Consider the following 84,675-nt stretch of genomic DNA (forward strand, 5'->3'; position numbering starts at 1 on the left):
CCGGCCCCTCCCACCCCGGCCTTCTGAACTTGCCCGACCTGCCGCCTTCCTTCTCCACCAGCAGGATGGAGGCGATCTCCATGGTCCGGTCCACGGCCTTGCACATGTCGTAGAGGGTCAGGGCGGCCACGGAGACGGCCGTCAGGGCCTCCATTTCCACGCCGGTCCTGCCGGACGCGACGGCCGTGGCCAGGAGTCCGATCCTGCCCGCGTCCTCGTTCAGGGTGATGTCGATCTCCACGTGGGTCAGCGGGATGGGATGGCACATGGGGATGAGGTCGCCCGTCCGCTTGGCCGCCGAGATGCCCGCGATCTTCGCCGTGGTCAGCACGTCGCCCTTGCCCATCTCGTCGGCGGAGATCTTCCGGATCGTATCCGTCGCGGATCGGACTTCCCCGTAGGCCACAGCGCGCCTTTCCGTCACCGGTTTTTCCGTCACGTCCACCATGCGGACGCGTCCTTTTTCATCGAGGTGCGAGAGGTCCATAATCACTCCGTTTCAAGGCGTTTCTCAACAGGACGGACAGGGGCAGGGCCACCACGACCGCCACGCCGCCCTGAACCAGGTTGCCCGGTATCTCCGTCAGCGCGGCGATGCCGCCGAACAGGACCGATCCGGCCAGGTAGTAACCGGTAACCATCCAGGCGCCGCCCACCAGCACGGCTGCGAAGGCCGCGATCCGGCCCGGATGGCGACCGCCCCGGATGCCCCCAGCATCCGATGTGCCCCGTCCGCCCTGGTCGTCCAGTCCGCCCTCGGTGTCCCGACCGCCCCGCACGCCCCAGAACGCGATTGTTCCGACCAGGATCCCTTCGATCCCCTTGATGACGAGCGTCCAGGGCGCCCAGATGAAGTAGCCGCCCAGTGCGTCGGCCAGGGCGGAACCGACCCCGCCCGCGAGACCGCCGATGCGCCATCCGAAGACGAGGGCGAGGGTGAACAGCAGCCCGTCGCCGAGATTGATGTATCCCTGCGTGGCCGGATTGGGGATGCGTATGACAAAGGTCGCCAGCGTCACGAGCGCGATCGAGAGCGCGGCCAGCGTCAACCTGCGTACCGGAACAGCGGCCATATCAGGCACCTATCCTTGCCATTGGTACAGCATCAGGTACACCAGCACGCCGGTGACGGACACGTACAGCCAGATCGGCAGGGTCCACCGTGCCAGTGGCGCGTGGCGTTCGAAACGCCCCTTCAGCGCGTGGCGCAGCGTCAGCACGACCATGGGCACGATGGCCGTGGCCAGGATCGTGTGGCTGATGAGGATGGTGAAATAGACGTAACGTGTCCATCCCTCGCCGGTGAAGGGCGTGCTTCCGTGGTTGAAGTGGTAAATCAGATAGGTGGTGAGGAACAGAACAGACGCCGCGACCGCGCCCAGCATGCACGTCCTGTGCGCGGCGATGTTCCGTTTCCTGATGTTGATGTAGCCCGCGACCAGGAAAGCCGCGCTGGTCGAGTTCAGACAGGCGTTCACCAGGGGCAGGTCTGTGATCTCCAGCATGCGTTACACCTTGTCATAGGCCATCACGGAGAACTGGACCAGCAGGAACACCAGCGACGCAAAAAACAGGTTCCTTGCCGACGCCTGGGTCCGGGTCACGGTCAGGTGGATGGCGAAAGCGAGCAGTCCCAGTCCGGCCGCGAAAGCCGCGTAGAAATAGACGACCCCCGAGATGCCCAGTATGGTCGGGACCAGGCTGAAGGCGGTCAGGGCCAGGCAGTTGATCAGGATCTGCACGCTCGTGAACCGGCCGTCGGGATCGACTGCGGGCAGCAGCTGAAACCCGGCGCGGGCGTAGTCTTCGCGGAAGAGCCAGGCCAGCGCGAGGGCGTGGGGCATCTGCCAGAGAAAGAGGATGGCGAACAGGACGCCGGCCTCCAGCCCCAGTTCGTTTCGGGCGGCCGCCCAACCGGTCACCGGGGGCAACGCGCCCGGGACGGCGCCGAACACGGTCGACAGCGTAGTCCGGTGCTTGAGCGGCGTATAGAGAAACAGGTAGGTGACGGTGATCAGCGCGGTGACCGCGCAGCTCAGGACGTTGACCACCAGCGCCAGGTACAACAGGCCCGCCACCGTGATGGCCACGCCGAACCCGAGCGCCTGCGCGGGCCGCAACTTCCCGGCGGGGAGCGGACGCTTCCGGGTCCGCCGCATCATGGCGTCCCGGTCTCGCTCCATGAACTGGTTCAGGGCGAGTGTGCCCCCGGCCGCCAGGGCGGTTCCGGCCAGCGTGTGCAGCAAGCGCAGCCAGTCCACCGGCCCGTCGGACCCCAGGTAGAACCCGACGCAGGTGGTCAGCACCAGCATGATGACCAGGCCGGGCTTGGTCAGGGCGATGAAATCCTTCATGGGGCCGAATCAGACAGAGACGTTCATGGTCAGCAGGATCAGGCCCAGCAGCACCGCCGCCGCGAAGAGCACGGCGCCCACGATGCCCGAAGCCCTGGACTTGAACCCGATGCTGCCGTCTTCGAGGACCCGGGGTTCCAGGAGCCGGACCGCATGGTGCACGATCAACGCGATCACGATCAGCAGCTTGACGGTCATCAGGGCTTCGTAGCCCGGCGGAAGCAGCGGGTACAGCTCGGGCTGGGACGACATCGCCCGGGCGGCCACCCCATCCATGATCCGGTTGTACAGGCTGAACGAACCGCTCACGACCAGTATGACGATCGCCGTCCAGGATACCCGGCGGAATATGGCGCCGGTCCGGCGCATGATCTCCACGCGTTCCTCCGACGCCCTGCCCGACCGTAGCGCCGGGGTGAGCGCGACCAGGACGTAGAAGAAACCGCCCGCCCACAGTACGACGCCCAGTACATGCAGCCACATCCACAGAATCTTGGTGTCCAACATTTGCCGTCCTCCTCCCCTTCTCCCGGCGGGCCGTGGAACGGCCTTTAGGATCCGCGCGCCAAAGGCCAGAGCCGCCCAGGATGGGAAGCGGCCGTTTCGACTCCTGCAAAAATGCCCGGGCCGGACGGTCGCTGTCAATCAGTTTTTGGCGGACCGGAACGGCATCGAGGCCCGGCTGAAAGCAGTTGACACGACCCGCCCGCGGACTATAATAACTGCATGAATTTTGGATAGCCGGAAAGCGTCTGCGAAGCCCCGGGATTCATGCGCCGACCCGCGACGATGCCCAGCCAGGATGAACGCTTCGACCCGCGACTATGTCCCAGCCAGACCGGAACGCCCCGTACTTCCTGGGCCATGACATCGGCGGCACCAAGCTCGCCGTGACCGTCGCCGACCGGAACGGGAAGATCCTGCGCAAGATCCGGCGGCCGACCAAAGTCGATCGGGGTCCGAGGGCCGTGGTGGCGTCGCTGGTGGAAATGTCTCGCGAAGCCATGGCGCGCGCCGCGCTCTCCCCGGCGGAGCTGGTCGGCGTCGGCGTCAGTTGCGGCGGTCCCCTGGACACGGAAACCGGGGTGGTCTACGCACCGCCCAATCTGCCGGGCTGGGACGAGGTCCCGCTGAAGGCATGGCTGGAAAGCGCGCTTTCGCTGCCGGTTTTCGTCGAAAACGATGCCAACGCCAGTGCCCTGGCGGAGTGGTCTTTCGGGGCCGGGCGGGGCTGCCGGCACATGGTGTACATGACCATGAGCACTGGTATCGGCGGCGGCGTCATACTCGACGGCCGACTTTACCGCGGCCCGAACGACACGGCCGGCGAAGTGGGGCACATGACCATCGTCGATAACGGGCCGGCCTGCGGTTGCGGAAAGCGCGGCTGCCTGGAAGCCCTGTGTTCGGGGCCGTCGATCGCCAGGCGGGCCCGGGAGAAAGCGCAGAAGGTACCCGGTTCGATTATGGTCGATCTGGCCGGGGGCGATCCGGCAAGCATTACGGCGGAGGCCGTCATGGACGCGGCCAGGCAGGACGACCTGGCCGCCCGGGAAATCGTGGACGAGACGGCGCGGTACATGGCCGTCGGACTGGGGAACATCGTGAATGTCCTGAACCCGGAGGTCATCGTCATCGGAACCATCCTGGTCAAGGCGCAGGATCTGTTGTTGGAACCTATCCGCGCGTACCTCCGGCACGAAACCTGGCCGCGGGTCTACGACACGGTGCGGGTCGTGCCCGCCGGACTGGGAGACGAAGTAGGCGATCTCGCCGCTATCGCCGTGATCCGGCAGGCGGTACAATCCGAAGGGAGTATTTAGGGCATTGGACTGGAACGCGTTGGGGCGGGAAGCCGTACAACTGCTGGGCGAGTACCTGCGCATCGACACGACGAATCCCCCCGGGAACGAGGATCGCGCGACCGCCTTCCTCAGCCGCATCCTCTCCGAGGAAGGCATAGATTGCCAGGTTCACGAGTCCGCCCCGGGACGCTCCAATCTCTACGCGAGACTGGAAGGGGACGGTTCGAAGCGGGCCGTGGTGCTGCTGAGTCACAGCGACGTGGTACCCGCCGAACGCCGTTACTGGTCGGTCGATCCCTTCGGCGGCGAGGTCAGGGACGGTTACATCTGGGGGCGGGGCGCCCTCGACATGAAGAACCTGGGCATTGCGGAGCTGGTGGTCTTCCTCGCGCTGCATCGGAACCGATTTCCGTTGAAAAGGGACGTGATCTTTCTCGTCACCGCCGACGAAGAGGCCGGCGGATCGGCCGGCGCGCGGTGGATCACCCGGAACCGCCCGGAACTCGTCTCGGACGCGGAATTCCTGATCAACGAGAGCGGCAAGGGACGCCTGGAGAACGGCAGGGCCGTCTATTCCATCGACATCACCGAAAAGTCGCCCTGCTGGGTCCGCCTGGTCGCCCGCGGCGAACCCGGCCACGGCTCCCGTCCAAAGCCCCATTCCGCCGTGAACCGGCTCATCCGCGCCTTGAGCGCCATCATGGCGTACACGCCTCCTATCAAGGTGACGGACGCGGCCGAACGGTACTTCGAAGGCATCGCCCACCTGCAGAAAGAAGGATACCGCAAGCGATTCGCGAATATCCGGGAGTCCGTCCGGGACCGCCGTTTCCTGACGGACCTGCTGCGCAACCAGCATCACGCCGCGATTCTGCGCAATACCATCTCCATAACCATGTTGCAGGGCAGCGACAAAATCAATATCATACCTCAGGCGGCGACGGCCGAACTGGACTGCAGGCTGCTTCCGGGCGAAGAGCCCAGGCACTTCGTCCAGGAGCTGAAACAGGTGGTCGGAGACGACGGGATCGAAATCGAGACCATACTGAACTTCGGGAACACGTCATCGCCTTTCGATTCGCCCCTGGTCGAGACGGTTCGAGAGGTCGTTTCCCGGCACCACGAGCGCGCGGAGGTCGTACCGAACATTCTGTCCGGCTTCACGGACAGCCACTACTTCCGCGAGCTGGGGATCCACTGCTACGGCTTCATGCCCTTTATACTGATCGACGAAGAGCTCAGACGTATCCACGGCAACGACGAACGGATCTCCTTGGAGAACATGGAACGGGGTCCGAAAATCCTCTACGAAGTCATCGAAAAACTCTGCGGCTGATTTCAGCATCGAGGAGACGCAAATGGAAGCGATTCGCATTCACGAATTCGGCGGTCCCGAGGTAATGAATCTCGAAACCGGCGCGGATCTGCAGGCAGGTCCCGGACAGATCCTGGTCGACATACGGGCCGCCGGCGTGAACCCGGTGGACACCTACATCCGGGCGGGCACCTATGCCATGAAACCCGATCTGCCCTTCACTCCGGGCATGGACGGCGCCGGAACGGTCGCCGATGTGGGCGACGGCGGGGCCCATGTTTCCGTCGGAGACCGGGTGTACCTGGCCGGCACCCTTACCGGTTCCTATGCGTCGCAGGCCCTGTGCTCGCCCGACCAGGTGTATCCACTGCCCGGCAACGTTTCCTTCACGCAGGGCGCGGGGATATACGTCCCTTACGCGACGGCGTGGAGAGGGCTGTTCCAGCGTGCCGGGGGAAAGCCGGGCGAAACCGTCCTGGTGCACGGCGCGAGCGGCGGCGTGGGGACCGCGGCCGTACAGATGGCCCGGGCCGCGGGCATGACGGTCATCGGCACCGCCGGGTCGGAACAGGGCGCCGCGCTGGTGGAGGAACAGGGCGCCCATCACGTGGTGGACCACAACGTTCCCGGCTATACGGACAAGATCATGGAGCTCACCGGCGGCCTGGGCGTCGACGTGATCATGGAGATGCTGGCCAACGTCAATCTGGACAAGGACCTGAACATGCTGGCCTATGGCGGGCGGGTCGTCGTCATCGGCAACCGGGGCGTTATCGAGATCAATCCGAGGGACGCCATGGCGCGGGACGCCAGCATCCTCGGCATGGTCCTGCTGCTCGCGTCTCCAGAAGATCTGGTCGGCATCCACGCCGGAATGTTCGCCGGACTGCAAAACGGCACGCTCAACCCGGTGGTCGGTAAAGAGTTCCCGCTGGAAGACGCGGCGAAGGGCCATATCGCCGTCATGGAACCCGGCGCTTATGGAAAGATCGTACTGATACCCTGAAGTCCGCGGCACGGACCACGCGAAGTAAACGGCCGGAATGGGAAGAAAATGACGGTATCGGCCGCCGCACTTCACGCAACGGCCGACCGGTAAAGGAATTCGACATGGCAAATCCGCTCAACCTGCTCGAACGGCACGGCCAGAGCTTCTGGCTGGACAGCATCAGCCGGGAACTGATGTACTCCGGCCGGTTGAGGAAACTGATCGAGGAAGACGGCCTGAAAGGCATGACCTCGAACCCGGCCATCTTCGAGAAAGCCATTGCGGGAAGTACGGACTACGACGCCGATATCGAGCGGCTTGCGGCAGCGAACCGGACGGCTTTGGAGATCTATGAGATCCTGGCCATCTCGGATATCCGGGAAGCCGCCGACCACCTGGGCGGCGTATACGAAGCGACCGGCGGCGCCGACGGTTTCGTGAGCCTGGAGGTGTCCCCTGAACTGGCGGACGACACCGCGGGTACGATCGAGGAGGCCCGGCGGCTGTGGAAGGCCGTGGACCGCCCGAACGTCATGATCAAGGTGCCGGCGACGGAGGCCGGCGTACCGGCCGTGCGCCAACTGATCTGCGAAGGGCTGAACATCAACGTGACGCTGATGTTCTCGCGGGCAGTCTACGAGGCCGTGGCCGACGCCTATATCAGCGGGTTGGAGGACCGTCTTGTCGCGGGTGGAGACATCAGCGGCATAGCGAGCGTATCCAGCTTCTTCATCAGCCGCATCGACACCCTCGTCGACGCGTTGCTTGCCGAACGGGCGAAACGGGTCGGCGATCCCGGTGAACGGGCCGCGGTACTGGACCTGACCGGCCGAACGGCCATCGCAAACGGCAAGACGACCTACCAGCGGTACAAGACGATTTACGCGTCATCGCGCTGGTCCGCGCTGGCCGAACGGGGCGCGAGGAAGCAGCGGCTGCTGTGGGCCAGCACGAGCACCAAGAACCCCGAGTACCGGGACGTGCTGTACGTCGAGGAACTGATCGGAAAGAACACCATCAACACCCTGCCCGATGAAACGCTTGTTGCTTTCCGCGATCACGGGCACCTGGCCGATACCCTCGAGGCCGGTATCGACGAAGCCTGGTCGATCATGGCCGGTGTGGGAAAAGCCGGGATTTCGATGGACCGGGTCGCGGAGCAACTCGTCGAAGAAGGGGTGCAGAAATTCGTGGATCCCTTCGTGAAGCTGATCGAAGCCATCGAACGGAAACGGCTGCAGCCGGTCCGCCTCGCCTGATCGCCGGTTTCGGGGAGCATCGAATGCAACTGGGCATGGTCGGACTCGGCCGGATGGGTGGCAACATGACGCGGCGGCTGTTGCGCGGCGGTCACGAAGTCGTCGTTTACGACCACAGCGGCGAAGCGGTCGGTCAGGCGGAGCAAGCAGGCGCCGTGGGCACCTCGTCGCTGCGCGGTCTCGTGACCGCGCTCCACCCGCCGCGTTCGGTCTGGGTCATGGTCCCGGCCGGCGACGCCACGGAACGGGCCGTCAATGAACTGTCCGGACTGTTGTCTCCGGGCGATACCGTCATCGACGGAGGGAACACCTACTTCAAGGACGACGTGACCCGATCGGAACGGCTGTCCGCCAGGGGCCTGCACTATGTCGACGTGGGTACGAGCGGCGGCGTATGGGGCCTCGAGCGGGGGTATTGCATGACCATCGGGGGCCCCGCGGAGATCGTCGAGCGCCTGGACCCGTTGTTCGATACGCTGGCGCCCGGTCCCGGGCAAGACGCCGGCGACGCTTTCCTCTCGACGGCCCGCAGGGGCTACGTGCACGTGGGACCGGCAGGCGCGGGACACTTCGTCAAGATGATCCACAACGGAATCGAATACGGCATGATGCAGGCCTTTGCCGAAGGGCTGGAAATCCTGCGCGAATCGGGTTCCGACCGCGTGGATCCGCGTCATCGGTACGACCTGGACCTGCATGACATCGCCGAAGTCTGGCGCCACGGAAGTGTGGTCGGTTCCTGGCTGCTCGACCTCCTGGAGATCGCGTTGCGGGAAGACCGGGACCTGTCCGCCTACTCCGGTTACGTGCAGGATTCGGGCGAGGGCCGGTGGACGGTGCAGACGGCCATCGAGGAAGACGTGCCCGCCCACGTGCTCACGGCTTCGCTCTTCACGCGGTTCCAGTCGCGGCAGGAGCAATCCTACGCCATGCGGGTGCTTTCCGCCCTTCGACACCAGTTCGGCGGTCACGTGGAGCAGAAGAAAAGCGGGGGAGGGCCATGATCCAGATCGCTCCATCCATCCTGTCGGCGGATTTCACCCGCCTGGCCGATGAGGTCCGTACCGTGGAGCGCGCGGGCGCGGACCGGATCCATATCGACGTCATGGACGGACGGTTCGTCCCGAACATCTCCATGGGCCCCTTCATCGTCGAGGCCATCGACTCGCTGACGGAACTGCCCCTGGAAGCCCACCTGATGATCGAGGAACCGGACCGGTACATCGACGCCTTCATGGAAGCCGGAGCCGACGTGATCATCGTGCACCAGGAGAATACGGCCCACCTGCACCGCGTGGTGCAGTCCGTACGGGAGCGGGGCAAACAGGCCGGCGTGGCCCTGAACCCGGCGACACCCGCCCAGGTTCTCGACGGGATCATCGACGATCTCGACCTCGTCCTGGTCATGTCCGTCAACCCGGGTTTCTCAGGCCAGCGGTTCATCCCATCCGTCCTCCCGAAGATCCGCGAGATCCGAAAGACCCTGGCGGACCGGGAGATCGCGTGCGACCTGGAGGTGGACGGCGGCGTGAATGCCGATACCGCGCCGACCGCCGCGTCCGCGGGCGCGAACGTCCTGGTGGCCGCCACGGCCGTGTTCAAGCATCCGGACGGCGCCGCCGAAGGCATCCGAACGCTGCGCGGCCGGGACTGACCTCCGGGATTCGGACCGCGACGTCGACCGCGGTACTGGCCTGCGCCCCCGGACACCGCATCGCCCTCAGAACACCGCCCTCAGACCACTGCCCTTTTCCAGGTCCCCTTGAAGAAGCGCCTGAGCGTGAGCAGGCCCTGCAGCACCGCCGCGGCGAGCCAGGCGATCCAGATGCCTGTAACGTCCAGTCCAAGCGGGAAGGCGAGGACGTAGGAGAACACGAGCATGATGCCCCACTGGGAGAAGAGCGTGTAGTACAGCGATGGACGGGTCTCGCCGCCGCCGGCCAGCACGCCGCTGGCCACGATGGACAGCGCGGAAAAGACCTGGGCGATGGCGAAGAAGCGCAGCATGACCGAACTGATGCCCAGGACCGTCTCGTCCGTCGTGAATACGGCCGCGATCCCCTGGGCGAAAATCCAGATCAAGAACGAGCCGGCCCCGATCACGATCATGCAGAGCAGGATCGTCTGCCCGCCGTACTGCCCGGCCGACCGGACCTGCCGGCCACCCAGCCGCTGCCCCACCAGGGAGGTCGCCGCGACCGAGAAGGCCAGGGCGGGCATAATCGCGAAGAGACGTATCTGGAAACCCACGGTCAGCGCCGCTATGGCGGCCGTGGGACGGCTTACGCCCGATATGACGCGGTACAGGAGCACGCGCGCGCCGTTGCGGAAGAAGCCGGACGCGCCGGAGGGCAGGCCGATGTCGAGCATGCGGGACATGATGGTCCAGTCCGGTTTGATGCGCCAGTTCCTCGAGAGACGCACCTGGCCGTGGCCCCGGACCAGGATCGCCAGCCCGATGACACATCCCGCCAGCCGGGAGATGATCATGCCCACGGCCGCGCCGGCGACGCCCAGCGCGGGCACTACCCAGGCGCCGAAGATAAACGCGTAGGAGGTCACGCATTTCACGATGATGACGATTACGGAGATCTTCAGCGGCGTGCGGGTGTCGCCCACGCCGCCGAAGATGGCGCTCATCACGTAGTTGAGAATCATGAAGACCATGCCGGCGAAGTAGAGCCTCAGGAAGAGCATGCCGTGGGTAATGACCTCTTCCGGGGCGCCGAGCAGGACCAGCGCGGGCCGCGTGAGCACGATACTGACGGCGGCAAGACCCAGGGCCAGGTAGGTGCCCATCAGGATCGCCTGCTGGCCGGTCCGGCTCACGTCGCCGTGCCTGCCCGCCCCGTAGTACTGGGCCACCAGCGTCCGCGTCCCCCCGGTGATCGAAATGGCCATGACCATGACGATGAACACGATCTGCCGGCTCATTCCGATGGCGGAGATCGCCGCGGGACCCAGGAATCCCACGAAGTAGATGTCTACGAGACCTTCTGTGGCGTCGATCAGCGAAGCGACAACGACGGGCCAGGCAATGGCCCAGACGTGACGGAGGACCTGGGAAGGCGGGACCTCGTTGTCAGCCGGTTTCGGGGAATCGGCGGTATGGTCGGGCATGGGATGGAATGTATCCTGCCGGCGGCGAACCGGCAAGGCAATTCAGCCGGTGCCCGATGTCACCCAAGTTGTTGATGGCGCAATAGATAAGAAAAGGGATGACAGCGAAATCGGTACGCAGTATATCTACATGGTCACGGATTCGAAACCCGCAACTGGACATGGACATACCCGACGGAATGCGCCGCGATGCGCGGGAGGCATGAAGATGCATGGAATGCGAGGATCGATTTTCTCCTGGGGACCCTGGCTGTCGATTGTCCTGATGATCTCCTTTCTGTTATCGTGCGGCAGCGAGGATCCGGTATCGCCCGAGCCGCCGGAACCGCCTGAGCCGGTCGATCAACCCGCGCTGAAAATCGGGCTGTTGATCGATCTGTCGGCAGGAGGTTCGGAACACGGCGTCCTCATGCGGCGGGGATTCGAAATGGCGATCGAACATGTCAACGAGGTGGGTGTGCTCGGGGAACCGGTCGAAGGCGTGGTGGCCGATACGGAGTTGGACGCCGAAACCGCGGTATCCGAGGCAATGGACCTTATCGAGGACAAAGGGGTCCACGGGATCGTGGGCGCCTGGGCGAGTTCCTCGACGCTTGCCGTCGTGGACGAAGTGGTCGCGGATGCCGGCATTCCAATGATCTCTCCGGCCTCTTCTTCTCCCATGCTCACGACCGCCATGGATAACGATTTCCTGTTTCGCACCACGCTGTCCGATCTCGACCAGGGGCCGGTCCTCGCGAAGATCACGCTGGAATCGGGATACGGCAACGTGGGCATGATCTACCGGGACGACGTCTGGGGCCGGGGTATCGCGGACGCATTCGAGCATGCCTGGGAGGGCAAGCTCATCCGGGTCGCGGCGGATCCCGAAAAGACGACCCTCGTGGCGGAGCTCAGAGAAAGCAAGGGCGTCCTTGAAGACACGCAGGCACTGATCGTCCTTGCCTTTCAACCCCAGCAGGAAACCATCGTGCGCGAAGCGCTGGATCTCGGCCTCTACGATGTGTTTGTCTTCGGTCCCACCGGACGCAGCCTGGACCTGATCCGGTCAATCGGTCCCGAGCACCTCGCCGGAATGATCGGCACTTCGCCCGGCTCCGCGCAGGACACGCCCTCGGCGCTTGCCTGGGATAACGGGTACAACAGCCTCTACGGCAGCAACCCTCCGCCTTTCCCCTACGTGAAACAGACCTATGACGCAACCGTGGCGCTGGCCCTGGCGGCCCAGGCGGCGGGCAGGCTGGAAGGAGCGGCCATCCGGGACCAGCTGCGAACGATCGGAAGGCCGCCCGGCGAACTCGTGATTGCCGAGGCGGGCAGCATCGCGAACGGGTTGCGCGTCCTGGCCGACGGCGGCACAATCAACTACGAAGGCGCGGCCATGCCTCTGGACTGGGACGAGAACGGCGATCTTGCCACGGGTTTCGTCGCGGTCTGGCAATTCACCCAGACCGGGACCATCGAAGTCATCCGGGTCGTTCCCTTCGACCATTGACTCCGGCGGATGGCACAACAAGCGAAAAGGGGACTGCGCATGCACGCAACCCCCTCTGCCATTTCCGGTTATGTGATATGACCCCAACGGGATTTGAACCCGTGTTGCCGCCGTGAAAGGGCGGTGTCCTTGGCCAGGCTAGACGATGGGGTCGCGTTCCTCCAGAGCCGTCCTAAAATACCCGACGGACCCTCGAAACGCAAGCCTTTTTTACCCTTCGTAACCCATATCCTTCCATAGGCGCAGGGCGTACGGGACGTGCTCCGGATCCGGCTCGCGACGGCCCAGAATGCTGGGCGGAGGCTGGCCCGGTCCGGCATGTTTCGGCCAGGGCGACCAGTGGTCGTTTTCCCAGGGTTTCCGGGCGGTCTCGTCCCTGAAATCGGGCACGTCGAAGGGACGGCCGTCCTCCAGCGCGCTCCTCCAGGCCAGGATGCCCACCGACGACATGGCCACGCCGCGGTACACGTCCAGGAATGGCTGTACGCCCGAACGGATGGCCCGGGCGAAATGGAAACTGGTCCAGAAGTCGCCGCCGCCGTGGCCGGCCTTGCGGGCGAGATCGCCGTGCTCCGGCCAGTCCGGCTTGTAGACCCGCTCCGCTTCCTGGCCGGGTTCCAGGTGCCACGGCTCATGCCACACCCGCACCTCTCCCGGTCCGAAGTACCCCGGTCCCCGGGTGATCTCCATGGCGCCGCGCTCTCCGTGCAGGCGGTACCAGTTGCTGTGGCCGGGCAGGCCGAGTCCGAAGAGCCGGAAGACCGCGCCGTTGTCCATGCGGCAGAGGATGACGGACCCGGGATCTCCCCTCCTGAGGGTGAGGGTGCGCTCGGGCCGGGCGATGGCCAGGGCGTTCACGCCGACCGGCCGCGTGTCGGTGATATATACCAGGGGCGCGAGGGCGTGGGTGCAGTAGTAGGTGGAGGGGATCCACGCCCGCCAGTGGTCGAATCCCGGTGAAATGCGCAGGCTCGCGTCCCGGGACATGGGGTGGTTGTATTCTCCCTCGGCGTAAGTGACTTCGCCGATCTCTCCCTCGCGGTAGAGCCTGTGCATTTCCTGGTTGAACACGGTGTAGGGGTAATTCTCGGCCAGCATGTAGATCCGGCCGGACGCCTCCACGGCTCGACAGAGGGCGACGCCCTCCGCCAGCGTGCCGTTGCAGGCGGTCTCGCTCATGACGTGCTTGCCCGCCCGAAGGGCCTTTACGGCAAACGGCGCGTGTTCGTGGAAGTAGTTGGCCAGGACCACGGCGTCCATGTCATGGGCGAGGAATGCGTCGTAATCGGTGTACGCGGCGACGGAAAGTTCGCCGGCCAACTCGTGCAACCGCTCCTCCCAGATATCGCACAGCGCGACGAGTTCCATGCCCACGGCGCCGGACGCGCTCTGTGCGAAACTCTTCCCGCGTCCCACGCCGACCACGCCGACGCGGATCGGTTGGTTGCTCATGGTTCGTCCTCGTTCACGACGCGTCCCCGAATCATGCTATGCCCAGCAGCCCGGGGACGTCCGTCAGCTGCCGGATGGAGGGCAGGCGATAGCGGCCGTACTTCTCGTACCGGTCGATGAGCAGGGCGTCCAGGCCGACGCGTTCGGCAGGCAGGATGTCCTCCTCCGGATAGTCCCCGATGTAGAGAATCCGGTCGACCGGTGCTTCCGCGCGATCTATGGCCATGCGGAAGATCCGCTCGTCGGGCTTTTCGCAACCCGCTACGGCGGAAACCACGAGAAAGGAGAAGTACCGGTCCAGGTCATGCCGCTTGAGCACGAGGGAGAGGTGTTCCGACCAGTTCGAAAGCACGCCGAGGCGCACGCCGCGGTCCTTCAGTTTTTCCAGCGTGGGCCGGACGTCGCCGTACACCTCGAGATACCTGCCGTCCTGAAACCGGTCGTAGTACTGCTGCAACCCGGGCACCAGGTCGCCCTCGATACCCGCCGTATCGAAGACGTGGGCGTAGAGATCGACAAAGTACCGCCGCGTCTGCTCCGGCGTGCTCATGCGGCCGTCGCGCTTGTGGAACCGGGGTTCCTCCATGGCCTTTGAAAGCGCCGCCTTTACCTGTTCGAGCGTGATCGCGGCGCCGAGTTCACCGGCCGCGACGACGAAGAACTCCTCGAAGAAATCGGGGGAATCCCGGCCGAACAGCGTACCCGCCGCGTCGAAGATCACGGTGTCGTAGAACATGGCGGATCCAGACCTTCGCCCCATTGCGTGTCCGACGCCAGTCACCGACGCCGTTCACCCGTTTACTCGGCGGGCATGCCCCATTTTTCGGCGGCGAGCGGCTTCACGGCGGGATTTACGAGGCCGTCTTCGGGCCACTGGCCGCTGAGGATGGTGACCAGTTGCCTGCCGGCCTTTTTAAAACGCTCTACGCCGCCCCTTTCCGACGCCGAAGCGTAGTGCGGCGTGAGGACCACCTGCTCCATCGACCGCAGCGGATTGTCCGGGGCGGGCGGTTCCTGTTCCTGCACGTCCAGCCCCGCGCCGGCGAGCCACCCTTCCCGCAGAGCCCGGATCAGCGCCTTCTCGTCCACGACCTTGCCCCGGCCCGTGTTGATGAAGTAGGCGGAAGGCTTCATGTTCCGGAAATCCCGCTCCCCGATGAGATGATAGGTTCCCGGTCCCAGGGGCACGTGGCAGGAGACGAAGTCCGATTCCCTGAACAGCGTTTCCTGGTCCACCATGGTCACGCCCCAGTGGTCGGCGTCGGCCTGGGTGACGAAGGGGTCGCAGGCGATGACGCGGAGATCGAATCCGGCGGCGATCTTCGCCATGGCCCGACCGATGTTCCCGAAGGAAACCAGGCCGAGGGTCTGGTCGTACAGCGGCTGGATGGTGCCGCGGCTGACGGGAGTACCCGCCATCATGGACCGGTTGATAATCATCAGCCGCCGGGCGCAGGCAAGCAGCAGCATCATGGCGTGCTGGGCGACTTCCCGTTCGAATACCCGCTGTATGTTGTAGACGATGATGCCCCGTTCCGTGGCCGCCTCCACGTCAATGAAATCCACGCCGATCCCACCTGCGCCGACCACGCGGATGCGCTCGGGCAGTTGCGCCACGACCTCTCTGTTATACGTGAGCCCGCCCTGGGTGAACCCGTCCACGTCCCGGGCTTCCTCGAGCATCTCATCGAGGGTGCTGTAGGGCCGGATCTTGAGCTCGGCGCCAATGGTTTTCAATTCGTCGCGTATGTATTGATTGGGACCGGGGTTATCCGGGTTTCCAGGCGAAAGTATGGTGAAACCGGCCATGCGGACTCCTTCGGATGGGGATATCGAGTGATTGCGACCAGTGAAAAGTAAACCGGGGCAGCGGGATTGGCAATATGAGAATTCGATGGTGGTTCGAGGCGAGTCCGATTCCGTCCGGGCAAGACATCGCGGACCCCGAAGCCTGCGGGATTCCCCAGGCCGGATCGCCCAAATATCCCTTGCCCTGACCCGAATATCGTTGATTTTAGAGGAGACCGGCTACATGAGGACTGCATCCACATTTCTAGTTGCAAATGCCTTCCATCTCGGGAATCCGATCTGCTGCCTGTTACCGCCAGAAACCAGATATGAATGGCTTCACCCCGGAGGAACCATGTATCCCTTCGCTCTGCTCCTGACCAGCATCTGTTTCATCGCGCTGACCGCCGCGTGCGCTCCGGCTGCAGCACCCATGCCTGAAGATCCCGTCGAACGCGCGAAGGCACTGCACGCGAAGGTCCCGCTGATCGACGGGCACAACGACCTGCCCTGGCAGATCCGCAGGAACGCGAACCGGGACGTATGGTCGATCGATATCGACCAGCCCCAGCCCGATTTCCATACCGACATCCCCCGTCTGCGCGAGGGCATGCTGGGAGCCCAGTTCTGGTCGGTCTACGTACCCGCGTCCATGCAGGGCAAGGAGGCGACGCGTGCCACCATGGAAGAAATCGACATCGTGTACGAGATGATCGAGCGGTACCCGGACACGTTTCAGCTGGCCACCACGGCCGACGAAGTGGAAGCAGCCTTCGCGGCCGGCAGGATCGCCTCCATGATGGGCATTGAAGGCGGCCATTCCATCGATTCATCCCTGGGCGCGCTCCGCATGTTCCACAAGCTGGGCGTCGGCTACATGACGCTGACCCATAGCCGCAACATACCGTGGGCCGATTCGGCCACGGACACCGTAGGAGTCGACGGGCTGTCGGAATTCGGGAAAGAAGTGGTCCGGGAAATGAACCGCCTGGGCATGCTGGTGGACCTGTCCCACGTTTCCCCGGCGACCATGGGGGACGCCCTGGACGTGACAGAGGCCCCGGTCATCTTCAGCCATTCCTCCTCCTTCGCCATGTGCAACCACGTGCGCAACGTCCCCGACGACATCCTGCTAAGCCTGGCCGAAAACAACGGCGTGATCATGGTCACCTTCGTCCCGGGCTACATCTCGGAAGAAACGCGCCTGCACGGCGTGAAGCGCAACGAGGAACGCGATCGGCTCGCGGCGATGCCGGAGGCCACGGATGAATCGGTGGCGGAAGGCATAGCCGCCTGGAACGAGGCCAATCCCACGCCGCCCGCCACCCTCGCCCAGGTGGCCGACCATATCGACTACATCCGGCAGGTGATCGGTATCGACTATATCGGCATTGGCGGGGATTACGACGGCATTTCCTCGTTACCGGTGGGACTGGAGGACGTCTCTACCTATCCCATGCTGACGGCCGAACTGGTCCGGCGGGGATATTCGGACGAGGACATCATGAAGATCCTCGGACGCAATGTGCTGCGCGTGATGCGCGAAGCGGAAGCGGTGGCAGCCCGTCTGCAGCAGGAGCGCCATGCCTCGGGCGCACGCATCGAAGTCCTGGACGGTGAATAGCCCGTGAACGAATCGCAGATCAAAGCGTTGCTCGAACAGGTCCGATCGGGGGAACTGCCGGTGGACGAGGCTTCCACGCGGCTGCGATCCATGCCATTCGAGGACCTCGGGTTCGCGCGGGTGGACCACCACAGGGCGCTGCGATGCGGGTTTCCCGAGGTGATCTTCTGCCAGGGAAAGACCGAAGAACAGGTAGCCGCGATCGCGGAGCGCATCGTCGCCTCGGGCAGCGACCTGCTCGCCACGCGGGCGACCCCGGCCATGCACGAAGCCGTGACGGCGCGGTGTGCTTCGGCAGAATACCACCATGCGGCCCGGACGATCGTGATCCAGGATGACTGGCAGGACCGGGGCATCGGCGAGGTCCTAGTCGTCTCTGCGGGTACGAGCGACATCCCCGTGGCCGAAGAAGCCGCGGTGACCGCCCGGGTCCTGGGCAACCGGGTCGAACGCGTCTTCGACGTGGGCGTGGCCGGCATTCACCGCCTGTTTTCCCATCGAGAGGCCATCATGAACGCATCGGTGCTCATCGTCGTGGCGGGCATGGAAGGCGCCCTGCCCAGCGTGGTCGGGGGGATGGTCTCCCGGCCGGTAATCGCCGTGCCGACCAGCGTGGGATACGGAGCGAGCTTCCACGGATTGGCGGCACTCCTGGCCATGCTGAACAGCTGCGCTTCGGGCGTCACGGTGGTGAATATCGACGGTGGGTTCAACGCCGGTTACGCTGCGGGCCTCATCAACCGGAAGCACGAATAGGACGGTGGGGCCAATGGCGGTGACGGATCCAATGGCGGTGGCGGGTTATTTCGACCAGTTATCCGGCTTCGGCGCGGACATGCTGCTCGGGGCGCTGATCGACGCGGGTTCGGACCGCGAGGAGATCGAAGCGGCCTTGAAACGCCACCATGGCGTGGACTGCGAGATCAACGTCACCAGGGAGCGGGGCGGCGGGACGCAGGTGACGTACGCCTCCCTGTCCTGCGTCGAGGCGACCGTTCCCGAAACCTACCGGGCCATCCCGGATGGGGGAGCGGGCACGCCGGCCGGCACGCTCTTAGGCCGTGTAACGGGCCACCTCGAGCAGAAGGTAAACGAACTCTGGGGGGCACAGGACCAGGCGCCGGACCTCACACCGGGCCACGCGCCGCCGGTGGAAACACTGGGCGGCCGCCACGCGGCAGTGCGCATCCTCGTCCTCTGCAACGCCCTGCATCTTCTCGGGATCGATGCCCTCTACCACGAGGCGCTGCCCTTCGCCGCGGGCATCGATGCCACGCCTCCCCTGCTCGCCGCCCTGATGCGGGGCGTAACCGTACGGCCCGTCGACCACGCACCCGTCGACCTGGCGGGATGCGCCGTGCTGACCGCGCTTTCCGCGGGATCGATGCACGGGTCCGGCTTTACGCTGCGGTCGGTGGGCTGTGGGGGCAACGACACCGACCGTGGTGATGGAAACAGGGTACGGCTCTGCCTGGGGGAAGTCGCCCACATGGAGGGTATTGCCCAGGCCATCGACCGTGAGACCGTGCAGGTCCTGGAAACGCAGATCGACGATATGAATCCGCAGTTCTACGGCCATGTCCTGGACCTGCTGCTCGATGCCGGCGCACTGGACGCCTTTCTCACGCCCGTAATCATGAAAAAAAGCAGGCCGGGCGTGCTTCTAACCGTGCTGGCGCCAATCGCCCAGGCCGGCAGGCTGACCGAGTTGATTCTCAAGGAAACGACAACCATCGGTCTCAGAAGCTACCCCGTCACCCGGAGCGTGCTACCCCGTCGCGAGGCCAGGGCGGAGACCCCCTTCGGCGCGATTCGGATTAAAGTCGTTCGGCAGGGGAACGCCACACGGTACACCCCCGAATACGAGGACTGTCATCAAGCCGCGCTGAAGGGGGGTATCCCCCTCGCCGAGGTGTACGCGGCCGTCCACGAGGCCGCCGGCCGCATGGACCTGGACAGTCTGCTGTGATCGTCGCCGAAGATGTATCCTTCAGCTACCATCTCCCGTCGGGGAACGAGGTTCCGACGCTGAAGGGCTTGTCCCTGGAGATCAGCGATTCCGGAAGTCTGGCCGTGATCGGACCCAACGGTTCGGGCAAGAGCACGCTCGCCCGTTGCCTGAACGGATTGATCGTGCCCCGGTCCGGCCGGATCCTGGTGGACGGCCTGGACACGGCGGATCCGGAGAACAAGTGGCCGGTCCATCAACGGGCCGGCATGATATTCCAGAACCCGGACAATCAACTGGTCTCCACCACGGTGGAACGGGAAGTGGCCTTTGGACTGGAAAACATCGGCCTGCCTTCCCCGGAGATCCACGACCGCGTCGCGTGGGCCCTCAACCGGTTCAACCTGGAAAAGTACCGCCATTACCCTCCCCACCGGCTTTCCGGCGGCGAGAAGCAGCGCCTGGCCATCGCCGCCGTGGCGTCCATGCGTCCCCGCTACCTCATTTGCGACGAGCCCACCTCGTCGCTGGACCCGGGAGACCGGCGGGACATACTCGGCCTGCTCCTGTCGATCGTGGACGAATACCGGTTGAGCGTGGTCTTCATTACGCAGTCGCCCGAGGAAGCCGTCCGGATGGACCGCATCGCGCTGGTGGTGGACGGGGACGTCGCCGCCGAGGGAACGCCGGAGGAGGTATACCGGGAATCCGGCCGGCTCGCGGCGCACGGGCTCGACGCGCCGCTGGCCACACGGCTGGCGGACGCCCTGCGCACGCGCGGCGTCGCGGTGCCGGCCGGCATCGTCCATCCGAAGCCCCTGGTACAGTGGCTGGCCGACAGGGCATCCGAGTCACCCAGCGCGCCCGAGTCGCCCAGAGCATCCGAGTCACCCAGCGCGCCCGTGTCACCAACCACGCCGCCCATTATCGCTTTCGACCGGGTGTGCCATACCTACTCCCCCGGCACTTCCCTGGAGATCCCCGCCCTGCGCGATGTGAGCACCCTGGTGTTCCCCGGGGAATGCGTCGCGCTGACCGGGCCGAACGGTTCAGGAAAGTCCACGATGATTCAGCATCTCAATAGTTTGCTGAAGGCGGATTCGGGCACGGTTCGGGTCGAGGGGGCGGATGTATCGTCCCCGGAGACCGACTTGCGGAAGCTGCGTCAGAAAGTGGGACTGGTCTTTCAGTTCCCCGAGGCCCAGTTGTTCGAGGAAACCGTATTCGACGACGTGGCCTTCGGTCCCCGGCAAACGGGCGTTGCAGCATCGGAAATTACGGAAATGGTCAACCGGGCGCTCGAGCGGGTCGGCCTGGATCCCGGCCGTTTCTCACACCGGCATCCCCTGTCGCTGAGCGGCGGGGAAAAACGCCGGGCCGCAATTGCCGGGATCCTGGCCATGGAGCCTTCCGTCCTCGCACTCGACGAGCCTACGTCCGGACTCGATCCGCAGAGCGTACGGCAAGTAGAGGCGATTTTCAGGGGCTGCAAGGCAAAAGGGACGACCCTTTTCCTGATCACCCATGACATGGACCTGATCTCCCGCCTGGCGGACCGGATCCTGGTCATGGAAAACGGCGGCATCGCGGCGGATACCACGCCGGTCCACCTGTTCGGGCGGCAGCACGGCGTCGACGCGCGGCCGCGGGGACGGCCCGGACGACCCGGGCTGTGCGACCTGCTGGCCGCCGTCTGCGAAGCCGGGATCCCCGTCGATCCCGCCTGTTTCGACCTGGAAGAAGCCGCGGACATGATCCGCGCGTGCGTATTCGACGACAACCATCACGCCAGCCCCGGGGAAAGCCATCCATGCTAGTCGACATCCATACCAACCTGATGTGGTACCCTGACCATATGTCCGATGAGTTCGTGGAATTCGCCTACGCCGCCAAGAAGGCCAAGATGCGGCTGTCCGAGGACGTGTACTACGCCGGCCACGAGGACCGGTACAAGAATGCCTTCGATTCCACGCCCGAAACGCTGCTGAAGGCGACCGAAGACTGCGACAGGGTGGTAGTGTTCGGTCTGAAAGCGCCCTACTGCGGGGTGGACGTGCCCCAGGAACTCGTCGCCGGCTTCGTGGCGGAACACGCGGACCGGTTCATCGGATGGTGTTCCGTCGACCCGAACGACGAAGACGCCGTCGAACAACTCGAATACAACGTCGACGTGCTCGGTCTGCGCGGACTGAAGGTCGCGCCGATCTACCAGCACTTCGATCCGCAGGACCCGGCCCATCTTCCCCTGTTCAAGAAGGCGGAAGCGCTGGACATCCCCGTGATCTGGCACCAGGGCACTTCCTTCGTGCGGCCGGGCCCGCTCAAGTGGGCCAATCCGATACAACTGGAGGACATCGCGGTGGCCTGCCCGGACCTCCGGATGATGATCGCCCACATGGGGCATCCGTGGGAGGACGAATGCGTGGTGCTGATCCGGAAGCATCCGAATCTCTACGCGGACATATCGGCCCTGCACTACCGTCCGCTTCGCCATTACATGGCTTTCATGTCCGCCCTGGAGTACGGCGTGGAGCACAAGCTGATCTTCGGTTCCGACTTTCCCTCCGCCACGCCGGCGCAGGTCATAGCCGGCCAGTGGAAGGTAAACGACGTCGTACGGAATACGTCCCTGCCCGTATTTCCGGAAGAGGCCATCCACAACATGATCTATGAAAACTGGAAACCGTTTCTCGGGGAGCCATAAAAAAACAGGGGCGACCTGATTGGCCGCCCCTGCCTGTAACGTTACGGGTGATGCGGGGAAAACCTACTGGCGCTTCAACTCCACGCGCCGGTTCTGCGCCAGGGCGCTCTCGTCGCTGCCCATGACCGCCTGCCGCTCTTCACCCAAACTGACGGTTTCGATGCGGTCTTCCGCCACGCCGGCATTCACGAGGTACGCCTTGACCGCCTGTGCGCGCCGTTCACCCAGCGCCAGGTTGTATTCGATCGTGCCCCGTACATCGGTGTGGCCCTCGACCACCACCCTGTCTTCGGGCTGGTATTCTTGCAGCTTGCGGACGTTTTCGTCCATGACCGAACGCTGGTCCTCCCGGACGTCCGACCGGTCGTAATTGAAGTAGATGGTGGCCAGGGACATCATCTCCTGGTGCAGGGCTTCGGCCTCGGCGGCCCTTCGGGCTTCCTCTTCGGCCATGCGCCGGGCTTCCGCCTCGACCGCCAGACGGGCTTCCTCCTCGGCTATGCGCCGGGCTTCCGCCTCGGCCGCCAGGCGGGCTTCCTCTTCAGCTTGTACTGCCCTGATCGAATCCGCGATCGCCTGTTGACGCGCCGCCTCCATCGCGGCCAGTTCCTCCGCGGAAGGTCCCCGGGTAACGGCGCAGCAGGCGCCCATCCACACGGGCGCGGCAACCAGCACACAGAGCGCCAGGGCCGATGCCGTATTGCTCCATCGCTTCATGCAGAACTCCTTTCCCACTAAGTTGGCGTTTCTTCCAGTATTTATCCGGAGGGTCTGGCCCTTTTCCGCTTAACATCTGTTCCATCCTGAGCGGAAAAGTATATGTATTTCTGCTCCATCTTTCAATGTTTTTTTACAATACGCCGGTCTGTCCCATGCATCCACGTGACTTATTAAAACGGGAAACTGTTTCCCGGGGACAGACGAAAAAGGGGCGACCATAGGGCCGCCCCAGTCCTGCTTCGGTACGGGTGAAACCTATAACGCTTACTTGCGCTTCAACTCGGCGCGCCGGTTCTGCGACCAGGCGCTTTCGTCGCCGCCCATGACCGCCGGCTGCTCTTCACCGTAACTTACGGTCTCGATGCGGCCATCCTCCACGCCGGCATCCGTGAGGTACGTCTTGACCGCCTGGGCACGCTGCTCTCCCAGCGCCAGGTTGTATTCGATCGTACCCCGTTCATCGCAGTGGCCCTCGACCACCACCATGTCTTCGGGCTGGTACTCCCGCAATTTGCGGGCGTTCTCGTCCAGGGCCGAACGCTGGTCTTCCCGGATGTTCGACATGTCGTAATCGAAGTAGATGGTGGACAGGGACATCATCTCCTGGTGCCGGGCTTCGGCAGCCCTGCGGGCTTCCTCTTCGGCCGCGAGACGGGCTGCTTCCTCGGCCGCGAGACGGGCTTCTTCCTCGGCCATGCGCCGGGCTTCTTCCTCGGCCGCGAGACGGGCTTCCTCTTCAGCGCGTACCGCTCTGAGTGAATCCGCTATGGCCTGTTGACGCGCGGCTTCCATCGCGGCCAGTTCCTCCGCGGAAGGGCCCCTGGCACAAGCGGCACCCATCCACGCGGGAGCGGTGACCATCACACAGAGCGCCAGGATCGAATACGTGCTACGCCATCTTTTCATTACAGCACTCCTTTCACATGGGTGCGTTACTCATCCATCACTGAGTGACAGGTATATGGACACATGCTCGACTTCACCGTATTTTTGCGATGCGTGGATCAAACGGCACATCCACAGTTAAAATCCCCATTTGTTTGTGAAAGTAAAGCGAAAAGTCCGTCCTTCTCAGTCTTCCGGCATCAGATCCAGTCTCATCCTCGCGAGCTGGGCCTCCTCCGCATCGGGAAATTCACCGATTACCCGTTCCAGGTAGGACCGCGCCTCGGACGGTTCCTTCCGGGCCACCTTGATGAAGGCGATTTTCAACAGGGTGGCCGGCACCTTGTTCCCATCCGGATACGTGTCCAACAGCATCTCGTAGGCATCGAGCGCCTGGGTGTACAGGCTCTGGGTATAGTAGCTGTCGCCGATATAGAACTGCGCGTCGTCGGCCAGGTCCGAATCCGGGAAGTACTCGATGTACTGGGTAAACTGCCGGACCGCCACGTCGTAGCTGCCCCGCTGGTAATCCCTCAGCGCCAGGTCGTACAGTTCGCCCGGATCGTAGGACATGTTTTGTGCCGCGGACGTATCCGGACTCGCCGGCGCGCTCAGCTGGACCTGAAGGCTCTCCAGCCTGCGCACCAGGGCCGAAAACTGGCGGTCGCTTTCCGTGATGCGCGTGGTAAGGATCTGCAACTGGCTTTCGAGGGCGCCGACCCGCTGCCCCATATCCGCCCGCATGCGCAGCAACTCGTCCATCTGGTCCCGTACGAGGGCTTCCAGCCGCACGATGTCCACTTTCAGGGAGTCTATGTCCGCCTGAAGGGCGACCTCCTCGCGCAAGACCTGCATCTGTGCCCGCAGATGCGTCGTGTCGTTCTTCAGGTTGGTCAGGTCGGACTGGACGCCGCATGCGCCGGTAACGACCAGGACGAAAATTGCCGGCAGCAGGCACCGGCCTGGGGGTTTCAGGAACCTTTCCTTCATTTACGCTCGATCCGCTTCGATTTCATTCGGGCCTGGGTCCCCAGCCGGGTTGCCGGTTGTTGCCCTCCGTGATGACGGGATGGACGTCGGTTCCGTTCCAGGACATCCGGTAGATTTGGTACACACCGCTGCGGGCGCGGTCGGAACTGAAGAGAATATGCAGTCCGTCCGGGGACCAGGTCGGGTTCACGTTGTCTCCTTCCGGTCCGCGGACGCCCGTGAGTTTCACCAGGTTGCTGCCGTTGACGTCGCAGGTGTAGATATTGAATACCCGCCGGGATCCTCCCCGCCTCCCCTGCGCCAGATCACCGCCCACGAAGGCGATGCGGTCGCCCCGCGGGGACCACGCCGGCGATCCGTTGTAACCGCCCTCGAAGGTGATGCGATGATCGTTCGAGCCATCTATATTTATAACGTACAGGTGCTTCTGTGTCAATCGGTCCGACATGTAGACCAACTGGTCGCCCCGCGGTGACCAGGATGGTGAAACGTTGATCCCGTAACCGGTCGCCAGCGGTACCAGACCGCTCCCGTCCAGCGTGCTGATGAACAGCCTGGAAATCCCCTCCGTGACCAGGCTCAGGACCAGGTGGCGCCCGTCCGGCGACCAACGCGGCGAAAGCACCGTTCTCCCCCTGAAAGCGACCTTGCTGGTCTCCCCGCTCTGCAGGTCGAGGATATACAGTTCGTGGGGGCCGTCCCGGTAGGACGTGTAGGCGATCCTGGTGCCGTCCGGCGACCAGTTCGGCGAATATTTCCGTGCGCCGTCCCGGGTCAGCTGGCGGACGTTGAAACCGTCGTAGTCCGAGATGTACAGTTCCGGGGCGCCGCTGCGCTGGGAAATAAAGACGACGCGGGTCTGGGCGGTGCCCCGGTCCCCGGTCAGCTGGAACACGATATCGTCGGCCATGAGATGCACGATCCGCCTCAGGGTAAGGTCGAAGGCGGCGTACCCCTTTTCCATGATCGTCCGCCGGGTGCCCAGGTCGGTAAGACGCACGGAGATTTCCACCCGGGATCCCGATACTTCGTACGTTCCCGACACCATGACCTGTACGGACAGCTTGCGAAGCAGCTCGAGGTCCACCTCTCCGGCGGCGTCCAGAAACACGTAGGTGGTGTCGCCGGCGCTGCCCGTCAGCACCGGGGCGCCATCGTCCGATCCGGGCCGGGCCGGGATGGAAAGGTCCCGCACGGCGAATACGCCGGAGAACGACAGGTCGCGCATCAGCACCAGGTTGACGGTGTCCTGCACGGCGGCGTCGAAGGCCGTTCCGTCCCTGGGGACAAAGGGCTTGAAGGCGATCGGGATGCGGGGGGAGACGCGGGCTTGCACGCTGAGATTGACCTCGTCCTGGCCCGACGCGGACCGCGCGCCGAGCAGGGACACGACGCAGGCCGCCAGCAGGATCCTCAACGTCCAGGCACTCCGCTGTTTTCTCATTTCAGGCCTTCCGTGCTGTAATCCATTCATGGCAACAGGTTTGGTACCCCGTGCGTTCGTTGCTGCTTCACAACACGTACTGGAAGGCGAAGTGCACGCCCAGGTAGGACTTCCTGTAACCTTCCGGAAGCGGCGGCAGCGGATCGGCCGCGTTCAGCGCCCTTTGCGCCGCCAGGTCGAAGACCGGGTTGGAAGACGAACGCTCCATGACGACGCCGGTAATCCGGCCGGACCGTACCACGCGGAAATAGATGACCGTCTCGAGCCGGGTTACGCCGAGCATCCTGGGCACGTTGAAATGCTGCTGGATCTTCCGCTGCATCATGCCCAGGTAGTACGGGTATTCGAAGTTTCGCTCGTCCAGTCTGATTTCCGGGGAATCGGTCTCGAAGGTCTGCGGCGCTTCCGGTGCGAGGTCCGGTTCTTCGGAGACCAGGCGCGGCGTCCGTTCCAGTGCCAGGGCCGCCTCCTCCTGCGGCGCGGCGGCCTCCTTCTTCGAGACGACTTCGTACACCTCGTCGATCGCGGGCGGACGTTGAATCGGCGGGCTTTCGTTCAGCGTTACCAGATCGACCCGGTAGACCTGCTGGTCCAGCGACGACGCCGGCGCGGACCACCAGGTATTCAAACCGATCAGTCCGGCAAACACCGCGATATGCAGGAATCCGGAAGCCCAGATCATGCGTGCCATTATCGTGAAGGCCTCAGACTGGTCGCCAGGCCTATCTGCGTTACGCCGTGCTGCTTGAGTTTATCCAGCACGCCAATGACGGCGCCGTAGGGCACCTGTTCGTCTCCGCGGATAAACACCGGCTTATCCTGCTGATCCTCGAAGATCTCCCCGAACACCCCGTCGAACTGGGCGATCGAGAGCAGCCGGTCTTCGAGGTAGAGCGACCCTTCGCTCGTAATCGTGATGACGAGGCCCTCGCCGAGATCCGGCGCGGCCGCGCTCGCCCTGGGCAGATCCACCTGGACGCCGCTCTGGATCATCGGCGTGGTGATCATGAAGATGATCAGGAGCACGGTCATGACGTCGACCAGTGCCGTGACCCTGATTTCCGACAGGACGCGGGGCGAACCCGCGCTATTGAAATCAAAGGAATTCATGGCCTCCCCGCGATGGTCCGCAGCTGGAGGATGTTCAGGACCGCGGTGGCCAGGTCCTCGAGTTCCAGGCCCAGCACCCGCGACCGCTGCACGAAGTAATTATACGCCACCATGGCCGGGATCGCCACGGCCAGGCCCGCGATCGTCGTAATCAGGGCTTCCGCGATCCCGGGCGCCACGACCACGATGTTGGTGGAGCCCTGGGTACTGATGTCCAGAAAGGCGGTCATAACACCCCACACCGTTCCGAACAGGCCGAGAAAGGGGCACACGCTTCCGGCGGTGGCCAGCAGGGGAAGCCGTTGCTCGAACCGGGCCAGTTCCCGGTGGGCGGCAAGCCGCAGGTCGCGATAGACGGATTCCACCAAGTCCTGGCCGGCTTCCTTCGGCCGGCCCGCCTGGTCCACCTGACCCGCCTGGCCCGCCTGGCCCGCCTGGCCCACCTGGCCCGCCTGGCCCGCGGCGCCGGCAGGAAGCGGAAACGCCGGCGCGTGCTTCTCGTAGACCTCGCGGTACACCGCGGCGGCGGGACTGTACGGCCACTTCGAGGCGGCGGTGTAAACCTGGTTGTAGTTGCGCTCCGACCGGAAGAACGCGAGGAATTCCCCCGACTGCGTCTGAGCCCGGCGAAAGTACCGCCAGCGCTCCGCCATGATCGCCCATGTAACGATGGAGAATATCAGGAGAACGGCAATGACGGTCTTGGCGACGACGCCCGAATCCAGAATCAGATTCAGGATACTGATTTCGGATGACAAAGTGCGTTCAAGTCCTTTCGACAGATCTCATGACCCTTTACCTGCGGCTTGAAAGTTGGAACACGGAAGCGTACGTGTCAAGCACTACAGGACGCTGATCCTGTCGATCCCTACCCCCAGATCAGTGCGACTTCGACAGCCAGGTCAGGGTGGCCGTCGATCAGTTCGAGTGCTTCTGCGGCGCGATGGGCGGGGAATACGTGGGTCAGCAGGGGACGCAGCCTGACGGCGCCGATGCCCACGAGTTTCAGCCCCCGGTCCACCAGGTAGGGGGTTTCGCCGGGCTGTTCGCGTCCCATGATCAACTGCAGAGATCGCGACGACCATTCCCGCATGTCGATGGATACGGAGTGGGAATCGGCTTTCAGGACGACGAGCTTCCCGCCCGGCCGCAGAACCGCCGCGCACTGGGCAAAGGATGCCTCGCTGCCGGCGCACTCGAGGCTGACGTCCACACCCTGGCCGCCGGTCCGGTCCATGACACGGCGATGGACGTCCTCCGTGGAGGCATTGATCAGGGTGTCCGCGCCAGTATCCGCCGCCCGCTGCAGGCGTTTCGCGTGCAGATCCGACGCGATCACGGCCGCTGCACCCGATATGGACGCCACCTGCGTACCCAGCAACCCGGTGGTCCCCACGCCGCATACGAAAACGGTGCTGCCCTTCACCTCGGCCCGTTCCATGCCCTTCAGTACCGTCGGCATCAGGCCGGCGATAGCGCCTTCTTCGTAACTGACGTCTTGCGGCAACTTTACGACCTGGTTCGCAGGCACGCTTCGATATTCCGAAAAGCCGCCGTCGGTATGGCAGGCAACGACCCGGTCGCCCTGGCCGAGCGAATCCACGCGCCGTCCAGGCGAACCCACAAGCCGGCCGGTGGACTCGATGACGCCCGTGAAGCTCCGACTGATGGTCCCGTGGGCTCCGTTGGCGGTTGATGGCGGATCGGCGCCGTTATCGGAGGTACTCCGGCGCGACAGCACGCATGCACGGACCTTGACCAGTACGTCCTCGTCGTTGCAGGCAGGCACAGGCCCGCTGGATACCTCTGGATTGCCCTCCGCATCCAGCGTCAGTGTTTGCATGGCGGCCTCTTCGTCATTCAGGATGCGACCCGACGAGCCGGACCGTGGACTACCAGTATTCCTCGAAGTGAATATTGCCCTTGTCCCTGCGATGATCCGCCTTGAATCCACGGGATTCGAGCAGCTCCACCATGCCGGTGGGCGAGGGGTACGACTTGTCGCCCTCCCTGGTATAGTTGGGCACGCCGATCATGTCGGGGTTTCCGCAGATGTACACGTGGGTCCTTTCAGGATCCAGGATGATACCGGTCTGCTCCTCCAGTTCCCCGGTCCTTACCAGATCCTGTATATACACCTTGCGGTCGAGGTTGTGGGTTTCCCGGGTGGTCAGCGTAATGTAATGGTAGTTCGGATGCAGGGGCGCAAGGCGCTCGTTGGTTGACTGGTAACCCAGGTCCCGGGCGTATCGCACGCACACCACCGAAATGATCTCCGGTCCGTGGCCGTTGCGCATCAGTTCGGCGATCATGCAGTTGTGGGGCGCCTCGCCGGTGCCGGTCGCGGCGAAGATGACCTGGTCGTCCGGACCAACGTGTTCCAGGGTGTAATGGCCGGTCACCTTCGGCCCCATCCAGATCCGGTCGCCTTCGTTCAGCATCCACAGCCTCGGCGTGAGGGAGGGGTCCTGGCCTTCCTCTCCGTCGCGGGCCACGAGCGTGATGTAGAACTCGTAGTAGTCCATGTCCGCCGGATCCATCAATTGCCGGGGATCGTCCTCGTACATGGGAAAGGACATGGAGTAGGCGCGGCGGACGAGTTTCGTCTTGAGGTTCTCATTGACGTCTTCGTTATGTTCGGGATCGTTGGTGGGTTCCCAGTCGCCCAGGCCGAGCGTGGTGTACTGTCCGGGCTTGTACGGCGGAAGTTCTTCGTCCGGTTTCACCCGGATGATCCAGAGTTCGGGGTTCAATTCCTGGATTTCGGTCAGTGTGGCGTTATAGTGTTGCTCCCTTAAGGCCCTGATCTCTTCTGACGTATGCATGTATACCTGCCGTATCTCCGCGTTCAGGCAAAGGTGAACCAACGAGGGATGAACCGGCCGGCCGGCCGGTAAGCGAGGAGCGTCCTAGAAATCGGCTCCGATCGTAAAGAAGAACTGGGTGTCGTTCAGCGCATTCCTCAGCCGGTACGAACGCGTGCCCGGGAACTCGGATTCAAGCCCACGGGGAACGTTGGCCAGGTTTTCGTTGTTGTACCATGCAGGCCGCCTTCCCAGGTCGAACTGGCGGGCGATATCGAACTTCAGGATCAGGAAGCCGACACGCGAGCGCATGCCGATGCCGTAGGCCACCGCGAGCGGCCCGCCCGACAGTTCTTCCATCGTGCGCGGCCCCAGGCCGTTGTCCCGCACCAGGTTGCCGTCGACGAATTGGCCTACGTTGGGATAGCCGGCGTACTGGTTGGCCTGGGTGGAACTGGTGGTCTGGTCCCAGGCGGCGCCCGCGTCCACGAACAGCGAACCACGGATCTGCTGGAAGGCCAGCGGCAGCGGCCAGCCGAAGGCGAGGACCTCGATCAGGGGGAACCGAAACTCGGCGTTGACCAGCGCGACTTTGCTCCCCCAGACGGACCAGTAATCCGCCCCGCGGAAGTTGAAAGGACCGCCGAATGGATACAGTTCCTGGTCCCGCCCGTCGCTGCTGAGTCCGTACAGGCGGAAGGCGAAGGCGTAACGCTGCAGGACGTTGTAGTAGGCGCGGTAGTCGACGAAGACCCGCGTGAACTGCAGCTCACCGAACGTCGGCGTCACTTCGACACGGCCCCGGGCGCCGGCGATCGGGCCGGTCAACCCGTACAGCGTGTGATCCGTGACCAGGGCGGCGGTGGGCTGGATGAAGTTGACGCTTCCCAGGCTTCCCCGCCTCGTACGCCGAATGCCGAAGTAATTGAAACTGACGTCCACCAGTTCACGGGAACGGTTGACGCCCTGGACCCCCAGTTCGAACCGGTTGAACTTGCTGAAAGGACGGCTCAGGTAGAACTGGACGCCGCGGTTTATCTGGGTCGTCACCTGGGAAACCCAGGGACTCTGGTAGCCGCGGAACAGGTCGTAGCTGTACTGGAATGCCGCCACGCTCCAGTTGACGCGCCGTGTCAGATTGGTGTACTGAACCAGCAGGTTCGCGTCCGTCAGGGATCCGAAAACGTTGGCGCCGACGAGTATCTTGTGGTTGTTCAATATGTCGCTGAAGGAAAGGACGGAACTGCCCACGAGTCCGACGTGCGTGGAGTACCCGGCATTCCCCCCCAGGTAGTCCAATCCGAATTTGGGGGAGTATTTCCGCTTCGTGAACGTACCGTCGGTCCAGGCGGTCGTATCCGGCAACTCGCCCGCCGGACCGATACCTCCGGCGATGGGCCCGAAGGGGAACTGCGGCGTCTCCAGAAGGCCGGAACCCGTTGACGGTTCGGGCATCTCTCCGGGCGCGGCCGACTCACTGACGGACTCCGCGGCGGACGTCGTGTCCGGCGGCGCGGTAAGCACGGTCTGGATCGTGGTTACCTTTTCCCGTTCCGGGGTCCCGGACGGTGGTCCCGCCTCGGATGCGGTGTCCGGCGCAGGGGCCGGCGTGGCGTCCTCCGTCGCTGCCGGCGAAGATCCTTCCGCGTCCCCGGAGACGGTTTCTTCCGATGTTCCTTCCTCGTCCCCGGAGGCGGTTTCTTCCGAAGATCCTTCCGCGTCCCCGGAGGCGAGGGGTTCATCCGGTGGTTCGGTTCTCAGGGGCGGCGCCAGTTGCTGCGCATCGGGCGACGCACCGGGCGTCGCCGCCTTTTCGTGGTCGTAGGGTTCCTTCATCAACGACACCGGGTCGCTGATGGCAAACAGGTCGAATCCCCCCCAGGAAAGGGCGGAGAAGACCATGCGGTCCGACTTTTGCGCCCAGCTGATGGCGGGTCCGGCGGCCGTTACGTTGGTCACACCGGTCAGTACGTTGGTAATCTGGTAGGTCTCGCCGTTCTCCATGTCCCGGATGAATATGTTGGACACGCCGGTGCGATTGGAAATGAACGCGATTTTGCTGCCGTCCGCCGACCACTGCGGCGAAATGCTCTTGCCGATCTGGTCCGGGATCTTTTCGACCTCTCCCGTTTCCAGGTCATACAGCGCCAGCTGCTGGTATCCGAAGGTGAGCGTCCGGAAATTGGTCACGTCGCCCCGGTCCGTGGAAAAGGCGATCGTCTTGCCGTCCGGCGACCACACGGGGTCCCGGTCCGTGTACCGGTCCCGGGTAAGGGCCTTCAGGTTCCCGCCCGCGGCATCCACGACGTACAGGTCGGACTGCCCTCCCTGGAGACCGACGAAGACCAGCTTTTCACCGTCCGGCGACCAGCTCGGCGACGTGGCGCCGTCGAGATTGACCCTGATGCGCCGGATCACCTTCTTCCTTCTGACGTCCATGATATACAGGGCGTCCCGCGCCCCCACCTTGGCCGGGAAGGCGATGTACTGCTCATCGGGCGACCAGGAAATAGACGTGGAAAAGAACCGGAGGGACTCGAAATCGGCCGAGCGCTCGCCTTCGACCAGCTTGGAAATGACCTCGCCGTTGATGGCGGAGGCCAGGTAGATATCGTTGTACAGGCTTCGGTTGGAAATGAAGACCAGCTTGTCGCCCCGCGGTGAAATCGCCGGGGCGAGGTGCAGGCCCGCCCTGGATTCCCGGACGTCGGTCAGTTGCCGGGCGAAGGCCTGCGGCTTTTCGTAGTCCTCGATCTGCGGCAGGTAGGTCTTGCGCACATGCTCGTTCCACTCGTCGGACAGCTTCTCGATGTCCTTGCCGATGGACGAGCGGAAGGCTTCGTTCACGTTTCGCATGCGGGCCGTCTTGCGGAGTATCTCGCCGATCTTCCGATCTCCGTACCGGTCGCCGATGTAGGCGAACAGCGCCTGGCCGAAACGGTAGACGCCGAAACTATAGTCCATGGCGGGGATGGACGGCGGCAGATAGCCCTGCAGCGCCGCATCGCGCAGCCACATGTGGGTATAGGCGTCGATGCGGCCCAGGGACAGGTATTCGGCCATGCCCTCCATGAACCACAGCGGGGCGACGAAGGCCATGGGATTCAGGATGGAGACCCCCGGACCCGCGCCGTAGATCACGTCTCCCTGGAAGGCGTGAACGAGTTCGTGGGTGAGTACGTGTTCCAGTTCCGCGTAGGATCCCGTGAAGGGCAGCAGTATGCGGTTCTTGTTGAACTCCGTCACACCGCCGGTGCCCTCGCTGATAAAGCCGGGCAGGACGTTGGTCTGCTGGAAATCGGTATGGGAGGCGTACAGGATGATCGGGATCTTGTCGCTGAACCGGTGCTGCAGGATACGGCTCAGGCGGTTATACGAACGCTCCGCCATCCTGGCGGCATCGTAGGCGGCCTCTTCCTCTCCCTGGTAGTAGTAGATTTCGAAGTGGGGCGTGGAGATGATTTCCCACTGGAAGTCGCGGTACTGGACCTTGTTCCGACCGAAGTATTCACCCTGCGCGAACACGTCCGCAGGCGTGGCCAGCAGGCACAGAATCGCCAGTATATACCGCAACCGATGTGGCATTTTCGGTCTCCTTGAGGATGGACACATCATACGGTCGGCCGCACTCCGTGTCAAGCCAATATTGGACCGGGCCCTGTGTCCCGCACACAGAACGAAGCCCTTTTCGCGCGCGCCCATAGTCCATATCGGATTGCACGAAAAACCCCGGATATGGTTTCGATTAAATGGAAGCCGCGATGGATCCGCCAGGCGCCGGTACGTGGCATTCTATCCATCAGACTTGTGAAGGGAGTTCCTTATTTCCGGAAACCGGGCAAATGAAAAACGGACCCAGGCAGGTCCGTCAGAACCGCACGGCCACGCCCGCGGAAAGCAGCCGACCGATTTCCGGGGCGCCTACGAAGGCGCGGTACTTCGTGTTCAGCAGGTTGCTGGCTTCCACGCTGAAGGTGATCGCTGATATCTGGTAGGCGGCGTTGGCGTCCACCACGGCGTAGGCGTCGACAGGGCCCGCGTACACGCCGTCCAGCATTGGGAAGGAACCGCGGTAACTGATCTTGCCGCCCAGGGTCAGAGGCATCCCGGAGGGGCGGTACATAACGCCTCCGCTGAGCTTGTGCTTCGGGGAATTCAAGGGGACGTCGCCGAGGTTCTCCACGTTCTCGAACAGGTTCCGGTGTATATACGAGTAACTGCCCGTTATGTGCCACGACCGGTTGGGGAACCAGGATAACCCCAGGTCGGCGCCATAGACCGTGACGTCGCCGAAATTCCGGTAGGTCAGGGCGACCGCGGTCGGGTCGGATGCCTGCTCGGGCGTTACGGTACCGAAGGGAATCATTGCGGCGCCATCCGCGATCTGGTCGACGTATCCGTTCATTTCATCTGCGTGGTCGCCGTTCCCGTTGCCGCCGAGCGCGGGCTGGTCGAGCAAGGTGACCAGGCCGGCCAGTTGCGCGTTTGCGGGGTCCGCCAGGTAATCGGCGATACCCTGGTTCAAGGCACTTCGGAGGGTACCTTCGTCGAGAAACACCGAGGGCGTGAAGATCCAGAGCGGCAGGGTATAGTCGTTCATCTGCGTGCGGTAGAAATCGGCCGCGAGCACCAGCTTGTTCCGGACAATGCCCTTGTACCCGAACTCGAGGGTCTGCGAGATGGTCGGCCGGATCTTGTCGATGTCCTGGACCGCCGAGACGTCGTACGGATCGAATCCCTGCGTTTCGGGGTTGAGCAGTTGCAGGCTGTTCGTCAGGCCGTGGAGACGCTCGGGTATCACGCCGGTGAACTGGGCAGCAAGCTCGGGGGTGACGAGACCGCCGCTGTCGTTACCCAGTTGCTGGATCAACTCGGCGACCACGAGTTCCCTTGCGGCGCTCCACAGCAGGTTGTTGGCTTCCGGATCGTCGAGCCGCAGATAGGATTCCCTGGAAAGCCCGGCCGCGGTGGCGAAGGGCGAACGGTACATGGGCCGGCCTCTCTCGTCGCGGCGGAAGGTAAAGGGATTGCGCGCGCCGTACGACCGGATGTCGATGGAGTTGTCCGGACCCAGGCCCAGCCCTCCGAAAAGGTCGCCGAATCCGAACGCGTCGATAACTGCCCTGATGTCCAGCGACAACGTAGTCACCGTGGGTGTGTTGAACGCCCGGTTGTAGGTGACCCTGAACGTGTTCTCCGGATTGGGCTTCATCACTACGGCCGCGCGCGGCGAAAATACAGGGTCATCCAGCCTGCTGTGCCGGTCGAGGCGGCCGGCGAGCATCAGGCTCACCTGGTCGGTGAACCGGGTCTCGCTCTGGAGGTAGGCCCCGAATTCGTCGGTGTCGTCATCGTCCTCGTAGGTGCCGTGGATGGTCCCTTCGGTCCGTGGACGGGTAAGCAGCAGGTCCACGCCGTAGATGAACTGCTGGCGCAGGCCGATATCCGAGGTGTTCTGCAGCTGCATCACGGTCAACGACGACTTGTCCACCACGCCGTCGCCGGTGCGCAGCAACTGGGTTTCCCCCGCGTCGCTCTTGTTGTAGAAGAACTGGCCGAACCAGCCCCTGTACTGCATGCGGCCCTGGAGATAGCTGTACACCCAGTCCCTGCCCTGGGCCGAGCCCTGTCCCGTCATCTGGATGCTGGAGCTCTTGGAATACCCCGCCGAACCGATGAACGTCAGGTCCTCCGAAGGACGGACGTCGAGCCTGATTTCCCCGTACTGGCCGTCTATGTCGAGATTGCGCGGCACGACCTCGGCGGGATCGTGGTGCTCCCAGTCCCGGGCCTTCAGGTACTTCCCCGAAATCTTGAGCCCGATCATGTCGTTTACGCTGCTGGCATGGCGGAAGGACGCCTTCCGCAGGCCGCGTTCCCCTCCGGAGAGGGACACGAAGTTGCCTTCCGATCCGAAGGGGGACCGGGATATGATGTGCATCACGCCGTTGGAGCTGTTGGGGCCGTAGAGCGCCGAACCGGGACCGCGGACGATCTCTATCCGTTCGATGTCCTCGCTGGTGATGGGAATGATGTGGAAGGAATTGATCCGCAGCGACGGGATCCGCGCGATCCGGTTGTCCACCATAGTGAGGAGAAGGCCCGACAGCACTTTGTTGAAGCCGCGAATCACCGTACTGGCCTGCATGACGCCCGTCTTCGCGTGGTCCACGCCGCTCAGGTTCTTGATGTGTTCGTCGACGGACAGCGCCTGGGAGTTCCGGATATCCTTCATCTCGACCACTTCGACGGATGCCGGGGCGTCCAGCGCTTTTTCCTGCTTTCGGGAAGCCGAAACCACGACCTCCTGGCCCACGAGCACCGTAGCGGCCAGTACGAAATCCCGTTCCGTGGGCGCGCCGCCCTGAACCATGATCCCGGTCGCGGTGTCCGACACGTAACCCAGGTAAGTAACGGTGACCTCGTACTCCCCGGCGGGAAGTCCTTCTACGCGGTATATGCCCCGGCTGTCGCTCGTCGAACCCCGCAGCCCTACGATCGCAGGGCTCTTGACCACGATGTTGGCGCCGAAGAGCGACGCCCCGCTCTCCGAAGCGATCCTGCCGGTCAGGATGCCCGTATCCTGCGCCGCCGCCGGGATCGCCGTCATGATGACGGCCAGAACAACGCCTGCCAGTCGCATCGGAACGGTTCCTTCCTGCCGGTCAGGGCCGTGGGTATTACAGACTCCGCGCCGGTGCGGTTTCGACTTCCGTTTCGCGTCGGCGCGGCCAGTCTTTTCTTGTGTGCGTAATTACTTATAGAATAAGAAAATACGCGGATTTGTCAAGCGAATTATCGGCCGAATGCGGTTAGAATCGCAACGCGAGACCCGCCATGACCAGGCGCCCGATCATCGGCGCTCCGACGAAGGCCTGGTATTCCTTGTCGAGCAGATTGCTGGCCTCCACGCTGAACGTGACCTTCGAGAAATCATAGGAAGCGCTCACGTCCACGACGGTATGGGATTCCACGTCGCCGACGTAGACCCCGTCGGCCATTTCAAAAGCGCCGCGATAACGCATGCGTGCGCCGAGGTTGAGCGGCAGGCCGGACGGCTTCAGGCCGATGGCCAGGGACAGCTTGTGCTTTGGCGCGTTCAATGGAATGTCGTCGATGCCGTCCACTTTCTCGAACAGGTTCTCGTTGATGAAGGAATAGCTGCCCGACAGGTTCCAGGTATCGCTGGGATAATAGGAGAACCCGAGGTCCGCGCCGTAGTACGAAACTTCACCGAAGTTGCGGTAGGTCAGCATCACGGCATTGGGGTCGGTGGCTTCCTCCGGGGTCACCGTGCCATAGGGGATCGCAGCCGCCGTGCCCACGAAGATCCGGGTCAGCTCGTCTACCGGCGACCCGTTTCCGTCGCCGCCCACGCCCGTGGCCGGATCATCGATCACCGCGAGCGCCCCGGCCAGCTGCGCGTTCTCCGGCAGGGCCAGTTGCTGCGCGATACCCGCGCCAAGGGCCGAGGCCAGCGGACCGGGATCCAGGAACACGTTGGGGGTCACGATGTGTATGGAACTGATGAAATCGTGAATCTTGTTCCGGTAGAAATCCGCGGTCAGCACCAGCTTGTTGCCGACGACGCCCTTGTAACCCACTTCAAACGTCTCGGTAATGGACGGTCTCATCGGGTCGACGTCCCTGACCGATGCCGGATCGACGGGATTGAAGGAACCCGTCCCCGTGTCCAGTACGCCCAGCGAATTCGTGAGCCCCGGCAGGGCGGACGGGATGACGCCCGGGAACGCGGCGGCCAGTTGCGCCGCCTGCTGGGCCGCCAGCTGCGCGGCGTTCGGAGCCGGAAGACCGAGCGAAATCAGGTACTGCGTGATGATGGGGACCGCAAGCCCCTGGAGCTGCGGCGTAAGTTGCGCCAGCACGGCCCCGCGTGCCACGCCCCAGAGGAGATTGGTACTGGCCGGATCGTTCATGGGCAGATAGGTGTCCGCGGGCAGCCCCGCGACGGGGGCGAAGGGCGACCGGTACATGGGCAGGCCGTTGTCTCCGCGCCGGAACGTGAACTGCGAGTTGACGCCCTGCGTGCGCAGGTCGATGGTGCGGTCCGGACCCAGACCCAGGGCGGCGAAGTTCGCGCCCAGGCCGAACGGATCGGAACCCGCGATCAGATCGAGGAAGTAATGCACGGAACTGGGTGTGCCGAAGGCCCGGTTGTACGTCAGCCGAAGCGTGCTCTCCGTCGAAGGCTTGTAGACCAGGGCCGCCCGGGGCGAGAACACCGGGTCTTCGATCTTGCTGTGTTCGTCCAGCCGGCCGGCCAGCATCAGGCTGACCTGGTCGTTCAGGGTCGTTTCGCTTTGCACGTACAGCCCGTATTCGTCCAGGTTGTCGCGGTCTTCGAACTGACCGTGGGTCGTGTTCCCGGTGTTGGGCCGGGTCAGCAGCACGTCGGCGCCGTAAGTGAACTGCTGACGGCCGCCCACTGCAAGGTTGTGCTGGAGCTGCATCACGGTCAGCCGCGAGGTATCCACGATCGGCTGGGTGGTACGCAGGAGCTTGGTATCGCCCGCGTCGTTCATGTTGAGAAAGATCTGCGCGAACCATCCCTTGTACTGCGAGCGGGCCTGAAAGAACCGGGTAGACCAGTCGACGGCCTGGGCCGCGCCCTGCCCGGTCATCTGAACGGCCTTGATCCGGGAATACCCCGCCGACCCGATGATGGACAGGTCGTCGGTCGGACGCAGGTCGACCCGGACTTCGCCGAGCAGGCGTTCGTTGTCGTTGTCCCGGGGGATGACCTCCGCGGGGTCTTCGTATGCCCACTCCCGGGCCTTCGAGTACTCGCCGGAAACCTTGAACCCCATTTTCCCGTCGACGCTGCTGGCGTGCCGGAAGGTCGCCTTGCGCAGACTGCGTTCGCCGCCGTACAGGGAAAAGGCGTTGCCCTCCGAACCGATGGGCGACCGGGTCACGATGTGCATGACCCCGTTGGCGCTGTTGGGGCCGTAAAGGGCTGACCCCGGACCGCGGACGACTTCGATGCGCTGGATGTCCTCGCTCGTGAGGGGTATGGAACTGCCCATGTTGAGCCGGAGCGAGGCGATGCGCGCGATCCGGTTGTCCACCATCTGCAGAAGGGATCCGGTGAAGGTGCGGTTGAATCCCCGTATCACGGTGGAACTCTGGGAAACGCCGACCTTGGCCTGGTCCACGCCGCTCAGGTCCTTGATGTAGTCGGTAACCGACAGGACCGGCCGGTCCATGATCTCGTCCAGCTCCACCACGGATATGGAAGCCGGCGCGTCGAGCAGCTTCTCCTGCTTGCGCGACGCGGAAACCACGACCTGCTCGCCGATCAGCGTCGTAGCCGCCAGGCCGACGTCCAGCGTGGTGGTCTGGCCGCCGCTGATCATTACGCCGGCCGTGGTGACCGATTCGTAACCGAGGAAGGAAGCGGTCACTTCATAGACGCCGGGCGGCAGGCCGTCGATGCGGAACGCCCCCTCGCCGTCGGTCGTCGTTCCCCGCAGTCCTTCGATCGCGTCGCCCGCGACAGTGATATTGGCGCCGAACAACGCCATGCCGTCATCGGTGGCGACTCTGCCGGCCAGGCTGCCGGTTTCCTGGGCCGCCGCCGGCCATACACTGAACAGCAAGAGCAGAACCACGCTCGTAATGCGCATGATGAATACCTCCCCACGGTAGCTGGTGGTGAATGGAGGCCACTGGAACAGGCCCGTAAACTTCAGATCACTCCATGAAAACGTAACGTGCGATAAACACAAGCGCCAGGACGTCGACGAGTGGATGCACGTCCGCGCCTTTGCCGCTCAGTCTCTTGATGACCGGATAGGCGACGAAACCCACGGCCAGCCCGTCGGCGATGCTGAAGGTCAACGGGATCGAAATCAACGTCAGGAACACGGGGACCGCTTCCGTCGCGTCGCTCCAGTTCACCCGCGCCGCCGCGGCCATCATCAGCACGCCCGTTACGATCAGGGCCGGCGCGGTGGCGAAAACCGGTATGGATTCGACCAGCGGGGCCACGAACAACGTGCCGAGGAACAGGATGGCGACGACCAGGCTGGCGAATCCCGTACGCGCCCCGGAAGATATGCCGGTGGCGCTCTCGATGTAGGTGGTCACGGTCGACGAGCCCAGCACGCTGCCGAAAACCGTTCCGACAGAGTCCGCCAGCAGCGCGCGGTTGGCCCGGGGAAGCCGGCCCTGGCGGTCCAGGAAACCCGAGCGCTCCGAGAGACCGACCAGCGTGCCCATGGTATCGAACAGGTCCACGAACAGGAAGGCGAAGACGAGATGGAGAAACATCGTGTCCAGGGTGTACGGCAGGTGGACGATCGCCTCCCCGAAGAGGGTTGCGGGCCAGGCGGGCAGGCTGACCACGCCGGCCGGCCAGGGAACCACGCCGATGATCATGGCCAGGAAAGCGACTCCTGCGACACCCAGCAGGATCGCGCCTCGAATGCCCCGGGCAAGCATGACGCCGATACCCGCCAGACCGACAAGCGTCAGCACGAATGGCCAGGAACGTACGTCCCCCAGGTCGACCAGGGTGACCGGATCGTCCACGATGATGCCGGCGTTCCTGAGACCGATGAACGCGATGAACAGCCCGATCCCCCCGGCCGTCGCGCGTTTGAGCGGTTCGGGCACCGCGGTGATGATGGCTTCCCTTACGCGCAGTACGGTCAACAACAGGAACAGGAGACCCGACGCCAGCACCACGGCGAGCGCGATACGCCAGCCCACTTCCATGCCCAGTACGATGGTATAGGTGAAAAAAGCGTTCAGCCCCATGCCGGGCGCGAGGGCGAAGGGGTAGTTCGCCAGCAGCGCCATCAAAAGCGTGCCGATGGCGGCGGACGCGCACGTGGCGAACAGGAGTTCTCCGAACAACGCCTGGCCCATCGCCTCCGACAGCATGGCGGGGTTTACCGCCACGATGTAGGCCATCGTCATGAAGGTGGTCAGGCCGCCGGTGGCCTCGGTCCGCCAGTCCGTGTTGTGTTCGTCGAACCTGAAGAATGACGCGATACGGTTCATGGCCGCGCTGTCCCACCGTTCATCCCGGCGCCGGTTAGATCCGCCAGGCGCGCGCGGGGCTGGACGGAAAGCGAAAGTCCGTCCCGCTGCCCGTTGCGAAACCGGTAAGCTCCGGCCGCCGCGATCATGGCGCCGTTGTCCGTGCACAGAATGGGTGGGGGATAGACTACCCGGAGCCCCGATTCGGCGCCTTTTTCCGTCATCCGCTCGCGCAGCCGGCTGTTGCACGCCACGCCTCCCGTGATCAGAATGGCGTCCACTCCGGCGGCCGAAGCGGCGGCCACGGACTTGTCGACCAGCACGTCTACGACGGCTTCCTGGAAGGACGCGGCGATGTGGGCGCGGTCGCGGTCGATCTCCGCTTCGGTCTGTCCCGAAAGATACATGCGTATGGCGTTCTTCAGACCACTGAAACTGAACTCGAAGCCGTCGGGATCGAGGTAGGTCCGGGGAAAATCCAGGAACCCGGGATCTCCTTCGCGCGACAACCGGTCGATGACGGGACCGCCGGGATACCCGATCCGCATCAGCCTGGCGACCTTGTCGAAGGCCTCGCCGGCCGCATCATCGCGCGTATTGCCCAGGATGTTGTAACGGCCCCAGTCCTCGACGAGCACCAACTGCGTGTGTCCGCCCGATACGACAAGCGCGATGAAGGGAGGGGCGAGTTCCCCGTCCGCCAGGCGCCCCGCGTACACGTGGCCTTCGATGTGGTTCACGCCGACCAGGGGTTTGCCCATGGCCATCGCGATGGATTTGACCGTGGAAAGTCCGATCAGCAGACAGCCCGCCAGTCCGGGGCCGTAGGTCACGGCGATTGCGTCCAGGCCATCGGGTTCGCAGGAAGCCAGTTGCAGGGCCGATTCGATCGCGGGCAGCAGAAGGGCCAGGTGGGCCCGGGAGGCCAGTTCCGGCACGACGCCCCCGTATTCGACGTGTATGCCCTGCGAGGAGATTACGTTGGACAGGACCGTCGTTTCATCGCGAACGACAGCGGCCGCGGTTTCATCGCAGGAGGTATCGATTCCGAGGATGAGCATGGCCCCTCGATCGGTTCACTTCCGAGACTGCGCCATGGGTCTGCCGAAACGGGTATCGCTGTTGTCGATGCGGATGTTGAATCCGCGGGTCAGACTGGTACACGTCCTGGACTGGTGCACGCCCAGGCCTTGTACTCGATCGTCACGCCATATGTTAAGGCCGTGAATGGTTTACAATTTATATGGTATTACGGCCGCGGCGTTGTCAATGATTATACCGCAGAAATGGTGCACGAGCCTCGGCGTGCCCCAGGAAGGCAGACCCGTATCGTCTCGCGGGAGCGGGTCAGGGAGCGGTGCCGCGGGCACGCCGCTCCCGGTCGAGGTACCGGGACGGCGTGCTGAGGGGTCATGGTGGAGGGCGTCTATGATCCGGATTACGGATCGCTTCTTCTCAATCGGAATCTGGTATGGTCGCCGCGAAGTTCGAGCAACGCGCCACCCCCGTTGATCGTGCCGGCGATGATGCCTTCGTCGCGTTTTGACACCCGGGTCGATATCTCGAAATCGGAATCCAGGTCGCTTTGGTGGCTGACGTCGGAGTAGAGGTCGAGTCCCTGATGGCGGGGAAGGTACAGTACCGTCCGGCCCCGGTGCGCGCGTATCCGCGTATCGCCGCTGAGTTGCGTTGCTTCCATGCGCACATCCGCGTGTCTCGCGTCCAGTTCGACGGCGCCTTCCAACTCCGTCAGCCGAAGCGTGCCGTGATCCAGGTCCAGGCGCGACAAGCCCGTCCAGTCCGTTCCCGATACCTCGCTGTAGTGCGCATTGATGCGAATCGCGCCTTCCACGTCCTGGATCCTCGTGTCCGTATGGCGGACGTCCAAATCCAGATGGATACGACGCGGCGTTCGAATTTCGTAATGGACATAGGGGATATGGCGGATGCTGATGAACCATCGTTTGTAACTGGGAATATCGTCATAGTCGGACCGGATCCGCAACGATCGTCCGGATCCCTCCACTTCGATGCTCAACGCCGATACGATCTTACTCGCGTAGTCGGGGTTGATTTCGAAGGGTGACTCGATACGGGCGACGATTTCCACCTCGTTACGATCCCATGACGACAGTTCAAGGCTGCCCCTGCCGATTTCTATGTCCAGGTGGCCGCCCGGTTCGAATGCGACCGTTTTAGCGTAATGCCTGACTTCTGCGAATGCGTCCCGGTGAAAACCCGTCAGGTCGCCGGGCAGCAGGATGAGTACGGCGGCAACAGCAAGAACTCTATACGCGAGCGTAAACATAATGCACCTCCCATCCGGTAAGCTGAAGGTTTATCGCGAAGAACCCCGGAATGAATAACGTGAGGTCATCGCGCCTACCTGCTTAGACCTCGAATGGAAAGTGTAAGTTGCCGCAATCGGCCTCAGCTTCGGACCAGGTTCCGCAGGACGAACCATACGTTCTCCTTGCGCTCCCTGAGCCTGCGGTAGAAGTAGGGCATCCACTCCGTTCCGAAGGGCACGTAGACGCGCATGTGGAAGCCCCTTGCGCGCATTTCCTTCTGGAACCCCGGTCGCAGGCCGTAGAGCATCTGGAACTCGAAGCCGTCCCGCGGGACCTCCAGTTGCTCGGCATACCGTATCACGCCCTCGATCAGGTAATCGTCGTGCGTCGCGAATGCGGGATAGTGGCCGTCCCGCAGGAGCTGCTCCGTCATGGAAAGAAACGCGCCGCGGATGTTGGGCATCCGCTGAAGGGCCAGGTCGGAGGGCTCCCGGTAGGATCCCTTGCACAGCCGCACACGGGCTCCGATCTTGTTGAGCACGAAGATGTCGTGGGGGCTGCGCAGCAGCATGGCCTGGATCACCACGCCGGAGTTCCTGTGACGGTCGTACAGATTGTAGAAGGTATCCAGCGTCTGCTGCGTATAGGGCGAGCCTTCCATGTCCAGCCGGACGAAGATGTCCCGTTCACCGGCGGCTTCCAGGATCCGGCCCAGGTTGTCTACGCAGTACGCTTCGTCTATATCCAGTCCCAGGTGGGTGAGCTTGACGGAGATATTGGCCTGGAGCGCGCCGTCACGGATCAGGTCCAGCATGACGAGATACTGGCGGACGGCCTCGTCCGCCTCTTCCCGTTCACGGGTCGCTTCGCCGAGCATGTTCAGGGTCACGTCGAGCCCGTCGTCGTTTAACGACCGGACGACGTCGACCGCGGCCTCGAGGGATTCTCCCGCGACGAATCTCCTGGCGAGGAAGAAAAACCGGCTCATATCGGCTCCGTAACCTATGCGGCAGACCAGGCAGACCAGGCGGACCAGGCAGACCGGGCAGACCAGGCGGATCGGACGGACCAGCAGGACCGCTTACGCCGTGAAGGGATCGCGCCCGAATCCGGGGCGGCGCGCATAGGTCCACGCGACCCGGCTCACGTCCTCGTTGGACATGCGCCAGTCCAGCAGTCTCACGCGCAGGTCCCGGACCGCGTCAGCGTAACGCGGATCTTCGGCCACGTTACGTAGTTCGCCGGGATCCCGTGCCAGGTCGAAGAGCACGTCCGGCATGCCGTTGAAGTGCCAGTACTTGAACCGGTCGTTCCGCACCATCCATCCCCGGCATTTCTCGGGCGGGATGCCGAGTTTCTTCGGCGTCCAGTAGAACCGGAAATCCCAGTCCGCGAAGACCGCTTCGCGCCAGTCGGCCGGGCGTTCGCCCCGCAGCAGGGGAACGAGGGACCGGCCCTGCAGGGCGGGCGGCATGCCCGGTGCGCCCGGTGCGCTGTGTCCGCCCGGTGCGCCCGGTGCGCCCGCTCCGCCCGGTGCGCCCGGTGCGTTGGGTCCGCCGGCACCGCCATGACCATCCGTTCCGCCAATTCCACAGACTTCCAGGCAGGTCGGCAGGACGTCCAGGGACTCGACGAACTCGTTCATCGTCCTCCCGCGCGTGGCGTCCGCGCAGGGCCGGGGATCGCGGACGATGAAGGGCACGTTGTACGCCTCGTCGTAGAAGAGCTCCTTCTCGAACATCCAGTGGTCGCCCACGTATTCGCCGTGATCGGACGTGAAGACGATCAGCGTGTCCTCCCAGAGACCCCGGTCCTTCATGAAACCGAACAGCCTGCCCAGGTGGTCGTCGATCTCCGTAATCAACCCGTAGTAGGTCGCCCTTCGCTGCCGCCACACGTCTTCGTCGTCGTAGGCCACGCCGCCCCTTTCGATCCGGTAGGGGACGTGGAAGGGATGGGGATGCTCCAATTCCTCCGGAGACCGGTTCGGCGCGGGGGAATCGGCGGGGTCGTACAGCGCGTTGTAAGGATAGGGCGCCACGATGGGCAGGTGGGGCTTGAAGTAGGAGAGGTGCAGAAACCAAGGCGAATCCCCGGCGTCGTCCATGAAGGCCATGGCCCGGTCCGTCATGAAGGCGGTATCGCTGTCCTCCCGCCTGAATCGCGTGGGGTAGGCGGAACGATCCCGGTCGGCATTTGCGGGCATTTCCACCGCGAAAGGATCGGCGACGACGTCGGCGGCGTACCCCTTGCTTCTTAGATGGGCCAGCCAGCCCTCCCCCCTGGATTCGTTCAGCTCCCAGGTTTCCAGCCCGGCCAGGGCCGCGCGGCGGATCCCCTGTTCAGGCTGCGCCCCGGGATCGCCGAAGGGATCGGGAGTGTAGTGCGTCTTGCCGCAGAGCGCCGCCCGGTAACCCGCCTCGCCGAAGAAGTGGCCCATGGTCTTCTCGTCCACGGGCAGGGGCACTTCGTTCCAGGGAGACCGGTTGGCGTGGGGATACCGGCCGGTGTAAAAGCACATGCGGCTGGGACCGCAGACCGCCGACTGCACGTAGGCCCGCCGGAAGAGGACGCCTTCAGAAGCGAGATGGTCGAGGTGGGGCGTCCGGACCACGGGGTGGCCGACGCCGGACATACAGTCCGCCCGCATCTGGTCGGTCATGATGAAGAGTACGTTCGGTCGACCGGCGGGCATGTGGGGTCTCCGCGTGCTGCTGGGTGCGGGGTGCAGCCGCGCGTAGCGGCGAAAGACCGCACGGCGCGACGGACGGCAATGGTGCCGCCTGAACGGTAATATGCAGCCGTATTTCCCGATAGGCAAAAGCATATTCTGATATGGGCGCACGCGTGCGGGCACACGCCGTCGGCGAGGTGAACGGTCAAGTGTGTACACACAGGCGCACGCCGCCAGCCGTGTAGAGGCCGGAGAGAAATCACAAGTGCATCCGCGCAGGGGAAAATCGGACAGGTTTTGTGAATAGGATGGACCGAAAGAATGTATGCAGTACGTCTCGCCGTTCGAAATCACCGCGTGAGACCCGGGGGCACGAAAAAACGCAACCATTCAGGTCGTTTCCCTGTCTTAGATGCAGCGCGTGAATCGATGGTCGGCGAGGACCCCAAAATGGTTGGAGGACATACCTTGTTTCTGAACAGACTGCATCGGTGGACGATCATCCTGTCCGCCCTGATCATAGTGGGACCCGCGGAATCCGAAGCGCGCCAACCGGCGCTGGAGAAACGGGTGTACAATACCCGGCACATCACGTCGCTGCCCCCGGACATCGACGGCAGGGGCGATGATCCGGCCTGGAACGACGTGGAGTGGTCCGGCGACTTTACCCAGCTGGATCCGGACGACGGCGGGGAACCCACACAGCAGACGGCCTTCAAGATCCTTTTCGACGATCACAACCTCTACGTGCTGATCCGGGCCTTCGATACCGAACCGGACCAGATTACCCACCGCGTAACCCGGCGCGACGATTGGGACAACGACTGGGTGGAGATCCATTTCGACAGCTACCACGACAAACGCACGGCTTTTTCCTTCACGCTGACCGCTTCAGGCGGGCGGGGCGACGAGGCCATATCGAACGACGGCAACGACTGGGACTCGAGCTGGGACCCCGTATGGTTCGGCGCGTCTACCATCGACGAAGAGGGATGGCTTGCCGAGATGCGCATACCCTTAAGCCAGCTGCGGTTCTCCGGCGAGGAGGGACAGATTTGGGGCCTTCAGGTACAAAGAAGGCTGTACCGCCGCGAGGAGCGTTCAGGTTGGCAGCACATCCACCGGAATTCGCCGGGCTGGGTCAGCCTGTTCGGGGAACTGCGCGGTCTTGAAGGGATCGAGTCTTCCCACCGGATCGAGATCCTGCCCTACATGGTAGGCGACCTCAACCGGTTCCAGGCCGAAGCGCAGAACCCCTTCCGCGACGGCCAGCGCGCCGACGGGCGCATCGGACTGGACGGCAAGATCGGGCTCGCCGGGAACATTACCATGGACCTGGCCGTGAACCCCGACTTCGGCCAGGTCGAGGCGGATCCTTCGCGGGTCAACCTGTCGGCCTTCGAGCTGTTCTTCGAAGAGCGGCGGCCCCTCTTCGTCGAAGGGAAGAACATCACTGAATTCCAGGTCGGCGGCGGCGGTCCTTTCTGGAACGACCGGCTGTTCTACTCGCGGCGTATCGGCCGGTCTCCCCAGCGTAGCCCGGACCTCTCAGACGGTCAGACCATGGATAAGCCCCGGAATACGCCCATACTCGCCGCCGCGAAGATCACCGGCAAGACACCGGGGGGCCTGTCCATCGGCATCGTGGACGCGGTGACCGCGGAAACTGCCGCCCGGATAGACACGAAGGGCGCGCGGAGCGAGGAGTCGGTGGAACCGCTGACCAACTACCTGATCGCGCGCCTTCAGCAGGACTTCAACGACGGGGGCTCGTCGCTGGGCACGATGCTCACGGCGACCAACCGGAACAACAACGAGGCCCACTTCGATTTCCTCAACCAGGCGGCCTACACGGGCGGGATCGATTTCCGCCACCAGTGGAGCGACCGGACCTACTGGCTTAACGCGAGCATGTCGTTCAGCCACATCCGGGGCGAACCGGAGGCGATTACCCGCGTGCAGCGCAATTCCGCGCGGTACTACCAGCGCCCCGACGCCGACTATGTTGCCCTCGACTCCACGCTGACCACGCTGAGCGGCCATGGCGGCAGCTTCAGCGTGGGCCGGTCGGGCAACAGCCCGTGGAACATGGGCATCGGCGGCACCTGGCGGTCGCCGGGCCTCGAACTGAACGACGTGGGATTCCTGCGCCAGGCCGACGTATTCATGCAGAACAGCTGGTTCGGCTACCGGTCGGAAAAACCGAACCGGATCTTTCGCGAGTATAACCTGTTCCTGAACCAGTGGCAGGGCTTCACCTTCGGCGGGGATCGGAAGTTCCTGGGCGGCAACATCAACGGGGGCGGCCAGTTCAACAACTACTGGTGGGTATGGTTCAATGTGAACTCGGAGATCGAAGGTCTGTCCACCACCGCCCTGCGCGGCGGGCCGGCCCTGAAATCACCAGGCAACGTGGAATTCAACTTCGACGTCGACACCGATGGACGCAAGCCGCTCAGTTTCGGCTTTGGCGGCGGCCAAAACTGGCGCCGAGATGACGCGGGAAGCTCGAGCTGGGTGTACCTGTCCATGCGGTACCGGCCAAGTAACGCCATGAATATCCGCATCAACCCGTTTTTCGACACCGCCCGAAACGAATTGCAGTTCGTGTCCAATGAAACATTCGACGACGACGGCTTTACGGGCCCGGCCTCACAGGTGGACCAGGCCTCCCTGGCTGACCGCTACCTGCTGGGCCGCGTCGACCAGAAGACGCTGGGGATCGGTATCCGGATGAACTACAGCATCACCAACAACATGTCCATCCAATACTACGGACAGCCTTACATCTCGGCCGGACGCTACGACCGGTTCAAGCGGATAACCAACCCGCGTGCCGACCGGTTCGCGGACCGTTTCGAACTGCTTTCGGACGGCCAGCTGGCCTATGACGATTCAGACGAAGCCTACCGCGTGGATGAGAATGTGGACGGCCGGACGGACTACTCCTTCGACGATCCGGACTTCAACTTCCTACAGTTCCGATCGAACCTGGTGTTGCGGTGGGAGTATACGCCGGGCTCGACGCTGTTCCTCGTGTGGCAGCAGCAGCGCAGCCGCTCGGGCGGCACGGGCGATTTCGCCGCAGGGCAGGACCTGAACGACCTGTTCGACACCTATCCCTCGAACATCTTCCTCTTGAAGTTCAACTACTGGTTTTCGCTCTAGGCGGGTGACGGCTAGGCGGGCCGCAGCTTGTTCACCATCTCCAGCATGGCCGTCATGTAGCCGATGGCGTAGGCGCGCCCCCGGTGATGCCAGTCGGTGTCATCTACGAAACGGGGCACGTGGTCGGTGATCATGAACCCGGTGAACCCGACCTCCTTCAGGGTCCGCATGACCTCGTAGGGATCCACGTTCCCCTCGTTGATGAAGCACTCGTTGAAACAGGGCACGTTCCCCTGCACGTCGCGGAAATGGACGTAGATGATTTTTCCGGCGCCGCCGAAGTGCCGCACGGCCTTGATCACGTAGTCGTGACCTCCCATTTCCGACCAGCATCCCATGCAGAAATCCAGGCCGTGGTACGGACTGTCGAAGGTGTCCATGGCCAGCTTGAAGCCCTCGAAGCTGCTGAAGATCCGCGCCACGCCGCCCAGCATAGGGATGGGCGGGTCGTCGGGATGCAGTGCGAGCTTGACGTTGCTTTCCTCGGCGACCGGCAAGATCCTCGACATGTAGTATGCGTAGTTGTCCCACATCTCGTCTGCCGTGAATATCCGGCCGAAGGTGGGTTCCGCGTCCCGGTGGGCCTCGAAATCGAACCGGGTGGCCGTAGCCCGGCCGCGAAGCACGGCGGGGTCCGGCGTCCGCCAGACGGAACTGGGGATCCAGTGGTACCCAAGGATGGGAATGCCGGCCTTGCCCATGTTGCGGATGGTGTACTTCATGTGCTCGATCTGTTCGTCGCGGCCCGGCAGCCCCAGCATGGCCTTGTCGTAGAAGGGGATGGGGACGTTCTCCAGGGCCATCAGGCGCAGTTCGGCGTTGTCGGCCCGTTTCTTCAGGTCGACCAGGTCCTCCAGCTCCCAGCGCTTCTCGCCCGGCAGTTTCGGCGTGTTCATGAGGAAGTCGTCGGCGCCGAGCTGCTTGATGTAGGCCAGTTTCTCGTCGGTGAGCACATTGAACTGCCCGAGTCCGATGCGCATTTCCAGGGTCATGTCAGTCCTCACCTTCCCCGGTGTCGGACGAAGTGGCCGGTGGTTCCGATGGACCCGACGGGTCAGGCTGCTCCGGCTTCCTGACCAGCCTCACACTCTTGAGCGCTTTCGGGGCCAGGCGGATGCCCCTGGCCCGGTTCCCCCGAACGGGAAAGAGCGAAAGGTCGAAGGCTTCCTCGAAGACTCGCATCCGCGGCGTGGGCTTGTAGGTGATATTCGCCATGACGTCGGTATCCGTGGTCAGTTGAAGGATGCGGCAACCCTCGGGCACGATCTCGTATCCCCGGTTCAGGATGAACTTGTCCAGCTTGCAGCGCTTGACGTAGGGATGGCCCTTCCGGTCGCGGTAGACGATGGTGAACACCCGGTCGGGATCGACGAACCCGCAGTACAGCATGCCCTTGTCCACGAAAAGCCGTTCGATCTCGGCGTGGAGCGCATAGGCGCCGGTCTTGCGGATCACGAGGACCCGGTCATAGGGCGATACGTCGAAGAGGGTGTCGCCGCCGCCCAGTCCATACCCCAGGTATCCGGTGCTCCGGTCGTACCTGAGCGCCAGGTTCCGTTGTGCCGCCTTCCGGGCGTCGACCCGCTTGAAAGCGGTGATGGTCGTCCTGCGGTGAAAAGCCTCGCGGTACCGCCCGATGAGCCCTTCCAGGAGGGTGATCGCGTAGGCCGACAGATGGCCCAGGTGATCCCTGATCTCCCGCAGGCGGCTGCGGATGGCCTTCATCTCCTCGTTGGCGCGGTTGATGTCGTACAGGGAAATCCGGCGGATCGGCACCTTGAGGAGGGTATCGATATCCTCGGAAGACAGTTCTTTCACCTTTGACTCAAAGGGTTCGAACCCCTGCCGGATCGCTTCGTGGATCTTATCCTGTTCCCGGACTTCCTCGATGCGCTTGTAGATCCGTTCCTTGATGAAGAGTTGCTCCAGCGTTTTCGCGCGCAGCTTTGCGTGAAGCTGCTTCCGTTCGATCTTCAGTTCCGCTTCCAGGACCTCCAGGAGCCGCCGCGTGTTGTGCCTGAGCACGTCGGTAACGGGCAGTATGCACGGGTGGCCCGACCGGATGACCAGCACGTTGGTGGAGATGGAGGACTCGCAGTCGGTGAAGGCGTAGAGGGCGTCCACGGTTTCCTCGGAATGGACGCCCCGGGCCAGGCGGATCTCGATTTCCACCTCGTCGGCCGTGAAGTCGGAGATGCCGGCGATCTTCAGCTTGTTCTTCTTCGCCGCCGCCTCGATGGAACCGATCAGGCTTTCGGTGGTCGAACCGAAGGGCAGCTGCCGTATGACGATGCGTTTGGGGTCCTTCACGTCCAGCTGGGCGCGGACCATCACCTTGCCGTTGCCGTCATTGTATTCCGAGACGTCCACCAGGCCCCCGGTGGGGAAATCGGGCTGGACCTCGAAGGGCTCGTCCCGGAGGCAGGCGATCTGGGCTTCCATGAGTTCGATGAGGTTGTGCGGCAGGATCCGGGTCGCCATGCTCGAGGCGATGCCCTCGGCGCCCATGGCCAGGAGAACGGGGATCTTCGCAGGAAAGGCGACGGGTTCCCTGTTGCGGCCGTCGTAGGAATCCACGTACTCGGTGATCTCCGGATCGTACAGCACCTCCTTGGCCAGCGGCGTCAGGCGGCACTCGATATACCGGGCCGCCGAGGCGGGGTCGCCGGTGAGGGTCGAGCCGAAATTGCCCTGCTTCTCGATGAACATGTCCTTGTTGGCGAGATTGACCAGCGAGCCGAAGATGGACTGGTCCCCGTGGGGATGGTACCGCATGGTCTGGCCCACCACGTTGGCGACCTTGTGGAACTTCCCGTCGTCCATTTCGAAGAGGGTATGCAGAATGCGACGCTGCACGGGCTTGAGTCCGTCGTCGATCTCCGGAATCGCCCGGTCCTTGATGAAATAGGAGGCGTACTTCAGGTAGTAGTCTTCGAAGAGGGTATCGGCGTAGGCCATGGGTCCTATACTTCGTCCAGCAGGTTCTCCACGATGTAGTCCCTGCGCTCGGGCGTGTTCTTGCCCATGTAGAAGGTGAGGGTTTCCGGAATGCTGTGGATGGAACGGACGTTGACCTTCACGAGCCGCATGTCGGAACCGATGAACTGGCCGAATTCGCCGGGCGAGATCTCGCCCAGCCCCTTGAACCGGGTCACTTCCGCCCCGCGAATCCGGTCCAGGGCCGCGTTGCGCTCCTTCTCGCTGTAGCAGTAGACGGTTTCCTTCGTGTTGCGCACCCGGAAGAGCGGCGTTTCGAGGATGTGGACGTGGCCCGCGAGCACCATCTCCTCGAAGTAGCTCAGGAAGAAGGTCATCAGGAGATTGCGGATATGGTAGCCGTCGTAATCGGCGTCGGTCGCGATGATCACCTTGTTGAACCGCAGGTTCGATATCCCGTCCTCGATGCCGAGGGCCATCATGAGATTGTAGAGCTCCTCGTTCTTGTAGATGGCCGCCCGCGTGCGGGAGAAGACGTTCAGCGGCACGCCCTTGAGTCCGAAGATCGCCTGGGTCAGCGGGTCCCGCGCCGAGACCATGGAACCGGCGGCCGAAGGCCCCTCGGTGATGAAGATCGAGGAATCCTCTCCGAACTTCGCGTGATCGAAGTGGTACTTGCAGTCCTTGAAATTGGGGATCTTGATGGCGATACGCCGGGCCGCTTCGCGGGCCTCCTTCTTGACCGCATTCAGTTCCTTCCGCAGACGCTCGTTCTGGGTGATCTTCTCCTGGATCCGCTGGGCGGACTCCTGGTTTTTGTGCAGGAAGTCCACCACGGCACTGCGGATCTCCGAGACGAGCCAGCCCCGGATATCGGTATTGCCCAGCTTGTTCTTGGTCTGGGATTCGAAAATGGGTTCCTTCAGCTTGATGGCGATGGCGCCCGCAATGGACTCGCGGACGTCCACTCCGCCGTAGCTTTTCTTGAAGTATTCGTTGACGCCCTTTAGAATGCCCTCGCGGAACGCGCTCTGGTGGGACCCGCCGTCCGCGGTGTACTGGCCGTTCACGAAGGAGAAGAGCGTCTCGCCGTAGTTGGTGGTGTGCGTGAAGGAAAACTCGATGTACTGGCTTTTGTGGTACGAGGGCTCGTAGAGGACGTTCTCGCCCACCTCGGCCTTGAGGAAGTCCAGCAGTCCGTACCTGGAAACGAATCGCTTCTTGTTGAAGACCAGGCGAAGGCCGCTGTTCAGGCAGGCGTAGTTCCACATGCGGCTTTCGACGTAGTCCGGCTGGAAAGCGTATTCCCCGAAGATCTCCTCGTCGGGCAGGAATTCGACATAGGTGCCGTCCGGCTCGTCCGCGGCGCCCTCGTTCTGCCCGAGGAGTTGCCCCCGCTCGTACACCGCCTCCGCATAGCGCCCGTTCCGGTAGGCCACGACGCGGAAATCGACGGAGAGGGCGTTGACCGCCTTGGCGCCCACGCCGTTCAGTCCCACGCTGAACTGAAAGACCTCGTCGTTATACTTGGCGCCCGTGTTGATGATCGAAGTGCACTCCACGACCTTGCCGAGGGGAATCCCGCGGCCGAAGTCGCGGACGCGGACCCGGTCGTCTTCGATGGACACGTCGATCTGCCGGCCGTGGCCCATGATAAACTCGTCCACGGCGTTGTCGATCACTTCCTTGAGGAGGACGTAGATGCCGTCTTCCGGATCGCTGCCGTTCCCGAGCCGGCCGATATACATGCCTGTACGGAGCCGGATGTGTTCCAGCGACGAGAGGGTCTTGACCTTGCTTTCGTCGTAGACGGCGGCGTCCGTAGCGCCCTCTGCGGCCGCGGCGACTGGAGATCCGTTGCCGTCGACGGACCGTTCGGCCGGAGAACCGTTGTCGTCGGGCCGTGCGGACGGAGATCCGTTTCTTTCATCCGGTCGCGCGCCGTTTTCCGATTCGACCGGTTTTCGGTTGGTCGCGGCACCGCTGCCGCGCGAACCGTTCCCGTTGCCGGACCGGCCGTTCGCCCCTTCTTCCCGCGGCGTGAGCAGGTCGAGCTGGGTGTTCCGGTCCTCTCCGCTTCTCGAACCGTTCCGGGTCGCCATGGGTCCTTTCCCGATAGCAGATGACTGTAAAACACTACGTGGGCGGCCATCCTCCATGCCGCGCGGGCGGCCAATCCCTCCGAGGCGCGGACATTAGAACATGTCGTGTCAAGCCATGCAGTTAGCACAATATATGGCCGTATGCCGCACATGTCAATATACGCTGTATGGCCGTATGCCGCGCATGACAATATACGCTACGTCTGTTTGGTAATTTGTCAAGGAAATCCATACCCGTGCGGGTACCATTGCGCGTGCCGGCTTGTAAGACTTGTGATGGGATCAGGGCGCATGGGACGGACGTCCCGGGACCAACTGCCGGACGCCCTAGGACCCGGCACCGTCCGGTCTAGGACCCGGCGCCGTCCGACTTGAGGATGTTCCGCGAGATGACGATCTTCTGGGCTTCGGAGGTGCCTTCGTAGAGGGTGGTGATCCGTGCGTCGCGGTAGAAGCGTTCCACGTCGAAGTCGCGGATGTACCCGTAGCCGCCATGAATCTGAATGGCCTCGTTCGTGATCCGAATCGAGGCCTCGGACGCGTACAGCTTGGCCATGGACGACGCCGTGATGTAGTCCTGCCCGGCGTCCTTGAGCCACGCGGCCCGGTAGGTCAGCAGGCGCGCCGCCTCGAGTTCGGTCGCCATTTCCGCCAGCTTGAAGGCGATCGCCTGGAACTCGGCGATGGGCTTGCCGAACTGGGTCCGTTCCTTTGCGTACCGCACGGAAGCGTCGTAGGCTCCCTGCGCGATGCCCAGGGCCTGGGCCGCGATGCCGATGCGGCCGCCGTTTAGTATGGACAGCGCGATGTTCAGCCCCCGGCCTTCCTCGCCCAACAGATTAGTCTGCGGCACGCGGCAATCCTCGAATAGAAGCTCGCTGGTATCCGAACCCCGGATGCCGAGTTTCTGCTCCTGGCGGCCGACGGTGAAACCGGGGATTCCTTTCTCCACGAGGACCATGCTGAGGCCGAGATGGCCCGTGCCGGGTGCGGTGGTCACCAGCACGAGGAGGTAGTCGGCGAAACCGCCGTTGGTCACGAAGTGCTTCTTGCCGTTGATGACGTATTCCGTGCCGTCCTTCAGCGCCGACGTGACCGTCGAGCCGACGTCCGTCCCGGCGCCGGGCTCGGTCAGCGCGAGGCAGGCCTGGGCCTCGCCGCGCCCCAGGGGAGGCAGATACGCCTTCTTCTGGTTTTCGGTGCCGAAGGCGAAAACGCCGTCGGCGAAAAGGGAGTTGTTCACCGAGACGCATACCCCGGTCGACGCGCATACCCGCGAGAACTCCTCCACGGCCAGCACGTAACTGAGCGTATCCAAGCCCGCGCCGCCGTACGCTTCGGGAACCATCATGGCCATGAAACCCATCTTGCCGAGTTCCCGGATCGTATCGTAATGCACGGCTTCGCGCTCGTCGATTTCCCGGGCGTGGGGCTTCAGTTTCTCCTCGGCGATCCGGCGGGCGGTGTCCCGCATCATGGCCTGGTCGCCGCTCAAGGCGAATTCCATCGGTTCCCCCTCTTCAGTTCACGCCGAGCAACCGGGCCGCGGTGACCGCCATGACCTCGCAGCTCCGGACTAGATGCTCGATCTCACAGTACTCATCGGGCTGGTGGGCGAGATGGAGCAGTCCGGGGCCGTAGGCGATGCACTGCTTCACCCTTCCCGTGTTGTGGACGTGCTTGTGGTCGTAGGTGCCGGGGCTGGCCACGTGTTCCGCGGGAACGCCGGTCAGGTCCTCGATCGTGCGGGAAGCCGTACCGACCAGCTCGGCGTCCGGGTCGGTCTCGACCGGGCGAACGACCATCAGGTCGGTGAGCTCCGCTTTGAAGTCCCGGTCTTCCGCGGTCAGATGGGCGATCAGCGTCTCGATTTCTTTTTTTACGTCGTCGAAGGATTCCTCAATCAGAAAACGCCGGTCGAAGATGGCGGAGCACCGGTCGGCCACACAGGGCGAGCCCACGCTTCCGTCCGTCTGCCCGCCGGTTATGCCGTTCACGTTGATCGTGGCCCGGCGCGCTTCCGGCGGGTCCACGGGCATTTCCGTTTTGCGGGCGCGAAGGGCCGGCGCGAGGTCCGACGAGACCCGGCTCAGGAAACGCTCCATCTTGTTGATGGCGCTGACGCCCAGAAAGGGCATGCTGCCGTGGGCGGTCCGGCCGATGGTGTCGACCCGGAACCAGTAGACTCCTCGGTGACCCAGGCAGATGCGTCCCGGTCCGAAGGGTTCCGGTATGATCACGTACGAGGTCCGTTCGGGGGAAATGAGTCCCTCGCGGGCAAGGTAGTCCATGCCGGCGAACCCGCCGGTCTCCTCGTCGACCGTCGCGCTGAATTCGAGACTGCCGCGCAACGAGACGCCCGCCTCCCGCACCGCGGCCGCCGCGAAGAGCGCCGCGGCGATGCCGCCCTTCATGTCGCACGCGCCGCGGCCGTATATCCTGCCGTCCTTCACTTCCCCGCCGAAGGGATCGACCGTCCAGTGCTCGCCCGGCGGAACCACGTCGGTGTGGCCGTTGAAATGCAGCGTGGGCATCGGCGAACGGCCGGAAAGCCTGCCCACCACGTTGACCCGGGGGTGTTCTTCGGAATGGTCCGGATGACCGGCGGCGGTCACGTACCGGGTTTCGAAACCCAGCGCGCGCAACCGGTCGCCCACGAGCCGGGCGCAGTCCGGGTATCCGTCACCCGGCGGATTCACGGAGGGTATCTGGATCAACGCCCTTAAAAAACCGATCATGTCGTCGCGGAGGACGCGTACCTGTTCCACGATGCGCTGTTCGAGCGGGGTTATCATGGGCTTGCAGGGGAGGCCGGGTTCCGGGCGCCGGGTCAGCCGGCGTCCTCCATCTCGTCGTAGAATCTGGCCATGCTGCCCCGTTCCTTCGCCGCGTTGAACCGCATGCCCGACCGGGGATGCTGGTTCATGAGGCCCGTGATCATGTAGGGAATGTCGAACCCCCACATCAGTTCGTGCCGCATCGGCTCGACGTGGTACTGTATGCAGTCCAGCAGCGGACGCAGGCGGAACTTCGGGTTGTGCAGGAATCCGACGATCAGTTCCATGGGGCAGTTGCCGGCGCCGCGGCCGAGACCGCCGAGGCTGGCGTCCAGGTAGTTCGCCCCGCGGATCAGCGCCTGAATCGTGTTGGCGAAGGCCAGTTGCTGGTTGTTGTGGGCGTGGATGCCCACCTCTTTGTCGGTAGACTGCAGGGCGTTCAGGAACTTGTCCACGAGCGCTTCGATCTGTTCGCTGTAAAGGGCGCCGAAGCTGTCCACCACATAGATGGCGTCCACCGGCGACTCGACGAGCATGGAGAGCGCCTCGTCCATTTCGCTTTCCGGAACCGTCGACGCCGCCATGAGGTTCAACGTGGTCTCGTAGCCCTTCTCGTGGGCGTCCTGGATCATGTCCAGCGCCAGCGGAATCTGGTGGATGTAGGTGGCGATCCGGATCATGTCCAGCACGCTTTCCGCGGCCGGCAGGATATCGGTCTTGTAGTCCGACTTCTCCGCGTCGGCCATCGCCGCCAGCTTGACGGGCGAGTCATTGTCGCCCACGACGCCGCGGATATCCTCTTCGGCACTGAACTTCCAGGGTCCGTGTTCATCGGGGGAGAAGATCTGTCGCGAGTTGATGTACCCGATTTCCATGTAGTCGATCCCGCCGGCGACGCAGGCCTGGTAGACCGCCTTGACGGTATCCGCGTCGAAACGGTGGTCGTTCATCAGGCCGCCGTCCCGTATGGTGCAATCGATGAGCTTGATCTCCGGCCGGTAGGTCAGCCACTTACGCGTGGGTGCTTCGTTGAGTGCCGATTGGTCCATGATCCTGTTCACTTCACTCCTGTTTACCGGTGAATCCGCCTGGTTTGCCTTGACGGCCGGGAATAACGGGGCCGTTCCGCGACAGAACATATACGACACCCGCACGCGGGACAAGGTATTTCAAGCGGCGCGCGGAAGTCAGGCGCATCGGTTCGACGTATCCGGCTGAATGCCCTTGACTAATACGCCTTCCCGCTTATCATGCAAGTTGCGTTGCGGGCCGTGCCGGTCAGGTGCGCAACCGGACGCGCGGGGCATTAGACGATTGCGGGCAGGACTTCGCATGGCAAGGGCTATGGGTATCATTCTCAAGACCGAAAAGCAGATCGAGACCATCCGCCGCAGCGGCCAGGCCGCGACCGCGACGCTGCAGCGCATGGGCGAAGCCGTCAGGCCGGGCGTCGCGACCTCAGAACTGGACCGGATCGCCCGCAAAATGATCCGGGACTACGGAGGCACCTCCTCTTTCCTCGGGTACCGGCCCAGCTACCATCCGCCCTTTCCCGCCACCATCTGCGCGTCCATCAACGATGAGATCGTGCACGGCATCCCCAGTCCGCGACGCAAAGTCGAGGAGGGGGACATCCTCAGCCTCGATTTCGCCATGATCATCGACGGATACCACGGCGATACGGCCTTCACCTTCCCCGTCGGCCGAATTTCACCGGAAGCGCGGCGGTTGCTGGACGTCACGCGGGCATCGGTGTTCAAGGGGATCGAGGAAGCGAAGCCGGGGAACCGCATCGGCGATATCGGGCACGCCGTGCAGCAATACGCGGAATCTCACGGATACTCGGTGGTGCGGGACCTGTGCGGCCACGGGATCGGCCGCAGTCTCTGGGAGGAACCGCAGGTCCCCAATCACGGCAGGCCGCAACGCGGCATCCGGCTCAAACCGGGCATGGTCATCGCCATCGAACCCATGGTGTGCGCGGGCGCGCACCGGATCCGGGTCCTCGACGACGAATGGACGACCTCCACCGCCGACGGACGGCTGTCCGCCCATTTCGAACACACGGTAGCGATCCTGTCCGACGGTCCCGAGATCCTGACGGAGAACACCGACCTCTGGGGTTCGAACGGCCTGCCGGGATGACGTGATTCGGCTGGTACGGTCGGTCCGGTCGGCCCGGTTCTACTTTTCGGGCCTCCCCGGCTGTGCAGGTATCATCGCAGATCCTTCAACACCGTGTATCGCCGCGCTTCTTCTCGCGATCCGGCCAAGACCAGGTAAGCGGTATCCTCGCTGACTCCGCGGGCGGCCACCTCGTGACCCCGCATGAGCTTCAGGTGGCCTCCGTCGGCGCCCCAACTGTCCATCCGGACGCCGCTCCCCGGCGAAACGAGTACGAATGTCCGCCCGGTGCGCGGGTTGGCGGCGGCGGCCCAGTGTCCGCCATCCTGTTCGACATACCACGGGCGCCGCTTCCGCTCGCCGTCCGCCGAGAACAGAACGGTGTCGGCCATCTCGCCGTCGGGCTTCAGGAACAGATGCCATCCGCCCCTCAGCCGCCGGTGCGCGGCGCTCTCGTTCAGCAGCCTCCATACCAGTTTGATTACCGGACCGCCCCCCAGGGTCAGAGTATCGAGTTCCAGGGTCAGGCCGCGGGACGCCTCATTGGACAACGCCACCCGCTGGCGCAGGCCCGTCCATTCGAGACCCCGGGCGCGATAGGAGACCGGCTCCGCGGCGAACGTCTCGTCCTCGAGAGACGCCGTCCAGGACATGCGGTCCGATACGATCTCGGGCTGCAGCCCGCCATACCAGGGGTAGCTCCATCCGAAGGCTTCGGGTTGGGGAAAGGCGGTAGCAAGGTGGTTGCATTCGCCGCCGGCATCCCGGATGGCGCTCACGGATCCGAGGAAGGAGGGAGCCACGTCGATTTCGAGCCGCTGGTTTCGAATGGTATACACCCTGTGACCCCCGGATTCGACCTCATCGACTTCCACGGCCGATCCGTCCGTCATCCGGACGAGGGGCAGCTCGACCTCCGCGCCGCGCTCCCCGCTGTCCAGCACCATGCGGCCGGTGTAGACGCCGGGCGGCCGCGACGTGGAAAGGCGCACCGAACCATCGAAGGGTTGCCGCCAGTCGATCTCGGAGAACGAAACCCACGGCGGGTCGCACCGCCACCCGTCGGGCATGACGAAGGAAACGGTCCCGCTGGCCTTACGGGACTTCCACTGCGCAATCCGGAAACGGAGGTCGGTCTCGTCTCCGCTTACCACGGCTACGGGCGGATCGGTCGTCGCCTCGAATTCGTCCAGGATCCGCGGGGCGGACTCGCCTTCTCCGACCGGTTCCCCCCGGATACGCCGCCACAGCCGGCGCACGCCTTGCCAGCCGCCGTCCCCGACGCGCAGTCTCAGGGCGCCGAAGGAGACGCGGGACTGGGGCGCGCAGGTCGTCTCCACGCTCACCGACTGGAATTCAAAACCGTTCCATTCGACCTCGTCCAGGCCGTCGGGCCACAGAACCCCCATCGTTCCGTGGGGCATTTCGTAAGCGCCCCACGATTCCGCGTAGCTGTCGCCCATCTTGAAATCGTAATCGTCCGGCGCGGACCGATCGCTGCAACGGGCCTTGAGGATTCCTTCCCGAAGCGGCAGCGTCAGCGCCGCCTGATCCGCGCCACCGTTCGTGACGAACTGGTAGAGGTGGGAGGTGCGGGGGTCGAAGCCGGTATTCTCCAGCGTGTGCTCCACGGTGATGACCGGCCCGGCGTTCAACCGGATGATCCGGCTGAAGACGAGGCCGGGGGCCCTTCGGGGTGCATAGGTTGCCGTGAGGACCACGCCGTTCCCATCCCCTTCGGCTTTCAGCTTGAAGTCCGACTCGCTGTATTCGCTGGGCCACTTCGGCGGTATGGGACGCCCGCCTTCCGTTCCCAGATGCCTCCCAGTGGCCCGGTCGCTGATCTTCAGTTGGCCGCCCTCGGCCTCCAGGTTTGCCCGGAAGATCTCGTTCTCGAACCGTATCGCGCCGTCCTGGTGGTACAACATTCCGCCCGGCGCCAAAGCGAAGACGGCGTGTTTCGCATCCGCCAGGTCGACCGGTCCGCCCTCCCGTTCCAGTCGGCCCGACAGGGTAAGTCCGAACACGCCCGGGCGGTCCGCCTCGAGGACGATTTCGAATCCTCCGTATCCCCGGGCGGGCACCGCGACGGATCGTGCGGTCCGGTCCACCAAGAGGCCGTCCGATGCCGTGATGCGGACCTGCGCTTCGACGTCTTCGGCCAACTGGCTGTGCAGGTTTACGCGCACCGGACGCGGCGCGCCGGGAGCCAGGGTGATCTCCCCGGGATCGATGGAAACAGACATCTCGACCCGCGGCCGGATACCGGTGGCGAGGTCGATGAGAAGATCGTCCCAACGTATGCTGGTGCGCACCCTCGGCGCAGTCTTTTTAACGTCCACGGTTTCGGCTTTGGCCGACACACTCACCGGCGCTTCCAGGGAGATATTCTCGCCGGGTCCCAGCGTCTTCCGGCAGTGGTAGTCGATGGACAGGTCGCCCGTCTCTTTCGCCGTTAACGCGACGGAGGCGGGAACGTCCTTCCGGTTCTCCAGTTTCCACCGAAGGACCGTCTGCCCGCCCCGCACCGGCTCGATGTCGTCCACCGTCGCCCAGGCGGACAAATCCGCCGTCTCCACCGCGGTCACGTGCCGGGCTTCGCGGTCCACCCGGACCGTCAGTCCCTCCCGGTCCCCGGCGGACCCGGCTTTATCGGATGGCGGCGTCCGTTCGGCAGATGCGGCTACATCCGCGCCAGACCCGGTACCGCCGACAGAGGCCGCCGTCCCCCCGGCCGTAAACCGGTAGGTAAAAACCCGCAGCCCTTCCCAGGTTTCGTCGTCGGGATACTGGTCGATCCGCCGCTCCAGGGATTCGTACCAGTCGTGCCGGTCGAAGAAGTACCGCGTACAGGGCATCTCGAGGATGGCGGGCATGTAGTTGCGCATTATCGGCCAGCCTCCGGCGTCCCAGAAGAAGCCCGTCCGCTTGTAAGGCGCCATCGCCTTCACGTTCCCCGACCAGGTATCGAGGTCGAGATGGTACTTCTTGTCTTCGATGGCCTTCTCCACCGAGCGGACGAGCAGCCGCCGGCCGATGCTCCTGCCCTGGAAGCGCGGGGAGACGTTCAACAGCGCGAGGTAGAGGGCCTCGCCGTCGTCCTTGTCGTATACCAGGGAACAGTACCCGCCGATCTTCTCCCCTTCGGCCCAGACGAAGACCGCGGTGTATTCCTCCTTTTCGTGCCAGTCCCGGATGTCCCGCGCCGTCGTGGGCACGCCGCTGTTCCAGGTGCCGGGCCATTCGCCGTCGCTTTCGTTCCACATTTCGGCGATCGCGACGGCATCCCGCACGGGGTCGATCAACCTCAGATTGGCTTGTTCCGCCATCGTCAACTCCTCACTATCTACTTTCTATCTACTCACCATCACAAGTTGTCCCGCCATGTTCCGGCCTACTGCGTCGATCAGGCGGGGAAACCACATGGTCGTGGGGGATCGCTCCGGCTTCGTTCACTTCATAGCCGAACTTCTCCAGGTAATGGCCGGCGGGAAGCAGTGCGTCGCCCCGCCGATCCATCTCTTTCTGTAACTGGCCGTCCAGCCGGCGCTGCAGGTCGGCGTGTTCCTCTCGGCCAGCCAGGTTTGACAGCTGGCAGGGATCCTCCCGGTTGTCGTACAGCAGCCAGGGCCCGTCGAGATTGCGTACATAGGTGTGTCCGGCGCTCCGGATGCCCCGCCAGGGCTGGCCCCGGTATTCCGAGAAGGGCGCGATGCTCATGATATAGGCGGCATCGTTGCCCGTAAAGGCCTCGCCCCGCACCGCCGGGGCGTGGTCCAGGCCCTCGCAGGTATCGGGGACGGGGATGCCCGCCAGGCCGAGGAGCGTCGGCATGATGTCCACCACGTTGAAGGGGGTGCCGATCCGGGGTCCCGCATGGGCCCGGTCCGACTGGTCCCGGTCCGACTGGTCCGGGCAACGCATGACGAAGGGAACGCGGATGGACTCGTCCCAGGGGTGCTGCTTGCGCTGGCGGCCCTGGGACCCAAGCATGTCGCCGTGGTCCGAAGTATATACGAAAACTGTTTCGTCCATCAGTCCCTGTTCTTCGAGGACGCCGCCGAGCCGCGCCAACTGGTCGTCGAGGGCCGTGATATGTGCGTAATATCCCGCCAGGTCGGTCCGGGCAGGATCGGGACAGTTGGGACGCACCTCCACTTCCTCCGGCGGGTACATGTCGAGGTAGCGGCCGGGCACGGCGTCGTAGGGATTATGCGGCGGCCCCCACGACAGCACCAGCGCAAAGGGCCGGTCCTGCTTCCGATCCTGGCTCCGATCCCGTCTCCGGTCCCGTCCCCGGGTGCGCAGGTATTCGATGGCCAGGGAAGTCTGCGCCTCCGCATCGTACCCGTTCCAGTACAGCGGCGCTTCCGAATCCCGGTAGTACAGGGAGTGCATGTAGTCGTGGGTGCAGTTGCCCACGGCCCAGAAATCGAACCCCTGCCTGCGGGGTCCGGGCGGCGTGAATCCGCCCCGGGACGGACCGTCGAGATGCCATTTCCCGATGTAGGCCGTGTCGTAGCCCGCCGCGCGCAGGACCGTGCCCAGGGTCGGTCGGTCCGTCGGAAGCCGCACGTCGTTCATGAACATGCCGGTCGTCAACGGATACTGTCCGGTCAGAAAAGCCGCCCGCCAGGGCGTGCAGACCGGGATGTTGGCGACCGCCAGGTCGAAGACGACGCCCTCGTCGGCCATGCGGTCCATGAACGGCGTCCGCACCTGGCAGCTGCCGCCGAAGCCGGTGCTGCACCATCGGTGCTGATCGCTAAACACGAAAACGATATTCCTGGCACGGTGCTTGGACATGGATCGCTACCTCCGTGTTACGCGGTTACGCTACCCGGCCGCCGTTACGTGCGCCGGCCCGTCCGGGCGACCCGGACCGCCCGGTCCAGCAACGACTTCAACGCGGGAGTAAAGTCGATATCCCGCACCGCCTCCCGACCCGCGGAGGACATCTTCTTCCAGGTCTTCGCCAGGATTTCGACCAGTTTTTCTTCTCTGTGCTTCTTCGAAAACGCGGGCAGATAGTGCCGGAGAAACACCAGGCAGGCGACGTCCTCGAGGGCCTGCGCCTCGGGGTCCGACTTGAAGCGTTCTTTCCGGACGAGGGCCTGCACGCGGTCTACGAGGGCGTCGTCATAGCCGGCATCCCGCAGGATGGCGCCCGCGGTCTGGGCGTGGTACCAGGCCAGTTCCGTGCGCCACTGCCGGTAACCGAGCCGGCCCACGGGAAAATCACTGCGGGGAATCTTCCACCGTTGGATGTGCTGGCAGCGCACGGCCAGCCGCAGTGCTTCCGACGCGCCGGGCGCCAGGTCTTCAAGGCAGGCCGACATCCGCAAGCCGTACAGGAGCGCTTTCGGCATCGGCCGGCCGTCGACTTCTTCGGATTCCGGGTCGGCGCCGTTCGCGGCGTCGATGCGTTCTATGGCTTCCGAAAATCGATCATGGTCCATCTATTCAGTCGCTTTCACCATTTAGTGGTTTTCACCAAAAAGCCGCCGGATGATGATTCCGGCGGCTTTGGGTAGTGGCATGAAGCGTTACGGGATCGTGTTTCAGGCGGACATGGCGAGCTGTTCGCTGTATTCGTGCGTCTCGAACTTCCGCTCGGCCGGTTGGAAATCGATGCCGTGCCGGGCGCACAGCTTGCGCAGCTTGTTTACCGCGCCGCCGATGTGCTTTCCGCCCCGGCAGATCCCGAACAGGTGCTGGCTCACGACCCTGCGGGAGATACCCAGGATCTCCGCGGTCTCCTGCTGGGTCTTCTGGTAGATGAAATACAGCACCACGACCTCGCACTGTTTCTGGGTCAGATACTGGGAGAGGAAATCGTAGACCGCATCGGCCAGTTCGTCCACACGGTCTTCGCGCTGGTACCTGTGCACCCGATCCTCCCCCGTCTCGTACCAGATATTCGCTTCATTGGGATATTGCTCCAGGTCAACCTGGTCTAATCGGATTTCCCAGAATTCTGGATTATACATGAAGTGATTCTACCTCCGGTTCGAATCGTTAAAGGACAAAAAAACACCGCGTGACGTAGGTCTCGCGGCTCCGGAGGACGTGCGTCAGTTTCCCTGATCGGGTCCGGGACTCAGGGAATGTCCCAACAACACTCCGGAGACGAGAACGGCGTGCCTGCGTCAGAGACGAAGGTCTTCGGACGCGCGATGGACCGCGCTGCAAGGTATCTTCCTGCCATTTTGATGCCTCCTTTTGTGGGATTCAACCCGGGGAGGACGGTCGAAACGAACTGCTGTGATCATCGAGCCGTCCATGGTTTCAGCGAACTGTGTTCCCGCGGGTGCGACGACGGTATCTACATATCTACATTACGGATGCACTTATATACACTCCGGATGCACATTTTCTTCGAATCATTCGCAAAAATACATCAAAGGCGGAATCTCGTCCGACCCGGTTCCGTTCTGGCTAACGCCGAAGCCCCGATCCGGTTCCCTCGACCTGCGCTTTCAGGTCGTCCCGGGTGAACCAGTTGAGCGGTCCGGGAATGGAACAGGCCAGCGAAGCCGCGGCGCTGCCGTACTGGAGGGCGGAACGGGTGCCGTCCTCCAGGCAGCCGAGGAGATAACCCGCCGCGAAGGCGCTCAGCGCCCCGTCGGTATCGACCGCCTTGATCTCCCCCGTTCGCTCCTCGAAGGACTCTCCGGACGGGGTAACCGCGACGGCGGACCAGTCCGCGGCCCCTTCGGCGGTCAAGCCCTGCTCCACGACCGCCGCGTGCTTCGAAGCGAACCGGTTCCGCGCCAGGTCGGCCGCCGTGTCCAAAGGGCCTTCGAAACCCCAAGTCGTCTCCAGGGTCCGCCGTGTCGTCACGAGGATGCCCGCGGTTTCCACGAGTCCGAGCACGCTGCCGCCGACCGGGGCGTTGAGACGCTCCATGTCCGGAACGTCCAGCAAGATGCTGACCGGGTGGTCCGCGGCCCGGGCGTACTCGAGGGCGGATTCCAGCCGTCTGGCGTTCGCGGCATCGAGCATCGGCTCCGTGAGATCCAGGTGAAGGACGGCCGCGTCGCGGGCCGCGGCCCAGTCCTCCGCGACGGGAGGGGCAGCACGAAAGGCGGTACCGTCCATGTCGTACCAGCACCGGGCCGGCCGGGGCGCGCTGCCCGTCTCGGCGTAGCACAGCCCGGTGCGGCCCCCGGGCACGCGGACTACGTGCCGGGTGTCCACACCGTGCTCCCGGACCTTGTTGACGAGTTTCATGCCCAGGGGCGTATCGCCCACGGTGGAAAGCCAGGCCGTCCGCAGGCCAAGCCTTGCGAGACCGACCGCGGCTTCCAGTGCGCCGCCGGACACGGCCGCGTCGAAGCCGCCGGCCTGCTCGAACCGCTCCCGCCCCCTCGGGGTAAGGCGCAGAAATCCCTCGCCCCAGGTCACCACGTCGTAACTTTTATCACGCTTCCTCATGGCTTGCGCTCCCTCATGGCTTGCGTTCCCGCCCGTCCTCCTCGATGGACTCCAGGAATTTCAGCGACTTCAACTCCCGCCCGTCATCCATCTGGTACAGGTAGAAGGCGCGGATGGCGCGCTGGATCTCCCGGCGGGACGTGCCGACGGGTTTCAGCCGGGGCAAATGCTCCAGTGGCATTTCGCGAACATGGGACAGCAACCGGGTGGTGCCCAGGGAGAGCTGCATGGCCTCGCCGTCCTGCGCCTGGCAGTCCCGGCACAGGACCCCGCCCAGGGACGGACTGAACCGGACCGAGGCTTCCTCCGGGCGCTCCCCGCAACCCAGGCAGGCGGCGAACTCCGGACCGGTGCCGTAGACGTCGGCAAATTCGATCTGAAAGCGCCAGAACAGCATTTCGCACGCGTCCGCGGACAGCTGGTCGATCGCTTCAAGCGTGCGGAAAATCAGAGCGAAGAGTTGCTCGCCGGGCTCTTCGCCTAGGACGAGCCGGTTCACCAGTTCACATACGGCGCTGGCATAGGCCACCTTCGTCAGGTCTTCCCCGATTCGCCTGAAGTACGGTCCCGCCTCGACTTTCGAGAGATTTTGCAGTTCACGGTTCTCGCGATGGTTGTACGATACGGTGATCACGCGAAGCGGTTGGAGCGAGGACGCCATCCTGCTCTTCGGTTGCCGCGCCCCGCGGGCCACGAGCTTCACCTTTCCGAACGCACGCGCGTATACCGTGACCAGGAGACTGGTATCTCCCAGCGGGATTCGATTCAGAACGATGGCTTCCGAGGATCGTATGGCCATGAGGAGGCCCGGTGGTTACCGGGAGGAAACCGTTTCAGCGGCCGGGATCGGACGTCCTGACTTCGGTGGAATCCGTTTCGGCGGAATCTACTTCGGCGGAATCCGTTTCCGCGGGGAATCGGTATATCAACTCGTCTTCCCGGACCATGCCGTGTTCCTCCCGGGCCCGCCTCTCCAGTTCGAAGCGCGTTTGGTCGTCCGTCTCGGCATCGCCCTCCAGCAGTTCCAGTTCGCCGGTCAGCACGCGCTCCCTGGATTCCCATTCCTTCAAGTCGGCCTGCAACCGGGATCGCTGCTCCTTGAGTTTCCACATGTTGTACCAGCCGTAATCTCCAGCGATAAATACGTAGCCGAACACGACGGCGATCACGCCGAGGACGATCCACCTCAGCCGGGTCCGCTTCCTGGGCAGCCGGCGCCGCCCGGTCGCAAACGCCCTCGAGGCATCGGATGCTGCCGAGGCATCGGACGACGCTTCGGAATCGGATTTGAAAGGCCCCGTATCGGTCATGGGACGTGCTCCGCCTATGAGGCCCGGCGCAGGATGGACCGGCCCGCGTACCTGGCCCGGTCGCCGAGTTCTTCTTCGATCCGCAGCAGCTGGTTGTACTTCGCGGTCCGTTCGGAACGGCAGAGGGAACCGGTCTTGATCTGGCCGGCCGATTTCGCCACCGCGATATCCGCGATCGTCGTGTCTTCCGTCTCTCCGGACCGGTGGGAAATCACCGCCGTGTATCCCGAGGACTGCGCCATGTCGATGGCTTCGAAGGTCTCCGTCAGCGTGCCGATCTGGTTGATCTTGATCAGAATGCTGTTGGCCACGCCGCTTCGGATGCCCCGGGAAAGCCGGCCGGTGTTGGTCACGAAGAGGTCGTCGCCGACGAGCTGCACTTCATCGCCAAGCCGGTCGGTAAGCCTTTTCCATCCGTTCCAGTCGTCCTCCGCCAGGCCGTCTTCGATGGAAACGACGGGATACCTGCCGGCAAGGTCAGCGTAGTATTCGATCAACTCCTCCGCGGTTTTCTCGGGCCGGGCTTCCGCTTCCAGCCGGTATTTGCCCGTTTCGTGGAACTCCGAAGCCGCCGCGTCGAGGGCGATCGCCACATCGGCGCCCGGCTCGTAACCGGCATCGGAAATGCCCGACTTCAGCATCTCGACGGCCTCCGCGTTCGATGAGAGGTCCGGGGCGAAACCGCCTTCGTCGCCCACGGCGGTCGCGTAACCGTTCTTCAGGAGCACCGCCTTGAGGCTGTGGAAGACCTCGGCGCCCATGCGCAACGCCTCGGCGAAGGTGGAAGCGCCCACGGGCATGATCATGAACTCCTGCAGATCCACGTTGTTGTCGGCGTGAGATCCCCCGTTGAGGATATTCATCATGGGAACGGGGAGCTGGCAGGCCCCGTCGCCTCCGAGGTACCGGTACAACGGCAGGCCGGCCGCTTCCGCCGCCGCGCGGGCCACCGCCAGCGACACGCCGAGGATGGCGTTGGCGCCGACGACGTCCTTGTTGTCCGAACCGTCGAGTTCGATCATGGCGCGGTCCACCCCGGCCAGGTCGGTTCCGTCCCGGCCGCGCAGCGCCGCGGCGATCTCACCGTTGACGCTGGCAACGGCGCCGAGCACGCCTTTGCCGAGGTAGCGCGACCCGTCACCGTCGCGGCGCTCGTGCGCCTCGTGGGCGCCCGTCGAAGCGCCCGACGGGACAATCGCCCGCCCGAAGGCGCCGCAGGACAGCCGCACCTCGGCCTCGACCGTGGGGTTCCCCCTGGAGTCCAGGATCTCTCGACCTCGAATGGAAACGATATCCGTCATGCGGGTACTTTCCGTTTCGCGGTCCGGGGTATCGCGGTCCGGACGCAATTCACTGCTTCAACCGCTCCATATGTTAACGGCTTCGGGACATGCGTCAAGGACAAGAAGGAAAGCATCACGGCGACGGCTCTTTCGGCGTCTGAAGTTCCCTGAGCTGGCGGCTCACCCGGGCCAGTTCGATGAGCATTTCCTCCATGCGCGCCGCGTATTCCCCGGGGTCTTCCTGTTCCTTCCGGGCCCTGAGCTCGTCAATACTCCAGCGCAGATCCTCCATGCGCGCCTGCAGCGCCTGTCCTCCGGGCGTAACGGTCCCGGCGGTAGCTTCCGGTCCGCCTGGGCCGCGTCCAAAGTATATCCTGCCGGCCAGCATCCCGTCCGTACCTCCGGGTCCCGGTTCCCGGGTACCCCGACCATCGCCGTTGTCGTCCAGCAGGGCATGCTCTGTGGCCAGCAACCCCTGGCCTTCGTACCACTCCGCGGTCTTGTTCCTCGCGTAGACAAAGGACTCCAGCACGGAGACCCGCCCGTCCTTGTCCAGGTCGCCCGCCTGCGCTTTCAAAGCGTCGAGCAGGTGTTCCGGGAAGACCGTCGACAGCCGTTCGGCGCCGCTCTTCGTCGCCGTTACGATCACGCGGCCGGGGCCGCTGAGCGCGTCGATGAAAGGGGCGCTGGAACTCGCACCGTTCACCACGACCGTGTACCGGGCCTCGATCTCGCCGAGCGCGTCGCGGAGCGTGTCCGCCGTCAGGTCGGGGCCGGGTATGTTCAGCCTGGGGCCCGTGCCCGTGGCGCTGCCATGGCCGATCAGCAGGACGAACAGATCGTCGCCGGGACGCACCCTGCGCGCCAACTCGGCCAGGGCGGCCCGGATCTCTTCGAGCGTGGACTTCACGGCCGGGAGTCCGCCCGCGGCTTCCGGGTCCTCGACCAGCAGGAACAACCGGTCTTCCGGGTAACCATGTTCGGCCTTCAAGACATCGTAGAAGCCGCGCGCCCAGGCCAGATGCTGTTCCACGTACTTCTTCTCGCCGCCGAGACCCGCGATGACCAATCCGTATCGCACGCCCGACGACGGTCCCGCGGACTGCATTTTCTGTGGAGCGGCCGCTGGGCGCGGCGGAGCGGCCGCATTTGGCGCTGGACTGGACGAATACCGCGCCGGCTCAGCCGCATAAGCCGGCAACGGACCCGCGGACAAAAGGCAAGCGGACAAAAGGCAAGCGGACAGCAGGCAATCGGTCGTGCCCGTAGCCAGCCGGACCATGCCCATCACGACAGTCCTTTCTGGCGTCTCAGGAACCACTCGGCGCTCAGGAAGAGCAGAATGGCCGCGAACAGGAAGGGGGCGTCCCGCAGGTCTCTCTCGCGGATCGAAGTCTCCGTATCCTCGACGGGCGCGATCAATTTCGTGAGCTGTCCCGCATCAGACAGGGGCAGGTACGTGCCGCCCGTGGACGCCGCGAGCCTTTCGAGTTCTTCCCGGCGAAGCCCCGCGTTCGTGAATTCGGTGGCCGATGGCGCCACGGTAAACCCGGTCTGGTCGCGCAGCAACTCGCCATCCCCGGACCGGACCGACACCTCCACCTTGTGCATTCCGCCCAGTGAGGGCCGGAACTCGCCCAGGTACATTCCGCTCCTTCCCAGGGCCCGCTCGAGCCGCACGGCCTCCGTACGTCCGGCGGGACCCGTTACGTCGGCCCACACTTCGGCGCCGTCCACCGGTTCGAATTCCGGGTCGAACAGGCGGCTTTCGATGACCACCGGCTCGTGTCCGCCGTAGTTCGTCCGGTCCGTCGCGACCGATACCCGCCCGGGGGCGTACAGGGAGATCCAGCGGACCATCTGGCGCCAGAACCGTTCGTGCGACTGGTCTTCCGCCGGAAGATGCATCTGCCAGCGCCACGTGCTGAAACCGGTAAAGGCCATGGATCGCCCTCTTCCGTAACGCTGAACCGCCAGGATCACGTTCGACCCCTCCAGCGCGTCCGCCTTCGGGTCGATCGCCAGCACGGCGGCGCCGGGTTTCGCGCCGCCGATCCGGTTGTAACCGATCAGTTCCGGCAACTCGCTCCAGATCGTATTGTTTTCCTCCCGGGTAGACCCGAAACGGAGCAGCGGATGGTCGATCCCTTCCGCGGCCGGTTCGAGGAGAAAGGCGTGGTCGACGATGCCCATGGCCCAGTCTTCGCCGGTGAGCCGAACAGGCAGCACATCCTCGATCGGCGTCCCCGCGTACCCGCCTTCCCGGAAGGCACTCAGTCCGCCCATCATCAGGAAGCCGCCGCCGCGGTCACTCACGAAGGCCTCGGTGAACCGCAGCTGCTCGGGCGTGAACCAGTCCGCCTCGATATCCCCGAAGACGACGGCGTCATAGGCAAACAGTTCCTCGCGGCTCCGGGGGTACCCCGCCGTCAGCTCCTGCTTCGGATCCCGGATGCCCTGGCGGTAGATCCTCCCGTCCGGTGAGATCCGGACTATCGAGACCAGATCGATCCTGGGGTCTTCCTCCAGGGCTCTTCGTATGAACTTGAACTCCCTCCGGGGATAGCCCTCCACGTAGAGGACCCGTCCGGTTTTCGACCGGTTGTCCAGCAGGAAGGCCTGGGCGTTGTTCTCCGCGATCGTCTCCGCGTTCTGCGGGGCGACTTCGGCCGAGTATTCGAGAATGCCCGGCGATTCCGGCGAGAGAAACACCTGGACCCGCTGGATATCGCCGTCCCCGCCCAGACGCACGGGCACCGACTCGACCACGCGGCCGCCCTCCCTGATGTTCAGGTCGACGGACCGGCCCGAATACCCCGAACTGCGAAGGGTGACGACAAGGTCGGTTATGGTACCTTCCGTGACCCTGTCCGAGGCGGCTACCTTGAGAATCTCCACGTCCCGGTCGATCCGTTCCCGGCCGACGCCCACGGCATGGACCGGCGTGTCCTGCGATACGAGGTACGCGGCCGCGTTGGCCAGCTTGTCCGTACCCGTGCCCGTGTTGTCCGCGCCGTCGGTCACCAGCACCACGGCGGCCACGGGCAGGTCCCTGAACTCGCCGGCGGCCTGTGCGAGCGCTCCCGCCATGTCCGTCGCAGTCCCGGAGGCGTCCAGTTCCCCGGTACCCGGGACCCGTTCGGTCCGGTCCGCGAACCGGTAGGACCTCAGCCTGAACTGTGCGGCGAGTTCCTCGAGCAGCCCATCATCCCCGAACCGTCGCTTCACCGCTTCCACGCGCGAAAGGCCCTGCATTGCGTCCTGAATGCCCATGCTCCCGGAATCGTCGAACAGCATCAGGAGGAAACCCCGGCGGGGCGAGACCTCGGACGACACGATGACGGGTTCCATGAGACAGAACACGACCATCAGCAGAGGTAGGATCTTCAGCGAGGTGAGCAGCGATTTCATCGGCGTGGAAGTCGCCACGGGCATGCGGCGGTAGAAAAGGACGACGAACCCGGCCACGGACAGGGCGAAAAGGACGATGACCCAGAAAGGGATCGTGGTTTTGAACGACAGGTGCTCGGACGCACCGATCAGGCCGAGCGCGTATAGGACCGAATCGATCACGGTATATACCGGGTGGGGTTACCATAGAACGGGAAGCGACGGTCCGGTCGGGCCGGCCGCCAGGGAGCGCCGACGGCACCGTATAGACACCGGTATTGAAAAGGTAAACGGGCGGAACTGTCAATACAAATAAGGCGGTCGGGCGGGACGGGAAGACCGGCCTTAAAGCCCTTGACAGCGCAGGAGAGCGTACCTAATTTGCCCGAACCGCCCGTGGCGCGGGGAAGGCCCGGCAACGCGCAACAGAGTCCGCAACGCCCACGACGAAAGGAGTCGCGATGAAACGGATCATACCGGTGATAGCCGCCTGCTTCGTGATGACGGTCCTGGTCGACGCAACCGTGGACGCCCAGCGCACCCCCCAGAACGTCCAGGTTCTGACGGATCTCTCCACCCGGGATATACGCGAATACATGAAGTCGGTCAGCAGCGGCATCGGGGAGAAGTGCGACTACTGCCACAATCTGAAAGACTACGCCAGCGACGAAAAGGAAACGAAGCTCATCGGCCGCGAGTTCATCAGGCTCGTGGAGCAGGTCAACGAGCAGGTGACGGCCATCAACAGCAACGTCATGAAAAAGGAAGACCTGCAACTGGTAACCTGCTACACCTGCCACGCCGGTGAACTCACCATCATTTCCGAAGAGTAGGCATCCTTCGCTTTTCGCAAACCTCGAATCAGACGGGGTCATAGAGACGTGACAAAATACGCGGCGATCCCATTGCTGCTGGGCCTCGTCCTGGCGCCCTTTCCATCGGCATCGGCCCAACCGCAGGAAGGCGCCTTCGAAGGCAGCCTCGACTTCAGCGTGGCGTTCAGCGGAGGCAACCTGCAGGAACGGGCCCAGGTCACCATGCTGGTGCCCGAGTCCTACACCCTCTACATCAAGGGCGGCCAGACCAAGATCCTCATGCGGGGCGGCATGATCGGCCTGACGATGGGCGAAGTCATCATCGACGGATCGTCGGGCCGCGGATTCGTCATCAGCCACATGAACAGCAAGGCCTACGAGATCGTCGCGGACCCGAACCTGAAAGAACGGGCCGCGCCGGTCATCGTCGACGAGAACGAAACGACCGTCATCGCCGGCTACGAATGCAAGAAGTACAGAATCACCCGGGTTAATCCTTCCGGCGGGATGACCCAGTACATGTGGGTCACCGACGCGATAAAGCTGGACCTGGCCGCTTCCCTCGGAAACGCGTTGAAGGACAGCATGCCCTTCTGGACCGAAGGCCTGACCGGCTTCCCGCTGCAGATCACCACGTCCTTCCCCGGGACCGCCATGTCCATGACCCTGACCGCGACCGACGTGAAACCCCACACCGTCGATCCGTCCATATTCGTCGTCCCGGCCGGTTACGCCATCGAGGCCATCAATCCGGGGCAGCTTTTCGGCAGATGACGCAGCCCCGCCCGCTTTTCAGCAGATGACGCGGACCGCCCGGCCTGGTTCCACGGTAAACGCGTGAACGGGCCGCCCGGCGCCGGGAGTCGTCATGAAAATCGCATCCGTCGAACAGTTCTTCCCACGCCACCGGACCCGGCTCGTCAGGATCACCACGGACACGGGCCTTGACGGTTGGGGAGAGTCCACCCTCGAAGGGAAGCCCGAAAGCGTGGAAGGCGCGGTGCGGGAGCTTGCCGTCTATCTCGTCGGCAAGGACCCCCTGCGCATCGAGCATCACTGGCAGCACATGTACCGCTCGGCCTTCTTCCGGGGCGGCGCCATCCTCATGACCGCCCTGTCCGCCCTGGACCAGGCGCTATGGGACATCGCCGGCAAGCACTACGGCGTTCCCGTCTACAAGCTGCTCGGCGGCGCCGTGCGCGACCGCATCCGCGTCTACGCCCACTGGGGCATCGGCAACCTGTCCGAGGAAACCCAGGCCGCTGCCCGGAAACGGCTGGACATGTTGCTGGAAAGCGGGTACACGGCCTTCAAGTCCGGCCCCGGCGGCAAGTGGCGCGGTCATGAGCCGCCGGCCGTCATCGACGAGTTCGTCGAATGCGCCTTTCTCATGCGGGAATGGGTGGGACCGGACGTGGAACTCGCCTTCGATTTCCACGGGAAGATGACCCCCGCCCTGGCCATCGAGATCTGCCACGAGATCAAGGACATGCGGCCCATGTTCGTGGAGGAGCCGGTGCCGCAGGAGAACGTGGACGCCCTCAAGCTCGTCTCGGACCACGTCACCTTCCCCATCGCCACGGGCGAGCGGCTGCTGAGCCGCTGGGAGTTCCGCCAGGTCTTCGAGAAACAGGCCGCGGCCTACATCCAGCCGGACGGTTCCCACGCCGGCGGCATCACCGAACTGAAGAAGATCGCCAACATGGCCGAGGTCTACTACATCCACGTGCTGCCCCACTGCGCCATCGGGCCCGTGGCCTTCACGTCCTGCATGCACGTGGACGCCGTGATCCCGAACTTCCTCGCCCAGGAACAGGTGGACTGGGCGCTCGGCGGAGACATCCTGAAGGAGCACTGGAAGGTCGTCGACGGCCATATCGAATTGCCCGAAAAACCCGGACTGGGCATCGAGATCGACGAGCAGGCGATCAGCGAACGGACGCCGTACCGGGAGGAACTGGGCGGCGAGCATTTCTACGACACGGACGGCAGCGTGGCGGACTGGTAACCCGAAGAGACGGGGAGATTCCATGTTTAGATACGTAATCGCAGCTTCGTTCATCCTGCCCGTGCTGGCCCTGCTGTCCGGCTGCTCGCCATCTCCGGCACCGGCCTCTCTGGTCGTCCGGGACGCCCGCGTCTGGACCGGGCAGTCCGGGCAGTCCGGGCGGTCCGGGCAGTCCACGCAGTCCACGCAGTCCGGGCAGTCCGGCCAACCTGAACAGTCCCGCCAGCCCGGGCGGTCCGGGCAGTCCCACCAACCCTGGGCAGAGGCGCTCGCCGTATCGGGTGACCGCATCCTGGCGGTGGGTTCGAACGATGAGATGGACGCCCTGACCCGCGACGGGACGCGGGTCATCGAGGGCGGCGGACGGCTAGTGACGCCCGGGTTCATCGACACCCACGTGCACTTCATATCGGGCGGGTTCAACCTCTCGTCCGTCCAGTTGCGGGACGCGCCGACCCCGCAGGTGTTCGTTGACCGCATCGCCGAATTCGCCCGGGGCCTGGAGCCGGGCGTCTGGATCCTCGGAGGCGACTGGGACCACGAGCAGTGGGGCGGAGAGCTTCCCCGGCGGGACTGGATCGATTCGGTGACGACGGACAACCCGGTCTGGGTCAACCGGCTCGACGGGCACATGGCCCTGGCGAACACGGCCGCGCTGACCGCCGCCGGTGTGACGAAGGATACGGAGGAGGTCGACGGCGGAACCATCGAGCGGTATGAAGACGGCGAACCCGCGGGCATCCTGAAGGACAACGCCATGTACCTCGTCGACCGGGTCATTCCCGACGCGCCCGACGCCTTGAAGGACCGCGCCCTGGATTCGGCGATGGACTACGTGGCAGCCCAGGGGGTCACGTCGGTCCACGACATGGGCTCATGGAGCAACGTGGCGGTCTTCGAACGGGCCCGGTCCGAGGGCCGGATGAAGACGCGGATTTACGCCGCCATACCGCTTTGGGACTGGCAGACGCTCGAAGCACGGGTCGACTCGGCCGGCCGGGGTGACGAATGGGTCCGCCTCGGCGGCCTGAAGGGCTTCGTGGACGGTTCCCTGGGATCGCACACGGCCGCCTTCATGGATCCATTCACCGACGCGCCGGACGACCGGGGGCTGTTCATCAGCACCAGAGAAGACCTGTACGCGTGGACCTCCGGGGCCGACCGGGCCGGCCTGCACGTGATGGTCCACGCCATCGGCGACCGGGCCATCAGGGTTCAGCTGGACATCTTCGAGCGCGTCGTGGCCGAGAACGGTTCCCGGGACCGCCGCTTCCGGATCGAGCACGCCCAGCACATCGACCCGGGCGACATCGCGCGGTTCGCCGCCCAGGACGTGATCCCCAGCATGCAGCCCTACCACGCCATCGACGACGGCCGGTGGGCAACAAAGGTCATCGGTCCGGAGCGGATCAAGACGACCTACGCCTTCCGGTCACTCCTGGACTCCGGGGCGCGGCTCGCCCTGGGCAGCGACTGGTCCGTGGCCCCCGCAACGCCGATCGAAGGGATCTACGCCGCGGTCACGCGCCGCACGCTGGACGATCTGAACCCCGATGGATGGGTGCCCGAGCAGAAGATCACCGTGGAAGAAGCCCTGCGCGGATACACGCTGGACGCGGCCTACGCCTCCTACGAGGAGGACATCAAGGGATCGCTGGAACCCGGCAAGCTCGCGGATTTCGTGATCCTGGACCGCGACCTGACCGCTATCCCGCCGGAGGAAATCAGGGACGCGAAAGTTGACCTGACGGTCGTAGGCGGAAAAATCGTCTATGAACGGTGACGGCACCGGGTACACCAGGACGTGGCAGGCGGCGCCCGCCGAACCGATCGGGGAGCGGCAGCCCGCGGAAGGCGAGATGCACGTCTGGCGGGCTTCTCTCGATCTGCCGCGGGACCGGGTCGGGGAGTTGGAGCGTTTCCTGGCGGCCGACGAACTCGAACGGGCGAAGCGGTTCCTCGTGCGCAGCGCGCGGGATCGGTACACGGTCGCACGGGCCGTCCTTCGAAATCTCCTCTCCCGTTACGTATCCGCCGCGCCTGCCGACCTGCGCTTCCACTATACCGAATACGGCAAGCCGGAACTCGCCCACCCGGCGACTTCTATCCGGTTCAACGTGTCCCATTCCCACGGCCTGGCCGTATACGCGGTCACGGCGGGCGTGCCGGTGGGGATCGACGTGGAGTACCTGCATCGCCGCGCGACTATGGACCGGCTGAAGATCGCCCACCGCGTTTTTTCCGACCGGGAATACAACGAACTGGCCTCCATGCCCCGTTACCGGCGCGACGAGGCCTTCCTGGCCTGCTGGACGCGGAAAGAGGCCTTCGTCAAGGCCATCGGCCAGGGCCTGTCCTGCCCCCTTGACCAGTTCGACGTCTCCGTCGACCCAAACGATCCGCCCGAATTGCGGGCCACGCAATGGGACCCTTTGGAGACGGACCGCTGGTCCATGGCGTCCGTCGACCCCGGACCAGACTATATCGGGGCGCTGGCCGTGCCGGCCCGGAACCTGAAGATCACCCGATGGCAGTGGAACCACGACCAGATCGAAGGAAACTGACGGAACCTGCGAAGGCCCTACGGAACCTTCGAAGTCCCGATCGAACCTGCGACGCCCGGCTGGGAGATGCGACGTCCCGGCTGGGCTGACCGGGACATGCCCGCGGGGAGCACTCGTGTTCGACCGAAGCCGCCCGCTGAAACTGACGCCCGAGGAGCACCCATGTCCGACAAATTCTGCCCGCTGAACCTGGCCCCGGAGGAACTCATCGAGTACACGCCGGACTGGGACGGCGAACGCTTCCCGGACGGACGGCCCAAAGTGCCGGACGGGATCATCGAGCGGATGAGGAACGTGTCCATCACCCAGGCCTGGGGCGTGATGCGCGGCGCGGGCTACGAACACCAGTACGAGGGCGGATGGATGCAGACCCATCCCGGCAAGACGCTCGTGGGCCGGGCCCTTACGGCCATGTACATGCCCCGGCGGCCGGCCATGCGCACGTTGATGGAAGCGAAAGGCGCCGCCGCCGGCTGCATCGGCGACCAGATCTCCTGGCCCATCGACATGCTCGTATCCGGCGATATCTACGTGGCGGACACCTACGGCAAGGTGGACGAGGGGCCAATCATCGGCGACAACCTGGCCACGGCCATCTACGCCAATTCAGGCAACGGCGTGGTCTTCGACGGGTCGGTGCGGGACCTGGAAGGCATCGAGGAACTGGAGGACTTCGCCTGCTTCGTCCGGGGCTGGCACCCCTCCTACGCCTCGCCCACGATCATGCTCCTGGGCGTCAACACCGCGGTGCGCATCGGCCAGGCTACCGTCATGCCCGGCGACGTCGTCCTGGGCAAGCGCGAAGGCGTCGTCTTCATCCCGCCCCACCTCGCGGAGACCGTGGTGAAGACCTCCGAACTCGTCCAGCTGAGGGATATGTTCGGCAAGCAGCGGCTGCGGGAGGGGAAATACACGCCCGGCCAGATCGACGACCGGTGGACGGACGGGATGGAAGCGGATTTCTCGGAATGGCTCGAGGGCCACATGGACGAACTGCCGGTCCCGAAGGAAGCCATCCAGGACCTGCTGAAGGAACGGACATGGTGAGGGAGGTTTACTCCCAAAGTGCGCGCAAACGGGTTCGAGGTCAATTCCCATCCTCAGACCGAGTCGGCATGCGATTTCGTACCGTCCTCTCTGCCGGATATCCCGATAAAACGGTCGTAGTAGGCCGTCAGTCTGGCCAGGATGCGCTCTCTGTTTTGAGATCGTTCACCGCCAGGTGAGAATCGACCCCCTGGAGGCAGGACAGTGGAAAGGGCTGTGCCGGTCGTTGGCACGCCCCCGTCGCGAAAAGCATTGCGCATAAAACGTATCGTCGCGTCTCGATCAACTTGCTCGCTCGATATGATCTGCTCAAGTTCCTCGGTCTTTCGTTCCTCGACGAAACGCTTCCAGTCCCTATCCACTTCGGAATGGTCACCAAGCGAAGCAATGAACTGATGGATAAGGTCTTTCTTGTTCCGCAGCTCAACGCTTGAATGCACGGCTTTTTCTATATCGACCAAAATCTCTTTGTCTCTGCGATGGCCGTCGTGGAACTTTTTCACGAGTGCCAGAATGTAATCGATATTGATCTCGATCTGCTTAATCAGCTCCATCTCGAAGACCAGATCGTCGTTGACGTTCGCGCTTTCTTCGTCCCCGCCCGATCGAAAGTCATCGTACAGGTCGATATACATACTGTGGTAGTCCTGTTGATCGCGCGCTGAGAGTATCTCATTGCCCTTGAACTCATCGAAGGCCGTCAGGATATTACGGATACGTAGAATGGCCCCGTAAAGCTTGATGAAATCCCGCTGGGACTGCTCGCCAACGATGTTAGCTCCGACAGGATACTTTTCTAGTAACTCATTTACCAGGTCGGCGTACCCGCGCACCTGCCGGTCTCCGTCCTGATAGCCGCAGTAGTAGTCGCGGTAGGTCTTCAGCAGCACCAGACCGCCTGCCTCCCGGTCGCCGAAGAGCGCGATGGACTCGTTCGTGGCCTGCTCCAGGTTGCGAAAGCAGACGATGTTGCCGAATGTCTTTACACTGTTGAGAATGCGATTGGTGCGCGAAAACGCCTGGAGCAATCCGTGCAGGCGCAGATTCCTATCTACCCATAGCGTATTCACCGTCGTTGCGTCGAATCCCGTCAGGAACATGTTGACCACGAGGAGGACGTCGATTTCGCGGTTTTTTACCCGTTCGCTCACGTCCTTGTAGTAATTCTGAAACTTGTCGGACGACGTATCGTACGATGTTGCGAAAAGGATGTTGTAGTCCTCGATCGCGCCGTCGAGGAAGTGACGTGAACTCGCGTCAAGCCCGCTCGTATCGTCTGGGTTCTCATCCACCATTCCGTCCAGGTCTTCATCGTTCACGCCGAAGCTGTAGATCAACGCCACCTTCAGTTTTCTGTCACTTGGCGCATCAGATAGTTGCCGCTTGAATTCCGAGTAATACTGTCTGGCCATTTCAATAGAGGCTACGGCGAATATCGAATTGAATCCGGCGAGACGCCGATCCTTCAGCTTGTAGAAACTGTTTCGCTTGGTCTTCCGGTCGAAGTGCTTGCAGATGTAGCGCACGATATTCGCGACCCGTTCCGGAGAGGCCAGCGCCGCCTTGCGATCTATATCGGCCACCTGCTCGTCCTCGATATCCTCCGCCTCTTTGATTGTCGAGACATAGTCTACCTTAAACGGCAATACGTTCTTGTCCGCGATGGCGTCCGCGATCGTGTAGGTGTGCGCCTTCTCGCCGAATGCCTGTTCGGTGGTCTTCAGGTCGGGCCGTCCCCCGGAAGCGGCGTTGGCCGCAAAGATCGGCGTGCCGGTGAATCCGAAAAGATGATACTTCGAGAATGACTTTGTTATCGCGGCGTGCATTTCGCCGAACTGCGAGCGATGGCACTCGTCGAATATGAGGACCACATGTCTTTTAAAAACCTCGTGTTCACGGTTCCGCCTTACAAACCGGTCCAGTTTCTGAATCGTCGTGATGATGATACGGGCGTTCGGGTCTTCAAGCTGCCTTTGCAGGATCGCCGTGCTGGTGTTGCTGTTTGCGGCGCCCTTCTCGAACTTGTCGTACTCCTTCATGGTCTGGTAGTCCAGATCCTTCCGGTCCACTACGAACAGGACCTTGTCGACATGTTCCAGCCTGCTTGCCAGCTGCGCCGTCTTGAAACTCGTCAGGGTCTTGCCCGATCCAGTGGTGTGCCATATATACCCCCCAGCCTCGACCGTGCCCAGTTTCCGGTGGTTGGCGCTGATGACGATTCGATTCAGTATGCGTTCCGTCGCGACGATCTGGTAAGGTCTCATGACTAGCAACAGCCGGTCGGTGGTGAATACGCAGTACCGGGTCAGGACATTAAGCAGTGTGTGCTTTGAGAAGAAGGTCCGAGAGAAATTTACCAGGTCCCTGATAGGCTGATTGGCCGCATCGGCCCACCAACTTGTGAATTCGAAGCTGTTGCTCGATCGCTTGACGTACTTCGCCGAGCCCTGTCGGGTTTCCTTAACGTGCTGCATGCGGGTTGTGTTGCTGTAGTACTTCGTGTTCGTGCCATTCGAAATTACAAAAAGCTGGATGTATTCGTAAAGCCCCGCCTCCGCCCAGAAACTCTCGCGCTGATAGCGATTGATCTGATTGAATGCCTCACGTATCGGTACGCCGCGGCGCTTGAGTTCGACGTGGACCAGCGGCAGCCCGTTGACCAGCACAGTAACGTCGTATCGGTTAGCATGCAGCCCGCTGTCGGTTGAGTACTGCCTGATGACCTGCAGTTTGTTGTCGTGGATGTTGTTCTTGCTTAGTAGATAGATGTTTTTCTTCGATCCGTCGTCGCGGTTAAGGATCTTTACATAATCTTCCTGAATCGTAGCGGTTTTTTCTTCGATACCGTCGTTCCGGTTTGCCAATTCGCCGTCGAAGAACTGCTTCCATTCGCTGTCGCTGAAACTGTAGTCATTGAGTTCCTCCAGTTGGCTTCGGAGATTTGCAACCAGGCTGTCTTCTTGCGTAATCTGGACATACTCGTACGCCTGTAACCTGAGCTGGTCGATGAAGGCGCACTCGAGTTCCGCCTCGCTCTGGTAGCTGTCGGCGTGGTACTCCACGGGTGCGTATTCCGCCACCACGGTGCTTTGCGCCTGCTCGGCGACGACCTTATAGACAGAGGTTTCACTCATTATAAAGTTTCCGCAAGCTTCCGCGACACCGAATCCTGTGCTACCCCGCGCGACCGGCTCTCACCCGGGCCGCCTACCGCCCGAACCGGATGCGATGACATAGTTTACGTCGGTGACAGGGGAAAAAACGGAGTTTCAGTAGGCGTACAAAATACCTTTGGCCCGGCTCCGTGTCAAGGCACCAAGGCGGAATACCTTCCTGCCCGGTATTGAGGCCAGCCCAAGGGATGGGGTTCCGGACCAGCGGTCTCCGAGAACCGGTTTTACGCTTTGACTATTGCTATTTCAGGCTTTAGAATGCCGTACATCGTCCGGTGCTGGTCGGCGAAGCAATTTCGAACGCATAAGGAACATGGATCTTGTTGACCGAATTAACCATACGGAATTTCAAGCCTTTTGATGACGTCCGTATAGAACTCGCCAACCCCGTCGTGTTCATTGGCCCGAACAACTCTGGGAAGACGTCGGCCATGCAAGCGCTAGCGCTTTGGAACACCGGCCTGAAGCGATGGAACGAGCGACGTTCCGGTTCGCCCGCGCCTGAGCGCCGACCCGGGGTAACGGTCAACCGCCGTGACCTGATCGCCATGCCCGTTCCTTCAGCCAATCTGTTATGGAGGGCGCTTCGTACGCGGAACGTCCGGCAAACAACCGGCGGGCCGAGGACATCCAATATCCGCATCGATGTAATGGTCGTCGGTGTCGGGAAACAGGGTGAATGGAAGTGTGGACTTGAGTTCGATTATGCCAACGAGGAGTCGATCTACTGCCGACCCCTACGAAACGATGGCGACGCCGACTCCCGTATGGCGGTTCCCCCCGAGGCGGGCGCCGTGGAGGTCGCCTTCCTTCCTCCCATGTCTGGGCTTTCAGCCACCGAAACGCGGCTGGATCCAGGCGCGGTCGATGTGCGCGTCGGGGAGGGCCGAACCGCGGAGGTATTGCGTAATCTTTGCTTTCAAGTCTCCGAAGAGGATCCCCGACGTTGGGAGGCCATCGTATCGCGTATAGCACAGTTGTTCGGCGCCGAAATCGATCCTCCGAAATACGTCGTCGAACGGGGCGAGGTCACCATGACCTACCGGGAGGAAGGGGTACAGCTCGACCTATCCTCCAGCGGTCGGGGCATGCAGCAGACGCTGCTTCTCCTCGCGTACATGCACGCTAATCCCGGTGCGGTAGTCCTGCTAGACGAGCCCGACGCCCATCTCGAAATCCTCCGGCAACGCCAGATCTACCGAATGATCTCCGAAGAGGCGGAGGGAAATGGTTGTCAGATCATCGCGGCCAGCCATTCCGAGGTCTTGCTGAATGAAGCGGCGGGCAGGGATACGGTTGTTGCCTTCATCGGGAATCCACACCGGATCGACGACCGAGGCAGCCAGACGTTGAAGGCGCTGCGCGAAATCGGTTTTGAGCAGTACACCCAGGCTGGTCAAACCGGCTGGGTGTTGTATCTGGAAGGGTCGACGGACCTCGCGATCCTGCAGGCCTTTGCGAAACGGCTGAATCATCGTGAAGCGATGCGCGCGCTTGAGCGTCCCTTCGTACACTATATCGGAAACCAATTAGCGAAGGCGGAAAGCAATTTTCACGGACTCAGGGAAGCGCTGCCCACGCTGCGAGGCATAGCCATCCTGGACGAGATCACACGGGACCAACCCGCCGACGGGCTGGCGTGCATGGCGTGGGAGCGTCGGGAAATCGAAAATTACCTCTGCACGCAAGCGACGCTTGAAGCCTTCGCCGCTTCAAGCGATAGGACGTCAGCAGTCGGACCTCTCTTCGAATACGCCGAGGTCAAAAAACGACTGGATGCAATGCAGGCCGCCATACGGGAGGTATCCGCGGCAATGATCACCCTGGGGCGGGGATCTCCCTGGGACGCAGACGCCAAGGTGAGCGATGAATTCCTTGCCCCACTCTTCGCCGACTATTTCAAACGGCTGCAACTCCCCAATCTGATGAACAAGAGTAGTTACCACATGCTGGTGGACTTTGTTCCCGATCAGGAGATTGACCCTGGGATCAGACGCGTCCTAGACGCCATCGCGACAACGGATGCGGAATCCTGCGGTGAGTCCTGACGGCCTAGCAAAGACCGGGTGTCCGAAATCAGCCCTTACGCCACCCATCAGACCTAGCGAAGCCAGTAGTAAAACCCAGACCCTTCAGACCGGAACACAGGTATAGAATCAGGCCGGGTTAACCGACGGTTCTCCCGATTCCGGCCTAGGTTTGAATGTCAGCAGCTTGTCCCGGTAATACTCGTATTGATTCCGACGCGCGGCCAGTTCGGCAGGCAGCCCGATCGTAATACCGTTCACGAGCGTATCGAAACGATCCAGGATCGAGACGATCCGCTTCTGTTCAGTAAGGGGCGGGACGGGGATTTTGATTTTTTTAATCGCGCGAGGGTGAACCCGGTAGACTTTCGTGCCAGTAGCAAATCTCCTAAACTCGCTCAAGTATGAGTTGGACATCAGAATGTAATTGAGAAAACCCGGCGCTATCAGGTCTTTCCTGATGATTTTCAGTACAGTAGTTTCAGTCCCGGCAAGGAACTTTTGGCAGGTAGTATTCTCGATCAACACGGACTTTCCGATGTCGTCCTTCGTTTCCGAAGTCAGATTGTAAACGATGTCGCCCGTATCAAGTAATTGATCGTTTCGAAAACGTTCATTTGCCGAAACTTTAGCTATATGATCGAACTCTGAATCGAGACTGACCAACCTGTGATATAGTTTGTAAACATCTCCATAATGAAGGTACGGTATTGTATTTATTGCAGAAATCCTGTTG

General features: G+C 63.3%; 65 protein-coding genes and 1 tRNA gene. 21 read left to right on the forward strand and 45 right to left on the reverse strand.

Annotation, left to right across the window (positions count from 1 at the left end; translation table 11 throughout):
- From moaC to F4Y38_11175, 5 genes are all read right to left on the reverse strand, one after another.
- Window positions 1-487 (reverse strand): cyclic pyranopterin monophosphate synthase MoaC (gene moaC / locus F4Y38_11155; GenBank protein MXY49835.1); only part of this gene is annotated, 487 nt, incomplete at its 3' end.
- A complete protein-coding gene (locus F4Y38_11160) occupies window positions 465-1,073 on the reverse strand; it encodes an ECF transporter S component (GenBank protein MXY49836.1) in 609 nt (202 codons plus the stop codon). The genes F4Y38_11160 and moaC, both read right to left, overlap by 23 nt.
- Window positions 1,074-1,082: 9 nt before the next feature.
- A complete protein-coding gene (locus tag F4Y38_11165) occupies window positions 1,083-1,505 on the reverse strand; it encodes a DUF420 domain-containing protein (GenBank protein ID MXY49837.1) in 423 nt (140 codons plus the stop codon).
- A gap of 3 nt (window positions 1,506-1,508) precedes the next feature.
- Window positions 1,509-2,354 (reverse strand): protoheme IX farnesyltransferase, encoded by an 846-nt coding sequence (gene cyoE, locus F4Y38_11170; GenBank protein MXY49838.1) that lies wholly within the window; start codon window positions 2,352-2,354, stop codon window positions 1,509-1,511.
- Between the two features lie 9 nt (window positions 2,355-2,363).
- Window positions 2,364-2,861 carry a hypothetical protein gene (locus tag F4Y38_11175; GenBank protein ID MXY49839.1) on the reverse strand — a complete coding sequence of 166 codons (498 nt, stop codon included), beginning with the start codon at window positions 2,859-2,861 and terminating at the stop codon, window positions 2,364-2,366.
- A 317-nt stretch (window positions 2,862-3,178) separates the two neighbouring features.
- Here F4Y38_11175 and F4Y38_11180 point away from each other — a divergent pair, with 317 nt between their 5' ends.
- The 6 genes from F4Y38_11180 to F4Y38_11205 all read left to right on the forward strand — a co-directional run bounded on the left by F4Y38_11180 (window position 3,179) and on the right by F4Y38_11205 (window position 9,375).
- Window positions 3,179-4,177 carry an ROK family protein gene (locus F4Y38_11180; GenBank protein ID MXY49840.1) on the forward strand — a complete coding sequence of 333 codons (999 nt, stop codon included), beginning with the start codon at window positions 3,179-3,181 and terminating at the stop codon, window positions 4,175-4,177.
- Window positions 4,178-4,181: 4 nt separating this feature from the next.
- Entirely contained in the window at window positions 4,182-5,495 is a 1,314-nt protein-coding gene (locus tag F4Y38_11185; protein ID MXY49841.1) for a M20/M25/M40 family metallo-hydrolase, read from the forward strand.
- Between the two features lie 22 nt (window positions 5,496-5,517).
- The gene (locus F4Y38_11190) at window positions 5,518-6,480 is read left to right on the forward strand and encodes an NADPH:quinone reductase (protein ID MXY49842.1); all 963 of its coding nucleotides are present in this window, start codon (window positions 5,518-5,520) and stop codon (window positions 6,478-6,480) included.
- A gap of 104 nt (window positions 6,481-6,584) precedes the next feature.
- The gene (tal, locus tag F4Y38_11195; GenBank protein MXY49843.1) at window positions 6,585-7,721 is read left to right on the forward strand and encodes a transaldolase; all 1,137 of its coding nucleotides are present in this window, start codon (window positions 6,585-6,587) and stop codon (window positions 7,719-7,721) included.
- 23 nt (window positions 7,722-7,744) lie between these two features.
- Window positions 7,745-8,725, forward strand: coding sequence for a decarboxylating 6-phosphogluconate dehydrogenase (gene gnd, locus F4Y38_11200; GenBank protein ID MXY49844.1), 981 nt, complete (start codon window positions 7,745-7,747; stop codon window positions 8,723-8,725).
- Window positions 8,722-9,375: a ribulose-phosphate 3-epimerase gene (locus F4Y38_11205; protein ID MXY49845.1), complete on the forward strand. Its 654-nt coding sequence runs from the start codon at window positions 8,722-8,724 to the stop codon at window positions 9,373-9,375. The genes gnd and F4Y38_11205 overlap by 4 nt, the downstream gene beginning before the upstream one ends.
- Before the next feature lie 80 nt (window positions 9,376-9,455).
- On the opposite strand, the gene F4Y38_11210 is transcribed toward F4Y38_11205, so the two are convergent.
- Window positions 9,456-10,841, reverse strand: a complete 1,386-nt coding sequence (locus F4Y38_11210; GenBank protein MXY49846.1) for an MATE family efflux transporter — start codon at window positions 10,839-10,841, stop codon at window positions 9,456-9,458.
- Between F4Y38_11210 and F4Y38_11215 the strand changes: the two genes are divergently transcribed.
- Window positions 10,840-12,336: an ABC transporter substrate-binding protein gene (locus F4Y38_11215; GenBank protein ID MXY49847.1), complete on the forward strand. Its 1,497-nt coding sequence runs from the start codon at window positions 10,840-10,842 to the stop codon at window positions 12,334-12,336. The two genes, F4Y38_11210 and F4Y38_11215, sit on opposite strands and share 2 nt — an antisense overlap.
- Before the next feature lie 78 nt (window positions 12,337-12,414).
- Here F4Y38_11215 and F4Y38_11220 read toward each other — a convergent pair.
- The 4 genes from F4Y38_11220 to F4Y38_11235 all read right to left on the reverse strand — a co-directional run bounded on the left by F4Y38_11220 (window position 12,415) and on the right by F4Y38_11235 (window position 15,597).
- Window positions 12,415-12,489, reverse strand: a tRNA-Glu gene (locus F4Y38_11220).
- Window positions 12,490-12,546: 57 nt separating this feature from the next.
- Window positions 12,547-13,788, reverse strand: a complete 1,242-nt coding sequence (locus F4Y38_11225) for a Gfo/Idh/MocA family oxidoreductase (GenBank protein ID MXY49848.1) — start codon at window positions 13,786-13,788, stop codon at window positions 12,547-12,549.
- Between the two features lie 31 nt (window positions 13,789-13,819).
- A complete protein-coding gene (locus F4Y38_11230; protein MXY49849.1) occupies window positions 13,820-14,548 on the reverse strand; it encodes an HAD-IA family hydrolase in 729 nt (242 codons plus the stop codon).
- A 38-nt stretch (window positions 14,549-14,586) separates the two neighbouring features.
- Window positions 14,587-15,597 (reverse strand): C-terminal binding protein, encoded by a 1,011-nt coding sequence (locus F4Y38_11235; protein ID MXY49850.1) that lies wholly within the window; start codon window positions 15,595-15,597, stop codon window positions 14,587-14,589.
- Between the two features lie 412 nt (window positions 15,598-16,009).
- Here F4Y38_11235 and F4Y38_11240 point away from each other — a divergent pair, with 412 nt between their 5' ends.
- From F4Y38_11240 to F4Y38_11260, 5 genes are read left to right on the forward strand one after another with little or no spacing between them, the layout of a single operon-like run.
- Window positions 16,010-17,200 (forward strand): membrane dipeptidase, encoded by a 1,191-nt coding sequence (locus tag F4Y38_11240; protein MXY49851.1) that lies wholly within the window; start codon window positions 16,010-16,012, stop codon window positions 17,198-17,200.
- Window positions 17,201-17,203: 3 nt separating this feature from the next.
- Window positions 17,204-17,956 (forward strand): nickel pincer cofactor biosynthesis protein LarB, encoded by a 753-nt coding sequence (larB, locus tag F4Y38_11245; protein MXY49852.1) that lies wholly within the window; start codon window positions 17,204-17,206, stop codon window positions 17,954-17,956.
- Window positions 17,957-17,969: 13 nt separating this feature from the next.
- The gene (locus F4Y38_11250) at window positions 17,970-19,169 is read left to right on the forward strand and encodes a LarC family nickel insertion protein (GenBank protein ID MXY49853.1); all 1,200 of its coding nucleotides are present in this window, start codon (window positions 17,970-17,972) and stop codon (window positions 19,167-19,169) included.
- Window positions 19,166-20,965, forward strand: a complete 1,800-nt coding sequence (locus tag F4Y38_11255) for an ATP-binding cassette domain-containing protein (protein ID MXY49854.1) — start codon at window positions 19,166-19,168, stop codon at window positions 20,963-20,965. The genes F4Y38_11250 and F4Y38_11255 overlap by 4 nt, the downstream gene beginning before the upstream one ends.
- Window positions 20,959-21,852: an amidohydrolase gene (locus F4Y38_11260; GenBank protein ID MXY49855.1), complete on the forward strand. Its 894-nt coding sequence runs from the start codon at window positions 20,959-20,961 to the stop codon at window positions 21,850-21,852. The genes F4Y38_11255 and F4Y38_11260 overlap by 7 nt, the downstream gene beginning before the upstream one ends.
- 63 nt (window positions 21,853-21,915) lie before the next feature.
- On the opposite strand, the gene F4Y38_11265 is transcribed toward F4Y38_11260, so the two are convergent.
- The 17 genes from F4Y38_11265 to F4Y38_11345 all read right to left on the reverse strand — a co-directional run bounded on the left by F4Y38_11265 (window position 21,916) and on the right by F4Y38_11345 (window position 46,167).
- Complete coding sequence (locus F4Y38_11265) at window positions 21,916-22,569, reverse strand: OmpA family protein (GenBank protein ID MXY49856.1); 654 nt, start codon at window positions 22,567-22,569, stop codon at window positions 21,916-21,918.
- A gap of 267 nt (window positions 22,570-22,836) precedes the next feature.
- Window positions 22,837-23,478 (reverse strand): peptidoglycan-associated lipoprotein Pal, encoded by a 642-nt coding sequence (gene pal, locus F4Y38_11270; protein MXY49857.1) that lies wholly within the window; start codon window positions 23,476-23,478, stop codon window positions 22,837-22,839.
- A 165-nt stretch (window positions 23,479-23,643) separates the two neighbouring features.
- Complete coding sequence (gene ybgF / locus F4Y38_11275) at window positions 23,644-24,447, reverse strand: tol-pal system protein YbgF (protein MXY49858.1); 804 nt, start codon at window positions 24,445-24,447, stop codon at window positions 23,644-23,646.
- Between the two features lie 22 nt (window positions 24,448-24,469).
- Window positions 24,470-25,921, reverse strand: coding sequence for a hypothetical protein (locus F4Y38_11280; protein MXY49859.1), 1,452 nt, complete (start codon window positions 25,919-25,921; stop codon window positions 24,470-24,472).
- A 37-nt stretch (window positions 25,922-25,958) separates the two neighbouring features.
- Window positions 25,959-26,582, reverse strand: coding sequence for a TonB C-terminal domain-containing protein (locus F4Y38_11285; GenBank protein MXY49860.1), 624 nt, complete (start codon window positions 26,580-26,582; stop codon window positions 25,959-25,961).
- Entirely contained in the window at window positions 26,582-27,001 is a 420-nt protein-coding gene (locus F4Y38_11290; GenBank protein ID MXY49861.1) for a biopolymer transporter ExbD, read from the reverse strand. The genes F4Y38_11285 and F4Y38_11290 overlap by 1 nt, the downstream gene beginning before the upstream one ends.
- Window positions 26,998-27,759, reverse strand: coding sequence for a hypothetical protein (locus F4Y38_11295; protein ID MXY49862.1), 762 nt, complete (start codon window positions 27,757-27,759; stop codon window positions 26,998-27,000). Before F4Y38_11295 ends, F4Y38_11290 begins: the two co-directional genes overlap by 4 nt.
- 110 nt (window positions 27,760-27,869) lie before the next feature.
- Window positions 27,870-28,844, reverse strand: a complete 975-nt coding sequence (locus F4Y38_11300) for a zinc-binding dehydrogenase (protein ID MXY49863.1) — start codon at window positions 28,842-28,844, stop codon at window positions 27,870-27,872.
- A 49-nt stretch (window positions 28,845-28,893) separates the two neighbouring features.
- Complete coding sequence (locus F4Y38_11305; protein ID MXY49864.1) at window positions 28,894-29,826, reverse strand: ferredoxin--NADP reductase; 933 nt, start codon at window positions 29,824-29,826, stop codon at window positions 28,894-28,896.
- 84 nt (window positions 29,827-29,910) lie between these two features.
- The gene (locus tag F4Y38_11310; GenBank protein ID MXY49865.1) at window positions 29,911-33,507 is read right to left on the reverse strand and encodes a BamA/TamA family outer membrane protein; all 3,597 of its coding nucleotides are present in this window, start codon (window positions 33,505-33,507) and stop codon (window positions 29,911-29,913) included.
- Window positions 33,508-33,673: 166 nt separating this feature from the next.
- On the reverse strand, window positions 33,674-36,448 hold the full coding sequence (locus F4Y38_11315) for a TonB-dependent receptor (protein MXY49866.1): 2,775 nt from the start codon (window positions 36,446-36,448) through the stop codon (window positions 33,674-33,676).
- 169 nt (window positions 36,449-36,617) lie between these two features.
- Complete coding sequence (locus F4Y38_11320) at window positions 36,618-39,452, reverse strand: TonB-dependent receptor (protein MXY49867.1); 2,835 nt, start codon at window positions 39,450-39,452, stop codon at window positions 36,618-36,620.
- Window positions 39,453-39,519: 67 nt separating this feature from the next.
- Window positions 39,520-40,833 carry an NCS2 family permease gene (locus F4Y38_11325; GenBank protein MXY49868.1) on the reverse strand — a complete coding sequence of 438 codons (1,314 nt, stop codon included), beginning with the start codon at window positions 40,831-40,833 and terminating at the stop codon, window positions 39,520-39,522.
- Window positions 40,830-41,873 carry a tRNA (adenosine(37)-N6)-threonylcarbamoyltransferase complex transferase subunit TsaD gene (gene tsaD / locus F4Y38_11330; protein ID MXY49869.1) on the reverse strand — a complete coding sequence of 348 codons (1,044 nt, stop codon included), beginning with the start codon at window positions 41,871-41,873 and terminating at the stop codon, window positions 40,830-40,832. The genes F4Y38_11325 and tsaD overlap by 4 nt, the downstream gene beginning before the upstream one ends.
- Window positions 41,874-42,250: 377 nt before the next feature.
- Complete coding sequence (locus F4Y38_11335) at window positions 42,251-43,120, reverse strand: hypothetical protein (protein MXY49870.1); 870 nt, start codon at window positions 43,118-43,120, stop codon at window positions 42,251-42,253.
- Between the two features lie 122 nt (window positions 43,121-43,242).
- Entirely contained in the window at window positions 43,243-44,091 is an 849-nt protein-coding gene (locus F4Y38_11340; GenBank protein MXY49871.1) for a proline dehydrogenase, read from the reverse strand.
- A 93-nt stretch (window positions 44,092-44,184) separates the two neighbouring features.
- Entirely contained in the window at window positions 44,185-46,167 is a 1,983-nt protein-coding gene (locus F4Y38_11345; GenBank protein MXY49872.1) for a sulfatase-like hydrolase/transferase, read from the reverse strand.
- Between F4Y38_11345 and F4Y38_11350 the strand changes: the two genes are divergently transcribed.
- On the forward strand, window positions 46,099-48,945 hold the full coding sequence (locus F4Y38_11350; GenBank protein MXY49873.1) for a carbohydrate binding family 9 domain-containing protein: 2,847 nt from the start codon (window positions 46,099-46,101) through the stop codon (window positions 48,943-48,945). The genes F4Y38_11345 and F4Y38_11350 overlap by 69 nt on opposite strands.
- 11 nt (window positions 48,946-48,956) lie before the next feature.
- On the opposite strand, the gene F4Y38_11355 is transcribed toward F4Y38_11350, so the two are convergent.
- From F4Y38_11355 to F4Y38_11380, 6 genes are all read right to left on the reverse strand, one after another.
- Window positions 48,957-49,937, reverse strand: coding sequence for a TIM barrel protein (locus F4Y38_11355; protein ID MXY49874.1), 981 nt, complete (start codon window positions 49,935-49,937; stop codon window positions 48,957-48,959).
- Between the two features lies 1 nt (window position 49,938).
- Entirely contained in the window at window positions 49,939-51,903 is a 1,965-nt protein-coding gene (locus F4Y38_11360; GenBank protein ID MXY49875.1) for a DNA topoisomerase IV subunit A, read from the reverse strand.
- A 5-nt stretch (window positions 51,904-51,908) separates the two neighbouring features.
- A complete protein-coding gene (locus F4Y38_11365; protein ID MXY49876.1) occupies window positions 51,909-53,630 on the reverse strand; it encodes a type IIA DNA topoisomerase subunit B in 1,722 nt (573 codons plus the stop codon).
- 703 nt (window positions 53,631-54,333) lie between these two features.
- The gene (locus F4Y38_11370) at window positions 54,334-55,491 is read right to left on the reverse strand and encodes an acyl-CoA dehydrogenase (protein MXY49877.1); all 1,158 of its coding nucleotides are present in this window, start codon (window positions 55,489-55,491) and stop codon (window positions 54,334-54,336) included.
- 13 nt (window positions 55,492-55,504) lie between these two features.
- Window positions 55,505-56,779, reverse strand: a complete 1,275-nt coding sequence (locus F4Y38_11375; GenBank protein ID MXY49878.1) for an acetylornithine deacetylase/succinyl-diaminopimelate desuccinylase family protein — start codon at window positions 56,777-56,779, stop codon at window positions 55,505-55,507.
- A gap of 35 nt (window positions 56,780-56,814) precedes the next feature.
- Entirely contained in the window at window positions 56,815-57,810 is a 996-nt protein-coding gene (locus F4Y38_11380) for a nucleoid-structuring protein H-NS (GenBank protein ID MXY49879.1), read from the reverse strand.
- 295 nt (window positions 57,811-58,105) lie between these two features.
- Between F4Y38_11380 and map the strand changes: the two genes are divergently transcribed.
- Window positions 58,106-58,906: a type I methionyl aminopeptidase gene (gene map / locus F4Y38_11385; GenBank protein ID MXY49880.1), complete on the forward strand. Its 801-nt coding sequence runs from the start codon at window positions 58,106-58,108 to the stop codon at window positions 58,904-58,906.
- Window positions 58,907-58,977: 71 nt separating this feature from the next.
- Here the strand turns inward: map and F4Y38_11390 are convergent, their stop codons facing one another.
- The 10 genes from F4Y38_11390 to F4Y38_11435 form a co-directional block, all read right to left on the reverse strand.
- Entirely contained in the window at window positions 58,978-62,214 is a 3,237-nt protein-coding gene (locus F4Y38_11390; protein ID MXY49881.1) for a GNAT family N-acetyltransferase, read from the reverse strand.
- 28 nt (window positions 62,215-62,242) lie between these two features.
- A complete protein-coding gene (locus F4Y38_11395) occupies window positions 62,243-63,691 on the reverse strand; it encodes a sulfatase (GenBank protein MXY49882.1) in 1,449 nt (482 codons plus the stop codon).
- Window positions 63,692-63,735: 44 nt separating this feature from the next.
- Window positions 63,736-64,344, reverse strand: a complete 609-nt coding sequence (locus F4Y38_11400) for a DUF4202 domain-containing protein (GenBank protein MXY49883.1) — start codon at window positions 64,342-64,344, stop codon at window positions 63,736-63,738.
- 102 nt (window positions 64,345-64,446) lie between these two features.
- The gene (locus tag F4Y38_11405; GenBank protein ID MXY49884.1) at window positions 64,447-64,875 is read right to left on the reverse strand and encodes a sigma-70 family RNA polymerase sigma factor; all 429 of its coding nucleotides are present in this window, start codon (window positions 64,873-64,875) and stop codon (window positions 64,447-64,449) included.
- 448 nt (window positions 64,876-65,323) lie between these two features.
- On the reverse strand, window positions 65,324-66,322 hold the full coding sequence (locus F4Y38_11410) for a hypothetical protein (protein MXY49885.1): 999 nt from the start codon (window positions 66,320-66,322) through the stop codon (window positions 65,324-65,326).
- Window positions 66,323-66,335: 13 nt separating this feature from the next.
- The gene (gene recO, locus F4Y38_11415) at window positions 66,336-67,121 is read right to left on the reverse strand and encodes a DNA repair protein RecO (GenBank protein MXY49886.1); all 786 of its coding nucleotides are present in this window, start codon (window positions 67,119-67,121) and stop codon (window positions 66,336-66,338) included.
- A gap of 34 nt (window positions 67,122-67,155) precedes the next feature.
- Window positions 67,156-67,632, reverse strand: coding sequence for a septum formation initiator family protein (locus F4Y38_11420; GenBank protein MXY49887.1), 477 nt, complete (start codon window positions 67,630-67,632; stop codon window positions 67,156-67,158).
- A 14-nt stretch (window positions 67,633-67,646) separates the two neighbouring features.
- Window positions 67,647-68,933, reverse strand: coding sequence for a phosphopyruvate hydratase (locus F4Y38_11425; GenBank protein ID MXY49888.1), 1,287 nt, complete (start codon window positions 68,931-68,933; stop codon window positions 67,647-67,649).
- A gap of 115 nt (window positions 68,934-69,048) precedes the next feature.
- The gene (locus F4Y38_11430) at window positions 69,049-70,203 is read right to left on the reverse strand and encodes a hypothetical protein (protein MXY49889.1); all 1,155 of its coding nucleotides are present in this window, start codon (window positions 70,201-70,203) and stop codon (window positions 69,049-69,051) included.
- Entirely contained in the window at window positions 70,203-72,488 is a 2,286-nt protein-coding gene (locus F4Y38_11435; protein MXY49890.1) for a hypothetical protein, read from the reverse strand. The genes F4Y38_11430 and F4Y38_11435 overlap by 1 nt, the downstream gene beginning before the upstream one ends.
- A 278-nt stretch (window positions 72,489-72,766) precedes the next feature.
- Between F4Y38_11435 and F4Y38_11440 the strand changes: the two genes are divergently transcribed.
- From F4Y38_11440 to F4Y38_11465, 6 genes are all read left to right on the forward strand, one after another.
- Window positions 72,767-73,138 (forward strand): c-type cytochrome, encoded by a 372-nt coding sequence (locus F4Y38_11440; protein ID MXY49891.1) that lies wholly within the window; start codon window positions 72,767-72,769, stop codon window positions 73,136-73,138.
- A gap of 48 nt (window positions 73,139-73,186) precedes the next feature.
- Window positions 73,187-73,894, forward strand: a complete 708-nt coding sequence (locus F4Y38_11445) for a DUF4412 domain-containing protein (protein ID MXY49892.1) — start codon at window positions 73,187-73,189, stop codon at window positions 73,892-73,894.
- Between the two features lie 94 nt (window positions 73,895-73,988).
- Entirely contained in the window at window positions 73,989-75,128 is a 1,140-nt protein-coding gene (gene dgoD / locus F4Y38_11450; protein MXY49893.1) for a galactonate dehydratase, read from the forward strand.
- A 22-nt stretch (window positions 75,129-75,150) separates the two neighbouring features.
- Window positions 75,151-76,911: an amidohydrolase gene (locus F4Y38_11455; protein MXY49894.1), complete on the forward strand. Its 1,761-nt coding sequence runs from the start codon at window positions 75,151-75,153 to the stop codon at window positions 76,909-76,911.
- Complete coding sequence (locus tag F4Y38_11460; protein ID MXY49895.1) at window positions 76,901-77,692, forward strand: 4'-phosphopantetheinyl transferase superfamily protein; 792 nt, start codon at window positions 76,901-76,903, stop codon at window positions 77,690-77,692. The genes F4Y38_11455 and F4Y38_11460 overlap by 11 nt, the downstream gene beginning before the upstream one ends.
- A 189-nt stretch (window positions 77,693-77,881) precedes the next feature.
- On the forward strand, window positions 77,882-78,739 hold the full coding sequence (locus F4Y38_11465; GenBank protein ID MXY49896.1) for an RraA family protein: 858 nt from the start codon (window positions 77,882-77,884) through the stop codon (window positions 78,737-78,739).
- 53 nt (window positions 78,740-78,792) lie between these two features.
- Here F4Y38_11465 and F4Y38_11470 read toward each other — a convergent pair whose 3' ends face one another.
- On the reverse strand, window positions 78,793-81,873 hold the full coding sequence (locus F4Y38_11470) for a type I restriction endonuclease subunit R (GenBank protein ID MXY49897.1): 3,081 nt from the start codon (window positions 81,871-81,873) through the stop codon (window positions 78,793-78,795).
- A 359-nt stretch (window positions 81,874-82,232) separates the two neighbouring features.
- On the opposite strand from F4Y38_11470, the gene F4Y38_11475 reads away from it, so the two are divergent.
- Window positions 82,233-83,960, forward strand: coding sequence for an AAA family ATPase (locus F4Y38_11475; protein MXY49898.1), 1,728 nt, complete (start codon window positions 82,233-82,235; stop codon window positions 83,958-83,960).
- Between the two features lie 108 nt (window positions 83,961-84,068).
- Here F4Y38_11475 and F4Y38_11480 read toward each other — a convergent pair.
- Window positions 84,069-84,675 (reverse strand): restriction endonuclease subunit S (locus tag F4Y38_11480; GenBank protein ID MXY49899.1); only part of this gene is annotated, 607 nt, incomplete at its 5' end.

This window comes from Gemmatimonadota bacterium (assembly GCA_009838645.1).
Taxonomy (GTDB): Bacteria; JAAXHH01; JAAXHH01; order JAAXHH01; family JAAXHH01; genus JAAXHH01.

Bases quoted from the DNA above. Each gene is read 5' to 3' on its own strand.
- dgoD (MXY49893.1), top strand. From the start codon at position 73,989: ATGAAAATCGCATCCGTCGAACAGTTCTTCCCACGCCACCGGACCCGG.
- F4Y38_11165 (MXY49837.1), bottom strand. From the start codon at position 1,505: ATGCTGGAGATCACAGACCTGCCCCTGGTGAACGCCTGTCTGAACTCG.
- F4Y38_11260 (MXY49855.1), top strand. From the start codon at position 20,959: ATGCTAGTCGACATCCATACCAACCTGATGTGGTACCCTGACCATATG.
- tsaD (MXY49869.1), bottom strand. From the start codon at position 41,873: ATGCTCATCCTCGGAATCGATACCTCCTGCGATGAAACCGCGGCCGCT.
- F4Y38_11230 (MXY49849.1), bottom strand. From the start codon at position 14,548: ATGGGGCGAAGGTCTGGATCCGCCATGTTCTACGACACCGTGATCTTC.
- F4Y38_11460 (MXY49895.1), top strand. From the start codon at position 76,901: ATGAACGGTGACGGCACCGGGTACACCAGGACGTGGCAGGCGGCGCCC.
- F4Y38_11350 (MXY49873.1), top strand. From the start codon at position 46,099: ATGTATGCAGTACGTCTCGCCGTTCGAAATCACCGCGTGAGACCCGGG.
- F4Y38_11285 (MXY49860.1), bottom strand. From the start codon at position 26,582: ATGGCACGCATGATCTGGGCTTCCGGATTCCTGCATATCGCGGTGTTT.
- F4Y38_11240 (MXY49851.1), top strand. From the start codon at position 16,010: ATGCCTGAAGATCCCGTCGAACGCGCGAAGGCACTGCACGCGAAGGTC.
- F4Y38_11380 (MXY49879.1), bottom strand. From the start codon at position 57,810: ATGGACCAATCGGCACTCAACGAAGCACCCACGCGTAAGTGGCTGACC.
- F4Y38_11340 (MXY49871.1), bottom strand. From the start codon at position 44,091: ATGAGCCGGTTTTTCTTCCTCGCCAGGAGATTCGTCGCGGGAGAATCC.
- F4Y38_11315 (MXY49866.1), bottom strand. From the start codon at position 36,448: ATGCGACTGGCAGGCGTTGTTCTGGCCGTCATCATGACGGCGATCCCG.
- F4Y38_11265 (MXY49856.1), bottom strand. From the start codon at position 22,569: ATGAAGCGATGGAGCAATACGGCATCGGCCCTGGCGCTCTGTGTGCTG.
- recO (MXY49886.1), bottom strand. From the start codon at position 67,121: ATGGCCATACGATCCTCGGAAGCCATCGTTCTGAATCGAATCCCGCTG.
- F4Y38_11355 (MXY49874.1), bottom strand. From the start codon at position 49,937: ATGACCCTGGAAATGCGCATCGGACTCGGGCAGTTCAATGTGCTCACC.
- F4Y38_11375 (MXY49878.1), bottom strand. From the start codon at position 56,779: ATGATAACCCCGCTCGAACAGCGCATCGTGGAACAGGTACGCGTCCTC.
- F4Y38_11440 (MXY49891.1), top strand. From the start codon at position 72,767: ATGAAACGGATCATACCGGTGATAGCCGCCTGCTTCGTGATGACGGTC.
- F4Y38_11325 (MXY49868.1), bottom strand. From the start codon at position 40,833: ATGAACCGTATCGCGTCATTCTTCAGGTTCGACGAACACAACACGGAC.
- F4Y38_11455 (MXY49894.1), top strand. From the start codon at position 75,151: ATGTTTAGATACGTAATCGCAGCTTCGTTCATCCTGCCCGTGCTGGCC.
- F4Y38_11180 (MXY49840.1), top strand. From the start codon at position 3,179: ATGTCCCAGCCAGACCGGAACGCCCCGTACTTCCTGGGCCATGACATC.
- cyoE (MXY49838.1), bottom strand. From the start codon at position 2,354: ATGAAGGATTTCATCGCCCTGACCAAGCCCGGCCTGGTCATCATGCTG.
- F4Y38_11405 (MXY49884.1), bottom strand. From the start codon at position 64,875: ATGTATAATCCAGAATTCTGGGAAATCCGATTAGACCAGGTTGACCTG.
- gnd (MXY49844.1), top strand. From the start codon at position 7,745: ATGCAACTGGGCATGGTCGGACTCGGCCGGATGGGTGGCAACATGACG.
- F4Y38_11345 (MXY49872.1), bottom strand. From the start codon at position 46,167: ATGGTTGCGTTTTTTCGTGCCCCCGGGTCTCACGCGGTGATTTCGAAC.
- F4Y38_11300 (MXY49863.1), bottom strand. From the start codon at position 28,844: ATGCAAACACTGACGCTGGATGCGGAGGGCAATCCAGAGGTATCCAGC.
- F4Y38_11280 (MXY49859.1), bottom strand. From the start codon at position 25,921: ATGAATGGATTACAGCACGGAAGGCCTGAAATGAGAAAACAGCGGAGT.
- F4Y38_11365 (MXY49876.1), bottom strand. From the start codon at position 53,630: ATGTATATCGGCCGGCTCGGGAACGGCAGCGATCCGGAAGACGGCATC.
- F4Y38_11400 (MXY49883.1), bottom strand. From the start codon at position 64,344: ATGGACCATGATCGATTTTCGGAAGCCATAGAACGCATCGACGCCGCG.
- F4Y38_11425 (MXY49888.1), bottom strand. From the start codon at position 68,933: ATGACGGATATCGTTTCCATTCGAGGTCGAGAGATCCTGGACTCCAGG.
- F4Y38_11210 (MXY49846.1), bottom strand. From the start codon at position 10,841: ATGCCCGACCATACCGCCGATTCCCCGAAACCGGCTGACAACGAGGTC.
- F4Y38_11205 (MXY49845.1), top strand. From the start codon at position 8,722: ATGATCCAGATCGCTCCATCCATCCTGTCGGCGGATTTCACCCGCCTG.
- tal (MXY49843.1), top strand. From the start codon at position 6,585: ATGGCAAATCCGCTCAACCTGCTCGAACGGCACGGCCAGAGCTTCTGG.
- F4Y38_11420 (MXY49887.1), bottom strand. From the start codon at position 67,632: ATGACCGATACGGGGCCTTTCAAATCCGATTCCGAAGCGTCGTCCGAT.
- F4Y38_11335 (MXY49870.1), bottom strand. From the start codon at position 43,120: ATGTTTACGCTCGCGTATAGAGTTCTTGCTGTTGCCGCCGTACTCATC.
- F4Y38_11410 (MXY49885.1), bottom strand. From the start codon at position 66,322: ATGAGGAAGCGTGATAAAAGTTACGACGTGGTGACCTGGGGCGAGGGA.
- F4Y38_11215 (MXY49847.1), top strand. From the start codon at position 10,840: ATGGGATGGAATGTATCCTGCCGGCGGCGAACCGGCAAGGCAATTCAG.
- F4Y38_11250 (MXY49853.1), top strand. From the start codon at position 17,970: ATGGCGGTGACGGATCCAATGGCGGTGGCGGGTTATTTCGACCAGTTA.
- F4Y38_11360 (MXY49875.1), bottom strand. From the start codon at position 51,903: ATGGCCTACGCCGATACCCTCTTCGAAGACTACTACCTGAAGTACGCC.
- F4Y38_11190 (MXY49842.1), top strand. From the start codon at position 5,518: ATGGAAGCGATTCGCATTCACGAATTCGGCGGTCCCGAGGTAATGAAT.
- F4Y38_11320 (MXY49867.1), bottom strand. From the start codon at position 39,452: ATGCGCATTACGAGCGTGGTTCTGCTCTTGCTGTTCAGTGTATGGCCG.
- F4Y38_11160 (MXY49836.1), bottom strand. From the start codon at position 1,073: ATGGCCGCTGTTCCGGTACGCAGGTTGACGCTGGCCGCGCTCTCGATC.
- ybgF (MXY49858.1), bottom strand. From the start codon at position 24,447: ATGAAGGAAAGGTTCCTGAAACCCCCAGGCCGGTGCCTGCTGCCGGCA.
- F4Y38_11225 (MXY49848.1), bottom strand. From the start codon at position 13,788: ATGAGCAACCAACCGATCCGCGTCGGCGTGGTCGGCGTGGGACGCGGG.
- F4Y38_11305 (MXY49864.1), bottom strand. From the start codon at position 29,826: ATGCATACGTCAGAAGAGATCAGGGCCTTAAGGGAGCAACACTATAAC.
- F4Y38_11390 (MXY49881.1), bottom strand. From the start codon at position 62,214: ATGGCGGAACAAGCCAATCTGAGGTTGATCGACCCCGTGCGGGATGCC.
- F4Y38_11310 (MXY49865.1), bottom strand. From the start codon at position 33,507: ATGGGCGCGCGCGAAAAGGGCTTCGTTCTGTGTGCGGGACACAGGGCC.
- F4Y38_11235 (MXY49850.1), bottom strand. From the start codon at position 15,597: ATGGCCGGTTTCACCATACTTTCGCCTGGAAACCCGGATAACCCCGGT.
- F4Y38_11430 (MXY49889.1), bottom strand. From the start codon at position 70,203: ATGGGCATGGTCCGGCTGGCTACGGGCACGACCGATTGCCTGCTGTCC.
- pal (MXY49857.1), bottom strand. From the start codon at position 23,478: ATGAAAAGATGGCGTAGCACGTATTCGATCCTGGCGCTCTGTGTGATG.
- map (MXY49880.1), top strand. From the start codon at position 58,106: ATGGGTATCATTCTCAAGACCGAAAAGCAGATCGAGACCATCCGCCGC.
- F4Y38_11395 (MXY49882.1), bottom strand. From the start codon at position 63,691: ATGTCCAAGCACCGTGCCAGGAATATCGTTTTCGTGTTTAGCGATCAG.
- F4Y38_11290 (MXY49861.1), bottom strand. From the start codon at position 27,001: ATGAATTCCTTTGATTTCAATAGCGCGGGTTCGCCCCGCGTCCTGTCG.
- F4Y38_11470 (MXY49897.1), bottom strand. From the start codon at position 81,873: ATGAGTGAAACCTCTGTCTATAAGGTCGTCGCCGAGCAGGCGCAAAGC.
- F4Y38_11175 (MXY49839.1), bottom strand. From the start codon at position 2,861: ATGTTGGACACCAAGATTCTGTGGATGTGGCTGCATGTACTGGGCGTC.
- F4Y38_11370 (MXY49877.1), bottom strand. From the start codon at position 55,491: ATGGAATTCGCCTTGAGCGGCGACCAGGCCATGATGCGGGACACCGCC.